Source organism: Yoonia sp. BS5-3 (genome assembly GCF_038069655.2).
Classification (GTDB): Bacteria; Pseudomonadota; Alphaproteobacteria; order Rhodobacterales; family Rhodobacteraceae; genus Yoonia; species Yoonia phaeophyticola.
Genome location: NZ_CP150951.2, coordinates 1 through 113,832 on the forward strand (window position 1 = coordinate 1; position 113,832 = coordinate 113,832).

Genomic DNA, 113,832 nt, shown 5'->3' on the forward strand with positions numbered 1-113,832 from the left:
CGTCGTCAGGGATTTTGGGACAGATGGCTGCCTAACCTAAGAGAGGGTCTGGCGCATCTGGCTGTCGTGATTATGCGGCGGATTTGCGGTGAAGCAAGCGTCGCGTTTCGATGGTCTTTCGCTTGATCCTTTCTCGTTGTTTCAAAATAGTCTCCCCGCGCCCGAAGTAGACATCGGCAGGCGTGAGGTTCTGCAGGCCTTCGTGATAACGCCGGTGGTTGTAGTGATCGACAAAGGCATCGATCTGTTGTCTGAGATCACCGGGCAGGTAGTAGTTTTCAAGCAGAATGCGGTTCTTTAGCGTTTGATGCCACCTTTCGATCTTGCCCTGGGTTTGCGGGTGATATGGCGCACCTCGAACATGATCCATCTTCTGATCTTCCAGCCAATCAGCCAGTTCGCCCGAGATGTAGCTCGACCCGTTGTCACTGAGCAGGCGCGGCTTGTGCAGCACCGTCGCCTGATCGCAGCCCGAAGCCTGCAGCGCGAGGTCGAGCGTATCGGTCACATCTTCGGCCTTCATCGTTGTGCAGAGCTTCCAGGCGATGATGTAGCGGCTGTAATCATCGAGGATAGTGCTGAGATAGAACCAGCCCCATCCGATGACCTTCAGATATGTGAAGTCGGTTTGCCATAGCTCGTTGGGACGCGTTGTCTTTTCTTTGAACTCGTCGGCGGCTGACAGAACCACATAGGCCGGGCTGGTGATCAGATCATAAGACTTGAGGATGCGATATACGGAAGCCTCTGACACAAAATACTTTTCTGTATCAGTAAACTGAACGGCCAACTCGCGCGGAGACAGGTCGCTTTCCTGCAAAGCCAGGTCCCTGATCTTCTCTCGAATGGGCTCGGGAATGCGGTTCCAGACCCGTGACGGTATCGGACTACGATCGTCAAGCGCCTCGGGGCCACCTGACATATACCGGTCGTACCAGCGGTAGAAGGTGGTCCTGGGAATCCCCAGCTTGTCCAGGGTTCGCTTGATCGGGAGATGCGAGCCTTCGACCAGGCGAATGATCTCCAGTTTCTCAGATGCGGGGTACCTCATTCGTCGTCCTCCCCATCCCCGAGCATGCTTTTTTTGAGCAGCCGTAGCTCCAGGGCTTGTTCAGCGACGACCTCTTTCAAATCACGGGATTCCCGACGAAGGTCTTTGACTTCGGTCGACGTCGCTGCACGGGCCGTGTCGCCAGCCAGACGCTTCTTGCCCGCTTCAAGGAACTCTTTGGACCAGCTATAATACAGGCTCTGAGCAATGCCCTCTCGACGGCAAAGCTCGGCAATGCTGTCCTCACCCTTAAGGCCGTCCAGCACGATCCTAATCTTCTCTTCGGCGGAATACTGTTTGCGCGTCGCACGGCGGATGTCTTTGACGACCTTATCACCGTGGCTCTTACGTGTTCCGGGTTTCTGTCTCATCTCCACTCCTTGGTGGTTACGATGTGCCAGAAACCCTCCCTTATCAAATCGGCCTAAACTGTCCCATAGGCGCTGACGTCAGACAGAGCAGTGATCATGCGGATAGCAACGTTTCACCTTCGACCTCTGCTTGGAAACTTCGCCAATTCTCACTTCCCCATCCTAGACTTGAAACTCTCTGCAACTGTAAATTTTGACGGTGTATCTCTTGCTGCACAAGTTGATGTTGATCGACCATTAGATCGTTTTGAGCCGTAACTTCTGTCTGAGCCACCAACTCGTAAATATACCCATCCAATATACTAAAGGCATTTTCTACTGGTCCAGCAATGCTACACTCATCTTTGCTAACAATCCAACGCGTCAAGTGCCAAATTGAAGAAAACGCATCTATGGCAAACCTTGAAGATGATTGATTAAAATCAACATCTAAAAAGTCAGTCATTTCCGGCTCAATGATTGCTTCATAGTTTTCATTGAAAACGCTCACATGCCAACATGTATTCAGTATTGAGCGAAGTTCCGATCTATTGTCCCACGGGTGCCCGCTGACATATTCACAATAAACACCCATTTGTCGCTGACAGACAGCACAAAGAAAAAGTGTAACTTGACGATGTGAAAGTTCCCTCAAAAGTGCAAAGATACTTTCCTGATGTAAAAAAATAGGTCTCATCTTATTCCGTATCTGGAGCCTGACTTGGATCAAGGGGCCTTCCTATTTGCCCCCCATTATCGGCCGCATTTCCAGTTATGTTTGTTATTCCTGAATTTGATTGTGCCGCTGCACATCCATCACACGAATAATGACTAGAGGCTTGAGTTGCTCCAGCAGCGTCATCGCCAAGGTATTGGATACCTCGTTGTTCCGCATGATGACCTGTGGATCCTACTGCATTTGTAGTCGTTCCACCAGAAACGAATTCGACATCATCTCCAAATATTCTTTGCGCTTCTGCACGTTGTGCTGGCGTGGGCAGGCCACCAGTTGTTGAAACAATGATACGGCCATCTTGGGCCTGAGTCACCGTGGTAACTCTCAAATTAGCCGCAGGCCCATTAAGTTGAGATTGAATACTATCTGCTGCTCCTTGCAACTGTGCATTCGAAAAACCTACATTATTTGGTGTACCTTGCGCAGTAACCAACTGCGAACTCTTACCCACCAATGAAAGCCCAATCGGTTTACCACCTGTCTCTATACAGTATTCGGCACATCCAGCGGCCTGCAGGAGCGCATAGGTCGCGACATCATATCGCGTGATTTGATCAAAATGCTCGAGGATATAGAGGTGAGAATCCCCTTCAATCCCCATCCCATCGCGCAAGGAATGGTTGATCAGCGCATTAAATATTGCACGCTGCCCGCCAACGGAGTTGCTCGTGTCCCAATTGGTGCCAATTATGTGCGCACGGACGATGTCACCTTCGGCTATCAGATCCACATGACGCTGGATGCAGATCTGATCTGTCCCGCAGGCTTCCAACAGTTGTAGATTTTGCTCTGATTGCACTTCAGCAACGGCCCAAGCATCGCGCCGACAATTAGTTGGGTTTTCGGCAGACTCGCAGGCAACAAAGGCGTTGTTCAACTGGATGAGTTGATCGTGCTTGAGGTAGTTGTTGAGAGTGCCGGATTTGGCGATGCTGGCTGCGTTCGAAACATTTACCGCGATGCCTGCTGAAGTCAGATAACCGACCCCGCCACCTAGCAATTCCGATTGGTTTGCAATCTGTGCACGCCAGAGACTGTAAGCCGTGGCGTAGGCCTCTTCGGAACCGTAGTCTCCGCGCAACGGTTCGCTGCCTTCCTGCATCCCGGCATAGATTGATTGCGCGATCCCAGCAGCTGCGCCTGATGCACAGTTTCCGTCGAGCGCCTCGGCCGCAAGGCACCCCACAGTGCCGTGCAGTGCGGCATGGGCCAACCCGCCTTCGTTCAGTCCCAGATCCCCGATCCCGACCTGCAGGTCAGCCATCGTCAGATTGACGGCTGCGCTGCTCATGCTGGCAGAGAAGCTTTCGAGGAAATCCGTCTCATGGATCTCTGCGCTCAGGCCTGCGGTAATCGTGGCGTCGATACCGCGCTCGACCAGCGCAGCGAAGGTCAGCTCGCTACCAAAGCCGAGCCCCGCGGTCTGGAAAAGCGATTCATTCGCCCAGCCCACGCCTTCAAACGAACCGCCAAATGTGTCCAGATTGACACCGGTGGTCAGTCCTGCCGATATCGCGGAAAAGCTCGCCTGCCCGACGACATCAGAGATATCGAAATCCCCAGACACGACGCCTGCGGTGGCCTCTACAACAAATGTGCTGCTGAACGATGCGACTGCGGCGTTGACACCTTGCCCAACGGCCGAAAGCGTTGTGACCGTCTGCCCCGCCGCATTGACTGTTTGTGCCGTCAATCCAAGATCCGCCGCTATTTGGAATGCCCCTATGCTTCCGATGCCTTGCGTGACTGCTATCGTCACAAGTGCTTTGAACGCGGGGTTCAGGGCGTATTGTCTGTCATAGAAGCTGTAGCTGACCAGTTCGATCGGCTCGTTGATGGTGTCATCGCGGCCGACCACCCCGTCCAGATAGGCGTATTCCGCCCCGTCAACGCCCTTAGGTAGCGCGACCTGACGGATGGCGAAGTCACCATCTTCGCTCCACTCTCCGCCCTCACGCCAATGAAGATCCTCTTCTTCATCTTCCTCTGAACTGTTCAACGATTTCCAGTCGTTACCGCTCGTTTCTTGGTCTTCGGCCGGGGAATCGATGTCTAGATAGGCGTTCGCGAGCATCGACCGCCCATTTTCGGCCTCGGTTGTCCATGCTGCCGGATGTGCGCTGTCAAAGAGCGGATCACGCACCCCTGCCAGCACAATTTGTGAGTTCGGGTCCAGATTGACGCCGCCAGCTGCTGTGATGCGGTTGAAGGTGACGCTTTCGCTGATGTCTTCAACCGTCGTGTCCGTCATGATCACGCCATTGTCGCGATGCGTGAAGCTGAACTGGTAATCCTGTTCGATTGCCGCCAGCAGGTAGGTTGTCCCGCTGACCTGGGTCACGAACTCTCCGCCGGCGTTGAAGTCGACCGCCGTCAGGGTCAGATCCCCGCCAGAGTTCAGTGCAATATCACCGGCTGTATCCGCAAAAACCCCGCGCGCCACATCATGCGCGCTTTTGGTCGTGGTCGAATTGCTGACTAGCCCCCACAGGGTTGAGTTGTTCCGGTAGCTTGTCTCAACGAAGATATCGAATGGCGCCGCAAAGACCGAGCTGCCATTGACCGACACCATTGCCAACTGGCCAGGTGCGACATCGTCATTTGCTACCCCGGGAATGGTGAAGCGGCTACCTTCGACATAGATATTATTGTCCGCCACACCGGTAATCGACGCGCCTTCAATCGTTGTCACCTGATGGGTGATACGGGTGGTCATCCGCTGCCGGACCTTGCTATTGAAGCCAAGGAAGCCCGAAGATTTGCGCCGATAGTCGCGGAAATAGAAATCGCTGACCGCTGCTAGGACAAGATCGCCATCCTGCGCGATGAGGCCGACATCACCGCCTGCAGTCAGTCCCGCCCCTTCCAGGACGATATCATTCTGACCCGCACTATTCCCTGACGACAGTAGCAGAATATCGCCGCCTGCAGTCAAGCTGGTCGTCAGGTGATCGACCCGTTCAACGTAATTGCGGTTTGATCCACGCCGATCCCCGGTCGCTGACGCCAACTGAAGGGCACCGATCGTGATATCTCCGCCGGCCAGCAAGGTGATATTGTCGCCTGCGCTGATCCGCGCGCCAGCGGTCGTGATTGTATCGCGCGCGCTAAGAACAATGTTACTGCCAGCCTCAAAGGTCGCTGTTTGCAAGGCCACGTCAACTTCGTCGGTCTGGCCGGACCGATTGAAGAGCGGCAGTTTGACAAGCCCCTGACCTGTCACGACAGTGCGTCCATCGGTGGAGACATTGATCGCATTTGCGATCACAGCAATATTTTCAGCCGAGATCGTGCCCCCGGTAGAACTGAACGTATCGCTGGCGACGATCGAAATTTCACCCGTCGCCCGAATGCCGCCCGCATTGTCAAAATTCTCAGTCCGGAAATTGACATTCTGGCCGGTGATCATCGCACCGCTCAGGCCTGCAAACCGGATTTCCGGGTTCGCCAGATAGACTTTTGGGGCAAGGACGATCTCGCCGTTGATCTCGGTCTCTTCAAGCCAGATAATGTCGCTGGTCAATGCACCGATCTGTTCAGGCGTAAGGGCAACGCCCGGGGTAAGATCAAGATTTTCCAGTTCATTGATGGCGTTGTTATACATCGCCTCGATCTGGGCGCGCTCATCAAGCCCCTCTATGACAATCAGCTGCCCCAGCAATTCCTGCAATTGCTTGCGGATCAAAAGTGCCTCGGCATAGGCATCGCCGAACCGTCTTAGCTCGGGGTTATATTCGATGGCTTCAAGAAAATAATCTGATGATATGAACTGGTCGAGATCGACAAATTCAGGGCGGGTTTCCACCACGAACTCGGAATCGGGGTCCTCATTTTCGACGAAAAGGTCAGGATTACCAATAGAATCCAGCGTGATATCGCTCAGATCAGTATCGGTAGGGCCGCTGACGATGGCCGTGTTTTCTGAGAAGGCGCCGTTATTGACATAGCCGGCAACATCGCCATTCACATCACCGCGGGCTTCAATCGTTCCAAAGACGGCACCCACAAATTCGGCAGTACCACCACTATCGCGGTAAACATTCACCCCGAGATTTTCGAGCGTGTTCACATCGATATTGATGTCACCACCTGCCGAAATCAGGCTGTATGCGTTTGAAACGGTGTCACCAGTGAGATTGATATCACCGGCCGAGATAATCTGCGCGGCTTCGCCATTCACCGTAATTTGGCCCGCAACAGTGACCGGATCAAAGCATGTATCATCGCTGCAGCCTTCGTCTGCGGCGTCTTCACCTGTCTCTTGGGTCAATCCGCCATCAATGGTCGGTGCCTCGCGCAGGTTACCGAATGTTACTGCTGCGATGCTGATGTCACCGGTGATTGTCTCAACAATACCGCCATACTGGTTGATAAACGCCGTCGCCAGAGCGCCAGAGTCTCCCCTGATCTCGACATCGCCATTGGCAATGATCGAACCGCCGTTGTTGTAGATCGATTCATCACTCCGCAGGACAACGGATGAATCACCGAACAACAGCCCCTCGTTCGTCAGGTCAAGGCTGGTCGTGATCAGCAAGCCACCATTGGTCGACGCCAAAACGCCCATGTTGAATACGGTGGTTGCGTCAATCGCGAAAGTCTCTGCCGCGACAACATCGGCATTCGTTCCAATCCGAAGCGATCCGGCGATGTCCAGATCAAATCGTGTGGCAGCCAGCTCTGCGCCGTTCTGCACGTCCAGATCACCGCCGATATCCAGTATTGCGGCACTGTCCGCGACCAGCTTGGCGTTTGCAGCCAGGATCAGATCTTCGGCACTTGTGATATCTGCGTCGCCGCCTGCGACCACATTGCCAGTAATCTCAACAGTGTCCGTGCTTTGCACTGTCACATTTTGACTGGCCGTCGCGTTGCCCATGACCAGACGGCCATCTGCCGTAATCGTCATACCGCCCGCATTGGCCGCCATGTTTTGCGGGGCACGCACACCCACCCCATCTTCGGTCGAGGTGATTGTGATAGCGTTTGCATACATGCCACCCAACACGGTTGAATCGATGGCAAGGGTTGGCTTGGTCGAGCCGTCATCGGCCTTTTCGATGATCTCGCCGGTCGCATAGATCACATCGTTGCGGCCCGCGATCACGCGAATCCGTTGCCCTTGTACGGCACCAGCCACAGTGATCTGCCGCGAGATCAGATCGAATTGCGTTGAATCGGACGCATCCAGCCCGCGCGTACCAATGTTAACGCCTGCGCTGCCGTCAACAGACAGGCCCGTGAAGTCACCTCCATCATAGGTTGGTGTCCCGGTCGTGATGGTCAAACGATCGGTATTGATAAAACCACAGCCATCACAGCTGATCCCATAAGGGTTGGCGACGATCACATCGGCCCGGTCCCCACCGACCTCTAGATATCCGTTGAGCGTCGTCGGGTTGCTGGTTGTCACCTCGTTGATGATGATCGCGGCGGTCCCGCCAGTCAGGTTCCCATTACCCTGAATAATGCCGCCAAGCTGGGTTTCGGCAGTATTCTCGCCCACATTGTTCAGGATCGCCCCGTCAGAGCCGACACCGAATTCGACAAAAGTGTTATGCGACACGCCATTTGCATCAGGCGTGTTGATCATGACCATTGTGGTGCCATTGGCCGTATCGATCACGATCGGACCATCGGCATCCGACACAATGGATTGGGCCATCACCGGATGAATTGTCAGAAGCGCAATGCAAAGGGCGGAAACCGCGTTATCAAGATATTTTTTCATCTTAATCATCATAGCATAATCCTTCATCAAAAGCGCATCGAGAGTGAGGCAACAAACAGCCCGTCTGGAAGTTCAAACACACCGGCTAACGGGGACGCGGGATCGTCAAAATTTTCAGGTCCGCTCAAAAGCTGCTGCCAGCTGAAATCGGCCGTATACGTGCCGCCAGTCAAACGCATCCCAACAGCAGAGCCAACCAATGTGGGCGAAAAATCAGAATCCGCAACATCCACGATACCCGCATCCAAACCCGCATAAATTTGTAAAGCACCAAGGTCCGCTGGCAAACTTAATTCAGGGACCCATATCAAATCGTTGCGCCAATAGGCACCGCTACTGCCGCGAAAGATACCAATGTCTCTGCGGGCCGCCGCATCAGGATTTTCCGGGTCGGGCGGCAAATCTACAGTACCGCGATTAACACCTCTGACCGAAGAGAAGCCCCCGACACCAAACTGGTAATTCCCATAAAGAACATCTTCGGAATACTGGCCGCGCAAGGTACCCGAATAACTGATTTGGCCAATGCCAGTTTGCCACGGGCGGAAGTAGTTGATGGTGAAATCGCCCAGTTCGAACTGGGCATTTGGACCAACTAACGGGTCAGGCGCCACTTCTGCGCCAAGCGCATCCAAGCCTTGCTCATACCCCAAAGCGGCGGTCAGACTGCCGCCAAGAAACGCGCGCTCATGTTCAAGATCAAGGCGGGCGCTCGCCAAAGTCCGACTTGAAGCATTGATCTGAATTTCTGCGATCCGATTGACGTTCTCACGCCATTCAACACTGGTAGACAGGATGGTTTTGCTGATCTGATTACGATGCATAACCCGTGACAGGCCAATGGTCGCGGTATGCGTCCAACCATCGGTTCCGATTGCCGTAATCGGCCCCAATGTGTCCGTCTCATATCCAGAATACTGATAATTCGTCTCAAACGCCCATCGACCATAGGGAAAACGCACCGAAAGACCCGCGCTTTCAGATGCTGCACCGCCGGTATCATAGGAAAACGGATACTCTTCAGTGCCGCGCGACAGATTAAGAGCCCAGCTCTCATTCAGCCCCAAAAGATGATCATAGGTCAGATTGACCGTACCCTGATATTGTCCGCTGCCGGGTGTGCCCTGATTGTCGATACCAACCCGGGCCGTCCAGGGCTTATCTGCAATCGCCGTCACCTCCAGAATTGACTGCCCCTCGGCCGCGCCTGCACTAATTTCCATTGTCGCATTATAGGCTGGCATGCCGCGAATGATCTCTAGCCCCTGCTCAATCTCGCGCAGATTTGCAGCCTTTCCTGCGAGACTTGGAAAAACGATTGCCTCCCAGATGGGCCGTTCTTCACCGTTAAAACGCACAGCGCTCAACTCGCCTTCGACCACGGTGATATCAAGCGAACGATCCGCGATATTCTGCTCGGGCAGATATGCCCGGGCGGTCACATAGCCCCTGTCCACATAGAGAAAAGTCACCGCCTCAAGCGCAGCATTAATCCCCTCTAAGTCCAAACAAGCGCCTTCAAATGGCGCAAGGGCGCCATTAATCTCGGCGGTGGTCAGCAGCGTCGTGCCGGCGACATCAATCGTATCAATCGGGATACAGGCAAGCTGTGCCTGCGCAGCAGACGCCGTCAGTATCGCAGCACAGCCAACAAAAATGGCGGGGAAAAAACGCATCATCGCCCCGCTCTAGTTATCTCCTGCAGCGTCTTCGGCCAAAATACGGCTTTCGGTCCAGTCGCGGGCAAGCGCCTGACCTTCGACAATTTCTTCGGCGCTCAGCTGTGCTTCAATTTCGTCCCGCAAAACACCTGCATCCGCCAGACCGCGCACAACAGCAAGATTTGCATAAGAATATGCCGTCACGGGATCTGGCGTGTCCACGACCATCAATAACTTTGCATATTCATACATACCGCCTGCATTGCCCAGATCGGCAGATTGCTTGAGATGCTCGGCGGCCTGCTCAAGATTACCGGCGCTTAGCGCGGTCTGACCCAGCACATTCATCGCCAAAATATTGCCCTGCGCCGCAGCCTGCTGCCAGTAGGTCAAAGCAATCGCATCATCCACATCGACCCCGCGGCCCGCACGATAGGCCAGCCCGCAATTCAGCTGCCCGTCCGGATCACCGGCATCAGCGGCCGCACAAAGAAGACGGGTGCCTTCAACGTAGTCCCGCAGCAAAACGCGGCCTTCATGATACATCAGACCTAACCGCACCTGCGCCTTAGCAGAGCCACCCTCGGCAGCCGCAGAATAAAGATTGGCCGCCCGCATCTCGTCCCGCTCTGTGCCAAGGCCCAGCTCAAACAAGCGGCCCAGGTAAAACGCGCCATCGGCATCCCCGCTTTCATACGCGGTCGCAAATTCTGTCGCAGCACCCGACACGTCGCCGTCATTGAGCATTTCAACACCTGTCGGCACATCCGCAAAAGCAGAAATTGTCCATGAAGTCGCGACAAAAAGGATGGTAGTGGCAGAAAGATAATGCATATCAAACCAATCAATGGGGATTAAGGAACAGGTGTTTAAACAACCAAAAGAGGAATCGTCAACTCACAATTAACGACTTGTTAACCATTGATTTGGCCAAGCGTTGTCTGGTGATTTGACATAATGCACGGTGCCCGACGGTGCGCCACGCGGTCAGCAATTATTGGGCCATCTCAGCCTCGCTCTTGGGATCAGAACCCATTCATCTTGCTTCGCCCGCAGCGATTTCGCGAAATATCAGTGCTGAGTAGTGAAAAGTCCCTCTGAGCTGCGGCACATCTACCTGAAATAGAAATACTATTCTTGCGCCGCCCCTCCTTGTCAGCAAAAAATCGGCAAACTGGCGGTGCAAGATGAATGGGTCCTGACCCTAAACGACAAAAATTTTCGCACCCCTTCCACTTATCCCCAAGAAATTGCTTTACAGGTCGCCCCCTGTCGGCCACGATATGTTGTAGGGGGAAACGGTGAACAACACCGCCTCTAGAGCAGGCACCTAGCGCTTGGGCACTGCCATGACCCATGCGCCAACGCAGTGAGGCCGAGCATATGGCATTGTCCGAACATTATCTTGAGGCTGATGATATCCATCCGATTGATCTGGTGGAGCACATCGCAGAACACCATGAATGGGAATTCGACCGCATCCATGATGACCAAATCGCCATGGCGGTTGAAGGGCAGTGGCGGACATACTCGATCACCCTGGCGTGGTCGCGCTATGACGAGACGCTCCGCCTGATTTGCACCTATGAGATGGAGCCCCCCCAGGACCGGATGCCCGCGATATACGAGGCTTTGAACACGATCAATGATCGGTGCTGGGCAGGCTCATTTACCTGGTGGGACGAACAAAAGCTGATGGTGTATCGCTATGGGTTGATGCTGGCGGGCGATCAGATGGCCGGGCCGGACCAAATCGATACCATGATCGGTGCGGCAGTTGCAGCATGTGAGCAATACTATCCGGCAATCCAGCTGGTCACATGGGCTGAACGGACCCCGCAAGAGGCTGTGCAGGTCGCGATTGGCGGCGCTTACGGGCGGGCCTGACCAGACCAAGACGCGTAAAATGAAATAGCCGATTGCGGTGGCACCTTGTTTGTTGGTGCTTATCCATGAGCATTGAATGAGGTAAAGATGATGCAGCCCTCTGGGCAACCCGTCCAAGCGGTATTGCTTTATGATAATGCGGCGGCCTTCGACGCCGCGTTCGGTGATCTATTTGTGCTTGATGCAAGGCTCAAGTCCGCTTTGAAGGATTATGGGCCTTGGCAGTCGCTCAAGGGGTACAACACACCCAATAATCTGGGCCTGTCGTCTGAAACCCGGCACATCACCGTGCAACGCTTTGACACGCAGATGCCACTGGACGGGTTTGCGGATGTGCTGGGAAATCCAGTGGTGGCGAATTTACAAGCCGATCTGGTAAGCGCGATAACAGGTCACCAGCGCGCACTTTTGCTCGAGGTCGGACCGGGCAGTGTGCCGGGGTTCACAAGTGCGTTGCAAAGCTCCGGCATTGCCGCAAACTTGGATGGGCTGGACGATCCAGCGATGGGATTAGCCGAGGGGCAAAGTGACTATGAAGACCGCCTGGCGATCGCGCAGTACAGTGTTATCAGCACCCTACCGGAGGCCTCAATCAGCGCCATTCATTGGGTGCAATCGCAACAGGTCTTTGAACCAGGCAGCTTCAGTAAGATAGCATCACAAGGCTTTTCGACCCCACTTTATTGCGGCCCGTTTTTGTTTGGCGGGGAACAAACGGCTGATGGGGCGGTCAAAGCCGGGGTACGCGGGCTTGGGTCACAGAACCTGTTGGGAAAGATGGTGATCTTCAAGCCTCACACCCAGAACTGGACCGATAGCTATCAACAGATGCTGACCTTTATTACCTATTGCCGCAGTATTGGCCGGGTTCTGGGCGATGATGAGACGTTTTCTACCGATACGCGGGATGCACCGGTGATCCATGTGCGCCACAAAAATGATATCCCTCAATTGCCCGAAGGCTATATCGAGCTGAGCCGGGATGACCACATGACCGCCGGCGAACGTAGCGGGCTGGTCAGCAAGCTATTTGGGAAATTCCGACGTTAGGCCTTTGCGGCGTCGCGCGATTTATGCTGCAGGATGGGTTTCAACCCATATTACGGGTTGCTACACTCGCTAGGTCGGAATGAGGTATTTTTCATGGATATGAACAGTCTTGCAGAGCGGGGGCTTGTCCTGCTGGGGTGCGGCCGCATGGGATCTGCAATGTTGAAAGGCTGGTTACGCAATGGCTTACCGCCTGCTGCCGTGTGGGTGATTGATCCTAATCCGTCCGATTGGTTGAAGGCGCAGGGCGTGAACATGGGCGGTGACCTTCCCGAAAACCCGGCCATCGCTATTGTCGCGGTCAAACCACAAATGATGACCGCTGCCTTGCCAGACGTCAAAATTCTGGGCAATGGAAGCACCTTGGTGATCTCTATCGTCGCGGGTACGCTGATCGCTACGTTTGAAGCAATCTTGGGCGCGCAAACCCCGGTCATCCGGGCCATGCCGAATACACCAGCGGCCATTGGGCGCGGGATCACAGCGCTTATCGGCAATGCCCATGCGACTGATGCCCATCTGGCACTGGGCGATACGCTTCTTGCTGCCATCGGGCAGACGGTGCGTCTGGATCACGAAGACCAGATGGATGCGGTAACGGCTGTGTCTGGTTCGGGCCCGGCTTATGTCTTTCATTTGATTGAAACATTGGCCAATGCAGGCGCCGCACAAGGGCTTGGGCCGGAACTGGCGCTGCAGCTGGCGCGCGCTACGGTTGCGGGGGCCGGCGCCCTGGCCGAAGAGGCCGATGAGACACCGTCAGAGCTGCGCGTTAATGTCACCTCGCCCGGCGGGACAACGCAAGCGGCCTTGGACGTGTTGATGGATGAAACGACCGGCTTTCCAGCCCTCATGCCCCGGGCGGTCAAGGCTGCGGCAGATCGTTCTAAGGCCTTGGCAAATGAGTGAGATTTCATTTGACGACTTTCTGAAAGTCGATATCCGCGTCGGCACTGTCCTGCGCGCAGAGCCTTATCCCGAGGCCCGCAAACCGGCGATCAAACTGTGGATCGATTTTGGGGCTGAAATCGGTGAGAAAAAGACCTCGGCCCAGATCACAGCCCATTACACCCCAGAGGGGTTAGTGGGCAAACAGGTGCTGGCCGTGGTGAATTTCCCACCCCGCCAGATCGGTAAATTCATGTCTGAGGTTTTGGTTCTGGGCACCACCGAACAAGACGGCGGTATCGTGCTGGTCCGCCCTGATCAAAATGTCCCGAACGGGGGGCGGCTACATTGAAAAAACTGTTGATTACCAGACGCTTGCCAGATGCTAGTCTGGCTGCGGCGCGGGCACGCTATGATCTGACGCTGCGCGATGCTGCGCAGGGGCTGACAGTGGATGAAGCCGCCGATGCGCTGCGAAATTATGACGCGATCTTGCCCACGCTTGGTGACCAATTCACAGCAGACGCCTTTACCGGTCCAATCCGCTGCGGTGTCCTGGCCAATTTCGGGGTGGGCTATAACCATATCGATGTCGCTGCCGCCCGTGCTGCGGGCGTTTCGGTGTCAAACACACCTGATGTTGTGACCGATGCGACAGCCGATATCGGGATGACGCTGATCCTGTCCACCTGCCGCCGCGCCGGCGAGGGTGAGCGGCTTGTGCGTGCAAATGACTGGTCCGGCTGGGCGCCGACGCAGATGCTGGGCACGCATGTAACGGGCAAGACCGTCGGGATCGTTGGCATGGGCCGCATCGGGCAGGCAGTGGCCCGGCGTTGCCATTATGGCTTTGAAATGCCTGTTCTTTTTTACAATCGATCGCGCAAAAACGTAGACCTGCCCGCGCGCCAGGTTGAGACGCTTGCGGCGCTGATGGCGCAGGCCGATATCATCGTCGTCACGGTTCCCGGCGGCGGTGCAAATACCGGTATGATCAGCGCTGAGATGCTGGGCGCGATGAAGCCGGGCGGCATTTTCATCAATATCGCCCGCGGGGATGTCGTGGACGAACCCGCCTTGATCGCAGCCTTGCAAAATGGGCGGATCGGAGGCGCGGGGCTGGATGTTTTTGCCAAAGAACCCGCCGTTCCCAATGCCTTGCGCGCACTTGAAAATGTCGTTCTGCTCCCGCATCTGGGCACCGCCGCCTTAGAGATACGCGAGGCGATGGGGCAGATGGCATTGGACAACATCATCGCTTGGGATGAGGGGCGAACGTTGCCGCAGGCGGTCTGAAACGGCCGATATGTTTGGCGTACAGAATCTGTACATAGGCCGTACATACAAACCCATGACTGACATGGTTGCAGAACATCGCGAAGGTTTGCCTTGATCCACCGAGACTTCCGAATGGAATGAATGATCCGCGTCATATAGTACTTACCCGCACCTCCCATCCGATGCGGCGGTCGTCATGGAAAAACTGCGGACAAAGCGACGTTGACGCCATGTAAGATCAATGACTGATTTTGGTGTTTCTCAGTTTTCGCACGAAGTACTCAGCCACAATTAGGTTGGGTATCCAACAAAGCCAGGACACAACCTGATATGCCACGTCAAATGGAACACCTGAGATGAGCTGAGCAGGAAGCCAAACACGCAACATTACACCTGCAAAAGTTAACGCGATTGAGCGGATCATCCATTCACGGTGCAAGCTAATTTCGCGTCGTCTTGCGAATTGGACTGCCTTAAACGTCACCACAAGCCAGATTATGGCCAGTAAAATAAACCCCGATTGCGCAATTGGGCCATGCATAGCGTCGAAACCGATCAGGATACCGCTCAAGCCAGCCACCAAAACTGCGCCAACATATATCCGGCCCAACAACCGATGCCGACTGAGCGATTTGGCCCGAAACTTCTTGGACAGTTGGAACGGGGCGATGGCAAGCGCGATAGGGGCGAAGACAACGTGCAAGTAAAACGAGTAGTTGGACGACACCAATTGGTGGGCCATGTTCGGAAACCCTGTCTTCATCCCAAGTACGACAAACCGGTAAGACACGAGGGCAACGGCAATGCACAAAAACCAAAATATGCATCGTTGAATCTTCATTTTAAGCAACATCGTTGCGCCCCACCTTGACACTGTCAATGTCACCACTTACGTCAGCTTACTTGACACTGTCAAGTCGCAAATGTATTGGGCCAATATGAATTTGAATGAAAAGACGAAGCGTGCCGGAGATTTGCGCCAAACGCTCATCAGCGCGGGAATAGACTTGTTACAAAGCGGCGGTGCAAATGCGCTGACACTCCGTAAATGTGCTGCACGTGCCGGGGTCTCTCACGCGGCACCGGCTCATCACTTTGACGGTATAGAAGGACTGCTCACTGCAATTGCGGCACGCGGCCATGAAACGTTTACTGCGACAATGCTTGCTCACTTGAGCCGTGCACCGAACCTGAACCGAGATCGCCTTTATTCCATATGTGAAGGGTATTTGGGATTTGCTGCGGCAAATCAGGCCCTCTATGGATTGATGTTTAATTCCAGCCAGATAGATTTCTGCGATCCAGACCTTGGCGCAAAATCTCGCGCCTCATTCGAAATTTTGGAACAGTGCTGCGCGCCCTTTCAAGACACGAATACTGGCCCTTTGACGCTCGAAATCACGATTTGGTCGTTGCTGCACGGATATTGCAGCTTTACCAAGAAAGTCCGCGAAGGAAGTCCAATGCATCCGGCAAATCGAATACCATTTCGGCAGCTTTTTGACTATGTCGTTCCGTCAAATTAGCCTGAACTCTGGAACACCTTGGACCATAGGCTGACACTCACGCGTAGCGCAGCATCCGTCGAAGAGAGCTCATTGCCGCCAATCGCCGCATCCAAGACAAGCGGCAGCTTTCGCTGTCTGGATCAATATTCTGACGTAACCGCACGCATCTGTGGACGTTGCACGCTAGCCCTCTGGCAGCCGGTCGGCTTTTTTGCGGACCAGCACGCTCCGCAGATCATGCATCGCCAGCAGCAACCGATCGGTGACGTCCTCTAGTTCGGCATCACTGGCCTTTGACTGCGCCCATTGGGTCGTCAGGTTCAGATGATCGACCGTCCGGTGGATATCATCAAGTGCCCGGGCCGACAGAAGGGCCATCCTTTGCTCAAGCCAGGCCGTGATCGCCGCCTTGTCAGTCTCGGAAAGACTGTAATCCCCATGCGGTTTGAAATCGCCCTGATTGGTGTTGACCACAGCAATCTGATCCATCTCAATCCGGCGCTGGCGATTTTCGCTGGCGATACGAAATACAGCCGCCCCGTTTTCACGGATGCGGAAATAGTATTCGGGTAGCGCGTTGGTCATTGCGGGCGGTCCTTTACAATCATAACGCGATGTTAGCACCCGGCCTAAGAGGTGGCCACCTTACTGTGGCGAGTGACGTCATCGTGGTGCCATCACCCAATCTGCGCCTTCGCCACCGGCACCACGGCCTGTTCAATCAACCGCATCAGATCGCCGAAATATCCACCGCTGCGCGCAGGCTGCGTCGGGTCAGAGGTCAGCGCCATCGTCATCTGCAACTCCGGCACGATCACAATGATCTGCCCCCCATAGCCCCGCGCCAAGGCAAAGCGCACCCCGCTTGTCTGCCCCAGAAACCAGCCATAGCCATAGCTCAGCCCGGAAAACGGCGAACGTGTTCTGATCTCAAAGGATTGGCGCACCCAATCGGCGCTGAGCACCTGCGCGCCTTCAAACTGGCCATCCAGACGGTACATCTCGCCAAAGCGCACCATTGCATCCAGCGTCAGCGCCATCTCGTTGCCGCCCAGATAACGGCCCTGCGGATCGCGGGTCCAGGCGGGAATGTCGATGCCAAGCGGGCCGCCCAAACGGCTGCGCGCCAAGCTGAGCAGCGACTGGCCCGACACCTCGGCCAGGACTGCGCCCAGAATATGGAATGAGCCTGTCGAATACAGCATCCGGCTGCCCGGCGTGGCCACAAATGGGCGCGCCAAGGCGTTGGACACCCAATTTGCGCTGCTGACCCAGCCCCCGTAATTGGCCCCTGACGTCCGCTCAAGCCCGGTCTGCATTGTCACCAGATGCGCCATTGTAATTTGCCGAACGCGCGGATCGGCCCCTACCGGGATCAGCGCCGGGGCCACATCGCCCAGCGTGGCGTCCAGCGACGCGATCTCGCCGCGATCAAGCGCTGCACCTGTCAGGGCGGCCACGATGGATTTCGAGACAGATTTGATGGGCACCGCCCGGTTCAAACCCGGCCCGCGAAACACCTCTGAGACCACAAGCCCCCCCGCCTGCCGGATCATCAAGGCATGACATTGTGACAAAGCACGCGCTTGCCCGGCAACGGCGGCCCAAGGGTCTGCCTGCGCCAATGCCGGGGCAGCCAGCAAAGCCCCTGCCCCCGCCAACATCGTTCTGCGATCCATCTGCGGCATGATTTTCCTCTTATCTCGCGCTTGCAGAAATTATAGCGCGGAGGTCGGAACGGGCCAGCCACATTTGCGTGGGGTCAAGGACGATAACAGCCGCTATCGTAGAAATCTTTGAGTGTCTGGCCTTTTGCGGGGCGGAACCGGTCCAGTTCTTGCAAATCCGCCACCCGGTCGAGCCGGAACATCCGGAACCCCTCGCGCAGTTCGCACCAGCAGACGGCGGTCCAGACTTTACCCCAGAACCAGACGCCAAGCGGGCGGACAACCCGCGCGGTTTCCTGACCCGCCTCGTCGCGGTAACTCATTTGCAAACGGATATGATCCTGCGCCGCACTTTCAAAGCAGTCCAAATAGTCACGCCAATGACCCTGATGCCATGGGGTTTCCAAAGCATGGACGCTGACCTGCCCCACAAGAGGGCGCGCCGCATCGGGCAACACGGCATCGATCTTCACCAGCGCCTCTTCTGCGGCGGCGGCCATCTTGGTGCCGCCCCAGCTTTGCAATAGGCGGGCACCGGATACTAACGCCACGATCTCTTCTTGGGTGAACATCAGGGGCGGCAGATCATAGCCCTCGCGCATCAGATAACCGACACCCGCTTCGCCATCGATCGGCACGCCCGATCCAATCAGATGGGCCACGTCGCGGTAAATGGTCCGCGGCGTGACCTCTAGCCTTTCGGCCAATTGTGCAGCCGTGATCAGCCGGCCGCCTCGCAGATATTGCAATATCTGGAACAGACGGTCGGCCCGGCGCATCTAGGCGGCCTCAAACAGGCCAAGCGAATTGCCATCCGGGTCGGTGGCATAGGCGAAGCGGCCAGGGGGGATGGTGATGGCGGGGCTGACAATGGCACCGCCTGCCTTGGTGCAGCGGTCAATGGCGGCTTCCAAATTGTCGGGCACCGCCAGATGCAGGGTCGGGCCATTGCCCGATGCCGGCTCGCCCGGATAAAGATGGCCGCCGATCCCGCTCATCTGGGCATCGAAATTGACCATATCGTTGGGGCCGCTGGTATCGCGGGCCATGTTGAAGCCAAAGACGGTTTCATAAAAGGCCTGCGCCTTATCAAGATCGCGCACGGGGATTTCGGCCCAAACGACGGTTGGTTTCTGTGTCATGTTACATCTCCTTTGTTGCGGGTGATGCAGGACTTTAATCATACCCCTGCTGACAGCGTTGTGTCAGCATGTTTCAGCAGGCAACCCATGGCATGGAAAAGGCGCTATTCGCATGGCATAATCATGGATAAAATTTAACCACGAATCAAGGATAGCTTTAAAATGAAACTTGGCGACGGTGTAGAACAGGCAATTCATGCGGTATCGGTTCTGGGTGCGGTGCCCGATGGCGGCGTGTTATCCGCAGCCGCATTGGCCGATTTTCATGGGGTGTCCACCAGTTATCTGCTGAAACATCTGCAATCGCTCTCGCGGGCGGGCATCCTGCACACAGTCCCGGGGCCACGGGGCGGCTATTGCCTGGCGCGGCCTGCAGACCAGATCAGCTTGCTTGATATCATTCTTGCGGTGGAGGGGCCCGAACCGGCATTTCGGTGCAAGGAAATCCGGCGCAATGGCCCCAACCCCTTGCCGCCCGAACGGCTAACGGCCCCCTGCCAGATCAATGCGGCGATGCTCAGGGCCGAACAGGCCTATCGCAACGCATTACGCGCTGTCAGCATCGCAGAGATCAACGCCAAGGTCATAGCCGAGGATGATGGCAGCATCGCGGCCCGTGGCTGCGCGTTTCTGGAACAAAACCTCAGACAGACCCACCCGAAATCATAACAGAAGGAGAGTATGATGACCCCAAGATTTGACTATATGAGCGCGGCCCCTGATGCGTTCAGGGCCGTTTATGGGCTTGAGCAGTATATATCGGAAAAATCCGGCCTTGATCCGCATCTGATCCACCTGATCAAGCTGCGCGCCTCACAGATCAATGGCTGCGCCTATTGCGTCGACATGCATAGCCAAGAAATGCGCAAGGACGGGATCAGCGAACAGATTATCGCCTTGGTCTGCGTATGGCGTGAAACTCCGTTCTTTGATGCGCGTGAACGCGCCGTGCTTGGCTGGGTCGAAGCAGTCACCAAGATCAGCGACACCGGCGCAGACGATGCCGATTACGCGCCGCTGAAAGCGCATTTCGATGAGACGGACATTGCCAATCTGACGCTGGCGATCAGCACAATCAATGTCTGGAACCGGCTTGCGATCAGCGCCCGGACACCGCCTGCGGTTCAGGTCGCCGCTTAGGGTCAGGACAACCAGTCCAACCCTGCCCCGGTATCACTTGCCGGGGTATATTCGCCGCTGACCCAGCCCTGATACCCATCCGCATCGAGCTGCGCAAAAAAGGCCGGATAATCGATCTCACCGGGCCCCGGCTCTGACCTATGCGGGGTCTGGGCGACTTGGACATGGGTGACAAGATCCCGGTATTTTTTCCAGGCCGCCAGGGCATCGCCCGTGATCGATTGGGCGTGATAGGCATCAAACTGCAATCTGACATTCGGCGCACCCACGGCTACGATCACATCGCGGGCCAGATCAAAATCATTGAGGAAGTAGCCAGGCATGGCCGCAGGGCCAATCGGCTCGATCGTCAGGCTCTGCCCCGGCGCCTCAGCCGCGGCCCAGCGCAGATTATCGATCAAAACGGTACGGGCTTCGGGGCCCTCTGCCTCGCCGGACATCAGATGCAGGTGTGTTGCGTCCAGCGTCTTAGCATATCGCAAAGCCCGTTTGAAATCGCGGCGAAACCGCTCTTGCAAACCGGGCACGGCCGCAAAACCGGGCTCACCGCCTGTGTAATTGGGCGGCGGGCAATTGATCAGCGCCATGCGTAATTCATAGCGGGACAGCTGATTGACAATGTCCTGGGCATTCACGTCATAGGGGGACAGCACTTCGACCGCGTCAAAACCTGCATCCTTGGCGGCGGCAAAACGTTCCAGAAAGGGCAACTCGGTAAAAAGCCAGGTCAGGTTGGCACAGTAATTGGGCATTGGCAGGTCCTTGAACAGTCCGGATGATCTTGCCCCGTGATGACCCGGCGATGCAATCACTTTGCGATTAGCGACAGCCGCACCCGAACAGGCTAGTGCTAAGCTGTGCTGACGTTCAGCATCACGCGCTGGGCCGCCGCCCATACCCGAGGGTCATGCAAAAACCGACATTTGACAAAACAAGGCCGCGCCGAGGCCACATGAGGATCACAATTTTATCTGAGTTAGCGCCCCTCTAAGGAGCATTGGCCAATTCGCCACGATGGCAGGCCAGTCAAAAACAAGGACTTAATGAGTGAACAAGATGTTACTGAAATGCGGAACCCTCGCCTTAACACTGGCCGCAGCGACACATGTCGCAGCGCAGGATTTGCAAGGGACAGTTGGTCTGCAAATCGGGGCGAACCGGGTGGCTGAATACGACCAGCCTACTCCAGAACTAAGCACGGTTGGCGCGGCCACCCTAAACGGGCGATTTGCATATCAACCCAATGACACAATGATCTATGCAGGTGATTTTTTCCTGCGTTACGATGATTTTGCCAATGGAACACAGGGTGATTTCACCGATAATGAAGATCCCGAGTTGCGCGGCCAAATTGGTCTGCAGGCGCTCTACGCCTTAACGGACGCAACGCGCGCCGGTGGATTTTTCAGCTACGCCGATCAAAGATCGCAATCGCAAGACATCGCGGATGAGTATGACACTTGGCTTCTCGGTTTGACGGCTCAAACCGACCTGTCGGATGCTTTTCTTGGCTATGCGCAATTGGCACATGGCAGCAACACAAAAGGCGACGACGCAGGTGAGGGGTTTAACGCCGGGAGCGTCGTTCGCGGGGGCCTGGTCTATTTTGCAAGTGACGCATTGATCATTGCAGCCGACTTGCAGCTTGCAGGCACGCCAAACTATATCGACGACGACGATCTGGGCTATTTCAACAGCTTCGAGCTGATGGCGGAAATGCAATTGGGTCAAAGCCTGCCCCTGACAACCGAGTTTGGATTGCGCCGGTCTGTCATCACCAGTTCCGATGAGGATGACCACCTTAGCGAGATCGAAGCTTTCGTCGGGGTGAACTACAACTTCGGTGGTGCCTCCTTAACGGACAAGTGGCGCAACGGCGTTGCATACGGAACGCCCGACCTACCAGCCCGGGCATCTGCCTGGACAGAATGGGCCGACTGAAGCGAGCCGTCCCCCACCACCGAAAGACTAGCGCCGATGCGCCATTTCAAAAAATCAAAGGCCCACGCATTGCGTGGGCCTTCTGCTATATTGTCCAAAAACTTGAAGTCTGGAGTTAGAAACCCAAGCCAAAACCAGCCAGCTGATCATCAATTGCGTCTTGTGAAAACCGGCTATCAAGACGTTGGCGCGAGCCCGTCTCAAATGTAAGGGATGCCTGCAAATGCACCACTTCATCAGCAATGGTTTCATCGTTGATCACACCGTAGCTTGCGTCAAACCAAAGACCATCGACCAACTGGTATCCGCCGCCAATGGTGAACACATCGGCTTCGACAAAGTCATCGCCATATGTCGTTTGGTAAACAGCGGCCGCACGGATTTGTGGCGTGATATCGTAGGTCCCGCGAACGCCGAATACACCACCGTCAAACTCGCTATTGCTGTCAATCGTAGACCGTGCCTGGATTGGGCCCTCGTTATATTCAGCAATCAGCTTATAGGCGGTACCGTCGAACTCAGATTCGGTTGATAGGATAGTGCCGACAGATACAGCGGGCGCAATTGCCGCTTCACCGTAAAAAGTTGTGGTGATGTTATCTTCATCAAAATCCGCCTGCGAGATGTTCACGGCAACACCGAATTGCGCGGTTTCATACTGTCCGAAGGCTTCAAAACCGTTCGTTGTGTCCCCGATTTCCGGGTCAAAAGCAAAAAGGCCAAGCCCGGCCAAAACGCCTGGCGCAAATTTGTAAGCCGCAGACGCGCCGTATCCAGTGCCAACATTATCGCCATTCACAGCAGAGTTAGCAATTTGCCCCGTCAGCAGGAACTGCGAAATTTCGTATTCGACATCGCCCTGAAGAAGACGGACATCAAACTCGCCAGAGGCATCGGCGTCATAATCTGAGAAATCATAGCTGAGACGGCCATAGGTTACGCCGTCAGCAAATGCTGGGGCAGCCATCAAAGCGGCGACAGCGGTCATTGTGATTGATCGGAACATTGTCTTCTCCTTTAAGAATATGTGCGCCGCATATGAATGTCACATCTGAGGTTACAACGACCGGATCGCTGCAATCGCATCGACTGATGCATCCGCGCCACAGGGCCCAAAGCAGCCGTGTACAAGCACCGCAAGAAGAGCCTTAAAAGTAAGGGCCGCGCTCGCCCAGCCGTCACCACTCTTCAAAAAAATGTGAAATGCTCTTGCAGCCCGAACTCGCCGAACCCGGCGCCAGTTACCCCAGCTCGGCCGCTGGAATAATCGGGAAAAATACGCCCTGCGAACGGACACCGAACCAGGGCGCGCCGTCATGCGTGTCCTCTTCACCGATCTCAACCAGACGGTAGAAGGATTTGCGGTCGATCAACGCCTCAAGTTTAGCGCGCACCAGCACATAGGGCGACGGCTCGCCGGTTTCCGCATCGCGCTCAACCCGGATCGGATGATCTGGCCCGGCAATCATGCGGTCACCTAAATTGGTCTCAAATTCCAACGCCCCATCGCGCTGATTGAAATCGACCGCCACAAAAGGGGCATCGTCAACAGTGATTCCCACCCGTTCAACCGGGGTGACCAGGACATATTCATCCCCGTCTTTCCGCAGAATCGTTGAAAACAGACGGACCAATTCGGGCCGGCCAATCGGCGTTCCCATATAAAACCAGGTGCCGTCACGGGCGATCCGCATGTCGATATGCCCGCAATGGGGCGGATTCCATAGATGAACCGGCGGCAATCCGCCTTTTTGAACAGCACGCGCGCTTGTCGCGAGGCTTTCTGCGGAGGGAGTCACAATCTTTTGTGTGGTCATGAATTTTGCCATTGGGGTTCATGGGATTATCTGTACGATTAGGAATATAGCTCAACCGGAGGAATGTCATGGCCAACGATGCCGATCTTGTCGCCCAAATCGAAACACTGGGCGCAAAGCTGGGCGAAGCGCGCAGCAGCATCGCGGCCCGTTTCATCGGACAACAGCAGGTCGTGGACCTGACCCTGACCGCCTTGATCTGCGGCGGGCACGCGGTGCTGATCGGGCTGCCCGGTCTGGGCAAGACCCGGCTGGTGGATACGCTTTCCACCGTCATGGGGCTGAACGGGAACCGGATCCAGTTCACGCCTGATCTGATGCCTGCGGATATTCTGGGCTCTGAGGTGCTGGAAACAACAAATGACGGATCGCGGAATTTCCGGTTCATTGAAGGGCCGATCTTTTGTCAGCTTCTGATGGCAGACGAAATCAACCGGGCCTCGCCGCGGACGCAATCGGCACTGCTGCAGGCGATGCAGGAAAAAGAAGTGACCATCGCGGGGCAGCACCGGGCGCTGGGCATCCCGTTTCACGTGTTGGCCACGCAAAACCCGATTGAACAAGAAGGCACCTATCCGCTGCCCGAAGCCCAGCTTGACCGCTTCTTGGTGCAGATCGATGTGCCCTACCCTGATCGCGCCACAGAAAAAGACATCCTGCTGGCCACCACCGGCGTGGAAGAGGCCGAGGCCACAGCCGCCTTCACCGCGCAAGAATTGCTCGAGGCGCAAACCGTGCTGCGGCGCATGCCAGTGGGTGACAACATCGTTGAGATGATCCTTGATCTGGTCCGCGCCTGCCGGCCGGATGACAGCTCGGCCCCTGATCTGATCACGCAAAATGTCAGCTGGGGGCCTGGCCCCCGTGCGGCGCAGGCGCTGATGCTGACGGTACGGGCGGCAGCCCTGCTGGAGGGGCGGCTTGCGCCCTCGGCTGAGGATGTGCGCCAGATGGCTATTCCTGTTCTGGAACACCGCATGGCGCTGTCCTTTGCCGCAAGGGCGCGGGGCGAGAACATTCAGGATATCATCCGCCAGGTGGCTGATCAGCGCACGCAGGTCTCTGCCGCCGCATGACGTCATCGCTCGCTCTTCGATCGCAAGCTGAAACCCTTGCCACACCCCTGCCCGCGCTTTTGGCCGAGGCAGAGCATCTGGCCGCGACCGTCCTGTTGGGCGATCACGGCCGCAGGCGGGCGGGCACGGGCGACACATTCTGGCAATACCGGCCCGCCCAACCACATGATGAGGCGCGCAGCATCGATTGGCGGCGCTCGGCCCGGTCGGACAGCAATTTTGTGCAGGATAAGGAATGGCAGATCGCCCAATCCATTATCCTCTGGGCCGATCAATCAGCCTCAATGTCATTTCACTCCGACGACAACCCGACCAAGGCCGCCCGGGCGCGCACCCTCGCGCTGGCCATGGCAATCCTGCTGATCCGGGGCGGCGAACGTGTGGGGCTGACGGGGCTGCGGTTGCCGCCACGCCGGGGCGAGGCGCAGCTGATGCGCATGGCAGAACTACTCAGCCTAGATGAAGGCACCGATTACGGCGCGCCCGAGGCGCAAGGCATGCTGCCGCATTCCCGCGCGCTTTTCATCAGTGATTTCCTTGGCGATATCGCACCGGTCGAAGATGCGCTTTTGCGCGCGGCTGACCGGGGCGTGCGCGGCGCGCTGTTGCAGGTGCTTGATCCGCAAGAAGAGGCGTTTCCCTTTGACGGGCGCACAATTTTTGAATCGATGACCGGTGCATTGGAGCATGAAACGCTGAAAGCGGGCGATCTGAAAAAGCGCTATCTTGAACGGCTGGCGATGCGCAAAGACCGGTTGGCCCATCTGGCGCGCACAACCGGCTGGCAATTCAGCACCCATCACACCGGGCAAAGCGCCACGAACGCGCTGTTGTGGCTTTATGGCGCGATGGAGCGGCACGCGTAATGTGGTCAATTGGTCCCATAGGTTTCGCAGCACCCTGGCTGCTTTTGGGTCTGATCGCACTGCCCATCTTGTGGCTTTTGCTGCGGGCTGTGCCGCCTGCCCCGATCCGGCGGCGCTTTCCGGGTGTGGCGCTGCTGCTGGGCCTTGCCGATGATGAAACACAATCAGACAGAACGCCTTGGTGGCTGCTCCTGTTGCGCCTTTTGGCCGTTGCGGCAGTGATCATCGGCTTTGCGGGGCCCGTGCTAAACCCACAGGCTGCACGCGATGGCGACGGCGATCTGGTCATCGTGCTGGATGGCACATGGGCCGGTGCCGCGACCTGGGACGCCAAGATGGATCAGGTGTCGGCCCTTTTGACCGAGGCAGCTATCGCAGACCGGCGGGCCGCTGTCGTCACGCTGACCGATCTGCCAAATGAGCCCCTGCCCTTTGCCGCCCCAACCGATTGGCAAAACCGGCTGCCCAATCTGACCCCGCGCCCATGGCAACCGGGCGACCCGGCTGCGTATTTCTCTGAACAAACAGGGGCATTTGAGACCTATTGGGTTTCTGACGGGCTTGACTTTCCGGGGCATGCTGCGCTGCTGGATGTTCTTGAGGGGTTCGGCACCGTGACCGCCTTCCAATCCCCCCGCCCGACAATCGGCCTGCGCCCGGCGCGCTTTGAAAATGGCGAGGTTATCGTCTCGGCAACACGCACACCAATCGGCAATCCGCTTGAGACAGTGATCAACGCCATCGGGCTTGATCCGGCCGGGGTTGAGCGGCAATTGGCCACTGTGCCTTTGGTCTTTGAAGCGGGTGAAGCCGTGGCTGAAAATGCACTGATCCTGCCGCCCGAGCTGCGCAATCGGATCACCCGGTTTGAAATCGCCGCCGCGCGCTCGGCCGGGGCAGTCAGCTTGACCGATGACGCGTTGCGCCGCCGCGAGGTCGCGATGATCGCCGGGCGGGATGAGCGCGAAGAGCTTGAGCTGTTGTCCCCGCTTTACTATCTGCGTGAGGCGCTTGAACCGACAGCCGACATTATCGATGGCGCGCTTGAGGATGTGCTGCTGGCCAATCCGGATGTGATCATTCTGGCCGATGTGGCGATCCTGACGGATATTGAGGCGCAAGCCGTTGAAGACTGGGTCGAAAATGGCGGGATGCTGCTGCGATTTGCGGGGCCGCGTCTGGCCGCATCTGATCTGGGCCGGGCACAGGAAGATCCGCTTTTGCCGGTGCGCCTGCGCTCGGGCGGGCGCAGTGTCGGCGGCGCCATGAGCTGGGGAGAGCCCAAAGCCCTGGCGCCGTTCAGCGAGACATCTCCGTTTTTCGGACTGCCGGTACCGGATGATGTGACTGTTACCAGCCAGGTCGTGGCCCAGCCCGACCCCACGCTTGCGGCCCGTGTGATCGCGCAGCTGGCCGATGGCACCCCGCTAGTGACCCGCAAGTCGCTTGGTGAAGGTCAGGTGGTGCTGGTGCATGTGACCGCCAATGCGGAATGGTCGACCCTGCCGCTATCAGGTCTGTTTGTGCAGATGCTGGAACGGCTTGCGGTCTCAACCCGGCCGGTCACGCCCGATGCGGCCGAGCTGGAAGGCACCACATGGCAGCCCAATCGGCTGTTGGATGCTTACGGGCGTCTCGAAGATGGCAGCGACAGGCCCGGTGTGGACGGCGCCCTATTGGCCGAGGCGCAAGGGGCGCCCGGCCCTGATCTGCCGCCTGGGCTTTATGCCGGCGAAGACCGCCAGCTGGCGATTAACGTGATCGGAAAGGATACCATGCTTAACGTCGTCGAATGGCCATCACGGATCACCATCGAAGGGCTCGCCGTGCTGCGCGAAACGGCGCTGAAAGGCTGGCTGCTGAGTGCCGCGATCCTGATGATGCTGATCGATGTGATTGCCTCGCTCGCTGTGGGCGGGCGGCTGCGCGGGCCGCGGGCTGATGTGGCGGCCGCTTTAGCGATTGCGCTGCTGTCCTTTGGGCAAAACGCCGAGGCACAAGCTCTGCAAGGCGATGATTTTGCGCTGCGGGCCACGTCAGAAGTCGTGCTGGGACATATCCTGACAGGGGATGCCGAAACCGACCGGGTGGCGGCGGCAGGGCTGACCGGAATTTCGCAAACGCTGTTCCGGCGGACATCGATTGAGCCAGCAACGCCAATGGCTGTGAACCTTGAAACGGATGAGCTGGCGTTTTTTCCATTTCTCTATTGGCCCATCACCGCTGACCAACAGCTGCCCAGCCGCGAAGCGTATGGCAAACTGAACCGCTATCTGCGGTCAGGCGGGATGATCATGTTCGACACGCGCGATGCTGATACTGCGCGCTTTGGCTCCGGCTCGCCCGAGGGGCGGATGCTACAATCAATTGCGCGCTCGCTTGATATCCCGCCGCTTGAACCGATCCCGGCAGACCATGTACTGACCCGAACCTTCTATCTGCTGCAGGATTTCCCGGGGCGCTATGCCAGCCGCGACGTCTGGGTCGAAGCCTCGGCACCGGATGCCGAACAGATCGAAGGAATGCCATTTCGGAACCTCAATGATGGGGTGACGCCGGTGATTATCGGCGGCAATGACTGGGCGCGGGCCTGGGCTGTCAATGACAATGGGACACGGATGTTTCCGGTCGGGCGCGGGACGGCCGGTGAAAGACAACGCGAATTTGCGCTGCGCTTTGGGGTGAATGTCATCATGCATGTGCTGACAGGAAATTATAAATCCGATCAGGTTCATGTCCCTGATCTTCTTGACAGGCTTGGCCAATGAGCATGACGGTCCAACATCAAAATTCTAGAATTTTGATCACGCAACCGCTGCGCCCTGCGGTGAGGGCAAAACAATGACAGGCACGCTTATCCTAGATCCGCTCATTCCGCTGGCCTTGCTCTATATCCTGGCCGGGCTTGCCGCGCTGTTCGTTGGCTTTGCCCTTTGGCGGCGGCTTGCTGGCTGGTGGCTGCGCGGGCTGGCCGGGCTGGCCTTGCTGGCCGCCATTGCCAACCCAGCCTTGCAACAAGAACAGCGCGAACCGCTCAGTGATATCGTGATGTTGGTTATTGACGAAAGCGCCAGCCAACGGATCAGCGCCCGGCCCGATCAAAACGCCGCTGCCATCGCCAATATCGAAGCCGAAATCGCACGCCAGCCCAATGCCGAATTGCGCATCGTCACGCTGGGCGATGGCGAAGGCGACAGTGGCACCGCCTTGATGACCGCCCTTTCCACCGCGCTGGCAGAAGAACCGCAGGGGCGGATTGCCGGGATCATCCTACTCAGTGACGGGCGGCTGCATGATCTGGAACGCGCCCCCAATCTGCCCGCCCCGCTGCATACCTTGCTAACAGGTGAGCCGGACGATTGGGACCGGCGATTGATCGTTTCAAATGCGCCCGCCTTTGCGATCCTGGGCGAGCAGGTGCTGCTCACCCTCCGGGTTGAGGATCAAGGTGCCGCGCCAGCCACGGATAACGTGCCGCTATCGATCTCAATCGATGGTGAACCGCCCATCACTGTCCCCGTCCCCATCGGGCAGGATATCGAATTGCCGATCGAGTTGCCCCGGGGCGGTATGAACGTGCTGCAATTCACGATCCCCGAGGCCGATGGCGAATTAACCGCCCGCAACAATGCCGCTGTCGTGCAAATCAACGGTGTGCGCGAACGGCTGCGGGTGCTGCTGGTTTCAGGCGAGCCGCACCCGGGCGAACGGACATGGCGGAACCTGTTGAAATCTGACAGCGCCGTAGACCTGGTGCATTTCACGATCCTGCGTCCGCCAGATAAGCAAGACGGCGTTCCAACTAGCGAATTGTCCCTGATCGCCTTCCCAACCCGCGAGTTGTTTCAAGACAAGATCACCGATTTCGATCTGATCATCTTTGACCGCTACCGGCGGCGCGGCATCCTGCCCAGCGATTATCTCGCCAATATTCGCGATTACGTGGAACAAGGCGGGGCTGTGCTTGTCTCGTCCGGGCCGGAATATGGATCGGCGGAAAGCATCTATCGCTCGCCTCTTGGCGATATCCTGCCCGGCGCGCCTACGGCCCGCGTATTCGAAGAACCATACACCCCGCAGATCACTGATCTGGGGCAACGCCACCCGGTGACCGAAGGGCTCGACCTGCTCTCGCCCGGCAATACGGATGAAGAAGGGCCCGGATGGGGCCGCTGGTTCCGTTTGGTTGACGTGCTGGTGCCTGAAGCGGCCACAACCGTTATGTCCGGTCTGGATAACAAGCCTCTTTTGATCCTGAACCGGATCGGTGAGGGGCGCGTTTCCCTGATTGCATCGGACCATTCCTGGCTGTGGGACCGGGGCTATGAAGGCGGCGGGCCGCAGCTGGAATTGCTGCGCCGGCTGGCCCATTGGATGATGAAAGAGCCCGAGCTGGAAGAAGAGGCCCTATGGGTCGAACCAACCGGCCAGACCATGCGGATCATCCGGCGCACCCTTGATCTGGAAACAGGCGATGTGACAATAACCCACCCCGACGGGCGCGAGACAATACTGAGCCTAGAAGAGGTTTCGCCCGGCCGGTTTGAGACCATCTGGGAAGCCCCGGAAATCGGGCTTTATCGGCTGGATGACGGTGAAGAAAACACCGTGATCGCCCTTGGCCCGGCAGCACCGCGCGAGTTTGAGCAAACCATTGCATCAGGCGCTTTGCTGGAACCTATCGTCAGCGGAACTGGCGGCGGGATCAAATTGGTCTCGGACGGGGATGTCAGCATTCGCAGCGTCCGCGAAGGACGCCCCGCCAATGGGCGTGGCTGGATCGGGATCACCCCGCGCGGCGCGTTTCAAACCGCCGAGGTGCGCGTGAACCCAATCCTTCCCGCCTGGGCCTTCCTCCTGCTTGCCGCGCTGCTTTTGGTGGGCGCCTGGATGCGCGAAGGACGGCGATAGCCCCGGATGATTTGGACTTTTTTGAAAGCATTTGCAGTTGTCCTGGTGATCCTGCTGACAATGATCGGTTGCCAGACGATCCGCAATTCGGGCAATGCAGCACTGCCCCCTGCTGCCAGGGATACGCTGCGGGTCGCCACCTATAACGTGCATTACATCATCCTGCGCCAGCAGACCGGCCCATGGTCCGTCGGTGATTGGGAGCGGCGCAAAGGGCCGCTTGATTTGGCCTTCAAGGCCATCGACGCGGATGTGATCGGCTTTCAGGAAATGGAAAGCTTTGCCCGGGGAAATAATCAGACAAACCTGACATTGGATTGGCTGCTGGCCAACAATCCCGGCTATGAAGCCGCTGCTGTTGGTGATCCTGCCGTTTTCCCCTCGACCCAGCCGATCCTTTACCGGGCAGATCGGCTGCGGCTTCTGGATCAGGGCTGGTTTTTCTTCTCCGACACGCCCGATGTGATCTATTCGCGGACCTTTAACGGCTCTTTCCCGGCATTCACATCATGGGCGCAATTTGAAGATCAGGGCAGCGGCCAGATTTTTCGGGTGGTGAACCTGCATACCGATTATGCGAGCCGGGCAAACCGGATCCAATCTGCACAGCTGGTGGCCGCGCGGACTGCCCCCTGGATGGACGCAGGCGAGACGCTTTTTGTGATTGGCGATCTGAACGCCAGGCGCGGCGACCGGGTGCATGATATCCTGGCCGAGACAAGACTGGATTTCGCCCCGGTACAGGGGGCGACTTATCACTTTAATCGCGGCATCAACCTGTTTGGTGCCATCGATCATATCGGTGTCAGCGGCGATGCCACGCTTGTCGGTGATCCGGTCGTGCTGCGTGACAAATTCGATGGCGAATGGCCGACCGATCATTACCCTGTCATCGCCGATTACCGGCTTGGCAGCTAGCCCCCGAAACCCCTGACATCGCCGGGATCGTATGTACAGCTTATGTACGGGTTCTGTACGGCGATCATATGCTGTGCTGGTGCCTGGTTTTGGTTCACCAAGCTGACCAAAGCGTCACTCAGAAAGCTTGACTTCAAACAGCTCATCCGACCAGCCACCCACATTATCGCGGGCGCGGATATAAACGACGGTCGCATCCTCGGGGATGTCCACACCCGACAAGGACCGTGTAAAAGGTTGCTCATTCACATGCGGATGCAGCAACTCGCGATACCCAAGCCGGTTGCCATCCGCATCCAGAACTTCCCACCCGTCGGCGTAGTCATCCCAGCCGGTATCAGGATGGGACAGGGTCACGCTGACACTATTGCCATTGATCGTGACATTCTCAACGACGGGGGAATCCGCCAAAGCCGGACCCGCCAAACATGCAAGGATAAATGCGTATTTCATGACTTTTCCTTTAACAGAATGCTGCGTGGAATCGATGCAAATTCCCGTGACCAGACCAACCATAACACCAAAAACGTGGCGATCATCAGCGCAAATGCGCCTATGAGCCAGGCCAAAGCGCCCAGCGCAAAATACATGCTGCGCAGCCCGCGGTTAAAGTTCATCGCGGCCCGGATATTCAGCTCGGCCGCTTGGGCTGCCCGTGGATAAGCTGCTGGATCTTCGGGATCATTTGGGACCGCAGACATCATCACCGCGCAATAGCCAAAGACCCGGTTCGCCCACACAAATTTCAAAAAGGCATTGGTCAAAAACAAGGCCACCAGGCCCAGTTTCAACTGCCAGATCAAGACGGGCACCGGAATGGTCGAAACCTCTGCGGCCACACCCCGCAAGGGCTCTGTGTTGCCGACAAGCGCAAGCACACCCCCGATGGCCAGCAAACTGGTTGAGGCAAAAAACGCTGTCCCCTGCCTGAGGCTGGTCAGGATTTGGCTGTCATAAATACGCGGATCCCGGGTCACAAAGACTTTCATCCATTCGCGTCGCTGCTCGGACATCAAAATGGTAACGGATGGGCGTTTGGCGCCGGGATGTTCGATCATCCAGCCAATCACAAAACAAGACAGGATAATCAGGCCGGCGGCACCCCAATCGACGGGGGACAGCAAGGCGATCTGGTCAAGAAACTTCATGCCCATGTAACTACCTGCTTCGGATCGGACTTGCCAGATTTTAAAATTGGTAATATGTTTTTACCAATTATTCCAAAAGGAGTCGCTCTGATGGAGATGCCAGCCCCCGATGCCAGCGTTCTGTCCCGCAAGGATTACATCGTGTCGCGCCTGCGTGCCGTTCTGCCCAATGACGCGGTGATGGCCGATATTGCCGAGACACGCGCCTATGAATGCGACGCCCTGACCGCTTATAAATGTCCGCCCCTTTGCGCGGTTTTGCCAGCTAACACCGAAGAGGTTTCAGCAGTCTTAAGTCTGTGTCACGAACTGGGCGTGCCCGTTGTGCCGCGCGGGTCCGGTACATCGCTTGCCGGTGGCGCCTTGCCGACGGCAGATAGTGTGATCCTGGGCGTGGCCAAGATGAACCAGGTCATCGAAACAAATTACGATGATCGCTATATCACGGTGCAAACGGGGCGGACGAACCTGTCTGTCACAGGGGCGGTTGAAGCCGATGGGTTCTTTTATGCGCCTGACCCCTCTAGCCAACTGGCTTGCGCGATTGCAGGCAATATCGCGATGAATTCGGGTGGGGCCCATTGCCTGAAATATGGGGTGACGACCAATAATCTGATGGGCGTGAAGATGGTCATGATGGATGGCACCGTGGTCGATATTGGCGGGGCGCATCTGGATGCCGGGGGGCTTGATCTGCTGGGGCTGATCTGCGGATCAGAAGGCCAACTGGGCGTCGTGACCGAAGCCACGTTGCGCATTCTGCATAAGCCCGAAGGCGCGCGCCCGGTGCTGATGGGCTATGACAGCTCCGAAGTGGCAGGCCAGGTCGTGACCGATATTATCAAAGCAGGGGTCTTGCCCGTCGCCATCGAATTCATGGACCGCCCCTGTATCGAAGCGACCGAAAACTTCGCCAAGGCGGGCTATCCGATGTGCGAAGCGCTGCTGATCGTTGAGGTCGAAGGATCGGAGGCAGAGATCGACCACCAGCTTGATCTGATTATGAAAATCGCGGCCAAGCATAATCCGGTTGAGCTGCGCCAGGCCCAGGATAGCGACGAGGCCGGGCGTATTTGGCTCGGGCGCAAATCGGCCTTTGGCGCCATGGGCCAGATCAATGACTACATGTGTCTTGACGGAACGATTCCGGTTTCGTCTCTGCCCTTTGTGCTTAAGCGCATTGGCGAGATGTCCGCAGAGTTTGGCCTGAAAGTTGGCAATGTCTTTCACGCAGGCGATGGGAACATGCACCCGCTTATTCTGTTTGACGCCAACAAACCGGGCGATCTGGAACGTTGCGAGGCATTCGGCGCCGAGATCCTGAAACTATGTGTTGAGGTCGGCGGCTGCCTGACCGGCGAACATGGTGTGGGCATTGAAAAGCGCGATCTGATGCATGTTCAATATGATCCGGCCGATCTTGAGGCGCAGATGGCGATCAAAGATGTGTTTGACCCCAAATGGCTGCTCAATGCGGCCAAGGTCTTTCCGCTGGACACATCACAGCCCCGCCGCGTGGCCTAAACCCATGAATGACATCATGATGCCAGAAACAGAAGACGCGCTTGCGCAAATCATCAGCGCAGCCGATGGGCCTTTGCAGATATCCGGTGGTGGCACCCGCCCCATTGGGCAGGTGGCGGGGGCACCGCTCAGCACTGCGAAGATGCGCGGGATCACTCTTTATGAACCCGGCGCGCTGACATTGGTCGCGAAGGCCGGCACCCCGGTTGCCGAGATTGAGGCGGCCCTGGCCAAGGAGAACCAACGCCTTGCCTTTGAGCCGATGGATCACCGGGCGCTTTTGGGCACAACCGGCACGCCAACGATCGGCGGGGTCGTTGCGGCCAATGTGTCGGGCCCACGTCGGATTGCTGTGGGCGCATGCCGTGATTTCACGCTCGGCGTTCGTTTTGTGGATGGTGCAGGCAATATCGTCAAAAATGGCGGGCGCGTGATGAAGAATGTCACTGGCTATGATCTGGTCAAGCTCCTGTCTGGGTCTTACGGCACCTTGGGTGTGCTCACCGAAGTGTCGCTGAAAGTGTTGCCAAATGTGGAAACCACGGCCTGCATTTTGCTGCATGGGCTGGATGACGCAACCGCGATCAAGGCCCTGTCTACCGCGCTTGGCTCGCCCTTTGAGGTCACCGGCGCCACGCATCTGCCCAGGGGCATGGATGGCGATCCGGTGACGATGATCCGGATTGAGGGGTTTGAAGCGTCAGTTGCCTATCGCTGCGAAAAGCTTTGCGCTCTGCTGGCGCCTTTTGGTACGGCGAGCGTGCAGACAGGCGATGACCCAGACGGGTATGGCACCGAAAAAGGTTGGGCCTGGGTCCGCGATGTTAAGACCTTCGCCGATCAACCCGGTGATGTGTGGCGGATTTCAGTCAAACCATCTGACGCGGCGGCGGTTGCGGCCCAAATCGGCGCGAAAGCGGTGCAATATGATTGGGGCGGCGGGTTGATCTGGGCGCTGACAGATGGAACGGAGCCGCGCGCAAAATTAGCTAATTTTGCGGGCCACGCCACATTGATCCGTGGCCGCGCCGACGTACCGGTTTTCCAGCCCGAACCGACCCCGCTGGCCGCCATTACCGCAGGTCTGCGCGCCAAATTCGATCCGCGCGGCATTCTTAACCCAGGGATGATGGGCTGATGCAAACCACATTTACACCAAAGCAGCTGACCGACCCCGCCATTCAGCGATCCAACGAAATCCTGCGCGCCTGTGTGCATTGCGGCTTTTGCACAGCAACTTGCCCCACCTATCAAGTCCTGGGGGATGAGCTCGACAGCCCGCGCGGGCGTATCTATTTGATCAAGGATATGCTCGAAAATGAGCGCGTGCCCGATGAAAAGACCGTCAAACATATCGACCGCTGCCTGTCTTGTCTGGCCTGTATGACCACCTGCCCGTCAGGTGTCCATTATATGCACCTGGTCGACCATGCTCGCGCTTATATCGAAAAGAACTACGACCGACCTTGGTCTGACCGGGCCCTGCGCTGGCTTTTGGCACGCATCCTGCCCTATCCAACCCGGTTCCGCTTGGCGCTTTTGGGTGCAAAGATCGGACGGCCCTTTGCCCGTTTCATGCCTGATCCGCGCCTGAAAGCCATGCTGGCCATGGCCCCCAAAACCATCCCCCCCGTCAGCCGCAATGATGACCCGCAAACCTTTCCAGCCAAGGACAAAAAAATGCGCGTTGCGCTGATGACCGGTTGTGCGCAAAAGGCGCTGAACACCGATATCAATGACGCCACGATCCGGCTGTTGACCCGGCTGGGTGCTGAAATCGTTGTGGCCAAGGGGGCGGGTTGTTGCGGCGCATTGACCCATCACATGGGCAAAGAAGATGAAAGCCATGCCGCCGCAGCCAAGAATATCACAGCCTGGACCCATGAAATGGACACTGGGGGGCTGGATGCCATTGTGATCAACACCTCTGGCTGCGGAACCACAGTCAAGGATTACGGGCATATGTTCCGCAACGATCCGCTGGCGGCGGATGCGGCCCGGATCTCGGCGATTGCGATGGATGTCTCAGAGCTTTTGCTGAAACTGGACCTGCCCGAGGGCGCCCAGAAAGACACCAAAGTCGCCTATCACGCGGCCTGTTCGCTACAACATGGGCAGCAAATCAAGACGGCACCCAAAGAGCTGCTTAAAAGGGCAGGATACACCGTATTGGAACCCGCTGACAGTCATCTGTGCTGCGGTTCGGCAGGGACATACAACCTGATGCAGCCGGAAATCTCGGGGCAATTGAAGACGCGCAAAGTGCAAACGCTCGAGGACTTGAGCCCCGACATTATCGCCGCTGGTAATATCGGCTGCATGATGCAGATTGGCAGCGGAACCGCGGTTCCGATCGTGCATACGGTCGAATTGCTGGACTGGGCCACAGGGGGGCCGCAGCCGCCTGCATTGACCGCTCCGGGCAAGCGCGCGCCTGCTGTTCCGATCTTACGATAATGCCATAATCCTGCCTTAACTCTCGCTCATCTTCAAAGCGAATGGTAGGGATTTGCATGCGTTCTTTCATTGTCTCGACGGTACTATTTCTAGCAACCACATTCACTGCGTTGGGGCAGGAATCTGCGCTGGTGACACTTGAAACAAGGCAAGACAGCGAGGGCTGGGAGGCCGTCGGCCGTCTGGATATTCGCGGCAAAGGGTTTTGCACAGCTGCGCTTATCCGCGACCGGTTGATTCTTACCGCAGCGCATTGCCTTTATGATGACGAGGGCATCCTGATCGATCCCGACCGGTTTGAGTTCCGGGCCGGCCTGCGTGATGGACGCGCTTCGGCGACGCGGACGATCTCGCGCGCCATCGCGCACCCCAATTATACGCCCAATGGCGACAGTACCCGCCCGTCCGAGGTAGCTATGGACATCGCTGTGCTAGAGCTTGACCAACCGATCCGTGCGACCCGGATGCGTCCCTATTTGATTGCCCCACGTCCCTTGACCGGTGACGAGGTCGGCGTTGTCTCTTACGGGCGCGGCCGGGAAGATGCGCCGAGCCTGCAAGAGCTGTGCAGCGTTCTGGGCCGCCAGACCGGAGTGATTGTGATGACCTGCGATGTAGAATTTGGATCCAGTGGCGCCCCTGTTTTCATGGTTCATGAAGGCGAGACGCGTATCGCCTCGGTCGTGTCAGCGATGGCGCATGTGGATGGGCGCAAAGTTTCGCTTGGCACATCGCTTGAAGGGCCATTATCGGCCTTGCTTGCGCATTTTGCCGCGATGGGCCCCGCCCGCCCGGGTGGATCGCAACGTTTGATCACAACGGGCGAGCGCAACGATACAGGCGCCAAATTTGTAAGTGTTGATTAGGGCCTGAGGTTTCGATGTAAATCGAAACTCTCCGGGGTCTTGAAACCCGCATTTTCCATCCCCAGATAAATTCTACCGGAACGCCAAGGATGGGTTCCGATCAACCCTGCCTGTCCCATCTGGGAAGGCTAAACAACTGTTATCGCTTGATAAAGGATGACTCAAATGCGTAATTTCGACCTAACACCACTTTACCGTGCCACCGTAGGCTTTGACCAAATCGCCGACCTGATGGACCGGGCCCTTGCCAATGAAGTGGGACAGAACACCTACCCCCCATACAACATAGAAAAGACCGCTGATGACGCCTGGCAAATTTCCGTGGCCGTCGCCGGATTTTCCGAAGATGAGCTTGCGATTGAGCTGAAGGATCGGGCATTGCTGGTCACTGGCCGCAAAGCCGATGAAACAGCAGAGCGCAACTTCCTACATCGCGGCATCGCTACCCGCGCATTTGAGCGTCGTTTCCAATTGGCCGACCATGTCAAAGTGACGGGGGCCACCCATGAAAACGGCATGCTGAATATTGATTTGGTCCGCGAAGTCCCCGAAGCGCTGAAACCGCGCCGAATTGAAATCGCATCATCCGCCAAAACGGACGCCAATCTGGTTGATGCGAAGTCAGTAAACTAAGGCCTAAAGCAAAGTCACATTCGCATCAAAGGCCCTTGCACAGCAGGGGCCTTTCTTATGTGGACGACTGTCAAGCCGAACCAGCACTGCTGCGATTGCAAAGCCAATCTGTCAATGTCGGCAGAGAGCCAAGAGTTACAAATTATGTGACTTACACAAATGTCCGCTACGGCGAGCTCTAGAAAGGACTGGGTGACTAAGTTGTCATCGCCGCGTCGATCCGGTCCAGCACGGCGTCAGGGTCGGCCCACCAGTCCTTGAGCGGCAAGGTAATGACCTGCCAGCCGAACACCTCGAGCAGGGTTGAGCGGGTGGTGAAGGCTTCCTTCACGCTGCCATCGGCGGCGCGGTCGATCAAGATTGCGAGTTGGTAATCCTCGGCGCCCGGTTTGCGGATCGCAAGGTCGACGACAAAGTCAGACAGGCCAAGGTTCTGCCGCACCTCCCAGCCGCGCGCTTTGATCCGGTCGGCCATTGCTTCGGTCACCACGTTCGCCTCTTTGTGCTTGCCGCCGCCGATCCGGTTCGAGACCGAAGACAGCGCGCGCACCGCAGCGGTGTCATTGCCGGTCGAGACAGCTTCCGCGTAGTGCAGGAAGGTTTTCAGCGCATTTGCACCGGCGTTGTAGTCGTTGCTGATCCGGTCACCTTTGATCGAGGAGACGACGACCATGTTTTCTTTGGCACGTGAGAAAATGACGTTGAGGCGCTTTTCGCCGCCAAGCTTGTTGATCGGGCCGAAGTTCATCCGCATCTTGCCTGCCCGGTCAGGGCCGTAGCAGATCGACAGGATGATGATGTCGCGCTCGTCGCCCTGGACATTTTCCAGATTCTTGACGAACAGGCCGTTGAAGGTTCCGTCGTCTTCGCGGTCACGTTCGGTATCCAACAAGTCGGCGAATTCCTCGTCCTCATCGGCGAGGCGGTTCAGAGCGCTGTCGATTTCGCCTTGCTGCGCTTCCGAGAAAGCAACGATGCCGACGCTTTTGCCGGTTTTCTGAGCCAGCAGATCGCGTAGGAAATGGGCGATGTAGGTTGCCTCGCCCGCGTTGCGGCGTTCGGAATAGGTGCCGTCTTGCAGGTAATGGAAGCTAACGGGACGGCGGAGCACGTTTGCCGCCGGTTCAGGCAAAGTCGCGGGGTCGGTGACGTTGAGCGGTTCACCCTCGGGCAGACAGCGGTGTGACGGGATGGTCAGCAGGCGACCCGAGTAGAAGGCCTCGTTCGAGAACCCGATCAGCTCTTCTGAGCGCGAGCGGTAGTGCCAACCCAGCATGGTGGCGCTTAGTTTCTCGGCCGACAAAGCCAGAAAGCTGTCCTGGCTCAGTTCGAAGTCGAGGTCGTCGTCGTCCTCACCGTCAAAGTCATCGTCTGCTTTGCCCGAGCCAAAGAAGTTGGTCGGGGGCAGCTGTTTGTCGTCCCCCACGACGATGACTTGCGGCGCGCGGACCAGCGTAGGCACGGCGTCCTCCACCGGGATTTGGCTGGCCTCGTCAAAGATGACTACATCGAACAGATCGGTGCCAAGGGGTAGGACGTCGGCGACGGAGAGCGGGCTCATCAGCCAGATGGGCTTGAGATCGGGCAGCAGCGCGCCCGCCGGTCCGGCCAGCATCTCGCGCGGGGAGCGATAGGCGCGGGTCTTGCCGAACTCATGTTCCAGTGCGCGGCGGGCCTTGTTCAGGTTAGACTTGCGGTCGCGGTCGGCGAAGTCCAGGTCACGGTCCATTGTGTTGGTCAGCGCGACGTGTTCGCGGAACCGGGTGATAGCGCGAGTTTCCAGCAGTTGCGCGTTCAGGGTTTGCAGTGCGACGCGGCTTTCGGCGATGGTTTTGCGGGTAGCGGCCAGCATATCAGGGTCGACATTGGCTAGGCCGGGGACCTGAAGCAGGCTGCGCCGTACCGCTTCGTGCAGCGTGGCAGCGTCGATCCGGTCGGGCGCCAGGTCGAGCACGGTCAGCGATGACCAGAGCGAGGTTGGCGCGCTGGCAAGCGGTTGCATTAGCGGTTGCAGGTCGCGCAAAGCAGGTGCATTGGTGGCGAGGTCGGTCAGGGCCGCGTCGGCGCTGTTGACCGGAACGGTTTCGAGGCCCACAAGCTTGCCGTCTATCTCGGACAACAGTGCCTCGGCCAGGCTGGATAGCCGCGCCAATGTGGTGATGTTCGCCTCGGCCTGCGGATCGGCGGCGCGGATGGCCGCGCGAAGCGGATCGGCGGCAAGGCCTTCTCGTGTGCCGCCGCTTTCGAATTCGACCAGAAGGTCGGTCAGCTCGGCGTGGTCGTCGAACCCGAACTTAAGAGCGATCTCTCTCGCCCGGGTGTCGACGGCTTTGGCCGCCTCGTGTTCGGCTTTCAGGTCGCGGAGCAGTGAGGTAATCGAGGGCTCTATCGCGAGGCCCGTCACATCGGTGCGAGACGACACCAGCGCTTTCAGCCTGCGCCAATCGCCCGAGAGGAAGGACAGGAAGCTGCCTTCCTTTTGTTCGGCCAGTGACAGGGCAGTTTCGGTCTCGGACGGGCTTAGCCGGTCAGTCCATGCGGAGGTCTTTTCGCGGGCTTCGTCAAACTGTCGTTCGACCTCGCCAAGCGCGCGCACCTCCCCCCGGTAAGATTTGCGCTGCGGAGTGTCATCGCCGAAGACGCCAAGCTGGCCTACTTCGGCGGCAGGGGAGACGCGGGCCGCAAGCTGGATCTGGGCGATCAGACTGCCGAGGGTCAGAGGCGCGTCTGTGGTGAACGCAGCATCGGCGGCAGCTGTGAGTTGGCCGGTGCGAGGTGCGATGCGTTGCAGCAGGTCGGGCAGCGTCGTCGTGAGGTCGTCGGTTTTCCAAAGTGCGGGGCCAACAAGACGTTCGGGGCGGCGGGCCAAAACCTCGTCCCCGCTGATCCGTTTGAGGCCGGCGGCGGCGCGGCGCACCGTGTCAGCGTATTTGGTCCAAGTGGCTAAGTCAGGCAGATGCAGGCGTTGCGCATCAGTCAGCGCAGGCGCCTCGACCGACAACGCCCGCCGCAGAACGTCGGCCAACGCGGTATCAGACCCGATAGCCGGCCCGCGCATCGTGTCGACCAAAAGCGCGACATCGGCCAACGCGGTTTCGATGCGCGTCATCTCGGTCCGGCGGAGCGTTTCGATGTCGTCCTCAGATTTTTCGGGCGGCGTTTCGGACCAGTGATTGTAGATCCGTTCGAGTTCTTTGATGAAGTCGCGCTTGTTTTCTTGACTGTCATGGACAAGGGCGCACATAGTGCTCAGCCCGATACCGCGCAGTCGGTTGTACACCACATCCAACGCAGCGCGTTTTTCACAAACGAATAGAACGCGTTTGCCCTGACCGATGAAGTCAGCGATTAGGTTTGAAATTGTTTGGGACTTGCCGGTGCCTGGGGGGCCTTGAATGACATAGCTTTGGCCTGTGCGGGCGCGCAGGACAGAGGATTCCTGAGTCGGATCCATTTCGATCACCGGATAACGCTTTTCCGGTTTGGGCAGGCTGGGCACACTGTCGGCAGGACGGGGATCGTTACTGAACAGCAGATCAAACGCCTCGTTCGGCACCATCTCGCCCGAGATCAGCGCGTCATAGTCCCGGACCAGCGTCATCTTGCGATAGTTGAAATTGGCCAGCGTGACGTTGCACAGATCGAAGCTCCAGTCATAGCGACCTGTCGTGTCGTCGACCTTTTGAAGGACGTTGCCTTCCAACTCGGCAGTGTTGGCGACCATATTGTGCTGGTTGAATCGTCGAGGCAGCGGGCGACCGGTCAATTCCCGCCGGGGGGCTTCAGCGAGCGAGACGAACTCGCGGAAGAGTTGGATGCCAAGCGGCTCGAAGCCGGGGCGGTCGTAGGAGTACTTCATGCCTTTCAGCGTGCGGCGGCCACGGGAAACAGTCTGGCGACGGCGGTTGAACTGATCCAACCTACGCCGCACCTTTTGGTGCAGCAGGCGCATCTTCGGCCGGTCAGCGTATTCCAGTTTAACGCCCGGCTCAGTGGCCATGATCTGCTTCTCGAGATTGGCGTGCAGATTTTGCAGGGCGTTGTCTTCGGCTAGATCCACTTCGGGGGGCAGGCGGATGCCGTAGAGCTTTTCCAGCACGAAGGACAGTGCCGGGTTGATCGTGGCAATCGTGTTTTCAAGCCGCAGGGTGAATCCGTCGCGGACACCTTTGCGGCGTTTCAATTCCACACGCATAAGCAGTAGCGGCGATGAGATCGGCGCCTCTGGCGCGTTCTTGAGATCATACCAGCGGAGGAACACCGGCACCAGCCGCAGAGGTGAGCCGCCGAATTCGCGTTGGTCGCGGGCCGCGTCTGAGCGAATTTTGGCGAGAACCGATGGCGCGAAGAGCATTTCCTCGAAGCGCAAGTAACTGCCGAGTGTTACTTCTTTGCCCGCGATCAGCTTTCGCATCACGTCGGCCTTGGCGGTGAATAAGTCTTTCTCTTTGATCGCATCGATATTGATGACCAGCGGCACCGAAGTCTCGGTCAGGTTCAACTCGCCCGCGGTGGGCTTGTGATAGACCAGCCGGTTACGACGCGTCAGGTCGTACAGCCGCGCGCGGAGGCGTTTCATCAGCTCCTTTTGCGGGTCCTTCTCTTCGGCCACGTTCAGCGACAGGTCGGCCTCGAAATCGGACCCGATCGAGCGGTGGTTTTCCAGCGCCTTGATCAGCGCGCCAAGATCCTGCGCCCGGTCATAGCGATGCAGCGACGTCATCCGTTCAATCGCGCGGGCCATGACAGGGTGCAAACGCGTGTTCAGTCGGGTCAGGTCGGTGCGGTGACGGGTGAAGATTTCCAGCGGCTCGCGCTCGCGAAAGTCCAGCCCGGTGGCGAGCGAGGCCATGATCATTCCAAGCCCATAGATGTCGGTCAGTGGGTCATGGTGGCCGGCTTCAACTTCCCACGACCGATAACCAGTTAGGTAGCGCGGGGTGGGTGTGTCTTCTGCTTCGTCTGATACCGATTTATCGCTGACCTTGGTCCCGTCATCGTCGGAAACGACACTGAGGTGTTCGACCACCTTGACCGAACGTTTCTGGTCGCGGTTTTTGAGCCGAGTAACGGCCTGTGTCGTAGCTGGGTTTTCCAGATCGGCATTCTGGAACCAGAGATGTCCGTGATCAGCGTGCAACTTGTTAGGCGAGAACACGGGCGCGACCTTGCCCTCATTATGCGCGCCATAAACTTGCAGCATCAGCGGCAGCATGGCCGCCAAAATGTCTTCCGACCCGATCGAACTGGCGTCGTTCCACTGGTCCAGCAGATCGAAGAAGCCGAGCTGTTGTTCCTCGATATTTGTGGTGGCGTCGGTCATGTCGCGGCCTCCGCCCGTTCGGCACGGATCTTGGCGACGCCCTTGGCCTTCAGCTTGAGATCCTTGGCAGCGATTTTGTCGAAGGCCTCTTCCAGGCCCCATTCGGTCGAGATGTCGAAAGCGGCCATCAACGACGTGTCATCCAGTTCCGGATCAACGGTGGCAAAGTCGGCCAGCACAAAGGCGAGGTAGTCGCGCAAGCTGTCGTCCATCTTGGCGATATCGTCTTTCGGTGCCTCCTCGGCCTCGGACTGCCTCTCGAAATCGGGGAAGAAGGTGCGGGCATGGGCGCCCAACATCTCGCTTTCCTCGGCCCAGTCGGCGGCAAGGATATGGGTGATCAACGCACGCGTCGTTGCGGAAAGGGTTTCCTGTCGCAGCAGATCCAATCGTTCCAGCTTGGCCTTGCCCTCAACCAGCTGGATCAGTTTCTCGTCGGCGGTGGCTGGGTCTTCGGCCCAGTTCGACAAGGCGATGGCGCGGATGTAGGTCTCAGGATGGGTGAAACCTTCGGAACCGTGGCCATCAGCCATTTCCAATGCCTCGCGGGCCTGGGTCAAGTAAGCCTCGACAGAGACCTTCGACAGGCCACTGCCGACCTTGACTAACGACGAGATTGACGCCTTGACGTTGCCCGACACGAAAAGCCCCAGGCGGTCCGCATAGATTTCCTGATACAGCCTCGAAAGCCAGAGCGAGGTGGCATGCGCCTGATGCGCGCCATGTTCGCCGCAGATCCAGTCAAGCATCCGATCTACAATGAAATAACGACCATCCTCGCGCGTGTGGTGCATGTAATGTGCCATCTCGTGGGCCAGAACGGCGGTCAGCTCCTCGGGTTCGAGGAATTCAATCAGATCGCCGTGAAAGATGATGTTGACCGTGTCTGGCATAAAGATAAGCGCCGCATTTCGTGCATCCCCCTGACCCTGGTAGATTGTCAGCGGTGCCTCGATCTGGAGCATGTCGGCAACGGCTTGGGCTTGTTTGAACAGCTCACCATATGTGGCCCGATCCAGCCGGACCGAGTTTTTCAGCAGAAACAACCGGTGATCGTCAAACGTCTGCGCCGCCATATTGTCGGACGCGAACCATTTCCAGAACCCTTCTTCCTCGCGCTCGAGAAGATCGGCGAGATTCTTGTGATAAGGTAGGAAATCAGGGATTATGCCGGGTTTTGGTTCGGTTAGATCGCTCATTCTACCCGTCTACCGTACTAAAAGGTACAATTCTATGTCCCGAAAACGGCTTTCACTGGGTCAATTTCCCTCGTTCAACATCTCGCTGATTTGGAAAAGAAGACATTCACGGCATAACGACCAAATTCTGCTTTGTCCCGCATCTGAAACATTGAGTATTGGCCGCAGCAAAGCTCACGGTGTCTGTCAAAGGCACCGAGTTAAGAGGCCGAACCAACGCTGTTCACCTAGCGACGTAAGCCTTTTTTGGTTCGTGCCTGACATGATGATGTAAGGTCACCAAGTACCTCTTTCGGTACGCGCCGTTTTATAGGGATGCTGCCCTATTTTACTGTCGGTTATGCCGACCGGACCCTGCGCGCAGCATCCCACATCGGCGTAGGCGGTGTATCTAGCGCCAAACGCCAAAGCTTGATTGCGAGCAATGGCGACAATCGCCTTCAGCCCAATCTCATGCTTCGCAAAATGTAAGGCCGGGCGGTGCCGACGGTTTTGAGGGAACATCAAAGAATAGGGCGGTGCCTGATGGGGAAACTACAACCAACGCTCTGTTGAATCACGATGGCGTAGGCACCGCAATAGCCGGCTCGGCCTTAGAAAGCGCCCGTTGCAGTTTGCCTAAGAACCGGCCACGCGGTGATTGTGGGTCGCAGCGCATAGGCCAAAACAATGATTTTGACCGGCCTTCGTCGGCCGGTTTCTATCGCTCGCTACCCCGCGCGATCCGACACGGCAAACAGGCTTGTTTTGGCATCCAAGGCCGATCAGTTGCGCCGGACCAAAATTGGGACACCCTTATCTTTTAGATGCGGCAGCGGTTGCCCGGGACGATATCGATGGCCTGATCGGGAAAGCCAAGGCGCAGCCCCGGAAACTCGACCAGGAAACCCATATTGGTCCGGCTCCAGCTGCCATCCCCAAATTCGGTGCTGAACGCATCACATGAGCGGCCAAGATAGAGCACGTCGCCCACGTCCAGCTGTGCAGCGGTCTGCCGCCCGATTGACGTCAGCACCCCCCCGTGTTGGTTCTGCGCAAAGCTGAACACCGTCCCATCATGCGACCGAAACGGTCCGTCTTGGGCAGCAACACTGCCCGCAAAAATCATTGCAAATAAACTCATCAAAACACGCGTCATTGCTTCCCCTCTGAACGCTAATGGGCCTCGGCCCAGTTGGCTCCTTGTCCTGCATCGACTGCTAGCTTCACATCCAAACGTACCGCCGGATCGCTGGCATTTTCCATGACTTCGCGGGCTGTGCCAATCAAATCTTCGACAGCGCCCGTTTCCACCTCAAACAATAGTTCATCATGCACCTGCAGCAACATTTTTGCAGGCATATCCGCAATCGCATCCGGCATCCGCACCATGGCGCGCCGGATCACATCAGCCGCCGTGCCCTGAATTGGCGCGTTGATCGCCGCCCGTTTGGCAAAGCCCGCATGTGGGCCTTTGGCGTTGATTTCAGGGGTGTTGATCTTGCGCCCAAAGAGCGTCTGCACATAACCATGTTCCTTGGCGAAACTCACAGTGTCGTCCATGTATTTTCGAATACCGGGGAAGCGTTCGAAATAACGATCAATGAATCCCTGCGCCTCACCGCGCGGGATGCGCAGGTTGCGCGCCAGACCAAAGCCGGAAATCCCGTAGATCACCCCGAAATTGATCGCCTTGGCCTGACGCCGCACCTCGGGCGTCATTTCATCGAGCGGCACATCGAACATTTCCGACGCCGTCATCGCATGAATATCGATCCCATCCAGAAACGCCTGTTTCAACGCATCAATCCCGGCGATATGCGCCAGAATGCGCAGCTCAATCTGGCTATAATCGAGCGCCACGATCACCTTGCCCGGCTCGGCAACGAATGCCTCGCGGATGCGGCGGCCTTCTTCTGTGCGGATCGGGATATTCTGCAAGTTCGGATCGGTCGAGGCGAGCCGCCCGGTGTTCGCCCCGGCTATGGAATAAGACGTGTGCACGCGGCCGGTGTCGGGATTGACATGTTCTTGCAAAGCATCCGTATAGGTCGATTTCAGCTTGGCCAGTTGCCGGTAATCCAGAATGCGCCCGGCGAAATCATGTTCGGTCGCCAGATCCTCAAGCACATCGGCAGGCGTGGACCATTGGCCGGTCTTGGTTTTCTTACCGCCTTCTAATCCCATTTCCTCAAACAGGATTTTGCCCACTTGCGCGGGGGCCTGCACGTTAAATTCATGGCCCGCGAGTTGATATAGCTCGGCCTCCAGCCCCGCCATTTTCTGGGCAAAGGCATTGGACATACGGGACAGCGTGTCGCGATCCACCTTGATCCCGTTACGCTCCATCTGCGCCAATACCGGCACCAAGGGGCGTTCCAGCGTTTCATAAACGGTCGTGACCTGTTTGACATGCAACTGCGGTTTGAACTGTTGCCACAGCCGCAGGGTGATATCGGCGTCCTCAGCCGCGTAAGGCACGGCCTGGTCAATCGGCACACGGTCAAAGGTGATTGCCGATTTCCCCGTGCCCAAGAGCGGTTTAATGGGGATCGGTGTATGCCCCAGATACCGGTCGGACAGCGTGTCCATTCCATGATTATGCAGGCCTGCGTTCATGGCATAAGACATCAGCATCGTGTCATCTATAGGCGCGACCGCAACGCCATAACGGGCGAAAATCTTGGCATCATATTTCATATTTTGCCCGATCTTCATGACCGCATCGCTTTCCAGCACGGGGCGCAGCAGATCAAGGCAGGTATCCATATCCATCTGCCCGTCGGCCATATCGTCCGAGCCGAACAGATCATCGGCCGGGGCCGCCTTATGGGCCAGCGGGACATAACAGGCCTGCCCGGCCTCAACACAAAGCGAGATACCAACCAGATCGACGACCATTTCGTTCAGACCGGTTGTTTCGGTATCCACTGCGACATAGCCCCGTTCCCAAATCCGGTCGATCCAGACTTGCAGCGCGGCAGCGTCCCGGACGCATTCGTACTTGTCCGCGTCAAATGGCACGGCCTCGGGGGCGGCGACTTCTTCTGCAGAGGTTGCGACCTCAACCACTGGAGCTTCGACCCCCAGCTTATCCGCGATGCGTTTGGTGACAGTACGGAATTCCATCTCGGTAAGAAACGCCATCAGGTCATCGACGACCGGGTCTTTCACCTCAAGATCGTCCAGGGTGAAGGGCAATTCCATGTCGCAGTCCAGCTGCACAAGCTGCTTCGACAGTTCAATCTGCGCACGGTGGTCGATCAGGGTCTGGCGACGCTTCGGCTGTTTGATTTCCTGGGCGCGGTCGAGCAGGCTTTCCAGATCGCCATATTCATTGATCAGCAAGGCGGCGGTCTTGATCCCAATGCCAGGCGCGCCGGGCACGTTATCCACACTGTCACCAGCCAGCGCTTGCACATCGACAACACGTTCAGGCGCGACACCGAATTTTTCCAATACACCATCGCGGTCGATACGCTTGTTCTTCATCGGATCCAGCATTTCGACGCCATCGCCCACAAGCTGCATCAAGTCCTTGTCGGACGACAAGATCGTCACCCGCCCACCCGCATCGCGGGCCTGATGGGCCAACGTCGCCATGATGTCATCGGCCTCAAACCCTTCGATTTCCTCGCAGGCGATGTTAAACGCGCGGGTGGCATCGCGGGTCAGCGGGATTTGCGGGCGCAAATCCTCTGGCATCGCCTCGCGATTGGCCTTGTACTGATCATAAAGATCATTGCGGAATGTGTGACTGCCCTTGTCAAAGATCACAGCCACATGGGTGGGTGCATCGGGGCCAGAGTTTCCTTCGACATAGCGCTGAAGCATGTTCACAAAGCCGCTGACCGCGCCCACGGGCATTCCGTCGGATTTGCGCGTCAAAGGCGGCAGCGCATGATAGGCGCGAAAGATAAACGCCGAGCCATCGATCAAATGAAGATGGCAGCCTTTTCCGAATTGCGTTGTCATATCGCCCTACCCTGTTGTCCTGATAGGCGTTTTGCCATGTTCCAGTAGATCGTTCCAGTGACGTTCTGCCCACAGCACAGCGGCTAGGCCGGTTTCGCAACAGATTTGCGGACCAAATCCCAATAAATTGCCTCAATCTCGATCATATCCAAGCGGCCGCCATCGCGATACCAATGGCTTAGCCCGGTGAGCATTCCGATAATCGCCATCGTAGCGACGCGGGTATCGGCAACGGCAAAGACACCCTCTGCCTGGCCTACGCGCAATATATCCTCAAGCGCATCTTCATAGCGATGGCGCATCTTTTCGATTTCGGCAAAATTCGCGGCAGACAGGTTGCGCAGCTCCATGTAGGACACAAAAACCTGATCAGCACGGGGCAGATGGAAGCGGATATGAAACCGGGTAAACGCCTCTAACCGGGTCAAAGCATCGCCTTGAAATGCAGCGGCCTCAAGCGCGCCAAGCAAATCATCCATATGGCCCTGCATCAAATCAAAGAGCAGGCTTTGCTTATCCGGCGTGTAATTATAGAGCGCCCCGGCCTGCACGCCGACCTCGGCTGCGATCTGGCGCATGGATACGGCCGCAAATCCATGATCGGCGATCAGCCGCAAAGCAGCCTGCTGAACCTTGGGGCCTGTGATATCCGCGTGAGAGCCTTGTTTGCGTGCCATGACCCCGTGTAACTGAACGGGCGTTCATTTGAAAACCCCTTCGGAACTGGGCTTGCACGCAGATACGCAGGCGGCGTAACTTGCGCGCTATGCGGTTTTGCCTTTCCTTTGCACTTTTGTTATCTGCCTGTGCAGAATTTCCAGCCCTTGAGGGCACGATCAGCGATGCCGCCCGCGATGCGCCTTACCCGACATTGCAGCCCCTACCCGAGAACTATGTGGGGCTGCCCGTTGCGGACGATCCGCTGAGTGCGCGGATCGCGGCGTTGCAGGCCCGGGCCGCCCGATTGCGCCGGATTGACATCAGCGCGTTGCAGTAACCTGCCCTATTGGGTAGTAGGCAGGCGCAACGCGGAAAATGACAGGACCAGCCCATGACCACACCTTTGCGCCTCGGAATTGCAGGATTGGGCACTGTTGGGGTCGGGATTGTGCGGATCGTGCAGAAACACGGCGATTTGCTGGCGGCACGCGCAGGGCGGCCTATTGAAATCGTAGCCGTATCAGCCCGATCTAAATCAAAGAATCGCGATGTAGATTTGTCTGGTTACGCGTGGGAAGACGATCCGGTTTCCCTTGCCGCCCGCGCCGATATTGACGTCTTTGTCGAAGTCATGGGCGGCCATGAAGGCCCTGCCAAAGACGCAACCGAGGCGGCAATCGCTGCAGGCAAGGATGTGGTCAGCGCCAATAAAGCGCTGCTTGCTGTGCATGGTCAGGCGCTTGCCGAAGCGGCCGAAGATGCGGGCCGCGTGATCCGATTTGAAGCGGCCGTTGCGGGCGGCATCCCCGTGGTCAAAGCGTTGACCGAGGGCCTTGCAGGCAATGACATCACCCGCGTGATGGGCGTGATGAATGGCAGCTGCAACTATATCCTGACCCGGATGCAGGATGCAGGCTTGAGCTATGAAGCGGTTTTTGATGAGGCCAATCAACTGGGCTATCTTGAGGCTGACCCCGAACTTGACGTTGGCGGGATCGATGCGGGGCATAAACTGGCGCTGCTATCGTCGATTGCCTTTGGCACGCAGGTTGATTTCGACGGGGTCGAGCTGGAAGGGATCGGATCGGTCACGATTGAGGACATCAACCAAGCCGCCGATATGGGCTATAAAATCAAACTCTTGGGCGTCGCACAGCTGACCGGGAGAGGGCTGGAACAACGCATGTCGCCCTGCCTTGTGCCGGATACCTCCCCGCTGGGGCAGCTGGAAGGCGGGACTAACATGGTTGTGCTGGAAGGGGATGCCGTGAACCAAATCGTCCTGCGCGGGCCGGGTGCGGGCGAAGGCCCGACCGCCAGCGCCGTGATGGGCGATGTGATGGATATCGCCCGCGGCTTTCGCATTTCCACATTCGGGCAGCCGGCAGGAACCCTGCGCAAAGCGCGGCCCGCAAGGGCCGCGGTGCCCGCGCCCTACTATTTGCGGATGCAGCTTTTGGACAAGCCAGGCGCGCTTGCAAAAATTGCACATGCTTTGGGTGAGGCTGGCATCTCGATCGACCGGATGCGCCAATACGGCCACGATGACACATCGGCGCCGGTTTTGATCGTCACGCATAAGACAACGCGTAGCGCATTGGATGAGGCAATAGCCGCCTTTGGTAGCACCGGCGTTGTCGCAGGGGATCCCGTTGCGATCCGTATCGAAGCGGTCTGAACCACCCCAAAATTCGCGAATTTTGGGCAGTCGCAAAAACCAGCGTCTCCTTTAGCGCAAACAGTCTTGTCCCCGCCGGGCGGGCAGGATTTAGGGTAGGCAAACGCAACAAAGGACTGCCCGGATGCCAAACCCTGCCGATTTCAACGACCGCAACCTGTCTCTCGGACTTGCCCGGGTCTCTGAGGCCGCCGCCATCGCCTGCACCCCATTGATCGGACGGGGCGATGAAAAAGCCGCTGATCAGGCTGCTGTCGATGCCATGCGCACCCAGCTGAACAAGCTGGATATTGCAGGGGTTGTCGTTATCGGCGAAGGCGAGCGGGACGAGGCCCCTATGCTATATATCGGCGAAGAGGTGGGCACAGGTACCGGCCCGGGCGTCGATATTGCGCTGGACCCGCTTGAGGGAACCACCCTGACGGCCAAGGATATGCCCAATGCACTGGCGGTGATCGCCATGGGGCCGCGCGGATCGATGCTGCACGCACCCGACGTTTACATGGACAAGCTGGCCATCGGCCCGGGTTTTCGGACCGGTGTCGTCACGCTGGATATGTCGCCTGCCGAACGGGTGTCCGCACTGGCCGCCGCCAAAGGCTGTTCGACCAATGATATCACCGTTTGCGTTCTGGAGCGGCCCCGTCACGAAGACATGATCGACGAGCTGCGCGGCACCGGCGCCGCCATCCGGCTGATCACGGATGGCGACGTCGCCGGCGTGATGCATTGCGCCGAACCTGATCTTACAGGGATCGATATGTATATGGGCTCTGGCGGCGCACCCGAGGGGGTGCTGGCGGCGGCGGCTCTGAAATGCATGGGCGGGCAGATTTACGGGCGGCTTTTGTTCCGCAATGATGACGAACGTGGCCGGGCCAGTAACGCGGGGATCACCAATTTCGACCGGGTCTATACGCGCGATGATCTTGTGACGGGCGATGTGATCTTTGCGGCCACCGGTGTGACCGACGGCTCGCTTGTGCCAGGGATCAAACGCGAGGTCGGTTTTGTGACAGCTGAGACGATCCTGATGCGCTCGAAAACCGGATCGGTGCGGCGCATGATTTATCGCAACCCCATCAGCTAACCGATTCCGGCGTGGTATCCCCGGCCCCCTTTCTATAATGTGGCCGGCGATGACACAGACACAAGATCATGCGTTCCTCGGGGTCGCACAATCCGCAACAGGACGGCGCTGGATCGGCCCGTCTGTCGAGGAAGACAGGCTATCAGAGGCGATGGCGCAGACAAGCGACATGCCTGCCCCGCTTTGCCGCACATTGGTACGGCGCGGGGTCAACGCGGAGGAGGCGGCGGGGTTTCTCGCCCCGACATTGCGCGACTTGCTGCCCGACCCACATGCGCTGCGCGATATGGAAAAAGCGGCGGCGCGGTTTTTACAAGCCGTCAGAGATCGCGAAAAAATCGCGATCTTTGCCGATTATGATGTGGACGGCGGGGCCTCGGCGGCGCTGTTGATGACATGGCTGCGCGCGATGGATCTGCCCGCGACGCTGTATATCCCCGACAGGATTGACGAAGGCTATGGACCAAACGAGGCAGCGATGAAGCAGCTCGCAGACGATCATCAGCTGATCATCTGCGTTGATTGCGGCACGCTTTCACACGGGCCCATTGCAGCGGCGACAGGCGCCGATGTGATCGTTCTGGATCACCATTTGGGCGGCGAAACGCTGCCGCCCGCCTGGGCCGTGGTGAACCCAAACAGACAAGATGAAGACGGGGCGCTTGGGCATCTTTGCGCCGCTGGCGTTGTGTTTTTGATGCTGGTCGAGGCGAACAGACAGATGCGCGCGCAGGATCACAAGGGCCCCGATTTGATGGGGATGCTCGATCTTGTGGCGCTGGCGACTGTGGCCGATGTGGCGCCGCTGACGGGGGTAAACCGGGCCTTCGTGCGCCAGGGACTGGCCGTGATGGCGCGCAGGCAACGGGTGGGGTTGACGGCCCTCGCGGATATCGCAGGGCTGGATCAGGCGCCCAATAGCTACCATCTTGGCTTTTTGCTGGGTCCGCGGGTGAATGCGGGCGGGCGGATCGGCAAGGCTGATCTTGGGGCACGGCTGCTCGCAACCGATGACCCTGCCGAAGCACAAGCGTTGGCCGAAAGGCTGGACCAGCTGAACACCGAACGCCGCGAGGTCGAGGCAAACGTGCGCGAACAGGCCATGGAACAGGCAACGACGCGCGGCATCGACGGGCCGCTGGTCTGGGCGGCAGGCGAAGGCTGGCACCCGGGCGTTGTGGGGATCGTGGCCGCACGGCTGAAAGAGGCGACGAACCGGCCCGCCATTGTTATTGGGCTGGACGGGGATGAGGGCAAAGGCTCGGGCCGCTCGGTCTCGGGCATCGATCTGGGGGCGGCGATCCAGCGCACGGCCCATGAAGGACTGCTCATCAAGGGCGGCGGGCATAAAATGGCCGCGGGCCTGACCGTCGCGCGGGACCAGCTGGATGCGGCAATGGCGCGGCTAGGCGATCTTTTGGCCAAACAGGGGGCCGCTGATATCGGCCCTGCGGATTTGCGGATCGATTCGCTACTGATGCCTGGGGCAGCCAGCATTGAGCTCGTCAATCAGATGGAAAACGCGGGCCCCTTCGGCGCGGGTGCCCCTGCCCCACGCTTTGCTTTTCCCGATGTACAGATTCTGTTTGCCAAACAGGTGGGTGCGAACCATCTGAAAATCAGCTTTGGGGATGGCATGGGCGCACGCATCGACGCGATCAGCTTTGGTGCCATGGACGGACCAATCGGGCCGATGCTCCTGCAGCATAACGGCGCCCGCTTCCATCTGGCCGGACGACTTGAAATCAACACTTGGCAAGGGCGTCAGTCTGTCCAATTGCGGCTTGAGGACGCGGTAGCGGCGCATTGAAAAAACCGCACAAAAAGCGCAAAAACCCTCTTGCGTCTGTCCCGCGCATTCCCTAAAAGCGGCGCACCAACAGCGGTCCCTTCGTCTATCGGTTAGGACGCCAGGTTTTCAACCTGGAAAGAGGGGTTCGATTCCCCTAGGGACTGCCATTGGTGCTTCTCTGGAAATGTTAGAATTATGACGCAGCCCTATCTGGTCCAGTCGCGTTGAGCACCCTTATCCGGGACCTGTACTGTGTGGCAGCGGCACACTGGGAACAGCCCGATCCGTTGTATGCAAATCCCAACGCAAGATTGGACATTTACTGTCGCGGCGGAAAGGCTACCTTCACAGAAAATGCATCGAAGGGAGCCACCATATGCCACTCAAATATTTGCACACGATGGTCCGGGTCAAAGATCTGGAAAAATCCATGGCGTTCTATGCCCTGCTTGGACTTCAAGAAACACGTCGGATCGATAGTGAAGCCGGGCGGTTCAGCCTGATTTTCATGGCGCCCCCCGGGCAAGAGGATTGCCCGGTTGAGTTGACATATAATTGGGATGGCGATGATGCGTTACCAACCGACGGGCGGCATTTTGGGCATTTGGCCTACGAGGTCGATAATATCTATGAGATGTGCCAACACTTGATGGATAACGGCGTAACCATCAACCGCCCGCCCCGTGAAGGCCGCATGGCTTTTGTCCGATCACCCGACAATATTTCGGTCGAATTGCTGCAAGCTGGCGACAATCTTCCCATCGCCGAGCCTTGGGCCAGCATGGAAAATACCGGCCATTGGTAAAAGGGTAAGGGATCGCCACCCAAACTCGCCTCAGCCTCCCCCGCCACGGGGGAACCGCGAAGAGCCCGATGGCAAGTTGAATCCTTGCCATCACCTGCCGATCACTGCGGGACGGGTGTTTGGTAGTCCCGACACCTTACGCGGCCATCAACGGCGGTGATACGCCTGAACTACAAAACGCGTCACGGGCGCTGCATCCCTAACCACGCCGAACAATCGCTTCAGTAAATATACCGAATCTGTTCGGTCCAATACCGTTCTACCCGGCGCAGTGAGGTCGTGATTTCCTCAATCCCATTCTGATCCAGCACATTGCGGTCAACGAGGCCGTCAGCGTGGGTTGCAAACAGCTGTTCGACGACATTGCGCACCTCGCGCCCCTTTTCGGTCAGACGAACGCGCACCGAACGGCGATCAATTTCGCTGCGTTGGTGGTGCATATAGCCCATATCAACCAGCTTTTTCAGGTTATAGGATACGTTCGACCCCTGATAGTAACCACGGGTCTTCAATTCACCGGCCGTCACTTCGTTTTCGCCGACATTGAACAACAACAAGGCCTGAACTGCGTTGATTTCCAGCACACCAACCCGTTCGAATTCATCCTTGATCACGTCCAGCAATAGGCGATGCAACCGTTCCACCAGGGTCAACGCGTCCAAATAGGATGCCATGAAAGCTGCGCTGCGCGCCGCAGTCATCCCATCGGTCGCGGCTACGTCCAAGTCTGCATGAATGCTCATATCATCTACTCCGCTTCTTCTCAAAACAACGGATAAGACGAAACAAAGAAAATTCAGTTAAAGCGAAAAATTGAAGATTTATTTGGATATGCGCGCGGTACCGTCATGCAGGGCGCGTCACACCCTCTGCCCCCGTAGCAATCAAGTCAATCAAGGCTTTATAATGCGCCGGTACAGCAAACTGCCCGCCGATCCATCCGTAAATATCGTGATCATTTTCGGTCAGTAGACGATCATAAAGCGCCAATGCGTCGCCATCCATGCCCGCCAAATGCACATCGGCAAAGGCCGATAGAATCAGATCCATTTCCTTGATGCCCCGGCGCATTGACCGCATGCGCATCCGTTTGATCATGTTTTCGCGTGTCTCGGTCATACCCGTTCCTTTAATGCTGCGCGCATCCGCTTTTCCAAACGACCCAAACGATCGCCAGATTGGGCAATCTGGCTGCGCAGGGCCCGCATCTCGGCTAGCAGATCCAGCAGATCATCCGACATCACCACTTCTTCTTCAGGTGCTTCTGGGCCGTCCCCTTCGCCCGTCAAAAGCCAGCTTAGTGACACGCCTAAGATACCCGAAATCATCTGCAAACGGTTTGCGCGCGGCTCTTTGAGGTCATTTTCCCAGCCGATCACGGTTGTGACCTTCACACCCAGCTTTTCGGCCAGCCCTTTTTGGCGCAGACCCGCAGCTTCGCGCGCACCGGCAAGACGGTCCCCAAAGGTTGCCGCATCTTCGCTATACCATCCCTGATCTTCGGCCATGCGCGCCCCTCTTGTTGCTTGCGACATCTTCGCCCGCGTCATATGTCACAGACAGGCCTTCGTTACCACCGGATGACAGAAATGACTTTCCTATCTGCGACGCTTGACCGCGTGAAACCTTCACCCACAATCGCCGTGACAACCAAAGCGGCCGAGCTAAAAGCCGCCGGGCGCGACGTGATCGGCCTTGGGGCGGGCGAGCCTGACTTCGACACACCCGAGAACATCAAGGACGCCGCGCGCGCAGCCATCGCGGATGGAAAGACGAAATACACCGCCGTTGATGGCATTCCAGAACTGAAAGAGGCGATCTGCGCCAAATTCACCCGCGACAACGACCTGTCCTACACCCCGGCGCAAGTGACCGTAGGCACCGGCGGCAAACAAGTGCTCTACAACGCCTTCATGGCCACCCTGAATCCCGGCGATGAGGTGATCATCCCCGCCCCCTACTGGGTCAGCTACCCCGACATGGTGCTGCTGGCCGGGGGCGAACCCGTCGCGGTCGAGGCCACGCTTGAGGCCAATTTCAAAATCACCGCATCCCAGCTTGAGGCCGCGATCACGCCCAAAACCAAATGGTTCCTGTTCAATTCGCCCTCAAACCCCACTGGGGCCGGATACAGCTGGTCAGAGCTCAAAGAACTGACAGACGTGCTGCTGCGCCACCCGCATGTCTGGATCATGACAGACGACATGTACGAACATCTGGCCTACGGAAACTTCAAGTTTTGCACGCCCGCACAGGTCGAACCACAGCTCTACGACCGGACACTGACGGTCAACGGGGTCTCCAAAGCCTACGCGATGACCGGCTGGCGGATCGGCTATGCGGCGGGGCCAGAAATGCTAATCAAAGCGATGCGCAAAGTGCAATCGCAATCCACCTCAAACCCCTGTTCGGTCAGCCAACACGCGGCGGTCGAAGCGCTGAACGGCACGCAAGACTTCCTACGCCCCAATAACGCATTGTTCGAACGACGGCGGGACCTTGTAGTCGATATACTGAACCGGGCAGAGGGGATCATCTGCCCCAAGCCCGAGGGCGCGTTCTACGTCTACCCCTCCATCGCGGGATGCATCGGAAAAACCAGCGCGGCCGGGACCCTGATCGAAAACGACGAAGTCTTTGCAACCGCGCTGCTGGAAGAAACCGGCGTGGCCGTGGTGTTCGGAGCAGCCTTCGGGCTCAGCCCCAACTTCCGGGTCAGCTATGCAACGTCAGATGAGGCGCTCAAAGAGGCGTGCCAGCGGATCATCGATTTCTGCGCGGGGCTCAGCTAGGGTCAGGCCTCAAAAGCAGAACGGTAACGCCATTCAAAACGCTGCGCTCTGCACGACGATTATGCCGCCGGAAAGCAAGAGCAGCCCAAGAACCACGTTGTTGAAGGTGGCGGCACTGACACCGATGAACGCGCGCACCCCGATGGCCGCCCCAACCATGCTGCATGGCACCGCAACGGCCCCATAGATCATGAGCGTCCGGTCGAGCTTGCCAAAGAACACAAGCATGATGGCTGCGAAGCCAAGGATAATGAGGTTAAATGGCTGGTAACGCTCGCGCTGCGCAATGGGCGACAGTTTGTTCAATTGCAGCCAGACCAAGGGGACAGGCCCCGATAGCCCGGCGAAACCACCCAGGATGCCCCCGAAAAAACCCACAAACCGGTCCGCGCGCCCATCTTTGTGATCGTTCCGGATCAGATCGGGCAGCCCTCTGAATTGCAGTGCTGCATAGATCACCAGAAAAATGCCAATCGCGGCCTTTACGGCCTGAGGGTTCAGATATCCCAATAACGCGGCCCCAAGCGGCACGCCAACAAGCCCGCCGGACACCAAATGCGCCGACCGGCCCCATTTCATTTGTCCTGACAAGCGGATCAGCCCAACCACCTGCCCCGCCAAAGCAGAGATGATGATCAAAGGCGGCACGACATCGGCAGGCAACACGAGAAACCAAAATCCCGATGCGACCAATGCCGTACCAAAGCCTGCGAACCCGTTCACGAAACCTGCGATGACGGCCCCAAGGGCCAACACCACGAAAACAGAGATGTCGATGATGCGGACCCTTCGCCTTTACCCGTCGAATGCGGCCAGATAGGCCACCAGGATATCCAGCGCGGCTTGCAGATCACCCTTATCAATCATCTCGGTCACCGTATGGATGTAGCGTGTGCCGACAGTGATCCCCACTGCGCGTGCACCCGCCGCGGCCTGTTGCGCCGCCGCCCCGTCCTGTCCGCCTGCAGCGAGCATGGTACGTTGATAGGGGATCTCTTTGTCGCGGGCGAGCGTTTCGATCTCGGATACCAGCGCTTTGTCTGCGATGAACGACGAATCTCGGACATGCAGACCGAACCCTTCACCTTGTTGCGTGGTCGCGTCTTTATCTGGGATACCCGGCGTGTCGCATGCAAGGGTGACATCAATACCCAAACCAATATCAGGTTTGATTGCAAAAGATGCTGTTCGTGCGCCACGCAGCCCGACCTCTTCCTGACAGGTGAAAGCCACGTGAATCTCGGCGCCTTTGCCCTGATCGCCAAGTTGGCGCATCGCCTCGATCCCAAGCCAGCAAGCGATCCGGTTATCCAGCGCCTTGGAGACGAATTTATCGCCCATCTCAAGGAATGGTTCATCCATCACAACAAAATCGCCGATTTTGACAAGATCGCGGGCTGCTTCACCCAGGCCCAAATCAACAAAAAACTCACCCACATCAGGTACTTTCTTGCGATCTTCCGGGGCAGAGATATGGATCGGCTTGCCGCCCGGGTTCATCACGCCTTTATAATCGCCCTCATCGGTGCAAACCAAAACCCGGCGTGAAAACAGGTTGCGGGGGTCAAAGCCGCCAACGGGCTGCAAATACAGAAACCCCTTTTTGTCGATATGGCTGACCAGAAATCCGATCTCATCCATATGGCAAAGCAGCATGATTCTGGGCGCGTCATCTTTCACTGCGTCCCTGCGGCACAGAAGCGAGCCCATCGGATCGGTCTCAACTGTGTCAAAAATGCCATCAATTTCGGATGTGATCAGATCGCGCACCCGGTGCTCATGTCCGGGAACACCGGGGGTTTCACACAGCCGCTTGAGAAGGTCGATATTCATGAGAACGCTCCTGTTTTTCAGGGGCCAGACTGGGGCTACCCGGCCAGGAACGCAACTGCGATTGTGACTTAACAGGTGCAATTTTCCGGGCCTTTGTCCAGGAACAACCCCACCGATGCAAAACTGCATAAGCACTATGCGGGTCATAAACTTCCGGTGTTTTCATCCCTTGGCTAGAACCTCAAGCACGGCAGTCGACGGTCTTTGCAAACCAAATTTCCCGGCTGCCATCGATGTTAGAAAGCCAAAGGATTTGAAATGAAACATCAATATTTACTGACTGTTGCAGGCTGCCTGTTCGCAAACACCGCAATCGCTGGCGGATTGGCAGACCCGATTATTCCGGCGCCCCTGCCCGTTCCCCCGGCCCCGATTGCGCAGCCACTTGATTGGTATGCAGGTTTGCAAGCCGGGCCAGGCGAAGGTGAGGTTGTCAGCAATGGCGACGCCGGTGAACAACAACAGGTTGATCTGTCCGGTCCATTCTTTGGCCTGCACGCAGGTGTACAACGCCAATTCGGCAGCCTGACTGCCGGGATTGAGATTGATTACAACACCTCCAATGTCGATCTTGAAGACAGCGGCACCGATACCGTCATTGAGATGGACACGTTGGCCCATCTGAAGCTGCGCGCCGGTACCGAGGTTGGCCCAGCCTTTATCTATGGCACCGCCGGGTTGGCTTACGCATCGCTTTCGGCTGAACCGGTTGTTGGTGACCCTTTTGATGAAAGCGACACCGCCCCGTTCTACGGTCTTGGGGCCGATGTGATGGTCAGCCAGAACATCTCGGTCGGGGGCGAAGTGCTGGTCCATAATTTCGAGGATTTCAGCGGTGAAGAAGGTTTGGAGGTTGATTTGACAACGGCCATGCTGCGGGTGTCCTACCACTTTTAGGGCAACATCCAATCATTTCGAACCAAACTCTGGCCGGGCGCTTGCATGTCGCGCCCGGTCAATTTCCCCCTTCGCGTTAACAATTGCCCGTTTTTACCCGTCTTCTTTCAACCCAAAATACAAGAGGCTTCCATGAAAAATTATAGACTTCATAGTATCATTCTTACCGCGATTGCATCGGCAAGCACGGCCAGCGCCGGCGGCTTGAGCGAGCCGATCATCCCCGTCTTGCAAGCCGTTCCGCCCGCCATTGTCCCGCCTAATGATTGGTATGTCGGCGCCCAGGTCGGCGCCATTTCCGCCGACCTTCCGTTCATCATCGTTGAGGGCCCATTGGGTACCGAAGAGGCCAGCGGCACGCTTTACGGGCTTCACGCAGGTGTCCAGCGTGCTTTTGGCGCGATGAAGGCCGGGGTTGAGCTGGATTACAACACCACCTCTGACGTGCTTGAGGCGGATGAAAGCGGCGCGACCCTTGATCTGGAAACCCTGATGCATCTGAAACTACGCGCCGGTGCAGATGTGGGCCCCGCGTTTTTGTATGGAACCGCGGGCCTTGCCTATGCATCGGGTGAGGCAGAGACGGCAGGTTTCACTTATGAGTTGTCGGACACGGCCCCATTTTTTGGGATTGGTGCGGACGTAATGGTGTCGCAGAATATCTCGGTCGGGGGTGAAGTGTTGATGCATCAATTCGATGATGTGGATGACACCGGTCTTGATATTGAATTCACAACCGCAATGCTGCGTGTTTCCTACCACTTTTAGAACCGCGAATGCACAAAAGGCGCGGCAATAGATAGATTGCCGCGCCTTTTGTCATGTTTTAAGGGGCCTCAAACCCGGTTCAGGCTTTGCCGGTGAACTTTGCGATCAAGTCGTCAAGGTCCAGGCCGAGACTATCAAGCATGGAAAGATCAAATCCTTTTTCCTCGATAAAGGTTTTCGCGGCCTCAATATCGAGGTTTTCAAGCATGGATGCATCGACACCCAGCTCTTCAAGCTTTGCTGCAAAGTCGAAATCGCCGCCGCCTACTGCGCCCGCCAATTTGCCTACAATATTGCCTAGGTCCATCGGTCTCTCCTGTCTGGAATATTCATCTGCCCCCATCATGCGTAGGATTGCTGCGCAAACCTAGGGGGAAAGTTCCGAAATTTCGCGCAAACCGGCGCTTATTTCTTTTCCGCTTCCAAGGCCGCCAAACGTGCAGCAAGCGCATCATTCTCTTCGCGGGCCTTTTGCGCCATTGCCCGAACGGCATCAAATTCCTCGCGCGTGACGAAATCACGATCAGCAAGCCAACGATCCATCATCGATGACATTGCGGTCTGCGCTTCGTCCTTAGCACCCTGCGCCACCCCCATGGCATTTGTCATCAGCTGGCTAAGATCGTCGAAAAACTTGTTCTTGCTCTGCATGGCTCTCTCCAAATCCGATTACCTCTTATATGGGGTTAAGCAAAGGTCGGCACAACCCAACAAGGCTGGTTGACTTCGTGGCAGCCCCGGACAAGGAATGGCCCTATGTTCGCAGCAATTCCCTTTCCCGATATCTCGCCTGAGATTTTCTCAGTCACGCTGTTTGGTATCGCGATCACCTTGCGGTGGTACGCCATGGCCTATGTGGTCGGGATCTATCTGGGATGGCAGATCATAAAAGCCGCATTGCGCCGACCGCAGCTTTGGCGGAATGGCGCGCCGATGCAGATCAGCCAACTTGAAGATTTGCTCACCTACATCGTCATGGGTGTTATTGGCGGCGGCCGCTTGGGCTATGTGCTGTTTTACAGACCAGGTGAGTATCTCAGCAATCCGCTGGATATTCTGAAAATCTGGGAGGGCGGGCTGTCTTTTCATGGCGGCTTTCTGGGCGTCGTGGTGGGCGTTTACCTGTTCAGCCGCAGGCACAAAGTGCCCCTACCCGATCTGGCCGATATCATCGCGGTCTCGGCCACACCTGCCGTGCTCTTGGTCCGCTGCGCCAATTTCATCAATGCCGAGCTTTGGGGCCGCCCGACGGACCTGCCCTGGGGCGTCATCTTTCCTGGCGCTGCAGCGCAATCTTGTGCCACGGTTGGCACGCCCTGCGTGCGGCACCCCTCGCAGCTTTATGAGGCGGGGCTTGAAGGTTTGCTGCTTGGCACGATCCTGATGCTGCTAGCCTTCCGCTTTGGTGGGTTGAAAAAACCATGGCTTCTGACGGGTGTCTTTTTTGCAGGTTACGGCTTTGCCCGTTTTCTGGTTGAGTTCGTCCGCCAGCCCGATGCGCAATTTGTCAGCATTGGCAACGAATTAGGGCTCGCCCTACATTATAACGGCTACGGGCTGACCATGGGACAGCTACTCACGCTTCCGATGATTGTTGTCGGCCTAATGCTGATTTTCTTTGCCCGGCGCAGATGACAGCGCTGGGTGATCTTCTGGTTGCCCGCATCGCGCAGGCCGGCCCGATCAGCCTGGCTGACTATATGGCTGAATGCCTGATGCATCCCGAACATGGCTATTACGCCACCCGCGATCCGCTGGGCGTGGCAGGGGACTTCATTACCGCGCCAGAGATCAGCCAGATGTTTGGCGAATTGATCGGTCTGGTGCTGGCGCAAACCTGGATCGAGCAAGGCAAACCCGGCAATTGCATCTTGGCCGAGCTTGGCCCCGGGCGCGGCACATTGATGGCCGATATCTTGCGCGCCACGCGGCGGGTGCCCGGCTTTCACGACGCCGTTGCTGTGCATTTTGTAGAAACGTCCAAGCCATTGCGGCGCAAACAAGCGCAGCTAGTGCCGGATGCCACATGGCATGATCAGATTGACACACTTCCCCAGGTGCCCCTTTTCCTGATCGCCAATGAATTTTTCGACGCATTGCCCATCCGGCAATTTATCCGCGAAGGCGGCGGATGGCGGGAACGGATGATCGGGGCGCCTGATGGCACGCTTACCTTCGGTCTGTCTGATCCTGCCCCGCTGGGCGCATTGGCGCATCGGCTAGAAGACACGCAAGATGGGGATCTGGTCGAATATTGCCCCGCCTTGCCAGCGATCACCGCCGAAATCGATGACCGTATCGCAACCCATGGCGGGGCCGCGCTGATCATTGATTACGGCGATTGGCAATCGCAAGGGGACACGTTGCAAGCCCTCGCAGGTCACGCGCGGGCCGATGTCTTAGCCGCCCCGGGTGCGGCGGACCTGACTGCACATGTCGATTTTGCCGCAATCGCGCAGGGTACACAGAAGGCCACCCATAGCCGGTTGACGACCCAAGGGGTGTTTCTAGAACGGCTCGGCATCACCGAACGGGCGCAGGCTTTGGCGCGGAATTTGACAGGTGATGCGCTTGATACGCATATCAAGGCACATCGGCGCTTGACCCACCCGGCTGAAATGGGTGAGCTATTCAAAGTCATCGGGATCACGCCCCGCGACGCAAATCCGCCACCAGGATTAGAGCCATGACACTAGAAGCGATCACCCATCCGGCCTTGCAAGGCACCCAGCACGGGTTCTTTACCCGCAAAGGCGGCGCGTCATCGGGCGTGTTTGCGGGACTGAATTGCGGTTTTGGCAGCTCTGACCAACATGACGTGGTTGAAATCAACCGCGAGCGCGTAGCGGCGCAGTTGCAGGTCGCGCCAGACCGTTTGGTTGGGGTGCATCAAATCCATTCTGCAGTGGTCGTGCCCGTCATGGACGCGATGCACCATCACCCCAAGGCCGATGGGCTTGTCACTGCAACGCCGGGTGTCGCCCTATCCATTTTGACTGCGGATTGCCAGCCGGTGCTGTTTTCGGATCAAAAAGCCGGGGTCATTGGCGCGGCCCATGCCGGCTGGAAAGGCGCGTTGCACGGGGTACTTGAGGAAACGGTACGGCAGATGGAAACGCTTGGCGCTGCCCGGGCCAATATCACAGCGGTGATTGGCCCGTCGATCAGTCAACGCAATTACGAAGTCGGCCCGGAGTTTCGGACACAGTTTCTGGACGTTGACGACAGCCATAGCAGGTTTTTTGCAGCCGGCAAAGATGGACGTTTCCAATTTGATCTACCCGCTTTTGGCATACACCGCCTGCGCAGCTTTGGCGTCGGCAAGACCAGCTGGACCCGGCACTGCACCTATGCTGATCCAGACCGGTTCTATAGCTACCGCCGCTCTGTTCATCAGCGCGAGGCTGATTATGGGCGACTGATCTCAGCCATCCGCCTTTGATCAGCCTTGCGGCACATCGACAATGGTCCCTGCCTGAGACGAGCGTTCAATCGCCTCAATCAGACGATGCGATGCCAGCGCCTCACGTCCTGTAACCATTGGCGCCTGCCCTGCCCGTATCGCGGCGATAAAATCTTCGATGACGGCTTGATGCCACTCAAACCGCCCCGTGAGCGAGGCAACAGCAGCTTCTGTTCTTGACTGACCCTCGATCTGATGTCGGCCATCGCGCCAATGAACATCCAGCGCGTCCTTATCCATCCGCAATGACCCGTTTTCAAAATGCAAGGTGATCGTTTCGGTGCGGTGCGGGAACATAGCCGTGCTGGCCGTGAAAGTACCCACCGCCCCGTTCGCAAATGTCAGACCCGCAGTGGCAAAGTCTTCGGCCTCCATCTGATGCAGCGGCGTTGTGGCGGTCATCGCTTGTACCTGTATGACCGGGCCAGTCAGGCTAAGCGCCAGATCAATAGAATGGATTGCATTGGTGATCATCACCCCGCCGCCATCGCGCGCATAGGTTCCGCGACCAAGCTCATCATAATAGGATTGCGCCCGCCAGAGCGGAACAGCGATCTCAACCAATCCAAGCTTACCAAGCGCACCGCTCGCGACATGCCGGGCCGCAGCCATTGCAGGCGCCCGCATCCGGTGCTGGAACAACATACCCAATGTGACACCATGCGCCGCGCATATCTCAACAACGTCCTGCGCCTCGCGGCTGTTGCGCGCCACCGGCTTTTCAAGAAGGATATGCTTGCCAGCGCTTGCGAATGTGCCGATGATTTCATGACGCACGCTTGGCGGTGTCGCGATGATCACGATCTCAATCGATGGATCAGCGGCGACTGCAGCAATATCTGATGTGAAGACTGGCGCAGGCCCTTCATAAAAATCTTTCAGATAATACGCCTTGTCGGGGTTGCGCGAGACAATCGCGGATAGCCGTGCAATATCACGCGCCGCCGACAGCGCGGCCACATGGGTTTTGGCAATCATACCCGCACCGATCAAAGCAACGCCGATGGGGATGTCCCGTGATGTGACCATATCTTTGTCCTCTATCCGTTTGATGGGTTTATCTGGCAAGCCGAAGGTCGACACCAGCCGTTTTCGGTGCTGCGTGAAAGCCATCTGGCCAGCGACATTCAAATAAGGCCGATCAAGCGTGCCCCCTCGCAACATCAGGGCGGTAATATGGCAAGACGGCGATCACGGCACATTCCGTTAAACTCCGGTTCATCATACTTGACGCCGAAAGCAGGTAAAATATACATTATTTCAGATACATAGAGTCATTTTACCAGTATTTCTTGTTTGATCTGCGCTTGTCGTCTCAGCGTCAAACTGTCGCCAGTTTGGTCCGACAAGTTAGGCTTAACGGCGGAAATAGAAGCCCCGCTGATGAAGAAAAGAGGTATCAGATGAAAAGCCGCTGGCAAAAATCGCTCGAAGCCGCCGTCGCTGCATATGACACACCCATGCCATGGGAGCGCGGCGAGACGCGCAAAGCCATGATCGCACGTCGGCAAGCCAAGACGAAGCTGGTCCGCCTGCCACGCAATGCCGAAGCGCGCCGCGCTTAGTTCCGCGTGCGACCGCCAAACATATCAAGAATGATATATCGGCGATCGAACGGTCCATTCCATGGATAAAATACCTTCGTCAAATGGGGCCCGCTCTGGCCCACGGGGGAAAACATCACCCCGCTCCCCGTCCTCGCCCAGCGGGACAGCGCGCACGCAATTTCCGCTGCGCAAATACAGCATTACCTATCTAACACCCGACAACCAAATCAACGAATTAACCCGCGAGGCACCAGCCATCGCGTCGTTTGAAGATGCCTTTGGGGCCTTGGGCCATGGCGCGATCGTTCAGACCAAAGCCGGGCCGATGGCTGTCGAAGATCTTTTGCCGGGGGATGAAATCCGCCTGGCAAATATGCAATATGACAAGTTGCTTTGGCGCGGCTCGATGACAGTTGACCCAGCCAGACCCTGTGCCGATGCCGCACAGCACAGTCTGACCCGGATCACCGCCGAGGCGTTGGGCCCAAACCGCCCCTCACCCGATCTTATTCTCGGCCCCACAGCGCGGCTTTTGCACCGCTCGCCGGGTATTCGCACCCTGACGGGGCGTGGCTCTGCCTTTTTGCCGATGCGGGACTTTCTGGATGGGATCAACATCATCGAACTGCGCCCTGCTGCGCCAGTGCGTGTCTACCAACTTGGGTTCGAACGGCACCAAAGCCTGTCGGTCAATGGTGTCGAAATCGAAAGCCTGCATCCTGGCACGGCCTTTGCGCTTGGGCTGCGCGGTGATATGCTGGCGCAATATCTCGCGCTGTTCCCACATAAGATTGATTTGGAAGACTTCGGCGACATGAAAAGCCCACGCCTGCGTCTGCGTGACCTTGAGCTGCTGGATGGTATCTAAGCTGTCGCCCGATATACCGCATACCCCCAAAAACGCCAGGACAACGTAACCGCCGCAAGCGCAAGTCCCACAACCAGCCCGGCCCATAGGCCTGCCGGACCAAAGCCCAGCGGGAAGGCCAGCACATAGCTACATGGTAAACCGATACCCCAATAGCTGAATGATGCCATGATCATCGGCACTGCCGTATCCTGCACCCCGCGCAGCAGCCCAAGTGCCATAACCTGCAGCCCATCAACCAGCTGGAACACAGCCGAAAGGATGATGAGACTGACACCAACCTCAAGCAGGGCCGCGCGCTGCGGCTCATCGGGGTCAATGAAAAGTCCGACAAGCTGCTCGGCGAACACCACAAAGACGACGGACGTGGCCAATGCATAGCAGGCCGACATCGCAATAGCGGTCTTTCCTCCGCGGCGCAGCGCCAGCTCATCTTTGCGGCCCAGCGCCCGACCGGCACGCACCGTCGCCGCCTGCGAAAAGCCGATATGAACCATAAAGGTCAGCCCCGACAGCTGGATTGCAATACCATGGGCAGCCAGCGGGATCGGGCCGATCCACCCCATCATCACGGCAGCCGCACTGAAAAGGCCACCTTCGGCCAAAGATGTCAGCCCAATTGGCCAGCCGACGCGGAACACGCGGGCCATCACATCACGGTCACTGCGCCAGATATTCCGGAACAGCTGATATTGCGGCAGACGGCGCAGCGTATAGATAAGCAGGATCAAAACGCTGATGGCTGTCACACTAAGCGACGCGATTGCGGCGCCGCGAATGCCCAGTTCAGGCGCGCCCCAATTTCCGAAAATCAGCGCGTAATTTACAAATATATTCAGGACCGCCGCCCCACCCGTTGCCCAAAGGATGATGGCCGTATGTTCCAATGCGGCCAGAAAAGACTTCAAGACCATCACGATCAAAGCTGGCACCATCTGCCAAATCGCAATCCACAAGTAAATCTGCGCCAGTTCAGCCACGGCAGGATCTTGGCCAATGGCGATCAGGATCTTTTCTGTCCAAAAGAAAGGGATTGTTATCGCGACCCCATAGAACACAGACAGCCACAGCCCCATCCGCGTGACACGGCGAACCTGCACATCGTCATTCTCTTCTGCGGCCGCCGCAACCAGGGGCGTGACAGCCTGCGCAAAACCGGCGCCCACAATAAATGTGATAAAGAACATCGTCCCCGCAATGGTGGATGCGGCCAATGCCGTTACATCGTACCAGCCGAGCATGATTGTATCTGTGATATGGATCGCGAACTGGGCCAAATTGCTCAGAATCAGCGGCATTCCCAGCACATATATCGCGCGCGCATGTTGTCGATATGTCTGTGCTGACCCAGTCATCAGCAAGGCTTAAGCCAGAACCAGGGCACGCGTCCATAGACAATCGATTGCAATGCATGGCAGGTTTTTGCCAGCGGAGGACAGCCAGATGTCAAAGAACGACACATTGATTAGCGATGCAGTGCAATTCTATGAAGCACTGGCCGCGAATAACACCAAGACCTGGTGGCAGGACAACAAACCGACTTATGACACCAAGCTGAAGGCACCTGCCCTTCAATTGCTCGAAGACATTGCAGCCCCCCTCGCGAAGCTGACCGATCTCCCCATCCATACCAAGCTTTTTCGGCCGCATCGGGATGTGCGGTTCTCAAAGGACAAAACCCCGTATAACACCCATCTTCATATGATGTGGCGGGTGGAAAGCGGGGCGCCGCAAGACCCTGTTTTCTTTTTCGGTGTCGGCCGGGATTACGTCACAACGGGCGCAGGCATCATGGGGTTTGATAAGCCCGTACTCTCTAACTGGCGGCAGATGGTGGATTTGGATACAGACCGGATCACGGCAATCACCACTGATCTGACCGGGCAGGGTTTTACGTTTCGGGAACCCGCCCTGAAACGCGTGCCAGCCCCCTTTGACAAAGACCATCCTGCTGCTTCGTTACTGCGCATGAAAGGTGTCGTCGCCAGCCGTGAATTGGAAAGTAGCGGCACGCTGGAAGAGCAGATCATGTCTGCATTCAACGCGCTGTGGCCACTAAACAGCCTCCTCATTTCGATCGCTGATGCTTAGAGATGGCGAGTCTGAACTCATCTTGTCTTGTGTCGCTGTAGCCGCCCGTTCCAGCCAGCCTTGATAATGGACAATCAGACCGCACGTGATCGGCGCCTTCAACGCTACATCAAAATGAAACCGTCCATCTTGTTCATATTCACAGGCAACGCTTTGCGGCAGACAAAATCGCGGTATTGGCAGCGGGCCCAACCGCCCGGCCTCAACCGGGAAATGCAGCTGTCCCCCCGACACATGCAGGCCCAGCCGAAAAGTAAACGGCCCGAACCGCTCGGTCATCTTTCCATCCTTTTCGCGCAGAAAAGACCGAAATAATCTGCCGCCGAACTGCCGTTCCCATAGCTCACCATCCCTTTGGGGGATCATTGCGACTGTCACGGGCACATTTTCATCCGCCGGAGGAAAGCCAAAGAGCCGCGCCAACATCCGCGCCCAAAGCGATGCCCCGCGGCTCACCCGCGCCTTACCCGACCAACGGCGGGGCCCATAAACCGCATGCGCCTGCTGAACAGATGGCGGAAGCTGTGCGAACTGATCCTTAAGCTGGCGTGGGAACAAAGGGGTCATCGGATGATCGACCATTCTTGTCGTCACCTGCAGATCAGCCATCGCGGCCTCAATCCTGGCCAAGGGCAATGTCGCAAGCGCCGGGCGCGCGCCAGTGTTAATCGCCTCTGGCTGTCGCAAAATCGCGCGCGCTGCTACGGCTGGGATGAACGGGCCGTCACCCGCTTCTGCGACCAGGCACCATTCTTTGCGTTCCCATCCCGTTGCGCCGCGCCCCGTCACGGATACATACATGCCGCCGCGATCCGATCCAAAGGGCCACAGAAGCTGGGCCATCCGCACCATCAGCCCAACAAACCAGGGCGCGATCCCAAAACCCGAATAGCGGCGCAGCGAGGATAAGACGCCTAACCCGTAATTCATCACGCCCAGCTCAAGCCCGGCCCGGAAGAACACGCTGCGCGCTTTGAAATATGGGGCAAATAGCCGGTGGTCGGGAACCTCAATCATCCAACCTTGGCGGATCAGGCCGCCGCCCAAATCAAAACGCTCTGGTTCAGACCAGCTACGGTGCGGGCAGGCGACCCCGTCGATTTGCACGTCAAATGGCCGGCCGCATTGATGCAATATACTTGCCACAACCGACCGTCCGCGCGGGGCGCGATTGCCTGGCAAGATGGCCGTGCTGATCGTATCAATCTCACGCATATCTTGCGCCAAGGCCGCCACTGCCGCCGATGAGATCGCGGGCACGCTGGACACGCCCGACAGAACAAAGACACCGGCATCTTTGGCGCTTTTATCAAGCTCCGCAATGCCAGCACAAAAGGCCGGGTCATCCGCCAAATCCAGATAGTGAAGACCGTGCGCGATGCATTGCTTTGGCAAGCCATAGGGATCATCGCCATAGGCATGAAAGGCGCCGGCTGCATCGATCAGCACATCTGGTTTTTCGGCCCAAAGCGCATCCAGCGGACCGGTCCGATCAACAACCAGCGCCGATGCGCCCAATTCCTGGGCCAAAGCCTCGGCCTTATTGGCTGTCCGTCCAGCGACAATGACCTCATGCCCATCACGCAGCAACAGCCGTGCAAGCCGCTCTCCAAAAACGCCATATCCGCCCAGGATCACCGCTTTCATGGCAAAAGCCTTGCTTGAAAAGCGGCATCAGGCACCGTGCAGAAATCGGCCCGCCCAAAGAGCCGATAACGGTTGCGCGCCACACGCGCACAAAGCCAATTGCGCAACGCGCGCGGGATGCAACGGAGCAGCAGACAGACCCGGCCCAAACCGCCCGAGCGTGAACCAACTGCAATCACCGCATCAAAGTCACGCCAGACATGATCGTTTTCGATGAAAAGCCAGCTTTCAGGGCCCAGCGGATCAAGCCCATGCGCAAGCATCAGTGCAGCGCCGGTATCGGATTGGATGGCAGCAATACGTATGGCGCCGCCTTTGTCCATCCGGTGCAGCATACGGGCGCCCCAACAGCATAGGGCGCATGTCCCATCCATCACCGCAACAGGATAATCACTGCCAGGTTTCAAACGCCAGTCGCCTTGAATTTGCCCATCAAATAGGGACCCGAACGGACAGGCGGATAGGCGGTTGAGCCATCTAAGGGGGCGATATTGGCGTCCCAATCAGGCTGATGGAAATACGCCAGTGAAAAGCGCGCCTTTTGGCCCGGCTGCGCCACAACACGGTGCAGCGTGCTAACCCAGCGATCCGCCGTCCAGCGGGCCATCAGATCGCCGATATTGATCACAAAGGCATCCTGTGGTGCGGGCACGTCAACCCATGCACTGCCCTGCTGCACCTGAAGCCCGGGGCGGCCCGGTTGAGGCAGCAAGATCGTCAGCGATCCATAATCCGAATGTGCCCCAGCGCGCTGCTGGCCCACCTCGGGCGCGCCAAGCGTCGCTGGATAATGCAAAGCACGCAGGGCCGAAATTGGATGGCCAATCATCGGCGCAAAGAAATCATCGGGCAGCTGCAATGCGGCCGCAAAGGCGCGCATGATCCGCTCAGCCAAATCCTCCATCGCGGCGTAATAGGCCTCCCATGCGGGGCGAAACCCTGGCAAGTCGGGCCAAAGCGTGGGTTTGTAGCAAAAATCAAGCGCCTCGGCACTGGCCTGTGCAGGCACGCTCAGCGGGCCGCCATTGAAGCTCTCCTTCAGATCGGGCGGCGTATCTTCCCCGCGCGAGCGGGCCAAAGCCTCGGCATTGGGGCCCAGATAACCATAGGGGTAACCTTGATATGGCGGCGCCACTTGCCCTTTCGCATCCGGGTCTTGTGCAAAGAATTCCCCGACGGCCTGCCAGACATCGTCAATCACCTGCGGATCGACACCATGGCCGCGCAGAACCAAGAAGCCAATGCTGCGGCAAATCTCATCCAGACGCAGGGCCAGCCCCGCGCGCGCCTCGCCCGTTGCGGTCTCAAACGCGGTCAAATCAAAACTGGGGAAATTCGTCATGACAACACGTCGCGCCAGGAATGTTTCGGCGCAAAGCCAACCATTTTCTTGGCTTTGTCATTCGCAAAAAACGTCTCATCCGGGCGCATAGATCGGCGGACGGGGACATCTTGATAGAAACGGGCGATCACCTCATCCGACGTGATCGCAACAGACATATCGTCATTGGCGACATTAAAGATCTGATAGCCCAGACCATCGGTAGAAAGACAACAATCAACCATATGACCAAGATCACGGGCATCGATATAGCCAAAGATATTGCGGCGGCGTGTTGCGGGGTCTTTCATAAACGCAGGGAAGTTTTCCGCATATTCATGTGGTTCAATCACATTATTCAGACGCAGCCCGTATATGTCGCAGCCCGTGCGGGCCTGAAAGGATCTTGCCGTCGCCTCGTTGCAGATTTTGGACATCGCATAGCTGTCATGGGGCACTGTGAGGTGGTCTTCATCCACAGGTACATAGTCAGGCTTGACCTCACCATCGGCGAAACAGACGCCATATGTGGTCTCAGAACTGGCAAAGATCACCTTTGGAATCCCCAGCTTTATGGCCGCCTCAATGACATTATAAGTGCTTAAAGTGTTTTGGCGGAAACATTCACCATCGGTGCCAATCATCACGCGCGGAACAGCCGCGAAATGGACCACTGCATCATAGCGGGGCACGCCCGTGCCCGCATCCAATTCAGGAAAATCGGTGAATTGCGACATGGCACCAATCACTTGGCCTGCATCACATAAATCAATCAGTAATTCAGACACATCCAGACCAGAGGGGACGCGGTCCGCATTCACAACCGAATGACCCTTTTCTTGCAAATGCCGGATGGACCACTTGCCAGCCTTACCGCTACCTCCTGTAAAGAAAACACGCATCGTCCACTCCGTTTTGACCCAACCTACCCCGGCATGTGCACGGCGAGCAATGCGCATTCGTGGCTCGCGTCTGAATAGAACCGTCGTTAGGGTCCGCATACAAATTTGCAGCAAAGGTCGCATATGGAATTTTGGGCAGACATCGCAGATTGGGCCTGGGCCAGGCACCATAATGAGCTAAGCTGGTATACCCGCCCGTTGATTATGCTGGCCTTTTGCGCCGCAGCTTGGTTTCGCAGCCTGATTGGCACCATTGCTTTGGCGGTCTTTTTCCCAATCAGCGCCGTGATCTTTCCAGCCCCCGACATACCCAAACCTTACGTGATCGACTTTCTGCAAAAAGAACGTGAGATGCTCGAAGGGCTGACATTGCTTGGCTGGGTCGGATTTGTATCGGCGGTCGTCATCTTTTTGTGGCTTTTGGCCGCGGCGTTTTGGAAACGCAGTTTCTGGTACGGGCTGGCTGTTGCCAACCTTGGGGCGCTTGCCAAATTAGGGGTAAGTATTTTCCTGTGGAAGGATATCGGCAACACCGCGATCTTGCCGACGATTACAACTGCCGTGGTCTTTGACGGGGGTGTGATTGCGATATGGGCCTGGCTGCGCAACAGGCGCGGGCAGGAAGGGCGTTAAGCCCCCTCTTCCGCCTCAACGAAGCGCACCTTGCCGATATGCGGCAGGTTTCTGTTGCGCTGCGCAAAATCGATCCCATACCCTACCACAAATTCATCAGGGATTTCAAAACCGGTCCAATCGGCTTTGAAATCAACCTCGCGCCGGGCGGGTTTATCCAAAAGCGCGATGGAACGCAGCCGCGAGGGGTGTTTGGTTTTCAGATAATCGCTGACATGGGACAGGGTATGGCCGGTGTCTATAATATCCTCGACCACAAGCACGTCGCGCCCTTCAATCTGGCCGCGCAGGTCCTTGAAAATGCGCACTTCACGGCTGCTTTCCATCGCATCGCCATAGGAAGACGCCTCTAGAAAATCGACCTCAACAGGCAGGTCCAATTCGCGCACAAGGTCGGCGATAAAAACAAATGACCCACGCAGAAGCCCCACGACAACCAACTTACTTGTGCCCGAGAATTCAGTCTGAATTTCGCGGGCCAGGCCTTCGATGCGTGCGGCAATGGCTTTGGCGCTAATCATTTCATCAATCACGTAGGGGGAATGCGTCATAGCGACCTCAGACCAGTTCAAGGGTTGATTTTCGACGCGGAGTTTACGACATCCTATCGCGAAGTCACTCGCGAAAGACCCCAAGATGCCGACGCATTCCGAAACCAAGCAGCTGCCTTATTCTGCACGGCAAATGTATGATCTTGTGGCGGATGTGGCGAATTACCCGAAGTTTCTGCCTTGGACAGCAGCGGCCCGTATCCGTAGCACCACGGATGAGGGCGACAAAATCGTGATGCTGGCCGATCTAGTCATTTCTTTCAAAGTCTTTCGCGAACGCTTTGGCAGCCGCGTGACCATGTGGCCAGATGATCTGAAAATAGACACCTCTTACCTTGATGGGCCGGTGCGCCATCTGGAAAGCCAATGGCAATTCCGGGACATCGAAGGCGGGTGTGAAGTCGACTTTTCCGTCGATTTCGAATTCAAAAACAGATTGATGCAGGGCGCGGCCACGATGTTTTTCAATGACGCAATGCAGCGGGTTGTCCGGGCCTTCGAACGGCGCGCGTCCGAGCTTTATGACTAATCGCACTATTTGTTGAAAGTCACCTTGGCCTCGGCGTTCAAGGCCGTGGCTAGCGCAGCAAAACGCGCTTCTGCAACCTCACCAAAAAGCGGGCGGGTATGGGCATTCAGCTTCAGCGTCAACGCGCGCTGCTTGGCGTTCCATTTCAATGTGCCGGGGCCCTCATCGGCATTTAGACGCAGCATCGCGCCCAGGCGCATCGCCTTTCCTAGCACCTCGGCCTCTTTAATCTGATCGTCATTGAGCAATGCAAAGAGCGGCTCAAACCGCGAATTACGGCTCTTGTTGGTGTAACGGTTCATCAAGGCCAGCCCTAAAAGAATCCGTTCATAATGTTTCAGCCCGCCCAGATTGGCCCGCGTGGCATTATCAAACGTGACCTCGGCCCGGTAGTCGGGATGGGCGCGCCAACTCACATCATGCAAAAGACATGCCGCCTTGATGATACGTTTGCGCTGCCAATTGGCCCGGGGGAATAGTGGTTTGACAAAATCATAAAGAACCCGTCCAAAACCCGGCATACGGGCATCTTTGGCCTCGGCAAAGCGGCAGGCCTCAACCAGCGGATCACGTTCGCGCAGGGCACGGGGCATTTGTTCATAAAGCATCCCCTCGCGAATACCGTATGAAGACACGGCCACATCTTTGGGTTTGAATGTGCGCATCAGCTCTTTCAGAACAATCGTAGCCAAGGGCACTAGGGACATGCGGCTTTCCGATATATTGCAGCGATTGCGCAACTCGCCCAAATCCGATTTGCGAATAAATTCGGCCGTCTTGCTGATCTGGCGCGATGACATACGATATTCATGCAAGACCGTCAGCGGATAATCACGCCGCAGCATATCAACGCGGGCAATCGCGCGCCACGACCCGCCCACAAGGAAAAGCCGCATGCCTGTGACGCCGCCCATCTCAACATGCAGCTGTTCCATTGTCTCGCGCACATAGGCCTTCACGGCCTTCCGCCCGCCTTTGATCTCACGCAGCTTCAGCGGCCCCAAGGCCGAGGTAACGCGGCGTCCAACCCGGCCTTCGGCCAAATCGGCCAGCTCCATAGAGGACCCACCAATATCGCAGACCAGACCATAGCTGCCCGGCCAACCTAGCAGCACACCTTGCGCAGACAGCCGGGCCTCTTCCTTGCCATCAATGATCCACAGCTTAATGCCGGTTTCGCGCAGAACTTCGTCACGAAAATCCTTGCCATCACTGGCTTCGCGCACAGCGGCGGTCGCAACAGCGGTTAGCGGCAAAATACCCATCCCCGCAGCGAGGGCCGAAAAACGGCGGATCGCAGATAGGGCGCGCTGACGTCCTTCGGGGTTAAGATGCCCGGTTTGCGAAAGGCCAGCCCCCAAGGCGCACATGATCTTTTCGTTGTAAAAATACGCAGGCGATCTGGCAGCGCCGTCAAACACGACCAGCCGGACGGAATTTGAACCAACATCAATCACGCCAACCCGGCTGAGGTTTTTGGCAGCATCATCTTCGAATAACGGTCGCCCGAACGGCCCCCAATCGACTGTATCTGGGTTCGCCTGCTCAGCCATTGATCCCTCTTCCCCGGTCAGGCCCAAACATGCGATGCGTGCGCAGGTCAGTCAATTCGCAAAGCGGCGAATTGACTCTAAGTCACTGACAGCCAGAAAAAGTTTTTACGTGCGCCTACCCTGGCTTAGTCGTCCGTATGTGTCAGTTGCGGCACGTCAGATGCACCGGCCGACCCGCGCCCGGACAGCGATGGGTTTTCCATAAAGAAGCGGTGGCAATTAAAGGCAAATGCACCTTCATCAATAGTTGCACGGGTAAAACTGCCATCGGGGGCCATCACCCAGCTTTGTGCCACATCAGCCATATTGGCGGCCATGATCTGACCGACGATCTGCGCTTTGACGGTGGCATTCTTGATTTCCACCAGCGTTTCAACCCGCCGGTTCAAATTACGGCCCATCCAATCGGCCGAGCTCATATAGACCTTCGCCTTTTTCGAGGGCAGCGCGTTGCCATTGCCAAAGCAAACAATCCGCGAATGCTCTAGGAAGCGACCGATAATGGATTTCACGCGGATATTTTCGGACAGCCCCGCTACTCCGGGGCGCAAACCGCAAATGCCGCGCACCACAAGGCTGATTTTCACACCCGCCTGACTGGCCGCATAAAGCGCATCAATCACGTCGGATTCGATCAAAGAATTCATCTTGGCCCAGATCACCGCAGGCTTCCCGGCGCGGGCATTTTCAGCCTCAGCCGCGATATTATCCAGCAGGGTTTGTTTCAGGGTCAGCGGCGAGATGTTGAGATTTTGCAGTCCATCAGGCTGAGCATACCCGGACAGATAATTGAACACCTTTGTGGCGTCCCGGCCCAGGTTCGCATCGCATGTGAACAGGCTCAGATCGGTATAAATCCGTGCTGTGATTGGATGATAATTGCCCGTGCCGAAGTGGGTATAGGTGACCAGCTTATCGCCTTCGCGGCGCACGACGGTGCTGATCTTGGCATGGGTCTTATATTGCAAAAATCCGTAAACCACATGTGCGCCAGCCCGTTCAAGGCGGCGGGACTGCCGAATATTGGCTGCCTCATCAAACCGGGCTTTCAGCTCAACCAATGCTGTCACCGATTTACCGTCTTCGGCCGCTTCGCAAAGCGCCTCAACAATGGGTGAGCGCTTCGAGGTCCGATAAAGCGTTTGCTTGATCGCGACAACATTGGGATCACGGGCCGCTTGGTTCAGAAACCGGACGACCATGTCAAAGGTTTCGTACGGGTGATGCAGCAACATGTCCTTTTGGCGAATGGCCGCAAACATATCGCCATCATGGTCCTGCACGCGCTCTGGCACACGCGGGGCAAAGGGAGGCCATAACAGATCGGGGCGGCTATCAAGCACCAGCTCTTTCAGATCGGCGATTCCAATCAGACCGTCGACCTCAACCACTGTTTCTTCGGTGACATGCAACTCATCCATGATCAGCGATTTCAACGCGCCTGGCGCACCGGCCGAGATTTTCAGGCGCACAACCTCGCCCCGCCGACGCCGTTTCAGCGCGGTTTCAAATTCGCGCACCAGATCCTCGGCTTCGTCTTCGACTTCCAGATCGCTATCGCGCAGCACTTTGAACGCGCAGCTGCCTTTCAACTTATATCCAGGGAAAAGGCGGCTAATATGCAAAAGCAGCAACTCTTCGAGCGGCAAAAACCGGTGGCCGTTCTCAGATGGCAGCGGCACGAAGCGATCAATTTGTGCGGGCACGGGCAAAAGCGAACGCAGCTGGCGCTTGTCGGACGGGCGCTCTAGCTGCAAGGCCAGCGCAAAGCCTTCATTGGGCAAAAACGGGAACGGGTGCGCCGGATCGATCGCCAGAGGCGACAGGACGGGAAAGACCTTTTCCAAAAAGACGTCTTCAAGATGGGCGATATCTGCGTCGCTCAGCGTGTCGCGGGTGAGCAGATGAATATCCTGATCGGCCATCTCTGATTGCAGCGTACTGTAGACGGTCTGCTGGCGGGCCATCAGCGCACGCGCATCAATATCAATCAGGACCAGTTGCTCGGCAGGGCTGCGCCCATCAAGACCGGGCGTGGTGTTTCCTTCATTGGCAAGCTCGCGCAGACCAGCGACGCGCACCGTATAAAACTCATCCAGATTGGTGGCAGAAATCGACAAAAAGCGCAGCCGTTCCAGCAAGGGAACACGCGGGTTTTCGGCCTCTTCCAGCACACGCCAATTGAAGCCCAGCCAGCTAAGCTCGCGGTTCACGAAGCGGGCTGGCGACGCCAGATCGATATCGAGTGTGGTGGGCGACGGATAGTCGCCTTCAAGAAAATTCGCTTTGCTCATGAGGCCTTATGTCCCGCAACTGTTGCGGTTCTATGACAAGTATTGCGGTGTTAGCCCGCGTTGTCCAGCAGCGCCCGGGCCAGGGTGATATTGATCTTGCGGTTTTGTGCAAACGCGGTTGCATCCAGCCGCGCCACGATATCGGCAGCCGCTGCAAACGAACGCTCAATCCGCGGCACCAGATAAGTCACAAGATCGGGTTTAGGCATGATCTGGCGATCTGCAAACAGCTTCATGATCAAGGCCGACAGCAGGGCATCATCAGGGCTATCAATCCGGGTAATATGGGTGGCCTGCATGCGGCTGGCCAGATCAGGCAGGGCGATAGACCACCGGCTTGGCGGGATGCTGGCGGTCATCAACAACATGCCGCCCGTATTGCGAAGGTGATTATGCAGATGAAACATCGGCTCTTCGGCGCTTTGTGCAAGCTGCTCCATGTCTTCGACAATGACCGATGCGGCATCCGCCCGAAAACTTGCCTGCAAATCAGCAGCGGCAACAAGCTGGGCACCTTTTTGATCAGCAAAAATCCGGGTCAGATGGCTTTTGCCAGACCCCGCAGGGCCGACAACAACCAGCTTGCGATCCGGCCAGGACTGCGGCGCATTGATCATCGCATAGGCCTGTTCATTGGCCTCAGAGACAAAGAAATCCTCAGGGCCCAGCGCTACCCCGGTAGGCCAGTCGAAAGACAGCTGATTACGCATTTCATTCGTCTCTGGACAGCCCACGGAACAGCAGGCTGCCCTTATATTGCTCAAGCCCGTATCGGGCCAAAACGCCAATGACAGCGGCCACAGGAACGGCCACCAACATGCCCACAAAGCCAAAAAGCGAACCAAAGACAGACAGGGCGAAAAGCAGCCAGACCGGGTGCAATCCAACCGAACTCCCCACCAACTTTGGCGTCAGAATGTTCCCTTCAAGGAATTGCCCAAGACCAAAAATACCCGCCACAATCCCGATGCGCAGCCAATTCGTGGCATAGGTCACGGTCTCACCATCTGTCACCTCAACCGAGCCCCAAAACTGGAACAGGGCGAGGCCCACGGCCAGCGCACCGCCAACAAGGGCACCCACATATGGGATAAAAGTAATCAACCCGGCAATAAAGCCAACGATCAACCCAAAGTTCAGCCCCGCCAGCATCAATCCAGCCGCATAATAAGTGCCCAAGACCAGACAAACGGTGCCCTGCCCCCGGATAAAAGACGCAAGGGTGCGATCAATCTGCGAAAACAGATGCCGGATGGTATCAACATGATCACGGGGCAACATACTGTCGACCTTTGCGGTCATATTGTCCCAGTCCAGCAACATATAGAATGCGACGACAGGCACGATGATCAAAAGCACAAGGATGTTGATCAGGCCCAGCGCGGAATTGACAATGCCGTTTACCAGCTCTCCGCCCTTTGACTGAATGGCTTCGCCGATGGCCAATAACTGCTGGCGGATGGTGCTATCGGCATCCATCAGCGCCGGGAACCGCTCGGTCAACCAGCCTTGAAGACGCTCAAACAGCTCTGGCGCGGTGTCAATCAGCGCGGCGGTCTGCTGGATCAGTGTTGGAATGACCAACAGGATCAACAACACAAAAACCAGCGTCGCGATGGCCGAGATGATGACCACCGAAATGGTCCGGGTGAACCCCGCCCGCTCAAGCCGGTCAGCAACCGGATCCAGAAAATAGGCAATCGCCCCGCCCAGCACAAATGGCAGTATCACATCGTGCAAAAACCATAAAAGCAGCAGTAAGACCGCGGCGGTGATGCTCCAATATTTGACTTGCTGTTCAACGGGAAGTGCCATGCAGATGTCCATTTTTGCCTGCATGATAGATGCGGTATGGGCGGCGCCAGTGCAAGAGGCGGGAAAAATTTACCCCAGCGTTGTGACAAGGACCCGATTCAGATGCCAAATTATCCGGCACCGCGTTTTGTCGGTGCTTGCCAGTCTGGGCGCGGCACCCTAAACCGGGAAAACCAACGACATATAGGGACATTCACATGCGCCTGAGCCGCTATTTCCTGCCTGTTCTCAAAGAGACACCGCGCGAGGCCCAAATCGTCAGCCACCGCTACATGCTGCAGGCTGGCATGATCAAGCAATCCAGCGCAGGCATCTATTCCTGGCTGCCGCTGGGCTTTAAGGTGCTGCGCAAGCTGGAAAACATCGTGCATGAAGAACAGCAGCGCGCGGGCCATCTGCCGATGCTGATGCCCACGCTGCAACCGGCCGAGCTATGGCAGGAAAGCGGGCGCTACAATGACTATGGCCGCGAGATGTTGCGGATCGAGGATCGGCATGGGCGCGACATGCTTTATGGTCCGACCAACGAAGAGCTGATCACCGACATCTTCCGCAGCCATATCACCAGTTACAAAGAGCTCCCGCTGACGCTCTACCACATCCAGTGGAAGTTCCGGGATGAGGTCCGTCCTCGCTTTGGCGTCATGCGGGGCCGCGAGTTCTTTATGAAAGACGGCTATAACTTCGATCTGAGCAAAGAAGACGCGCTGCACGCCTATAACCGCCATCTTGTCAGCTACCTGCGCACCTATGAACGCATGGGGCTGAAAGCGATCCCCATGCAGGCTGATGGCGGCCCGATTGGCGGCGACTATACCCATGAATTCCTGGTGCTCGCCGAAACTGGCGAAAGCGAGGTTTTCTACGACAGTAAGGTCCTTGACCTGCACCTGGGCGATCGTGAGATTGATTTTGACGATGTCGCGCAGTGTCAGGGCATTTTCGACGAATGGACAGCCCATTACGCCCGCACGGATGAGACGCATGATGACGCGATCTACGCCGAAGTCCCCGAAGAGCGGCGGCAAAAGGCGCGCGGCATCGAAGTCGGCCAGATTTTCTATTTCGGCACCAAATATTCCCAGACGATGAATGCCACCGTCGATGATGGCAAAGGCAATAAAGTCAACGTGCATATGGGCAGCCATGGCATCGGGGTCTCGCGCCTGCTTGGCGCGATCATTGAGGCCAGCCATGACGACAAAGGCATCATCTGGCCCGAAGGCGTCACCCCCTTCCATTGCGGTATCCTGAATATGAAATCAGGCGACGCCGAGGCGGATGCGGCCTGCGAGGCGATCTATAACAGCCTGACCGCCTTGGGGCTTGAGCCGCTTTATGACGACCGGGACGAACGGGCCGGGGCCAAATTTGGGACCATGGATATGGTCGGCCTGCCATGGCGGATCACCGTTGGGCCGCGCGGTTTGAAAAACGGCGTGGTTGAGGTGACGTGCCGACGCACTGGCGACAGCGAAGAAATGCCGCCCGAACAAGCGGTTGAGAAGATCGCGAAAATCTACGCTGGCATCGCATGAGCCTGACCGAGGTCGATTGGACCCTGATCCCGGCCCCCGCCGATGATGGGGCCGCTTATCACCTCCACGGGATGGCCTTGCCGGATGTGACGCTACCCGCAACGAAGGGGCCAAATGTCAACCTGTCATCGCTGACGGGCACCGTGGTGATCTATGTCTACGCGATGACAGGCCGCCCTGAGCGGGACCTGCCGGACGGGTGGGACAACATCCCCGGCGCCCGCGGCTGCACCCCGCAATCCTGCGCCTTTCGTGATCACGCGGCAGAGCTGAGGGGCTACGGCGTCGATCACCTCTTTGGGCTCTCGGCCCAAGACAGCGCCTATCAATCTGAAGCTGCCGAACGGCTGCATCTGCCGTTCCCCCTGCTATCGGATTCCGAAGGGGCCTTTGGTCAGGCGTTGACCCTGCCCAGCTTTGAAGCGGATGGAAAAACCCTGCTGAAACGGCTGACATTGATCGCCCGAGAAGGAACCATCAAACAGGTCTTCTACCCGGTCTTTCCGCCCGATCAGGACGCCGAGAATGTCATTAGATGGTTGGGCAATGCCTAATGGCTCGGAGGGTGCCCGAATACAGTTTTCGGCAAGCACAATCCGCCTTTGATCTGATCTCATTGCTTCAGGCACACGATGATCAACGCCTTACCACCATTGGCGGGTCAAATTTGATCCGCGTCATCCGAGAAAACGGCTGCCGCTTTTTGTGTGATGACGATCAGGCAAGTTACGAAGAGCTGGCTACACTATGTCTCGATGCATCCGACGATGCCGAAATTGCAACGGCCGTATTGATCGCGAATACCCTGCAACATGGGCTCTGGCATGAAGATACAAAAGACTTCGCGGACGCAGCAACTGTGCGCATCCACGAAGCACCGGACGTCCTGCGCGCAGCCATCCTGCGTGGATTGGACACGATCGAAGATAGCGCGTTCCGTTACGAACCTGCGTCATATCTTTTGCCACAAACAAGCCGGTTAACCCAGCATGTCGGTGATGTCATGCCTGCGCTCTGCCGACTTGCCCAAAGAATGGATTCACATATCCAAAAGTCAGTGTCTCAAGCAGATTACGGGTATCTGGCGGATCAACATCTTGAGGCGCTAGGTGAAGCGCTGGCGAACGAAGACTGCCAGTTTCCAAAAAATGAGTCCTGGTTTCCACGTGAGGTTGTTGAATTGGTCGCCCATGTCCCCAGCACGCCGGGTTTCGTTGAATGTACGGCGCTTTTGCTGGCCAATGCATTGCCCACCAATGATCGCATGGGATGGTTTAATTTTCGCTGGGAACGGCTTTCCGCTGAATACAATGGGTTACCTGAAAGCTGCCGAAACACGATCTTTGCGGGGTTTCGGTACCTTTATGAGGCGGACAAAGAATTCCTGTGTTTTTCACAAAGAAAGAACTGGCATCCGATCCAAGCGTCGGAAGGCATGATCCCCATTAATCCGCCCGCATCCCAATAAACCGTTAACGCGCCTGCAAAACCCTGCTATTCTGCCTGCAAAACAAAATGTCACGAGGCAGCAGATGACATCCCAAACAACCCATGAGGCCTTGCAATGATCAAGGTCCTTTGTCTTGCAGGCGCGCTATGCGGCGCGGGCGCTTTGTCGCAATTTCCTGAGTTTTCCCAGCAATATCTGCAACGCCTTGGCGGGCAGGTGGATGAGCTGACGCGCTTTGTCAAAGACTTCGACGCCTCCGCCCTGGCCGAGGGGCTCGGCCGTGAAGAGGCGCTTGAACAGCTGGGCGGCGAAGGTTTTGCCGATCGCCATCAGGCCGATATGCGCAGCACATTCGCCCGCCACGCGCGGCTGTCCGAGCATTTGCAGGTGTTGCAAGAGGCCAGCGCCCTTGAACGCCTGACCCTCGTTCACCGCATGGCCGACAGCGAAACGCTGGCTGCAACTTGGGGCGATTACAGCCCGGCGGTGCCTGCCAGCCTGGCCGGTGTCGCCAGCGCAGGTACTGGTTTTCTAGGCGGCTGGGCGCTGATGGCGGCGCTGCTTGCCAGCTGCACCGCGCCCTTTCGCCGTCTCAAAGCGCGCCGGCCAGAGCCGGTTAAACGGAAAGAACCGGGGATGCGCAAAGACCCACCCGTGGCCCGGCCAACGCTGGTCACGGACACGCCCAGCCATATCCCGCGCCTTGCGGGGGCGCAGCGATGACCAAGGCGCTAATTGTCTGGGGTGGCTGGGACGGGCATGAGCCGCAAAAAGTGGCAGCGCTGTTCCAGAGCATGCTGGACGGTGATGTAACTGTCACCGACACGCTGGAGTGTTTCGACGACGCCGAAACCTTGAAAACCTATGACCTGATCATCCCGGTCTGGACCGACGGCACGATCAGCCGCGAGGCAGCCAGCAATGTGGCCGAAGCGGTGGCCCATGGCACAGGCCTTGCAGGCTGCCACGGGGGGATGTGCGATGCGTTCCGGTCCTCACCGCTTTGGCAATTCATGACCGGGGCCAATTGGGTGGCGCATCCGGGCGGGGATGGGGTGCAATACCGGGTGCAGATCACATCCGATGATCCGCTGGTCGCAGGCATCCCCGATTTTGATGTCACGTCCGAGCAATATTACCTGCATATTGACCCCGCCAACCGGGTGCTCGCCACAACGCGGACAGATGCGGTCACCTGGTATCACAGCCCTAATGGACCAGTGGACATGCCCGTGGTCTGGACGCGGCAATGGGGGCTGGGCCGGGTCTATTACAACGCACTGGGGCATAAGGCCGATGTCATCGACCATGGGCCCGCCTATGAGATGCTCAAACGCGGGGTGCTTTGGGCGGCGGCCGGCAAGGCGGCGGCCAAGGGGCGCGATCTTGCCCCCCTTCAAAGCCCGGGAAACCACTGGTAAGGGTTTGTCCAACCCCGTGAAAGGAACCCCCATGGCGACGGTCAAACACACCGCCCCCTTTTCGAAATTCGAATGGATGATCGCCTGGCGGTACATCCGGGCCAAACGGGCCGAAGGCGGGGTCAGCGTCATGACCTGGATCAGCCTGATCGGGGTGACGTTGGCAGTGTTTGCATTGATTGCCGTCATGGCCGTGCGATCGGGTTTCCGGGCTGAATTCATTGACACGATTGCCGGGGCAAACGCGCATGTTTCTGTGGTCATGCCGCGCGACGTGATCACCGATTACGACGCGATGGCAGAGCGCATCAAAGCGGTTGACGGGGTGCGGTCGGTCGCGCCTTTGGTCCGGGGGCAAGCGATGGCGTCAGGCTCGGGCGAAATCGGGCTTGCAGATATTTACGGGATCAAGCTGGAGGATTTGAAAGCCTCTGATGCGATTGTGCAAAGCGAACGGACCATCGGCAATATCGACGATCTGCCCAATGGTATCGCGCTTGGCTCTGCGCTTGCATCCAATCTAGGGCTTGGGATCGGTGACACGATCGAAATCACGGTGCGCTCTGGTGCGCAAAGCCCCTTTGGGCAATCACTGCGACGCAATGCATATGAAATCGTCTATATTTTCTCAACCGGGCGCTATCAGATTGATGAAGTGCGGGCCTATCTGCCATTCGACGTCGCGCAGCTGATTTTCAATCGCGATGGGGCAGCAGATGAGCTTGAAGTGCGGCTGAACGACATCAATATGTCCGAAACGCTCAAACAACCCATCGCCAATGCGGCTGGAGCCGGTATCTGGGCTTATAGCTGGCAGGACCGTGTCGGGCGCTTTCTGCGGGCGCTGACCATCGAAGACAACGTCATGTTCGTGATCATGGCGATCCTGGTGCTGGTCGCTTCAATGAACATTATCAGCGGCCTTGTGATGCTGGTGAAAAACAAGGGACGCGATGTGGGGATCCTGCGGACAATGGGGCTGACCGAAGGATCAATCTTGCGGATTTTCTTCATCTGCGGGGCAGGTATCGGGACGTTGGGGACAGCCTTTGGGGTGATCCTGGGCTGCCTTTTCGCGCTCTACATTGATCAGATTTTCAGCCTGGTGAATTTCGTGGCTGGTGGCGGGGTGTGGGATCCGTCCATTCGGGGCATCTATAATGTCCCGGCGCAGCTACATGCTGCGGACGTCATCAAAGCGGTATCGCTGTCACTAGGACTGTCTTGGATCATCACGATCTTTCCCGCCCGCCGTGCGGCGCGGATGAACCCGGTTGAGGCGCTGCGCTATGAATGATCTGACCTTACGCCTGACCGGCCTGACCAAATCCTATAACAGCGGCAAACCCAATGAGGTCAAAGTACTGCAAGGCGTGTCGCTGGACGTTAAACCGGGCGAGGTTGTGGCACTTGTCGCCCCCTCGGGCGCGGGTAAATCGACCCTTCTGCATATCGCCGGACTGCTGGATACGCCCGATGCGGGCTCTGTGGCCATTGAGGGCACGGATATGACCAACCTGCCCGATCGCAAACGCACGGCCATACGCCGGTCAACCGTTGGATTTATTTACCAGTTCCATCATCTTTTGCCGGAATTCAGCGCACTGGAAAATATCGTTCTGCCTCAGCTGGCGAACGGGGTTTCCGCAAAGGCGGCGGAAGAGCGCGCGATGGCCCTGCTTGACAAGGTCGGCATCGCTGCGCGGGCCGGACATCGGCCAGCGGCCCTATCCGGCGGCGAGCAGCAGCGCGTCGCATTCTGCCGCGCATTGGCCAATGAACCGGCGCTTTTGCTGGCGGATGAGCCGACCGGAAACCTTGATCCCGATACCTCTGACAAGGTGTTTGACGCGCTGATGAGCCTGGTGCGCGACACCGGTCTTGCCGCCGTGATCGCAACCCACAATCTGGAATTGGCGGGGCGTATGGACAGGCAAGTACGGCTCAACGGCGGGGTGCTTGAGGCCTAGGCCCCTGCCCTTTTTAGGTCTTTTGCGTCACAAAAACACCCGTCGCCATTAGCGCGATACCTGCCGCGCGCGTCCAGTTCAGCGGGGTGCTTTGCGCCGCGAACATGCCGTAATGATCAATGGCTGCAGCTGAAATCAGCTGGCCAAGCAATACGAAAAACACCGCATTGCCAACCCCCATGACCGGCGCGATCCAGGTGATGGACAGCACGTAGAACGCCACGAAAACGCCTGCGATAAACAGATGGCGCGGGGCAGTGGCAAGCTTGGCCACGGCTTGCGGGTTGGTTGCCAAGGCCACAACCAATGCAACGCTAAACGCCACGACGAACAACGTGCAAGCCGCCACGGCAGGTGATCCGATATGACGGCCAAGGGCCGCGTTCAGGGCCGCAAGAACCGGGATGCCGATACCGGCCGCAAGCATGATAAGCGCGTGATGAAGCATGATCTCTCCGTCCTGAATGATTGATGCGACCCTGACCTAGATCAAGGCGAGAGGCCAGCCACTGCGTTAACCATGTCTTAGGATAGGAGGTCCCCAATGCGCTATTTCGTCATTCTGATCAGTCTCGGATTAACCGCCTGTGTCGAAGAACCCGTCAATGGCAGGACCGCTTATCTGGAAAGCTGCGCCGGTTGCCATGGCGCGGATGCGACCGGCAGCGGGCCTGCGGCTGGCGGACTGGCCACAACGCCCCCCGATCTGACAAGTATTGCAGCGCGAAATGGCGGCGTGTTCCCACGCGATCAGGTGATGAGCACGATAGACGGGCTTGATCGGGGCGCCCATTTCAGCACCGCCATGCCAGAATTCGGTGCGGGTGATCTGGGCGAGGCGGTTATCGTCGAAAATGATGGCCTGGGTACGCCGGTGCCCCTGAAGTTACTGGCTCTGACGGATTATCTGGAAGGCCTGCAGCGGTAACGAAGTTGACAATGGTGTGACCTCACAGCTTCGCGAAGAGCATGTTTGGCATTTCAGTCGCATAACGGGCCCAATACGCAACAAAGGAAGTGCTCATGCGCCAGATACTCGCCACACTCACTGCAATTTCACTTGCCCTGCCCGCCGCTGCCGGTCCGATCAGCTTTGCCAATGGCTGGCAGGAACAACGGTTGTCGCTCTTCAGCTCGAATGATTACAGCTTTGGCAATACGCTCAGCATGGCCTCAGACGGGTCCGTCTCAATCGCATGGACCCGGGTCAGCCAAAGCGACTGGGGCAGCCGGGGGGCGTCCTGGGCCTGGACGGTAGAGCAGTCGGTGCCAGCGACAAATCTGGCGCAGAAAGGCGGGGATGATCGAAATATCTCGCTCTATTTTGTGTTTGTGCCCGAAAGCGTGGCGCCCAGCTTGCAAGGGGCCAATATCCGCAGCCTGCTTGGCAACGATGACGTACGGATCATCCAATACGCATGGGGCGGCAACCACGGGCGAGGTCAGGTGATCCCTTCACCTTATGGGCCAAGCGGCCAAGGTGTGACCATCGCGCTGCGACAGGCCGGCACCGGATCGCACAGCGAAAGCGTTGATCTCGCTGCAGATTATGCGCGGGCCTTTGGCGGGCAACCTGGCGCGCTGGTTGGGCTGGCCGTGTCGGGCGATAGCGACGACACAGACAGCATGATCCGGGCCGCGATTGGTAATCTGGTCTTGCGTTAATCCCCCAACAGCAATGTGGCGTAGCGGGTCTGCGGGGTTGTGCCTGCGATCTCAAGAATCAGCTTACGCTTCACGGCTTCGGTAAACTCAGGCCCGCTTTGCGCGGGAAGGACAAAAGCGTTTGGGCCGCCGATGATATTGTCCTCATAGGCTTGGGGCAGATCGAAGCCGAAATTGCGCCCGTCGCGCAGGATGGGCAGGGCGTTGATGGTGATGCCGTCGGCCACAACTTCATCGCGGGCGACGGTAATGGGGGGGCCGTAGGTGTTGCCCATGCTGTCGCCAGAGAAATCGATCACGCGGCGGAAGCCCCTGATATCATTGTTATTTATCCGGCTCATACCGTAGAGCAACGCCGATCCGATCGCGTTGCGCCCCGATGCCCCGCGCGGGGGGCCGATCAGGGCGTTGGCAAAGCTTTCGGCGCTTTGCATATCGGCGATGATCGTCCATTCAACCACGGTTGATTGGTTCGTCGCCCATTCGACGTAAGTCACTGCGATTGAACCATAAAGTGTGTTTTCAATGGCCGCCACGACCGCCGGATCGGTGATCGCGGCGGCGTAAGATTGGCGTTGAAAGGCCAGCTCATCGGCATCGATTGAGCCAGAGGCATCGGCCAAAAGGACCAGTTCAAGGTCGGTTTCTATTTCCTGGGCGGAGACGGGTGCAGCAAGGCAAAGGGCAAGGATGAGAAAGCGCATAATCGGGATGGTAGCGCGAAAATGCGTGTATGCAATGCGTACATATCCCGTACAGCTTGTGTACATATGATTTCGGCAATTTGCGCGTGGGTGCGCGTTTTGGGGGCGCGTGGGTTTCACCCACCCTACGGAACGTCAGCCGGGATGAGCGCCGGACCGAGGGGCGGCGATGCGCCATAGCCCGCAGCTTGATTTATGGTGGCCAGATACATCTTCCATTTCGGCGGTGTGCGAGGTTGACCAAATCGCCGACCCGCTGGGTCGGTGTCGCCATTGTCTCTCGGACCAATGGCGTTCCAATGGCGACCGATCAGACCGGCGCCATCGGCTTGTCGCGGTCAGGTTAGCAAGTGGGTTTCTCCCATCCTACAGGAAAAACCCCCCGGTGGAAATGTCCCGCCCGGCAACGGTAGTGGGTCACTTTGAAATATCTTTTTTCTTATAAGGCCCGCGTTTCTTTGGCGCAGCGTCTTCTGCCTTTTCTACCAGCTTGATAATGTCTTCAACTTCCCAAGGGCTTTCGACAAGGCCAGCGGCCATTGCTGGCGTCATGCGCAGCGTCTTGTGTGTGCGAACAAAGTTGTAGTGCATAAAGTGAAGGGCAACCGCATAGGCGTGGTTCTCCGCCTTCTTAGAGAAAGCGTTGGTAAGGCGAGTGAAGCGACGCATACCCATGCGCATTGTCAGGTTTTGGCGCTCAATGTGCGATGTGCCAACATCTTCCATGATTGGATTGCCAAATACCTTCTCTTTGATCGCGCCAGTGCACTCGGCGGGGGAATACTTGCGCTCATGGCCTTTTGTGCCCGTAGGGTCGCCGTACTGCTTTATCAGCATCGCGTAATCTACATCGCCGGAGAATGCGTCTGTAACGGCCTTGAGGTAAGCGCCGTGGCCGTCTGTGGTCAACTGGATGCGATTGGCAACGCGGGATGCCAAATCGAACATGAACTCACGGGCTGTTGCGCCGGAACGATCACCGATTGTGTAAGAGATCATCAACTTGCTGTCGCGATCCATTGCAGTCCACGTCCAAATGTCGCCAGCATCCGCAGGTGCGGCCTTCGCGCCCTCAACGTTTTTCGCTTTGGCGTAGCAGAATGACCAAATCTCGTCTGCCTGAACGTGCTTTGCCTCGACGCCCTTGACGTTTTCGTCATGGTAGGCGGCGCAAGCTTTGCCCGCATCCTCAAGCAGCTTGCTGACGGTGTTCTTGGACACGTCAGCAATCCGCGATGTGGCGCGGATGGAGTTGCCCTCCACCAGAAGGCGGATGATCAAGGCGCGGGTTTTGGTGTCCAATTTTCTCATACAGCCAACCTAATTTCAAACTGACCGATAGTCAAGCAAAAGATACCTTGAAAAGCCGAACTAACCTTAGTAATGCTATCACTAAGGTTAGTTTATAGGGAACTAGAAATAGTGGTGAAGATGACGGATGACGACTGGCGAGCTTTGAGGTTCCACGCAGCGGACCTATTTACTCCATCAAGTCCAGTGACGACAACTGAACTGTTTGCCGGTCGGGCATCGCAGATCGATAAGTTGGTTGAGGCTGTCGCGGAACGTGGTCGTCATGCGATCTTGTTTGGTGAGCCAGGCGTTGGGAAAACTTCAATTGCAAAGCTTCTCCAATATTTTGTCCCAAGGGGATTAAAGAGCGTCCAGTATGTCCGCAAGGCTGTGGTTAGCACGGATACGTTTACCTCGATCTGGGAGAATGTTTTCCGGAGCATCAAATTTCAAGCTCATAGGGATGGCATTTATCAGGAGTACAACGTCGCAGACTTGTACCCAGATAATATCAGTCCATCAGACGTTGTTCGCGAACTAAATTATTTCGGAGAATCGGTAATTCCCATCATCGTTATTGATGAATTCCAACAGCTTAAAGATGAAGAGGCCGCCCGCCTAATGTCTGAGACTGTTAAGGCCGTGTCGGACGAGGGCACACCTGCGACTATCGTAGTGGTTGGGGTGGGCGACAATGTGGATGATCTCGTCCGAGGTCACGGCTCAATTATCAGATGTTCCGAAGAGGTTTTGATGCCCCGCATGAAGACCGAGGAAATCCAGTTGCTTCTCAATCAACGGATTGAGCAGCTCGGAATGACACTTAGCGGTGACGCAAAATGGAAAATTACGGGTCTTTCTAAGGGTCTCCCTTCTTTCGCACACGCCTTAGGGAGAGCATCTGTTTATTCTGCAATTGATAGGCAAAGCCTAAACGTCGCCGAAGAAGACATTGATAATGGGATTTTGACCGCGATTGAAAGCTCCCAGCACACTCTCAAAAGTGCGTATGAGACTGCCACGAATAGTAATCAGGCAAGAGCTACATTTCGGCAGCTTTTAACGGCATGTGCGCTTACCAAAACCGATGCAAGTGGATGGTTCACTCCAAAGGATGTGGAGCAACCATTTAGTGGTATCATCGGAGAAAAAAGAACGGTTGAATATTTTAACGGTAATCTTACCGACTTCGCCTCTGATAAGAGAGGAGACATACTTCAGCAAAAGGGTACCGTTAGGAATTTTAGGTTTAGGTTCACGGAACCTGCCATGCAGCCATATGTATTGATGAAAGGCATTCAGGCGGGGATCATTCCCGAAGACGCTATGAGCGCTCTTTCGTCTCCTGAACAGGGTGAACTTTTTGCGATTTAGCCTCGCCCCCCTTGCGGGCAATTGCTTCGCGCTCTGCCTTGGTTAGGTTTCTGGCTCTCGCCTTTCCGCCTTTTAGACCGCCCTTGCGCTGCGCTGACGTGTCAGGCTCATGCACAGGTTCTTCACCTGTCGCCACGTCCACAATGAACTTGGCAAGCTGGTTGGCGTCACGGGGTCTTCTGGTTTTATCTGTCATGATCCCAAGATAAGCACTCCCTCGCGCGAGGGCAAACTATCTAATTTCAAAGTGACCCACTACCCCGGCAACGCCGGGCAGCGCCCGAGCCTCCCCCATGGGGAGGGCGCTTCGCACCCACCCCGAGGCTCAGGCGATGCCCTTTGTGTCGAGAAGCATCTTAGGGGTTGATTTTGCTTGAACTATAATTCCATTTAGAGTTGAATTTTGTGATTAAGAGTAACACTTTTCGGAGTTACAAGTATGTCCGGTATTTTGACCGACTTAACCAAAGGTGCGAGACGCCTTGCTGAGATAAAAAAAGATTTTTCTGATCTCGAATTTAAAGAGAGAATTTTGGAACTTCGAGAACTGCTTTTAGCGGCGAAAGAAGAAATCCTAAACCGAGACACGGAAATAGCCGAACTTAAAGCTACGCTTATGGCGCATGAGCGAAGGGCCGAACTACAGTCAAATCTACTGGAAGTCGAAGGCTTCAAGTATGAAGTTTCTGAAGGTAAACCAGTGGGACTACCTTTCTGCCCCACTTGTGAAGTTAAAGAAGACGGTAAGCTCTACCGGCTAGGTCGGATGAATGATCAATACAGTGAATGCCCAAACTGCAAATATAGCTTTAATGCAGGCTCAAACGGCTTAGTTCATGGAAAGAGAACAAGGCCCCCGATACATAGAAAGCGGGGCTTTGTTTAGGCCAACTCAAACATCCAATTCCTCCACGAACTTCGCGTTTTCCTGAATATACTGGAATCGCAGCTCCGGCTTCTTGCCCATCAGACGTTCGACCAGGTCGGCTGTCTCCCCCGGTTCTTCATCATGCACGGTGACGCGGATCAGTTTGCGGGTTGCCGGGTCCATGGTTGTCTCTTTGAGGTCTTTGGCGTCCATTTCGCCGAGGCCTTTAAACCGCTGCACGTCGATTTTGCCTTTGCCGCCGAGGCCTTTGGCCATCACGGCCTCTTTTTCCGCATCATCGGCCACATAGACCCGCCGCGCGCCTTGTGTCAGCCGGTAGAGCGGCGGGCAGGCGAGGTAGAGGTGCCCTTGGTCGATCAGAGGCCGCATTTGGGTGAAGAAGAAGGTCATCAAGAGGGACGCGATATGCGCGCCGTCGACATCCGCGTCGGTCATGATGATGATTTTGTCATAACGCAGATCGTCGACGTTGAATTTGGTGCCCATACCGACGCCAAGCGCCTCGCAGAGGTCGTTGATTTCGGCGTTTGAGGTCAACTTGTTTGAGGCCGCCCCGAGCACGTTGAGGATTTTCCCCTTCAGCGGCAAGAGCGCCTGTTTTTCACGGTTGCGCGCGCCTTTGCCGGAACCGCCAGCGCTGTCGCCCTCGACAATGAACAGCTCGGTGCCCGCCCGGTCTTTGGATGTGCAATCGGTCAGCTTGCCGGGCAGCCGCAGTTTCTTGGTGGCACTCTTGCGCGCCGTTTCCTTTTCCTGCTTGCGGCGCAGCCGCTCTTCGGCCCGCAGCACAAGGAAATCGAGGATCGCGCCTGCGGATTTCGTATCCGACGCCAGCCAAGTATCAAAGTGGTCGCGCACTGCCCCTTCAACCATTTTCTGCACGTTTTCATTGGACAGCCGGTCTTTGGTTTGCCCGACATATTGCGGATCGCGGATGAAGACCGAGACAAGCGCCGCCCCGCCCGTCAGCAGATCATCGCGGGTGATCTGTTTGGCTTTCTTGTTGCCGACCCGTTCGCCATAGGCGCGGATGCCTTTGAGGATCGCGGCCCATAGCCCGGCCTCATGCGTGCCGCCTTCTGGCGTGGGCACGGTGTTACAGTAGGATTGGATGAACCCGTCGCGCACGGGCGACCAGTTGATCGCCCAATCGACTTTGCCGGGTTCCTGAAACTTGTCCATGAACTCAACCGTGCCCGCAAAGGGTTTGTCGGCGTAGGTTGTCGCCCCTTCAAGCCGCTCGTTCAGGTAATCAGCCAGCCCGCCGGGGAAGTGGAACTTGGCCTGCATGGGCGTGTCCCCATCGGCAATCGCCGTCTTCCACCGGATTTCGACGCCTGAGAAAAGATAGGCCTTGGACCGCGCCATCGCGAAAAGTTTCGCGGGCTTGAGTTTGAGCGATCCAAAGATCTCCGGGTCGGGGTGGAAGGTGACTTTGGTGCCGCGCCGGTTGGGGGCCGCACCGACCTTTTCCAGTTTTGTCGTGGGCGCGCCGCGCTGGAATTCCATCGCGACCAGTTCCTTGTTCCGCGCGACTTCGACCCGCAGATGATCAGAGAGCGCGTTGACCACCGAGGAGCCTACCCCGTTCAGCCCGCCCGAGGTTTCATAGTTCTTGCCCGAGAATTTCCCCCCGGCGTTGAGCGTGCAAAAGATAATCTCGAGCGTGGATTTTTTCGGGTCGGACGGGTGCGGGTCGGTTGGGATGCCCCGCCCGTTGTCGGTGATCGACACGTTCCGGTTTTCGTCCAGTTCGACCTCAATCCAGGTGGCGTGTCCGGCGACGGCTTCGTCCATCGAGTTGTCGATGATCTCGGCCACCATATGGTGCATGGCCCGGTCATCCTTGCCCCCGATATACATCCCCGGACGCAACCGGACATGTTCCATGTCATCGAGCACTTCGATGCTGTCGGCGTTATAGTCGTCGGGGCTGCCCCCGGAGAGAAGGTCATTGGCCATGGGTTCTGCTCATATCTTTGCTTTGCGCAGCATTATGGCAGGCTGGCCCTTCCGGGGGAAGCGATTGTTGCGGTTGAGATGGCCCGTTTTGACCCTTGGCGATTGCCGGTCAGAGGTTGCGTTACTCCCGTGCCGTTCTTGTTTCAAACATCAGCCCAAAGGCGCTGCGCTGCCGGAAGCCGGTCCAGTAGGTATGCTCGGCCGCGTGATCGCCGTTATCGTCGACCGCCCAGACCCCGTCCCCGCCTGATAGGATCAGGTCAAAATAGGCCGCTTTGTCGCTGTCTTCTTTGAGGTGCAGATCAAGGTAGCCGGTGATGAAATGCTGGCTGATATTGTTCATTTTGGTCGTGTCCCAGACCGCATCAGCGTAATGGCCAAAGGGGAACCAGCCATCGGCGGCAGGCAACCCGTAACTTTCAACGGGCGCGGGCATGGGCGCCCCGGCATTGTGGTTTGCGTTCTCAAAGGTCAGCAGGTGCCGCGTTGTGTTTACAGTGCCCTCAAAAATCCCCCGGATCGCATCATATTGCGAGATATCATCTACGCTGCCTGCGATCAGCATCAGCGGTTTGTTCACCCCGGCCAAGCCATCGGCGTCCCAGAACCCCGCATTATTCCCCCAAGGCCCAAAAGCAACAAAGGCCTTCACCCGGTCGTCGGCCAGCGCGGCATGGCTGTCGGTGCCCATCATGTTCCGTTCCAGCAGCCCCTGCGGTGCCCCCCATTCATAGGTCGTGCTCACCGGCGTCACCCCTGCCCCGGCATAGATCAGCGCCCCATAGCCGCCCATCGAATAGCCGATGATCGCGACGTTATCGTCTTGGATAATACCGCCCAGATCGCCCTCAAGCGCGCCCATCTGATCAATCACAAACCGTTGGTCCCACGGCCGGTTGACAAGGGTCGACCCAAAGGCCGTTTGATCGTCATAGGTGCTGTCTGGATGGTCGATCGCGGCCACCACATAGCCCTTTGAGGCCAGGTTTTCAGCCAAAGGCGCCATCAGAAACCGATTGCCCGGATAGCCATGCGAGACAACTACAAGCGGGAATGTACCAGAGGTATCAGGCAGCGCATCGCGGGCCGCCTGCCCGGTCAGAACGGCTTCGGTCACGCCGTCGCGCAGCAGCGCGGTGAGCGTGCCGCCTGCCTGGGTCTCGGCCACAGCCGGATACCAGATTTCAACGGTCAGGCTACGGTCGTACCGTGCGATTTCGCCCTCAGCCCCGGTATTGACCACGTCAATCTGATCAGGATTGGTGAAGATCATGCTGGTCACGCCGATCTTGTGATCACCATATGCCGCCAATGCGGGCGCGTCAGGCCGGACGATATCGATCCGGTTTTCAGCAAAAGCTGCTGTTGCCCCGATCAAGGCCAGGGCTGTTGAAATCGCACGCATTTAAGTCTCCCCCATAAGTTGTTTTACGGGAAGGAACGTAGCGCAGGATGCCCCCCTGAACAGGGTCCGTATTATTTTTGGTCGTGGACCGGCGGATTTCGCCACCGGGTTGGCTGGAACGGCGCATGCAAGGCCCGGTCAAGCATTTCAAGCCTGTCCTGGCCATAGAACATTTCACCCGCAAGCACATAACTGGGCGAGCCAAACACATTTGCGCGCAGCGCCTCACTTGCGTTCTCAGCGTAGCGCGCCAGGACGTCGGCACATTGGGCCAGTGCGATCAGCGCATCCCCGTTATGCCCAAGATCACTGGCCAAAGCGGCCAGTGTCGGCACATCAGATAGGTCCGCGTCATCGCCCAATGGGCCTGCAGAATAGCGTGCGCCAGCGCATCCACAGCCGGCCCTTGATCGCCCAGCGCGACGATCATTTGGCTGGCCAGACTGTAATCAGCATCATGGTAGGTCGGGCGGTGGCTGATCACTGGCACCGAACGCGTATCCGCCCATCGTTCGATTTCGCGACCAAAGAAATAATCAACATGGGCCTGCGTGCGGTCCCGAAACGGAAGGCTGCCTTGCGCCTCGACCACTGGCGATAGCGGGATCGGTCTGTGGATCAACCTGGCATCATGTGCTGCGCAGATAGCACTCAGCCGCGCCGAGCCCAGATAGGCAAAAGCCGAATGGGCCGAATAGTAATAGATGATTTCTGTCATAAGCTTGCCTGTGTGCCGTCCCAAGCAGAGTGACTACCTTACGGATAAGACACAAGCGCGCGATACGTGCGTGGCCGTTCACAGGCCGCAACCGCATCGTTTCGAATATGGGTAATAAACTCCCAGGCAGACATTTTTGTTTCAGTTTTTTCGGGTGCACGATCGGCAAACGAATCTGTTTATGATCGGAATCTCCACCTTTCCACCCGGTTTCGAACCCCGCGATGCTGCAGAGAAAAGTAAAATTTACTCAAAAAAGCGCGAATAAATTAATCACTCGCATGATTGTGCGACATTAACGGCGACTATCGCACCACCAATGGGGTGTCGCCATAATGTTGACAAATTCTAAACCTTCCTTAGCGTCACTCATTTTGTGACTTCGACTTTTTTTGTCGCTCGTCAAAGTTTTTTATGTGTTTTGTGAGGGGTGATATGATGTTTGATTCAGGCAAAAGTGCTGGAACAACCTTATCTTTCGACGCAGCAAGCGTCTCTTATCAAGGGGCGAGATCTTATCAAGAAGACTCGGTCCTGTGCAGCTTTCCAATCGGCCATCCACTGGGCTTTTCCGTTATCGCAGACGGGATTGGCGGCCATGTCTCGGGCCATGTCGCAAGTGCCTTGGCCACAACCGAGGTCTATAGCCAACTGAAGATGAACGAAGCGGCGCTGACTGCGGGAAGTCAGAGCATTCCGGCAACGCTGCAGAATGCCGCCAATCAGGCCAATGAACGCATCGCAGCCCATACCGCCGCCGATGATGAAACGACCGGCATGGGCTCTACCCTGCTCGTGACGGTGGTCAAGGGCGATAAGCTGCATTGGTTGTCGATTGGCGATTCACCATTGCTGTTGTTCCGCGGCGGTGCTTTGCGTCTGTTGAACAAAGACCATTCAATGGCCCCGCAGATCGATATGATGGTCAAGATGGGATCAATGACGCCCGAGGTGGGCCGCGATCATCCAGACCGCAACACGCTGGTGTCGGTCGTCGATGGCAATGAAATCGCCATGGTCGACTGCCCCACCGCCCCGCTTAGCCTGCTGCCGGATGATATCATCATCGCCGCCAGCGACGGTTTGCAATATCTGCCTAATGCGACCCTGGCCAATGTGCTGATGCTGTCCAAAGATGGGCGCAGCGCGGATATTGCCAATGCCCTTTTGGGTGCGCTGCAACAGTTGGATCACCCCGAGCAGGACAACACGGCCTTCTGCGTGATCAAGTTCGGCGATATGCGCCAGGCACCCAATGAATTGCACGCCGAGGATATCCCGGTTTTGGCGGTCGCCGACAGTGTCGAGACACCCCAGGCCCCCGCCGCTGCTACCGCACCGGACCCTGCCGCCGCAGAGGCCGAACGCGAGAAGAAGGCCTATTGGTATCGCGGTCAGAAATATTACAAAGATTAAGCGCTTGTCGGGATAGGGCTGGTTACAGCTCTATCTCGCCCGTTTCGCCTTCGGGCATCCAAAGCGGGGCGGTGGGTTTGCGCCGCATGATAATATCCCCATTGGGCATGAACTCCGGCGGGGCATAGTGGCTGAAATCATCGACCTCGGCCAGTAATTCAGACAGGGCTGGCCCCATCGTGGTGATAAATGTGCCCAGCTCCGGGCCCATTTCTTCCAATGTGCTGCGCAGATCATCGATGGCCGGGGCGACCTCTGACATCAGACCGCGCATAAGCAATTTTGCGCCCTCTTCCATCAGGTCAAACCCTTCGCTGACATCGTCTTCCTCATCCTGGGCGAGGACCGGCGCCGCGCAAATGCCCGCCGCGAAACAAAGGATCATAAGCCGTTTCATGCCATCTGTTATAGGCGATGAGGCCCCAAATTTCAAATCACAAACGGATATCAAGCACGACAGGAAAGTGATCAGAAGCCTGTAACAGCGCCGCGCGTAACGCTTTATTTTCATAGCATTCAGGATGATCAAACGGGTGCCAAATCTGCCAGGAGGGTGATTTTTTCATAAGTCCCGGTGAGATCATCACATAGTCCAAAAGCGCCTGCAGATAGGGTTGCCCCTTGCGCCGGAACCGGGCCGTGGCGGGTGTCGCCCCTACCCGGCGCCCCAGCACCATGCGCGCATGCGGATCAAAAAGCCGCGGCCCATCGCCTTCGCCCAAAACGATCTCGATCCCTGAGAGCCCGAAAAGCTTTTCATATTCATCCAAGCCCGGCCCATCATTGAAATCGCCAAGTACGATCAGGTCGTCCCCCCGCCCCAGGTGATGTTCGACCCTTTTACGCAGCCAGATACATTGCGCCAGTTGCTTGCGCCGGTTTTCGATCGAGATTCGGATGGCCTCTGCATCGCTGCGCGCGCCATGTGGGGCCTTGGATTTGGCGTGAACACCAATCAGCCGCAGCTTTGTCCCCCCAACGGTCAGCGCCACTTCGAGCGGCGGTTTGGACCAGCGCACCGGGTCAGGCGCCGCGTCCACATCAAGGTCCATGGCAAAATCGCGATCAAAGCGCGGGCTTTGCGGGTCATCGACGGGATCATGGACGGCTTGCACAACCGATGGATCATAAAGCAGGGCGATTTCCTGCTGGGTGTCATTGGTAAAGCCTGTCAGGGCCTTGGTGGTCCGCAATCCAAAATGCGCCGCAAAGAATTCGAGCGCGCGCACAGTGCTGCGGTTCGGGCTTGTATCTGGCGCCTCGATAATCATCACCGCATCTGCATCAAGTGCAGCAAACACGGCGCCCAGCGCGGCGGCCTGTTGCGCCTTGGTGACGTTCCAGCGCGATGACCAGCTATCGTCGCCTATCAACGCCCCGTCATTGTCAAAAAGCGTGTTGAACCATTCGATATTATAGGTTGCGATCCTCACGCAGCGGCCTGCTGGATTTCTTCCCAGGCGCGGTTGATCGCGACCATCCGGCGTTCGGCCAGCTTAATTGCCTCTTCAGGGACGCCCCGGGCGATCATTTGGTCAGGATGGGTTTCACGGACAAGCTTGCGCCAGGCAGCCCGGACCTCTTCCATCGGTGCAGAAGGGTCAACGCCCAGCACGTCATAGGGGTCGCGCTCCGCCTCGGCCACAAATTGCGCCCGGATCCCGCGAAAGCGGCGGTCGTCAAAGCCAAAGATCCCCGCGACCTGATACAGAAAATCATCTTCCTTATCGTGATAACGGCCATCAGCCACAGCGATATGAAAGAGCCCCTCCATCAAGTCACAAAGCGGCGCATCGTCATCGGCATACATTGCCTTGATCCGCCGGGCGTATATCTCAAATCCGGCAACATCCTGGCGGGCCAGGTTGAACACGCGGGCGGCGTTCGCCTCATCTTCGGGGGCGATGACAAAAACCTCGCGGAAGGCTACGACCTCATCCCGGGTGACGATCCCGTCCGCTTTGGCCATTTTGGCCCCTAGCGCGATGACTGCGATGGTAAAGGCAACCGTTCTGTCTGGCGCAGCGCGCAATTTGTCGAAAACAACAGAAAGCCCCTCACCCTTGGCCAGGGCGGCGATTGCGTCTGCCACACGCGACCAGATCGACATAGCGCGGTCCTTTCAAAGGCGTTTCTGCATCAGGACCAGATCGATCCAACGCCCAAACTTGAACCCGACTTCGGGCATGGTTGCAACCGTTTCAAAGCCGCAGGCCGCATGAAACCCAATGGCCGCCGGACATTCCGCGCTACATCCGGCAATCATCATGCGGATATCCTTGCTGCGCGCCATATCGCAAAGCGCCACCAACAATGCCTTGCCCCCGCCGCGCCCGCGCGCATCCGCGTGCAACATGATCGTATGCTCTGCGGTATGCCGATACCCAGGTCCGCCGCGAAAGGGAAAGAACCGCGCAAAGCCCATAACCTGCCCCGCCGCCTCCCAGACAAGCGTGTCTTGGGTGATAAGACTGCCCACCTCATCGTCACTTTTTTCGACCGTGTTGAAGGTGATCACCGTATCGCGGATCACCGTATTCCAGATGGCTGCGATCTGCGGCGCATCAGTTTTCGTTGCGGGGCGGATCGTCATAAGTGCCTGACGCCGGAAGGCGTGTCAAAACTGGCCGAGAACCCCTTTGGACCTTTCCGAAATTGCACCCGGGGGTCAGTCAAATCGCACATGGCTGCAATTCTGCCCGCCTCTGGATGGCTGACAACAAAGCTGCGCAGGCGGCAGCCACTGTCACGCAGCGTGCTGGCCGGATGGGCGCTGCCCGCACCCCATTTGATCAAGGTTGGATATGCGCCGTCATAGGGCAGGCTGCCATCCTCGGGCACGGTCAGCTGCCAGCGCAGATCGCCGCGCGACAGGTCCCTGGGCGGTCCTGCAATTGGGTCAAACTGCGTCGTTTGGCAAATCCAATTGGCCAGGCGCGGCGGGCCGGAAAAGCGATCAAGCGCAAACCAGCGCGGCCCGTCAAAGGCAGCCGCATTCGGATCAGGGGCAATCACCTCAAGATAAAGATCGCCAAGTCCCAACAAGGTGTTGTGTGTACCATAACGGCGATGTTTGCCGCCGAGTTGCAGCGTGACACCAAGTTGTGTTTCAACCCAGCCCGTCCCTGCTGCCAGATCGGAACAACCAACGGCGATATGATCAAAGGTCAAACGCATCACAAACGCGCAACGGCGCAGATCAAATTTCTAGAAATTTGATGCATCTCAACCCCGCGCCTCACCGATCAGGCCCAGAATATTCTGGGCCGCCTCGGGAATGTTCGTACCCGGGCCAAAGATCGCCTTGACCCCCGCATCATAGAGAAACTGATAATCTTGCTGCGGGATCACACCGCCGCAGATGACAATGATATCGTCAGCATCCGCGTCCTTCAGCGCTTGCACCAGCTTGGGCGCAAGCGTCTTATGTCCCGCCGCTTGGCTGCTGATGCCAATCACATGCACATCATTATCGATGGCATCCTGTGCAGCCTCGTCCGGAGTTTGAAATAGCGGGCCTACGTCCACATCAAAGCCAATGTCCGCAAAGGCGGTTGCAATCACCTTGGCCCCACGGTCGTGCCCATCCTGCCCCATTTTCACGACCAGCATACGTGGGCGTCGGCCTTCGTCTTCGGCAAAACACTCAACACTTTTTTGGATCGCGGCGAAGCCTTCATCGCCCTCATAGGCGGCGCCATAGACACCGGCGAGGGTTTTGACCTCGGCCCGGTGGCGCCCGAATGCTTTTTCCATGGCCATGCTGATTTCTCCGACTGTGGCGCGTTGGCGCGCGGCTTCGACTGCGGCTTCCAAAAGGTTCCCACCATCTTGCGCCCTGCGGGTCAGTTCTGCGAGGGCGGCGTTGCAGGCCGGTTCGTCACGCTGTTCTTTCGTGGCGATGATACGGGCGACCTGTGCGTCGCGGACGGCGGCGTTATCAATATCGAGGATATCAATCGGCTCTTCCGCGTCCTTGCGATATTTATTGACGCCGACAATCACCTCGGTCCCCCGATCAATCCCTGCCTGCCGTTTGGCGGCGGTTTCTTCGATCCGCAGTTTCGGCATGCCAGAGGCCACGGCTTTGGTCATGCCGCCCATTTCCTCGACCTCTTCGATCAGGGCCCAGGCTTTTTCCGCCAGTTCATTGGTCAGGCTTTCGACATAGTAAGAACCGGCCAGCGGGTCGACCACATTGGTCACACCGGTTTCCTCTTGCAGGATCAATTGCGTATTCCGCGCGATGCGTGCACTGAATTCCGTGGGCAAAGCAATCGCCTCATCCAGCGCATTCGTGTGCAAGGATTGCGTACCGCCCAGAACTGCGCTCATCGCTTCATATGCCGTGCGGATCACGTTGTTATACGGGTCCTGTTCTTGCAAAGACACGCCCGATGTCTGGCAATGGGTCCGCAGCATCGATGATTTGGGGTTCTTCGGCTCAAACTCGGCCATGATCCGCGCCCAAAGAAGGCGGGCGGCGCGCAGTTTCGCGGCCTCCATAAAGAAATTCATGCCGATGGCGAAAAAGAAACTCAAGCGGCCTGCAAACTGATCCACATCCATGCCGCGTGCGATGGCCGTACGCACATATTCGCGCCCATCGGCCAGCGTATAGGCCAGTTCCTGCACCAGATTCGCCCCGGCCTCTTGCATGTGATATCCGCTAATGCTGATCGAATTGAATTTCGGCATCTCCTGGGTCGTATATTCGATGATATCCGCGATGATCCGCATCGAGGGTTCGGGCGGATAGACATAGGTGTTGCGGACCATGAATTCCTTCAGGATATCGTTCTGGATCGTGCCGGATAAGACCGAACGATCATGCCCCTGCTCTTCGCCTGCCACGATGAAATTGGCGAGGATCGGGATGACCGCGCCATTCATCGTCATAGAGACGCTGACCTTGTCCAGCGGGATGCCGTCGAACAGGATTTTCATATCCTCGACACTGTCGATGGCAACGCCTGCCTTGCCCACATCGCCTTCGACACGGGGGTGATCGCTATCATAGCCACGATGGGTGGCCAGATCGAAAGCGACAGAGACCCCCTGCTGCCCCGCATCCAGCGCCTTGCGGTAAAAGGCATTCGACTCCTCGGCCGTGGAAAACCCCGCATATTGCCGGATCGTCCAGGGGCGGCCTGCATACATCGTGGCCTTGACCCCGCGCGTGAAAGGGGCCCGACCGGGGATACCACCCAAATGCGGCAGCTCAGCGATGTCTTCGGCTGTGTAAAGCGGTTTGACCGTGATGCCTTCCAGCGTTTGCCAATCCAGCGTCTCAAGCGGTTTGCCGCGCAATTCTTTGGTCGCGATTTCGGCCCATCTTGTCTTGTCTGTCATGTCATTCTCCGCAACGTCATGGACGCAAACGCAAAATTGTTTGCGGCAATTGCACCCAAAGGCTTAGCTTTTCTGCACGCGGCCTCTATATCTGTTCTTATGAAGTTACCCACATATATCGCCGCCATCATCGCGCTGGCTTGTGCACCCGCTGCCTTTGCCCAGGACCTGACGATCCCCGAGCGCTGGGAAGAGGACCATACACAGGTTTTCGATGCGGCCGAGATCAGCCTGACCGATCTGCAATGGATCGCGCGGCCTTTGGTTGTTTTTGCGGATACGCCAAACGATCCGCGCTTTCGCCAACAGATGGATCTACTGCTGGCAGATATCGATGATCTGGCTGAGCGGGATGTGATTGTCATCACCGACACCGATCCCGAGGGCGGGTCAGATCTACGTACCACACTGCGCCCGCGTGGGTATATGATGGCCCTTGTCGGCAAGGATGGGCGCGTGGCACTGCGCAAACCATCCCCTTGGAGCGTGCGCGAGCTGTCGCGCAGCATCGACAAGATGCCCCTGCGCCAGCAAGAGATCGCGGATCGGCGGTTGATCGGGCAATAAGCCACCTATTCGAACTCCATGATCACATCGTCAACGGCCAGGCTGTCACCGGCACCGGCATTGACCTTTTTGATCCGGCCCTTCTTTTCGGCGCGCAGGATGTTTTCCATTTTCATGGCCTCCACAGTGCAAAGCGCTTGACCCTCTTGCACCTCATCCCCTGCGGCCACATCGACCTTCACAATCAGGCCCGGCATGGGGCACAGCAGTTGTTTTGAGGTATCAGGCGGCAATTTTTCAGGCATCAACGCTGCCAATTCAGCCTGACGTGGCGTTCTTACATAGACCTTTAGATCGGCCCCACGATACCGCACGAAGAAACCGCTGGTAAAGCGTGTAACCTTCGCAACCAGATCATATGGTTCACCCACAACTCTTTGATCAACAGGATCAAATCGGGCGCGCACCAGTGTGTCACCCGGGCCCCAGCAAAATTCCATCGCGACCGAGCGCAGCTTTAAGTCGCCGATCTGATCCATGTCGAAATCATCTGGAATGCTTGCCAGCCGGGTGGCAGGCCACGCCCCCCTGTCGCGCGCTGCGTGGGGTTGCCTGGGGTTAAAGGCTAAATGCACAAGAAACTTTGCGGACCCGATTTGAACCACGAGAAGGCGTGGCGCTTTATATTCTTCGGTCCGCAGCGCCCCGCTGATTTGAGCATCGCGTGCACGATGAATCGCTTCCATTGTCGCACATAAGCGGGCAAGCTGCTCCATCACGTCCGAGGTCGGCTCTACACCGGCAAAACCTTCGGGGTATTCCTCTTCAATGAACGCCGTTGTCATATCGCCGCTTGTGAATTTCGGATGGTCGTAGACCGCCGATAGGAATGGTAAGTTGTGACCGATCCCTTCAACCTCGAACGCGTCCAGCGCTTTGCGCATCTCTTCAATCGCCGTGTCCCGGTCTGGGCCCCAGGTGCAGAGTTTGGCAATCATCGGGTCGTAATACATGCTGATCTCGCCACCCTCAAAAACGCCGGTGTCATTGCGGACGGCGTGGGTGTCTGTCGCGACCTCTTCCGGCGGGCGATAGCGGGTCAGACGCCCAATGGAGGGTAGGAAGTTGCGGTAAGGGTCTTCGGCGTAAAGGCGGCTTTCCATCGCCCAGCCGTTGATCTTCAAATCCGACTGCTCGAAGGGCAGCTTTTCTCCGGCAGCAACACGGATCATCTGTTCAACCAGGTCAATACCGGTGATCAATTCGGTCACCGGATGTTCCACCTGCAACCGGGTGTTCATTTCAAGAAAGTAGAAATTGCGATCACCGTCCACGATGAATTCAACCGTGCCAGCGCTGGTATAGCCCACGGCCTGCGCCAGGGCAGTAGATTGTTCACCCATGGCTTTGCGGGTCGCCTCATCCAAGAAAGGGCTCGGTGCCTCTTCGATGACCTTTTGGTTCCGGCGTTGAATGCTGCATTCACGTTCATGCAGGTAGACGGCGTTGCCGTGGCTGTCGCAGAGCACCTGAATTTCGATATGCCGCGGTTGGGTGACGAATTTTTCGATAAAAATTCGATCGTCGCCAAAGCTGTTGGCCGCCTCATTCTTCGAGCTTTGGAAGCCCTCGCGCGCCTCATCATCATTCCAGGCGATCCGCATGCCTTTGCCGCCGCCACCGGCGCTGGCCTTGATCATCACCGGATAGCCGATCTCATTGCTGATTTTCACCGCTTCATCGGCGTCCTCGATCAGGCCCATATAACCCGGCACGGTCGAAACATTCGCATCCTGCGCGATTTTCTTTGAGGTGATCTTGTCCCCCATCGCCTCAATCGCGCCTTTGGGTGGGCCGATGAAGGCAACGCCTGCGGCCTCAAGCGCTTCAGCAAATTTGGGGTTTTCGGACAGAAATCCATAACCCGGATGCACAGCCTCGGCCCCGGTTTGTTTGATGGCATCCATCACCTTATCGATGACGATATAGGATTGGTTGGCGGGGGGCGGGCCGATATGCACCGCCTCATCAGCCATCTTCACATGCAGCGCGTTGCGGTCTGCGTCTGAATAGATGGCCACCGTTTGGATGCCCATCTTGCGGGCGGTCTTGATCACCCGGCACGCGATCTCACCACGATTGGCGATCAGTATTTTCTTGAACATGCGCACATTCCTTCAGTCAAAATCCGGTGAGCTTTCGCCCGCAACACAGCGAGTTGTCTTGGCGTGATCCAGCCATCGCATACAATTGCATACAGCGTGACAGCTTGTGACAACCTGTCGCAGCCACGCCGTGTAATGGTCTGTCCATCGCCGGATGACCCCGGCTCATTTGAGAAGGAAGACCACCATGTCCACAATGAAACACATTTCGCGCAGCTTGCTTTACGCTGGCGTTACTGCCGCTGTTGCGCCGATTGCGGCCCAGGCCGAAACGACCATCGATGTTTACGGCTACACCAAACTTGATCTTATCTACGACCTTGACGCCAATCTGGGCGACACCACTGGCGGGCTCGGCAGCCTTGAGCCTGGGTTCGACAGCGACACCAGTAGTCGGGCGCATGCCCGCCAGACGCGGCTTGGGGTTCGGGTCGACAGCGATACCGCATGGGGCGACCTGAAAGCTGTAATCGAAGGCGATTTCTTTGGGGGCGCCGCCAACCCATTCCGCCTGCGCCAGGGGTATGGAGAGATCAACGGCATTCTTGCGGGGCAGACCTGGACCAATTTTATGCCCATCGAAAGCTATCCGGGCACCGTCGACTTCCAAGGACCTGCGGGCATTCCCTTCGCCCGGGTCGCGCAGCTGCGCTACACCTATGACACTGGTAGCGGCTTCAAACTCTCCGGATCCATTGAGGACGATGTATCGGCCAGCAGCGAAACCGGCGTCGTGGGCGAGTCTGACCACTTGGCGGTGACGGCGGCTGCCAGCTATGCGTTTAACGGCGGTTTTGTAAAACTGGCCGGTATCGGCAGACAGCTGAACGGCGACACTGGCGACGTCGACGGGTTCGGGATCAATCTGTCCGGCAACGTTCAGCCCTGGCAAGGTGGCAGCATTCAGGCCAGCTACACCACGGGTGAGGGCATTGGATCGCTGCTGGTGTTTGGCGGCACAGACGTTGACGGAGATGACGCAATTGAGACCGATGGTTTCACAATTGGCATCACCCAAGCTGTGAGCGAACAATTCAAGATCGGCGCGGCCTATGGTTTGCGCGAAATCGACAGCGGCGCCGCAACCGACACCGAGTCGCTTGAAACTATCCACGCCTCTGCGTTCTACTCGCCCGTCAGTGATGTCACCTTCGGTCTGGAGTATTTCACCGGAGAACGCACATTGTTCGATAACAGCACGGCCGAAGCAGACCGGATTCAGGCCTCGGTCCAGTTCACCTTCTGATGCGGAACTGACCCAGTCCTGTTGCCCCACCGCCCGAACCCAAGACGGGCGGTGGGGCGCTTTTCCTTTCGTCCGCGCCGTCGGGCGGGTACTGCGTTTACCGGCAGCCGTTGATGCCTGCGTCGTCGCACAGAACGCCGATCGCAGCGCCTGCGATAGCCGTACCTGTTGGATCTGTGTCCAGAACTTCAGCAGCCACAAGACCGCCTGCTGCACCTGCAACGCCGCGCTCGACATCGCCTTCAAGACAGCCGGCAAGGCCAAATACGGCAACTGCGGCGAGGATGATTGATTTTTTCTGCATAGTCTTCTGCCTAACTTTGTTGTTCCTGTGGCGTCGGGAATAACGCCCACTGCAGCTAACTCAATAGGGGAATGGCGATGATATCCAATATCAAGCGCAAATTTCCTGGCATATCGGCGAAAAAATGTCGCCGGCCCGCCTGTCAAACAGGCGAACCGGTCAAGGGAAGGGTAACGTAGTAGACAATTATCAATCAGAGGCTTGCTGGAACGCCCGATTGACAAAGACAGATTGCCGCATGCGCCCGGCATTGCAAAGCGACGTAATCTGTCCCCCCATAAATGGGCGGATTCTCGCCCCAGTTGCATGTCAAGAGATGTATTCCCGCGCGCCACAAACATTAACGCAAACCTTGGATTTCAGGGAAACTGACACCAGCGACCGCCACATCGATTTGCAGCAGCGCATCATAGCTGGTGGGATCAAACGGGTCCTCGGCCGGGATCACTTCACGGCCGAAAAGCCAGCTAAGACGTCCCGCATCCAGATTGCCGCGCACAAAGGGCTGATCGCCAAATTGCTCCCACAATGCTTGCATGAACCCCGCATCCGCGCGTTTGTCTGCCGGGCGACGGTCTGGATAGCGTATACGCTCGGTCAGGGCGGTGGCGATCCCGTCCTTGTTTGCGCGCCGAATGGTGAATTGGAAATCCGTGCCAGGAAGGCGTCCGGGGAAACCGCGATGCTTTTCCATATCACACCTCCTTGCGGCAAAGAGGTGCGTGGCGGACGGGGGCCTGTCCCCGCCCGCGACACAAATGCTTAGTTGACAATCCGCTCAGTTGAGACGGCCTGTAACAGGGCCATATCCGATGTAACTTGTAACGGGGAACGGTCCTGACTGCCCGATACAGCCACGAGCGCCAAAAGCGCCGCGAATGCAAAAGCCAGAAGTCCTTGTACCATTTTTGTTGCCTGCCTCTGGGTTTGCAGGGCCTTGGAGAACCAAGGCCCCACGAGGGTGCGAAATCCACTTCGCATGACATCATCATAGCCAAAAACCTTTTCTTTCCAATCGGCTGCGAGGCGAACTCACAGTAGTGTGACACGGCGGCATCATCGGCCATCATCCTTCCATTGGCGGGTCACTATATTTTGTGGGGCGATCACCGAAGGCTCCAGATTTAGTTGGGCCAAGGGGCGCGCCTCTGTCTGCCCATTTGGCAATTTCCCGCCCAAGCCGCTCATAGCGGAATGTTGTCGTGCTTTTTCCATGGGTTTTTCAGCTGCTTGCCCCGCAGCGACGCAAAGGCCCGGCACACCCGTTTGCGGGTCGATTGCGGCATGATGACCTCGTCGATAAACCCCTTTTCGGCGGCCACAAACGGATTGGCGAAACGGTCTTCGTAATCCTTTGTGTGTTGCGCGAGCTTATCCCCATCACCCAAATCGGCGCGATGGATGATCTCGGTCGCGCCCTTGGCACCCATCACCGCAATCTCGGCCGAGGGCCAGGCATAGTTGAAATCGCCGCGCAGATGTTTTGAGGCCATCACATCATAGGCCCCGCCATAGGCCTTGCGGGTGATCACCGTGACCTTTGGTACTGTCGCCTCGCCATAGGCAAAGAGCAGCTTGGCCCCGTGTTTGATCACCCCCCCATATTCCTGGCTGGTTCCGGGCAGGAAACCGGGCACATCAACCAGAGTCAGGATCGGAATTTCAAACGCGTCACAAAAGCGCACAAAGCGGGCCGCCTTGCGACTGCTGTCAATATCCAGACAGCCGGCAAGCACCATCGGCTGGTTTGCAACCACGCCCACTGTGGTGCCTTCCAGCCGGATAAATCCGGTCAGGATGTTCTTCGCGAAATCCTCTTGGATCTGGTAAAAATCGCCCTCATCCGCCAGTTTGACGATCAGCTCAGACATATCGTAGGGCGCGTTCGGGTTGTCCGGCACCAATGTGTTCAGGCTTTCGTCAAGCCGATCCGCATCATCAAAAAACGGGCGTGTCGGGGCCTTTTCGCGGTTGTTCAGCGGCAGGAAATCAAACAGGCGCCGGGTCTCGGCCAAGGCTACAACATCGTTTTCAAAAGCGGCATCCGCGACCGAGGATTTCTTGGTATGGGTTGACGCACCGCCCAGTTCTTCGGCCGAGACGACTTCGTTTGTCACCGTCTTGACCACATCGGGCCCGGTGACAAACATGTAACTGCTGTCTTTGACCATGAAGATGAAATCCGTCATGGCCGGGCTGTAAACCGCCCCGCCAGCGCAGGGGCCCATGACCAGACTGATTTGCGGCACCACCCCCGAGGCCATGATATTGCGCTGAAACACTTCGGCATAACCAGCAAGACTGGCCACACCTTCCTGAATCCGTGCACCACCTGAATCGTTGATCCCAATCACTGGCGCGCCATTCTGCATGGCCATATCCATGATCTTACAGATCTTTTGGGCATGAGTTTCGGATAACGAGCCGCCAAAAACCGTAAAGTCCTGACTGAACACATAGACCATGCGCCCATTGATCGTCCCCCACCCCGTGACAACGCCGTCCCCTGCTGGCTTGTCCTGCGCCATCCCGAAATCGGTGCAGCGATGGGTGACAAACATGTCGAACTCTTCGAACGAGCCTTCATCAAGCAACAGCTCAATCCGTTCGCGGGCCGTCAGTTTGCCTTTGGCATGTTGGGCCGCGATCCGCCGTTCGCCACCGCCCATCCGGGCAGCTTCGCGGCGTTTCTCAAGCTCTTGCAAAACATCCATGCGCGTTGTCCTTTTATGTTCTGGGGCGACCATAACGGGAAGGTCAGGCAGGCAGAAGCCAGAAACGGCATATTTGCAAAACCTATGCTTCGCTACATACTTCATTTGCAAATCTGCAAATTTCGCAATTTCTCGTGCGCCCGCAAGGGTTGTCATGGACAAGTGCCCTGCACCACCCTAACTCTTTCACTATGAATGATTTACCGGCGATCCGATTTCTGGACCGCACCACACCACCACATATTTTCACGCTGATCCTGATCACAGGCATGTCAGCGCTGAACATGTCGATCTTCCTGCCGTCGCTGGCGGGGATGACCAGCTATTTCAACACCGAATATGCGATCATGCAGATCGCACTGTCGGGCTATCTGGCCGCCACAGCAGTACTGCAAATCTTCATCGGCCCGATCTCGGACCGCTATGGGCGGCGGATCTTGGTGCTTAGCGCGCTTGCGGTTTTTGTGGCCGCGACTTTGGGCACGTTGATCGCCACAAATGTCGAAACCTTTCTGTTCTTTCGGATCATGCAGGCAGCGGTCGCCACCTCGATGGCGCTCAGCCGGGCCATCGTCCGCGATATCGTCCCGCAGGAAGAGGCCGCATCGCGGATCGGCTATGTCACGATGGGCATGGCGCTGGTGCCTATGGTCGGGCCGATGATCGGCGGGGCGCTGGACCAGATGTTTGGCTGGCACGCGACTTTTGTCTTTCTGGCCATCGCTGGGGCCGGCACATTTGCGCTATGCTATTTTGACCTTGGCGAAACGGTGGCAGAGGGCGGGCTGAGCTTTCGCGAACAGGCCAAGGGCTATCCTGAATTGTTCCGCTCACCCCGGTTCTGGGGTTATGTGGCCTGCGCCGCTTTCAGCTCTGGCGCGTTTTTTGCGCTGCTGGGCGGGGCGTCTTTTGTTGGCGATACGCTGTTCGGACTATCCCCGATGTGGAACGGGGTGGCCTTAGGCGCACCAGCGATTGGTTATGCGCTGGGGAACTACCTGTCGGGGCGGTTTTCGGTGCGACTAGGGATCAATGCGATGGCCCTGATCGGGACCGGCGTGACGATCCTGGGGCTTGGCACATCGGCCCTTCTGACCATCAGCGGGCTGGATCATCCGCTGAATTTCTTTGGCTTTTGCACGATGCTGGGCCTTGGAAACGGGATGACTTTGCCCAATGTGATGGCCGGGTCGATTTCGGTCAGGCCGCATCTGGCGGGCACGGCCAGCGGGCTTGGCGGGGCCATCATGATCGCAGGCGGCGCCGCGCTGTCGCAATTTGCCGGCGGTATGCTGACCCAAGAAACCGGCACCCTGCCCTTGCAGCTTTTGATGCTTGGCGTGTCCGTTCTGGCGATGCTGTCGGTGATTTTTGTGATCTGGCGGGAAAAGCGGCTGGCTTGACGCAGAGTTTGCAGTTGCTAAACCTGTCTAGCAAAACTGCAAAGAGACCCCATGGCCACACAGAAACTTTATGCCGGTGCGAAACTGCGTGAATTGCGCGGACGTCTGTCGCTGACGCAAAAGGACTTCGCCACCAAGCTGGGCGTCTCGCTACCCTATCTGAACCAGATGGAAAACAACAACCGGCCGGTTTCCACTGCTGTCGTTCTGGGGCTTGCGCAGGAATTCGGTTTTGACGTGACCGAGCTGCAATCAGGGGACGAGGCCCGCCTTGTCAGCGACATGCGCGAGGCCCTTGCCGACCCGGTTTTTGCAAACGCCGCCCCGCCTTTGGCCGATTTGCGGCTAGCCGCTGCAAACGCACCCAGCTTGGCGCGCGCCTTTTTGGATCTGCATACGGCCTACCGGCAAACCCATGAACGGCTCGCCTCATTGGATGAGGCATTGGGCCGCGAAGATGCGCGTCTACAGCCCAGCCCCTGGGAAGAAGTGCGCGATTTCTTTCATTATTGCGACAATTATATCGATGCCGTTGACCGCAGCGCCGAGCGTTTTGCCAGCCAGCGTCGCCCGGGCGAAACCATGGCAGAAGCTGCCATCCGCACCTTGGGCCAGCGGCAAATCACCGTCAATTTCGCCGATTGCAGCGCGATCCGGCATTATGATCCGGCCAGTAAGACCCTGACCCTGTCACAGCGCAGCACGCCTGCCACGCAGAGCTTTCAACTGCTTCTCCAGGTGGCATTGATCGATCAACACGCGCTGCTTGAGGCAACACTTGATCTTGCGCGTTTTCAATCGGACGAGGCGCGCGGCATCGCAAAGGTTGGATTGGCAAACTATTTCGCGGGTGCCGCCCTGATGCCCTATCAGACCTTCCTTGATGCCGCCCAAAGCACCCGGCATGATCTTGAAATCCTTGCGGCCCGCTTTGGCACATCGCTTGAGCAAGTGGCGCACAGGCTTTCCACGATGCAAAGACCCGGTGCAAAGGGTGTGCCCTTTTTCTTTGTGCGCGTGGATCAGGCAGGCACGATCACCAAACGCCACTCCGCCACAACACTGCAATTTGCCCGCTATGGCGGGGCCTGCCCGCTGTGGAATGTGCATCAGGCCTTTGAACTGCCCGGGCAATTCCTGCGCCAGCTAGCGGAAACTCCTGATGGGGTGCGTTATTTCTGCCTTGCACGGGATGTCAGCAAATCAGGGGGCGGATATAATACGCCCACACGGCGCTATGCGATTGGGCTGGGCTGCGAGGTGAAACATGCAGGCAGTCTGGTCTATGCCGACCACATGCATGTCAATGACACGGACGCCTTCGCGCCAATCGGGATTTCCTGCCGGATTTGCGAAAGACGGGGCTGCCATCAACGCGCTGTCCCCCCGCTTGAGCGGCAATTGCGCGTCGATCCGAACCGGCGCGGCACGCTGCCCTATCAACTGGATTAAGCCCGCTATCCGCCGCGGGCCGCACGCCAACCGGCGGCTTCGGCCTCATGCGCGGTACAAAACCACCGCTCGCCCCGGCCCGTATTGATCGCGGTACGCTGATACACCGCACTGCCCGGCAGGTGATAGATATGACCATTGTCCGAAATATTGCCCTTGATGGTGCAATTGGGATCGGGGGCAGTGGGACCTGCCGCTTGGGCCTGCCGATAGGCGGCCGCTCTTTCAACCTCGAGCGACCATAATCCGCGCGCATGCACAGCGGCGGCTTTTTCATCCAATGCGTAGCGATCCGAATAACGCAGATAGGCCCAGGCCCATCCGGCATTGACGATCTCGGCGCCCATATCGACGCCGCCCACATGACAGATCGCCACAACCCGGTCATAGCGGTCGACGTCTTGCTGTGTACACACCGCCCAGGCATTTTCAAACTGATCGCGGACCTGATCGCGCGCCCAGCGCCCGCAATCCCAGACCGCCCCATCAGCATCGCATGGCTGGCCAATCTCTGGCGCATCGATCCCAAAAAGACGGACGCGCGTGCCGCCAATGTCAAATGTATCAGCGTCGATGACACGCACAGCGCCCTCCGGCGCAGCCGGTGCGACGGTGGCAAAACAGATCAGAAAA

General features: G+C 57.3%; 108 protein-coding genes and 1 tRNA gene (1 of these 109 only partly in view). 52 read left to right on the forward strand and 57 right to left on the reverse strand.

From position 1 onward, the window contains the following. Positions 1-70 precede the first annotated feature (70 nt). From AABB29_RS00005 to AABB29_RS00025, 5 genes are all read right to left on the reverse strand, one after another. Positions 71-1,422 (reverse strand): IS3 family transposase gene (locus AABB29_RS00005; protein WP_341365916.1). Its coding sequence is split into 2 segments (ribosomal slippage): positions 71-1,086 and positions 1,086-1,422, totalling 1,353 coding nucleotides; the frame shifts between segments, so codons are not numbered across the junction. Between the two features lie 94 nt (positions 1,423-1,516). After that, positions 1,517-2,098 carry a DUF416 family protein gene (locus tag AABB29_RS00010; RefSeq protein WP_341368897.1) on the reverse strand — a complete coding sequence of 194 codons (582 nt, stop codon included), beginning with the start codon at positions 2,096-2,098 and terminating at the stop codon, positions 1,517-1,519. 1 nt (position 2,099) lies between these two features. Continuing rightward, complete coding sequence (locus AABB29_RS00015) at positions 2,100-7,880, reverse strand: filamentous hemagglutinin N-terminal domain-containing protein (protein ID WP_341368896.1); 5,781 nt, start codon at positions 7,878-7,880, stop codon at positions 2,100-2,102. Positions 7,881-7,894: 14 nt separating this feature from the next. After that, positions 7,895-9,547: a ShlB/FhaC/HecB family hemolysin secretion/activation protein gene (locus AABB29_RS00020; RefSeq protein ID WP_341368895.1), complete on the reverse strand. Its 1,653-nt coding sequence runs from the start codon at positions 9,545-9,547 to the stop codon at positions 7,895-7,897. A 9-nt stretch (positions 9,548-9,556) separates the two neighbouring features. After that, on the reverse strand, positions 9,557-10,363 hold the full coding sequence (locus tag AABB29_RS00025; protein ID WP_341368894.1) for a tetratricopeptide repeat protein: 807 nt from the start codon (positions 10,361-10,363) through the stop codon (positions 9,557-9,559). A 549-nt stretch (positions 10,364-10,912) separates the two neighbouring features. Between AABB29_RS00025 and AABB29_RS00030 the strand changes: the two genes are divergently transcribed. From AABB29_RS00030 to AABB29_RS00050, 5 genes are all read left to right on the forward strand, one after another. Next, complete coding sequence (locus AABB29_RS00030; RefSeq protein ID WP_373636926.1) at positions 10,913-11,416, forward strand: YbjN domain-containing protein; 504 nt, start codon at positions 10,913-10,915, stop codon at positions 11,414-11,416. 87 nt (positions 11,417-11,503) lie between these two features. Then, a complete protein-coding gene (locus tag AABB29_RS00035; protein WP_341368893.1) occupies positions 11,504-12,466 on the forward strand; it encodes a hypothetical protein in 963 nt (320 codons plus the stop codon). Positions 12,467-12,559: 93 nt separating this feature from the next. After that, the gene (proC, locus tag AABB29_RS00040; RefSeq protein ID WP_341368892.1) at positions 12,560-13,375 is read left to right on the forward strand and encodes a pyrroline-5-carboxylate reductase; all 816 of its coding nucleotides are present in this window, start codon (positions 12,560-12,562) and stop codon (positions 13,373-13,375) included. Then, positions 13,368-13,706: a tRNA-binding protein gene (locus tag AABB29_RS00045; RefSeq protein WP_373636698.1), complete on the forward strand. Its 339-nt coding sequence runs from the start codon at positions 13,368-13,370 to the stop codon at positions 13,704-13,706. The genes proC and AABB29_RS00045 overlap by 8 nt, the downstream gene beginning before the upstream one ends. Then, positions 13,703-14,650 (forward strand): 2-hydroxyacid dehydrogenase, encoded by a 948-nt coding sequence (locus tag AABB29_RS00050; RefSeq protein ID WP_373636699.1) that lies wholly within the window; start codon positions 13,703-13,705, stop codon positions 14,648-14,650. Before AABB29_RS00045 ends, AABB29_RS00050 begins: the two co-directional genes overlap by 4 nt. A gap of 220 nt (positions 14,651-14,870) precedes the next feature. Here AABB29_RS00050 and AABB29_RS00055 read toward each other — a convergent pair whose 3' ends face one another. Then, positions 14,871-15,374, reverse strand: a complete 504-nt coding sequence (locus AABB29_RS00055) for a DUF2306 domain-containing protein (RefSeq protein WP_341368889.1) — start codon at positions 15,372-15,374, stop codon at positions 14,871-14,873. Between the two features lie 196 nt (positions 15,375-15,570). Here AABB29_RS00055 and AABB29_RS00060 point away from each other — a divergent pair, with 196 nt between their 5' ends. Continuing rightward, complete coding sequence (locus tag AABB29_RS00060) at positions 15,571-16,158, forward strand: TetR/AcrR family transcriptional regulator (RefSeq protein ID WP_341368888.1); 588 nt, start codon at positions 15,571-15,573, stop codon at positions 16,156-16,158. A gap of 165 nt (positions 16,159-16,323) precedes the next feature. On the opposite strand, the gene AABB29_RS00065 is transcribed toward AABB29_RS00060, so the two are convergent. The 4 genes from AABB29_RS00065 to AABB29_RS00080 form a co-directional block, all read right to left on the reverse strand. Continuing rightward, positions 16,324-16,725 (reverse strand): hypothetical protein, encoded by a 402-nt coding sequence (locus AABB29_RS00065; protein WP_341368887.1) that lies wholly within the window; start codon positions 16,723-16,725, stop codon positions 16,324-16,326. 92 nt (positions 16,726-16,817) lie between these two features. Further along, on the reverse strand, positions 16,818-17,828 hold the full coding sequence (locus AABB29_RS00070; protein ID WP_341368886.1) for a serine hydrolase: 1,011 nt from the start codon (positions 17,826-17,828) through the stop codon (positions 16,818-16,820). A gap of 74 nt (positions 17,829-17,902) precedes the next feature. Then, positions 17,903-18,586 carry a YafY family protein gene (locus tag AABB29_RS00075; protein WP_341368885.1) on the reverse strand — a complete coding sequence of 228 codons (684 nt, stop codon included), beginning with the start codon at positions 18,584-18,586 and terminating at the stop codon, positions 17,903-17,905. Then, the gene (locus tag AABB29_RS00080) at positions 18,587-18,949 is read right to left on the reverse strand and encodes a VOC family protein (protein WP_341368884.1); all 363 of its coding nucleotides are present in this window, start codon (positions 18,947-18,949) and stop codon (positions 18,587-18,589) included. Between the two features lie 162 nt (positions 18,950-19,111). Between AABB29_RS00080 and AABB29_RS00085 the strand changes: the two genes are divergently transcribed. After that, complete coding sequence (locus AABB29_RS00085; protein WP_341368883.1) at positions 19,112-19,618, forward strand: Rrf2 family transcriptional regulator; 507 nt, start codon at positions 19,112-19,114, stop codon at positions 19,616-19,618. A gap of 12 nt (positions 19,619-19,630) precedes the next feature. Next, on the forward strand, positions 19,631-20,089 hold the full coding sequence (locus tag AABB29_RS00090) for a carboxymuconolactone decarboxylase family protein (protein ID WP_373636700.1): 459 nt from the start codon (positions 19,631-19,633) through the stop codon (positions 20,087-20,089). Between the two features lie 2 nt (positions 20,090-20,091). Here AABB29_RS00090 and AABB29_RS00095 read toward each other — a convergent pair whose 3' ends face one another. Continuing rightward, positions 20,092-20,841, reverse strand: coding sequence for a TIM barrel protein (locus tag AABB29_RS00095; RefSeq protein WP_341368881.1), 750 nt, complete (start codon positions 20,839-20,841; stop codon positions 20,092-20,094). Between the two features lie 295 nt (positions 20,842-21,136). Between AABB29_RS00095 and AABB29_RS00100 the strand changes: the two genes are divergently transcribed. Next, positions 21,137-22,030, forward strand: a complete 894-nt coding sequence (locus AABB29_RS00100; protein WP_341368880.1) for a hypothetical protein — start codon at positions 21,137-21,139, stop codon at positions 22,028-22,030. A gap of 115 nt (positions 22,031-22,145) precedes the next feature. Here the strand turns inward: AABB29_RS00100 and AABB29_RS00105 are convergent, their stop codons facing one another. Together AABB29_RS00105 and AABB29_RS00110 are read right to left on the reverse strand one after the other, a co-directional pair. Further along, positions 22,146-23,036, reverse strand: a complete 891-nt coding sequence (locus AABB29_RS00105) for a hypothetical protein (protein ID WP_341368879.1) — start codon at positions 23,034-23,036, stop codon at positions 22,146-22,148. Positions 23,037-23,271: 235 nt separating this feature from the next. Next, a complete protein-coding gene (locus tag AABB29_RS00110; RefSeq protein WP_341368878.1) occupies positions 23,272-23,847 on the reverse strand; it encodes a DUF1285 domain-containing protein in 576 nt (191 codons plus the stop codon). A 68-nt stretch (positions 23,848-23,915) separates the two neighbouring features. Between AABB29_RS00110 and AABB29_RS00115 the strand changes: the two genes are divergently transcribed. The 5 genes from AABB29_RS00115 (at position 23,916) to AABB29_RS00135 (ending at position 31,618) form a co-directional block, all read left to right on the forward strand. Continuing rightward, complete coding sequence (locus AABB29_RS00115; protein WP_341368877.1) at positions 23,916-24,923, forward strand: MoxR family ATPase; 1,008 nt, start codon at positions 23,916-23,918, stop codon at positions 24,921-24,923. Continuing rightward, entirely contained in the window at positions 24,920-25,789 is an 870-nt protein-coding gene (locus AABB29_RS00120) for a DUF58 domain-containing protein (RefSeq protein ID WP_341368876.1), read from the forward strand. The genes AABB29_RS00115 and AABB29_RS00120 overlap by 4 nt, the downstream gene beginning before the upstream one ends. After that, positions 25,789-28,557, forward strand: coding sequence for a DUF4159 domain-containing protein (locus AABB29_RS00125; RefSeq protein WP_341368875.1), 2,769 nt, complete (start codon positions 25,789-25,791; stop codon positions 28,555-28,557). The genes AABB29_RS00120 and AABB29_RS00125 overlap by 1 nt, the downstream gene beginning before the upstream one ends. Before the next feature lie 73 nt (positions 28,558-28,630). Then, on the forward strand, positions 28,631-30,700 hold the full coding sequence (locus tag AABB29_RS00130; RefSeq protein ID WP_341368874.1) for a hypothetical protein: 2,070 nt from the start codon (positions 28,631-28,633) through the stop codon (positions 30,698-30,700). Positions 30,701-30,721: 21 nt separating this feature from the next. Next, on the forward strand, positions 30,722-31,618 hold the full coding sequence (locus tag AABB29_RS00135; protein WP_341368873.1) for an endonuclease/exonuclease/phosphatase family protein: 897 nt from the start codon (positions 30,722-30,724) through the stop codon (positions 31,616-31,618). 114 nt (positions 31,619-31,732) lie between these two features. Here the strand turns inward: AABB29_RS00135 and AABB29_RS00140 are convergent, their stop codons facing one another. Continuing rightward, positions 31,733-32,071, reverse strand: a complete 339-nt coding sequence (locus AABB29_RS00140) for a hypothetical protein (RefSeq protein WP_373636701.1) — start codon at positions 32,069-32,071, stop codon at positions 31,733-31,735. After that, on the reverse strand, positions 32,068-32,766 hold the full coding sequence (locus AABB29_RS00145; protein WP_341369038.1) for a DUF599 domain-containing protein: 699 nt from the start codon (positions 32,764-32,766) through the stop codon (positions 32,068-32,070). The genes AABB29_RS00140 and AABB29_RS00145 overlap by 4 nt, the downstream gene beginning before the upstream one ends. 90 nt (positions 32,767-32,856) lie before the next feature. Between AABB29_RS00145 and AABB29_RS00150 the strand changes: the two genes are divergently transcribed. The 5 genes from AABB29_RS00150 to AABB29_RS00170 all read left to right on the forward strand — a co-directional run bounded on the left by AABB29_RS00150 (position 32,857) and on the right by AABB29_RS00170 (position 38,246). Then, positions 32,857-34,290, forward strand: coding sequence for an FAD-linked oxidase C-terminal domain-containing protein (locus tag AABB29_RS00150; RefSeq protein ID WP_341368871.1), 1,434 nt, complete (start codon positions 32,857-32,859; stop codon positions 34,288-34,290). Between the two features lie 16 nt (positions 34,291-34,306). Further along, complete coding sequence (locus AABB29_RS00155) at positions 34,307-35,428, forward strand: FAD-binding protein (RefSeq protein WP_341368870.1); 1,122 nt, start codon at positions 34,307-34,309, stop codon at positions 35,426-35,428. Next, positions 35,428-36,747, forward strand: a complete 1,320-nt coding sequence (gene glcF / locus AABB29_RS00160; RefSeq protein WP_373636702.1) for a glycolate oxidase subunit GlcF — start codon at positions 35,428-35,430, stop codon at positions 36,745-36,747. Before AABB29_RS00155 ends, glcF begins: the two co-directional genes overlap by 1 nt. A gap of 56 nt (positions 36,748-36,803) precedes the next feature. After that, positions 36,804-37,613: a trypsin-like serine protease gene (locus tag AABB29_RS00165; RefSeq protein WP_341368869.1), complete on the forward strand. Its 810-nt coding sequence runs from the start codon at positions 36,804-36,806 to the stop codon at positions 37,611-37,613. Positions 37,614-37,778: 165 nt separating this feature from the next. After that, complete coding sequence (locus AABB29_RS00170; protein ID WP_341368868.1) at positions 37,779-38,246, forward strand: Hsp20 family protein; 468 nt, start codon at positions 37,779-37,781, stop codon at positions 38,244-38,246. Between the two features lie 196 nt (positions 38,247-38,442). Here AABB29_RS00170 and AABB29_RS00175 read toward each other — a convergent pair whose 3' ends face one another. From AABB29_RS00175 to AABB29_RS00195, 5 genes are all read right to left on the reverse strand, one after another. Further along, positions 38,443-43,569 (reverse strand): AAA domain-containing protein, encoded by a 5,127-nt coding sequence (locus AABB29_RS00175; RefSeq protein ID WP_373636703.1) that lies wholly within the window; start codon positions 43,567-43,569, stop codon positions 38,443-38,445. Further along, positions 43,566-44,768 carry a M48 family metalloprotease gene (locus tag AABB29_RS00180; protein WP_341368864.1) on the reverse strand — a complete coding sequence of 401 codons (1,203 nt, stop codon included), beginning with the start codon at positions 44,766-44,768 and terminating at the stop codon, positions 43,566-43,568. Before AABB29_RS00180 ends, AABB29_RS00175 begins: the two co-directional genes overlap by 4 nt. A gap of 802 nt (positions 44,769-45,570) precedes the next feature. Next, the gene (locus tag AABB29_RS00185; protein WP_341368863.1) at positions 45,571-45,891 is read right to left on the reverse strand and encodes a hypothetical protein; all 321 of its coding nucleotides are present in this window, start codon (positions 45,889-45,891) and stop codon (positions 45,571-45,573) included. 32 nt (positions 45,892-45,923) lie between these two features. Beyond that, a complete protein-coding gene (gene polA / locus AABB29_RS00190) occupies positions 45,924-48,722 on the reverse strand; it encodes a DNA polymerase I (RefSeq protein ID WP_341368862.1) in 2,799 nt (932 codons plus the stop codon). An 83-nt stretch (positions 48,723-48,805) separates the two neighbouring features. Then, positions 48,806-49,399, reverse strand: a complete 594-nt coding sequence (locus AABB29_RS00195; RefSeq protein WP_341368861.1) for a TetR/AcrR family transcriptional regulator — start codon at positions 49,397-49,399, stop codon at positions 48,806-48,808. 80 nt (positions 49,400-49,479) lie between these two features. On the opposite strand from AABB29_RS00195, the gene AABB29_RS00200 reads away from it, so the two are divergent. From AABB29_RS00200 to AABB29_RS00225, 6 genes are all read left to right on the forward strand, one after another. Beyond that, positions 49,480-49,719: a hypothetical protein gene (locus AABB29_RS00200; protein ID WP_373636704.1), complete on the forward strand. Its 240-nt coding sequence runs from the start codon at positions 49,480-49,482 to the stop codon at positions 49,717-49,719. Positions 49,720-49,773: 54 nt separating this feature from the next. Continuing rightward, positions 49,774-51,060, forward strand: a complete 1,287-nt coding sequence (locus AABB29_RS00205; RefSeq protein WP_341368860.1) for a homoserine dehydrogenase — start codon at positions 49,774-49,776, stop codon at positions 51,058-51,060. A 124-nt stretch (positions 51,061-51,184) separates the two neighbouring features. Then, positions 51,185-52,150: a class II fructose-bisphosphatase gene (gene glpX, locus AABB29_RS00210; protein WP_341368859.1), complete on the forward strand. Its 966-nt coding sequence runs from the start codon at positions 51,185-51,187 to the stop codon at positions 52,148-52,150. 49 nt (positions 52,151-52,199) lie between these two features. Next, complete coding sequence (gene recJ, locus AABB29_RS00215) at positions 52,200-53,960, forward strand: single-stranded-DNA-specific exonuclease RecJ (RefSeq protein ID WP_341368858.1); 1,761 nt, start codon at positions 52,200-52,202, stop codon at positions 53,958-53,960. Positions 53,961-54,034: 74 nt separating this feature from the next. Further along, positions 54,035-54,109 (forward strand) — tRNA-Glu (locus AABB29_RS00220). A gap of 209 nt (positions 54,110-54,318) precedes the next feature. Then, positions 54,319-54,747: a VOC family protein gene (locus AABB29_RS00225; RefSeq protein ID WP_341368857.1), complete on the forward strand. Its 429-nt coding sequence runs from the start codon at positions 54,319-54,321 to the stop codon at positions 54,745-54,747. Between the two features lie 221 nt (positions 54,748-54,968). Here the strand turns inward: AABB29_RS00225 and AABB29_RS00230 are convergent, their stop codons facing one another. From AABB29_RS00230 to AABB29_RS00240, 3 genes are all read right to left on the reverse strand, one after another. Continuing rightward, on the reverse strand, positions 54,969-55,490 hold the full coding sequence (locus tag AABB29_RS00230; protein WP_373636705.1) for a MarR family winged helix-turn-helix transcriptional regulator: 522 nt from the start codon (positions 55,488-55,490) through the stop codon (positions 54,969-54,971). A gap of 103 nt (positions 55,491-55,593) precedes the next feature. Beyond that, a complete protein-coding gene (locus AABB29_RS00235; protein WP_341368855.1) occupies positions 55,594-55,866 on the reverse strand; it encodes a succinate dehydrogenase assembly factor 2 in 273 nt (90 codons plus the stop codon). Then, positions 55,863-56,255: a helix-turn-helix domain-containing protein gene (locus tag AABB29_RS00240; RefSeq protein ID WP_341368854.1), complete on the reverse strand. Its 393-nt coding sequence runs from the start codon at positions 56,253-56,255 to the stop codon at positions 55,863-55,865. The genes AABB29_RS00235 and AABB29_RS00240 overlap by 4 nt, the downstream gene beginning before the upstream one ends. Before the next feature lie 81 nt (positions 56,256-56,336). Between AABB29_RS00240 and AABB29_RS00245 the strand changes: the two genes are divergently transcribed. Then, the gene (locus AABB29_RS00245) at positions 56,337-57,539 is read left to right on the forward strand and encodes a pyridoxal phosphate-dependent aminotransferase (protein ID WP_341368853.1); all 1,203 of its coding nucleotides are present in this window, start codon (positions 56,337-56,339) and stop codon (positions 57,537-57,539) included. A gap of 33 nt (positions 57,540-57,572) precedes the next feature. Here the strand turns inward: AABB29_RS00245 and AABB29_RS00250 are convergent, their stop codons facing one another. Further along, a complete protein-coding gene (locus AABB29_RS00250; RefSeq protein WP_373636706.1) occupies positions 57,573-58,298 on the reverse strand; it encodes a sulfite exporter TauE/SafE family protein in 726 nt (241 codons plus the stop codon). 36 nt (positions 58,299-58,334) lie between these two features. Beyond that, positions 58,335-59,372, reverse strand: a complete 1,038-nt coding sequence (locus AABB29_RS00255) for a M42 family metallopeptidase (protein ID WP_373636707.1) — start codon at positions 59,370-59,372, stop codon at positions 58,335-58,337. Positions 59,373-59,630: 258 nt separating this feature from the next. Here AABB29_RS00255 and AABB29_RS00260 point away from each other — a divergent pair, with 258 nt between their 5' ends. Continuing rightward, entirely contained in the window at positions 59,631-60,269 is a 639-nt protein-coding gene (locus AABB29_RS00260; RefSeq protein ID WP_341368851.1) for an outer membrane beta-barrel protein, read from the forward strand. 132 nt (positions 60,270-60,401) lie between these two features. After that, positions 60,402-61,037: a porin family protein gene (locus AABB29_RS00265; RefSeq protein ID WP_341368850.1), complete on the forward strand. Its 636-nt coding sequence runs from the start codon at positions 60,402-60,404 to the stop codon at positions 61,035-61,037. Between the two features lie 79 nt (positions 61,038-61,116). Here the strand turns inward: AABB29_RS00265 and AABB29_RS00270 are convergent, their stop codons facing one another. Then, complete coding sequence (locus tag AABB29_RS00270; protein ID WP_341368849.1) at positions 61,117-61,344, reverse strand: hypothetical protein; 228 nt, start codon at positions 61,342-61,344, stop codon at positions 61,117-61,119. A gap of 98 nt (positions 61,345-61,442) precedes the next feature. Further along, positions 61,443-61,688, reverse strand: a complete 246-nt coding sequence (locus tag AABB29_RS00275) for an accessory factor UbiK family protein (RefSeq protein ID WP_341368848.1) — start codon at positions 61,686-61,688, stop codon at positions 61,443-61,445. Between the two features lie 105 nt (positions 61,689-61,793). Here AABB29_RS00275 and lgt point away from each other — a divergent pair, with 105 nt between their 5' ends. Genes lgt through pgeF form a run of 3 tightly spaced genes read left to right on the forward strand, consistent with a single transcriptional unit; the run spans position 61,794 to position 64,479 of the window. Then, positions 61,794-62,672, forward strand: coding sequence for a prolipoprotein diacylglyceryl transferase (gene lgt, locus AABB29_RS00280; RefSeq protein WP_341368847.1), 879 nt, complete (start codon positions 61,794-61,796; stop codon positions 62,670-62,672). Then, complete coding sequence (locus AABB29_RS00285) at positions 62,669-63,727, forward strand: SAM-dependent methyltransferase (protein ID WP_341368846.1); 1,059 nt, start codon at positions 62,669-62,671, stop codon at positions 63,725-63,727. The genes lgt and AABB29_RS00285 overlap by 4 nt, the downstream gene beginning before the upstream one ends. After that, positions 63,724-64,479, forward strand: coding sequence for a peptidoglycan editing factor PgeF (gene pgeF, locus AABB29_RS00290; RefSeq protein WP_341368845.1), 756 nt, complete (start codon positions 63,724-63,726; stop codon positions 64,477-64,479). The genes AABB29_RS00285 and pgeF overlap by 4 nt, the downstream gene beginning before the upstream one ends. On the opposite strand, the gene AABB29_RS00295 is transcribed toward pgeF, so the two are convergent. After that, complete coding sequence (locus AABB29_RS00295) at positions 64,480-65,529, reverse strand: Gfo/Idh/MocA family oxidoreductase (RefSeq protein WP_341368844.1); 1,050 nt, start codon at positions 65,527-65,529, stop codon at positions 64,480-64,482. A gap of 374 nt (positions 65,530-65,903) precedes the next feature. Here AABB29_RS00295 and AABB29_RS00300 point away from each other — a divergent pair, with 374 nt between their 5' ends. Continuing rightward, positions 65,904-66,065 carry a hypothetical protein gene (locus tag AABB29_RS00300; protein WP_341368843.1) on the forward strand — a complete coding sequence of 54 codons (162 nt, stop codon included), beginning with the start codon at positions 65,904-65,906 and terminating at the stop codon, positions 66,063-66,065. Positions 66,066-66,126: 61 nt separating this feature from the next. After that, positions 66,127-66,915 carry a Hint domain-containing protein gene (locus AABB29_RS00305; RefSeq protein ID WP_341368842.1) on the forward strand — a complete coding sequence of 263 codons (789 nt, stop codon included), beginning with the start codon at positions 66,127-66,129 and terminating at the stop codon, positions 66,913-66,915. On the opposite strand, the gene AABB29_RS00310 is transcribed toward AABB29_RS00305, so the two are convergent. Beyond that, entirely contained in the window at positions 66,912-68,213 is a 1,302-nt protein-coding gene (locus AABB29_RS00310) for an MATE family efflux transporter (RefSeq protein WP_341368841.1), read from the reverse strand. The two genes, AABB29_RS00305 and AABB29_RS00310, sit on opposite strands and share 4 nt — an antisense overlap. Positions 68,214-68,358: 145 nt before the next feature. On the opposite strand from AABB29_RS00310, the gene AABB29_RS00315 reads away from it, so the two are divergent. Beyond that, positions 68,359-69,006 carry a TIGR02453 family protein gene (locus AABB29_RS00315; RefSeq protein WP_341368840.1) on the forward strand — a complete coding sequence of 216 codons (648 nt, stop codon included), beginning with the start codon at positions 68,359-68,361 and terminating at the stop codon, positions 69,004-69,006. Here the strand turns inward: AABB29_RS00315 and AABB29_RS00320 are convergent. Genes AABB29_RS00320 through AABB29_RS00335 form a run of 4 tightly spaced genes read right to left on the reverse strand, consistent with a single transcriptional unit; the run spans position 68,971 to position 72,876 of the window. Next, positions 68,971-70,653 (reverse strand): DUF4166 domain-containing protein, encoded by a 1,683-nt coding sequence (locus tag AABB29_RS00320; RefSeq protein ID WP_341368839.1) that lies wholly within the window; start codon positions 70,651-70,653, stop codon positions 68,971-68,973. The two genes, AABB29_RS00315 and AABB29_RS00320, sit on opposite strands and share 36 nt — an antisense overlap. Continuing rightward, positions 70,650-71,060, reverse strand: a complete 411-nt coding sequence (locus tag AABB29_RS00325) for a DCC1-like thiol-disulfide oxidoreductase family protein (RefSeq protein WP_341368838.1) — start codon at positions 71,058-71,060, stop codon at positions 70,650-70,652. The genes AABB29_RS00320 and AABB29_RS00325 overlap by 4 nt, the downstream gene beginning before the upstream one ends. Then, positions 71,057-71,995: an isopenicillin N synthase family dioxygenase gene (locus tag AABB29_RS00330; protein ID WP_373636708.1), complete on the reverse strand. Its 939-nt coding sequence runs from the start codon at positions 71,993-71,995 to the stop codon at positions 71,057-71,059. The genes AABB29_RS00325 and AABB29_RS00330 overlap by 4 nt, the downstream gene beginning before the upstream one ends. Next, a complete protein-coding gene (locus AABB29_RS00335; protein ID WP_341368835.1) occupies positions 71,992-72,876 on the reverse strand; it encodes an NAD(P)-dependent oxidoreductase in 885 nt (294 codons plus the stop codon). The genes AABB29_RS00330 and AABB29_RS00335 overlap by 4 nt, the downstream gene beginning before the upstream one ends. A 123-nt stretch (positions 72,877-72,999) precedes the next feature. Between AABB29_RS00335 and AABB29_RS00340 the strand changes: the two genes are divergently transcribed. Beyond that, positions 73,000-73,509, forward strand: a complete 510-nt coding sequence (locus AABB29_RS00340; protein WP_341368834.1) for a hypothetical protein — start codon at positions 73,000-73,002, stop codon at positions 73,507-73,509. Here the strand turns inward: AABB29_RS00340 and hpt are convergent. Continuing rightward, positions 73,506-74,060 carry a hypoxanthine phosphoribosyltransferase gene (gene hpt / locus AABB29_RS00345; RefSeq protein ID WP_341368833.1) on the reverse strand — a complete coding sequence of 185 codons (555 nt, stop codon included), beginning with the start codon at positions 74,058-74,060 and terminating at the stop codon, positions 73,506-73,508. The two genes, AABB29_RS00340 and hpt, sit on opposite strands and share 4 nt — an antisense overlap. 85 nt (positions 74,061-74,145) lie before the next feature. Between hpt and AABB29_RS00350 the strand changes: the two genes are divergently transcribed. Further along, on the forward strand, positions 74,146-74,589 hold the full coding sequence (locus AABB29_RS00350; protein WP_341368832.1) for a type II toxin-antitoxin system RatA family toxin: 444 nt from the start codon (positions 74,146-74,148) through the stop codon (positions 74,587-74,589). Positions 74,590-74,594: 5 nt separating this feature from the next. Here AABB29_RS00350 and AABB29_RS00355 read toward each other — a convergent pair whose 3' ends face one another. The 4 genes from AABB29_RS00355 to AABB29_RS00370 form a co-directional block, all read right to left on the reverse strand. Then, complete coding sequence (locus tag AABB29_RS00355) at positions 74,595-76,142, reverse strand: Ppx/GppA family phosphatase (RefSeq protein WP_341368831.1); 1,548 nt, start codon at positions 76,140-76,142, stop codon at positions 74,595-74,597. Between the two features lie 125 nt (positions 76,143-76,267). Then, positions 76,268-78,436 (reverse strand): RNA degradosome polyphosphate kinase, encoded by a 2,169-nt coding sequence (locus tag AABB29_RS00360; RefSeq protein WP_341368830.1) that lies wholly within the window; start codon positions 78,434-78,436, stop codon positions 76,268-76,270. Positions 78,437-78,486: 50 nt separating this feature from the next. Then, the gene (locus AABB29_RS00365) at positions 78,487-79,146 is read right to left on the reverse strand and encodes a DnaA ATPase domain-containing protein (protein WP_341368829.1); all 660 of its coding nucleotides are present in this window, start codon (positions 79,144-79,146) and stop codon (positions 78,487-78,489) included. A gap of 1 nt (position 79,147) precedes the next feature. Beyond that, a complete protein-coding gene (locus AABB29_RS00370) occupies positions 79,148-80,251 on the reverse strand; it encodes an AI-2E family transporter (RefSeq protein WP_341368828.1) in 1,104 nt (367 codons plus the stop codon). 197 nt (positions 80,252-80,448) lie between these two features. Here AABB29_RS00370 and proS point away from each other — a divergent pair, with 197 nt between their 5' ends. From proS to AABB29_RS00405, 7 genes are all read left to right on the forward strand, one after another. Next, positions 80,449-81,789, forward strand: coding sequence for a proline--tRNA ligase (proS, locus tag AABB29_RS00375; protein WP_341368827.1), 1,341 nt, complete (start codon positions 80,449-80,451; stop codon positions 81,787-81,789). Further along, a complete protein-coding gene (locus tag AABB29_RS00380; protein WP_341368826.1) occupies positions 81,786-82,343 on the forward strand; it encodes a peroxiredoxin in 558 nt (185 codons plus the stop codon). The genes proS and AABB29_RS00380 overlap by 4 nt, the downstream gene beginning before the upstream one ends. A gap of 11 nt (positions 82,344-82,354) precedes the next feature. Continuing rightward, positions 82,355-83,257 carry a hypothetical protein gene (locus tag AABB29_RS00385; RefSeq protein ID WP_341368825.1) on the forward strand — a complete coding sequence of 301 codons (903 nt, stop codon included), beginning with the start codon at positions 82,355-82,357 and terminating at the stop codon, positions 83,255-83,257. Between the two features lie 96 nt (positions 83,258-83,353). Beyond that, on the forward strand, positions 83,354-83,962 hold the full coding sequence (locus AABB29_RS00390) for a DUF2937 family protein (RefSeq protein ID WP_341368824.1): 609 nt from the start codon (positions 83,354-83,356) through the stop codon (positions 83,960-83,962). Continuing rightward, positions 83,959-84,660, forward strand: a complete 702-nt coding sequence (locus AABB29_RS00395; protein ID WP_373636709.1) for a ThuA domain-containing protein — start codon at positions 83,959-83,961, stop codon at positions 84,658-84,660. The genes AABB29_RS00390 and AABB29_RS00395 overlap by 4 nt, the downstream gene beginning before the upstream one ends. Positions 84,661-84,691: 31 nt before the next feature. Continuing rightward, entirely contained in the window at positions 84,692-85,957 is a 1,266-nt protein-coding gene (locus tag AABB29_RS00400; protein ID WP_341369035.1) for an ABC transporter permease, read from the forward strand. After that, a complete protein-coding gene (locus tag AABB29_RS00405; RefSeq protein ID WP_341368823.1) occupies positions 85,950-86,630 on the forward strand; it encodes an ABC transporter ATP-binding protein in 681 nt (226 codons plus the stop codon). The genes AABB29_RS00400 and AABB29_RS00405 overlap by 8 nt, the downstream gene beginning before the upstream one ends. 13 nt (positions 86,631-86,643) lie before the next feature. Here AABB29_RS00405 and AABB29_RS00410 read toward each other — a convergent pair whose 3' ends face one another. Next, the gene (locus tag AABB29_RS00410) at positions 86,644-87,078 is read right to left on the reverse strand and encodes a DMT family transporter (RefSeq protein ID WP_341368822.1); all 435 of its coding nucleotides are present in this window, start codon (positions 87,076-87,078) and stop codon (positions 86,644-86,646) included. Positions 87,079-87,174: 96 nt separating this feature from the next. Here AABB29_RS00410 and AABB29_RS00415 point away from each other — a divergent pair, with 96 nt between their 5' ends. Both AABB29_RS00415 and AABB29_RS00420 read left to right on the forward strand, forming a co-directional pair. Then, positions 87,175-87,558 carry a c-type cytochrome gene (locus AABB29_RS00415; protein ID WP_341368821.1) on the forward strand — a complete coding sequence of 128 codons (384 nt, stop codon included), beginning with the start codon at positions 87,175-87,177 and terminating at the stop codon, positions 87,556-87,558. A 95-nt stretch (positions 87,559-87,653) separates the two neighbouring features. Continuing rightward, on the forward strand, positions 87,654-88,295 hold the full coding sequence (locus tag AABB29_RS00420) for a DUF3047 domain-containing protein (protein ID WP_373636710.1): 642 nt from the start codon (positions 87,654-87,656) through the stop codon (positions 88,293-88,295). On the opposite strand, the gene AABB29_RS00425 is transcribed toward AABB29_RS00420, so the two are convergent. After that, positions 88,292-88,999, reverse strand: a complete 708-nt coding sequence (locus AABB29_RS00425; RefSeq protein WP_341368819.1) for a DUF1194 domain-containing protein — start codon at positions 88,997-88,999, stop codon at positions 88,292-88,294. The two genes, AABB29_RS00420 and AABB29_RS00425, sit on opposite strands and share 4 nt — an antisense overlap. Positions 89,000-89,416: 417 nt before the next feature. Then, positions 89,417-90,310: an IS1 family transposase gene (locus AABB29_RS00430; protein WP_341368818.1), complete on the reverse strand. Its 894-nt coding sequence runs from the start codon at positions 90,308-90,310 to the stop codon at positions 89,417-89,419. A gap of 120 nt (positions 90,311-90,430) precedes the next feature. On the opposite strand from AABB29_RS00430, the gene AABB29_RS00435 reads away from it, so the two are divergent. Beyond that, positions 90,431-91,666 (forward strand): AAA family ATPase, encoded by a 1,236-nt coding sequence (locus AABB29_RS00435; protein ID WP_341368817.1) that lies wholly within the window; start codon positions 90,431-90,433, stop codon positions 91,664-91,666. A 439-nt stretch (positions 91,667-92,105) separates the two neighbouring features. After that, entirely contained in the window at positions 92,106-92,552 is a 447-nt protein-coding gene (locus AABB29_RS00440) for a hypothetical protein (protein WP_341368816.1), read from the forward strand. 6 nt (positions 92,553-92,558) lie between these two features. Here the strand turns inward: AABB29_RS00440 and parE are convergent, their stop codons facing one another. The 4 genes from parE to AABB29_RS00460 form a co-directional block, all read right to left on the reverse strand. Then, positions 92,559-94,517 carry a DNA topoisomerase IV subunit B gene (gene parE, locus AABB29_RS00445; protein WP_341368815.1) on the reverse strand — a complete coding sequence of 653 codons (1,959 nt, stop codon included), beginning with the start codon at positions 94,515-94,517 and terminating at the stop codon, positions 92,559-92,561. 121 nt (positions 94,518-94,638) lie between these two features. Then, positions 94,639-95,922 carry an alpha/beta fold hydrolase gene (locus tag AABB29_RS00450; RefSeq protein WP_341368814.1) on the reverse strand — a complete coding sequence of 428 codons (1,284 nt, stop codon included), beginning with the start codon at positions 95,920-95,922 and terminating at the stop codon, positions 94,639-94,641. A 71-nt stretch (positions 95,923-95,993) separates the two neighbouring features. Further along, positions 95,994-96,257 carry a DsbA family protein gene (locus tag AABB29_RS00455; RefSeq protein WP_341368813.1) on the reverse strand — a complete coding sequence of 88 codons (264 nt, stop codon included), beginning with the start codon at positions 96,255-96,257 and terminating at the stop codon, positions 95,994-95,996. Beyond that, complete coding sequence (locus AABB29_RS00460) at positions 96,203-96,640, reverse strand: DsbA family protein (protein ID WP_341368812.1); 438 nt, start codon at positions 96,638-96,640, stop codon at positions 96,203-96,205. The genes AABB29_RS00455 and AABB29_RS00460 overlap by 55 nt, the downstream gene beginning before the upstream one ends. A gap of 435 nt (positions 96,641-97,075) precedes the next feature. Between AABB29_RS00460 and AABB29_RS00465 the strand changes: the two genes are divergently transcribed. Continuing rightward, positions 97,076-98,056, forward strand: coding sequence for a protein phosphatase 2C domain-containing protein (locus tag AABB29_RS00465; protein WP_341368811.1), 981 nt, complete (start codon positions 97,076-97,078; stop codon positions 98,054-98,056). Positions 98,057-98,078: 22 nt separating this feature from the next. On the opposite strand, the gene AABB29_RS00470 is transcribed toward AABB29_RS00465, so the two are convergent. From AABB29_RS00470 to scpA, 6 genes are read right to left on the reverse strand one after another with little or no spacing between them, the layout of a single operon-like run. Further along, positions 98,079-98,453, reverse strand: coding sequence for an AAA+ family ATPase (locus tag AABB29_RS00470; RefSeq protein ID WP_341368810.1), 375 nt, complete (start codon positions 98,451-98,453; stop codon positions 98,079-98,081). 37 nt (positions 98,454-98,490) lie between these two features. Next, the gene (locus tag AABB29_RS00475) at positions 98,491-99,489 is read right to left on the reverse strand and encodes an endonuclease/exonuclease/phosphatase family protein (protein WP_341368809.1); all 999 of its coding nucleotides are present in this window, start codon (positions 99,487-99,489) and stop codon (positions 98,491-98,493) included. Beyond that, a complete protein-coding gene (locus tag AABB29_RS00480) occupies positions 99,486-100,166 on the reverse strand; it encodes a molecular chaperone DjiA (RefSeq protein ID WP_341368808.1) in 681 nt (226 codons plus the stop codon). The genes AABB29_RS00475 and AABB29_RS00480 overlap by 4 nt, the downstream gene beginning before the upstream one ends. A 12-nt stretch (positions 100,167-100,178) precedes the next feature. Next, positions 100,179-100,649: an N-acetyltransferase family protein gene (locus AABB29_RS00485; protein ID WP_341368807.1), complete on the reverse strand. Its 471-nt coding sequence runs from the start codon at positions 100,647-100,649 to the stop codon at positions 100,179-100,181. Continuing rightward, the gene (locus AABB29_RS00490) at positions 100,646-101,233 is read right to left on the reverse strand and encodes a VOC family protein (RefSeq protein WP_341368806.1); all 588 of its coding nucleotides are present in this window, start codon (positions 101,231-101,233) and stop codon (positions 100,646-100,648) included. The genes AABB29_RS00485 and AABB29_RS00490 overlap by 4 nt, the downstream gene beginning before the upstream one ends. A 48-nt stretch (positions 101,234-101,281) precedes the next feature. Next, entirely contained in the window at positions 101,282-103,408 is a 2,127-nt protein-coding gene (scpA, locus tag AABB29_RS00495) for a methylmalonyl-CoA mutase (RefSeq protein WP_373636711.1), read from the reverse strand. A 99-nt stretch (positions 103,409-103,507) separates the two neighbouring features. Between scpA and AABB29_RS00500 the strand changes: the two genes are divergently transcribed. Then, positions 103,508-103,975: a DUF4174 domain-containing protein gene (locus AABB29_RS00500; RefSeq protein ID WP_341368805.1), complete on the forward strand. Its 468-nt coding sequence runs from the start codon at positions 103,508-103,510 to the stop codon at positions 103,973-103,975. A gap of 5 nt (positions 103,976-103,980) precedes the next feature. Here the strand turns inward: AABB29_RS00500 and AABB29_RS00505 are convergent, their stop codons facing one another. Next, positions 103,981-106,080: an acetyl/propionyl/methylcrotonyl-CoA carboxylase subunit alpha gene (locus AABB29_RS00505; protein WP_341368804.1), complete on the reverse strand. Its 2,100-nt coding sequence runs from the start codon at positions 106,078-106,080 to the stop codon at positions 103,981-103,983. Between the two features lie 187 nt (positions 106,081-106,267). Here AABB29_RS00505 and AABB29_RS00510 point away from each other — a divergent pair, with 187 nt between their 5' ends. Next, positions 106,268-107,326: a DcaP family trimeric outer membrane transporter gene (locus AABB29_RS00510; RefSeq protein WP_341368803.1), complete on the forward strand. Its 1,059-nt coding sequence runs from the start codon at positions 106,268-106,270 to the stop codon at positions 107,324-107,326. 97 nt (positions 107,327-107,423) lie between these two features. On the opposite strand, the gene AABB29_RS00515 is transcribed toward AABB29_RS00510, so the two are convergent. From AABB29_RS00515 to AABB29_RS00530, 4 genes are all read right to left on the reverse strand, one after another. Then, positions 107,424-107,630 carry a hypothetical protein gene (locus tag AABB29_RS00515; protein WP_341368802.1) on the reverse strand — a complete coding sequence of 69 codons (207 nt, stop codon included), beginning with the start codon at positions 107,628-107,630 and terminating at the stop codon, positions 107,424-107,426. Between the two features lie 340 nt (positions 107,631-107,970). Beyond that, positions 107,971-108,324, reverse strand: a complete 354-nt coding sequence (locus AABB29_RS00520) for a hypothetical protein (protein WP_341368801.1) — start codon at positions 108,322-108,324, stop codon at positions 107,971-107,973. 68 nt (positions 108,325-108,392) lie between these two features. Continuing rightward, entirely contained in the window at positions 108,393-108,536 is a 144-nt protein-coding gene (locus AABB29_RS00525) for a hypothetical protein (RefSeq protein WP_341368800.1), read from the reverse strand. 278 nt (positions 108,537-108,814) lie between these two features. Continuing rightward, positions 108,815-110,344: an acyl-CoA carboxylase subunit beta gene (locus tag AABB29_RS00530; protein WP_341368799.1), complete on the reverse strand. Its 1,530-nt coding sequence runs from the start codon at positions 110,342-110,344 to the stop codon at positions 108,815-108,817. 191 nt (positions 110,345-110,535) lie between these two features. On the opposite strand from AABB29_RS00530, the gene AABB29_RS00535 reads away from it, so the two are divergent. Beyond that, complete coding sequence (locus AABB29_RS00535) at positions 110,536-111,747, forward strand: multidrug effflux MFS transporter (protein WP_341368798.1); 1,212 nt, start codon at positions 110,536-110,538, stop codon at positions 111,745-111,747. Positions 111,748-111,798: 51 nt separating this feature from the next. After that, positions 111,799-113,199, forward strand: coding sequence for a short-chain fatty acyl-CoA regulator family protein (locus tag AABB29_RS00540; RefSeq protein WP_341368797.1), 1,401 nt, complete (start codon positions 111,799-111,801; stop codon positions 113,197-113,199). Between the two features lie 5 nt (positions 113,200-113,204). On the opposite strand, the gene AABB29_RS00545 is transcribed toward AABB29_RS00540, so the two are convergent. Then, a protein-coding gene (locus tag AABB29_RS00545; protein ID WP_341368796.1) for a thermonuclease family protein crosses the window boundary here: on the reverse strand, positions 113,205-113,832 show its 3' portion. 23 nt of this gene lie beyond the right edge of the window; 628 of the gene's 651 nt are visible here — the last part of the coding sequence; its start codon lies off the right edge, out of view — the gene reads right to left on this strand; its stop codon occupies positions 113,205-113,207.

What these genes read in the sequence shown, in the direction of transcription:
- AABB29_RS00010 (WP_341368897.1), bottom strand. Translation starts at nt 2,098, where the DNA reads ATGAGACCTATTTTTTTACATCAGGAAAGTATCTTTGCACTTTTGAGG.
- AABB29_RS00015 (WP_341368896.1), bottom strand. Translation starts at nt 7,880, where the DNA reads ATGATGATTAAGATGAAAAAATATCTTGATAACGCGGTTTCCGCCCTT.
- AABB29_RS00020 (WP_341368895.1), bottom strand. Translation starts at nt 9,547, where the DNA reads ATGATGCGTTTTTTCCCCGCCATTTTTGTTGGCTGTGCTGCGATACTG.
- AABB29_RS00025 (WP_341368894.1), bottom strand. Translation starts at nt 10,363, where the DNA reads ATGCATTATCTTTCTGCCACTACCATCCTTTTTGTCGCGACTTCATGG.
- AABB29_RS00030 (WP_373636926.1), top strand. Translation starts at nt 10,913, where the DNA reads ATGGCATTGTCCGAACATTATCTTGAGGCTGATGATATCCATCCGATT.
- AABB29_RS00035 (WP_341368893.1), top strand. Translation starts at nt 11,504, where the DNA reads ATGATGCAGCCCTCTGGGCAACCCGTCCAAGCGGTATTGCTTTATGAT.
- proC (WP_341368892.1), top strand. Translation starts at nt 12,560, where the DNA reads ATGGATATGAACAGTCTTGCAGAGCGGGGGCTTGTCCTGCTGGGGTGC.
- AABB29_RS00045 (WP_373636698.1), top strand. Translation starts at nt 13,368, where the DNA reads ATGAGTGAGATTTCATTTGACGACTTTCTGAAAGTCGATATCCGCGTC.
- AABB29_RS00055 (WP_341368889.1), bottom strand. Translation starts at nt 15,374, where the DNA reads ATGGCCCACCAATTGGTGTCGTCCAACTACTCGTTTTACTTGCACGTT.
- AABB29_RS00060 (WP_341368888.1), top strand. Translation starts at nt 15,571, where the DNA reads ATGAATTTGAATGAAAAGACGAAGCGTGCCGGAGATTTGCGCCAAACG.
- AABB29_RS00065 (WP_341368887.1), bottom strand. Translation starts at nt 16,725, where the DNA reads ATGACCAACGCGCTACCCGAATACTATTTCCGCATCCGTGAAAACGGG.
- AABB29_RS00070 (WP_341368886.1), bottom strand. Translation starts at nt 17,828, where the DNA reads ATGCCGCAGATGGATCGCAGAACGATGTTGGCGGGGGCAGGGGCTTTG.
- AABB29_RS00075 (WP_341368885.1), bottom strand. Translation starts at nt 18,586, where the DNA reads ATGCGCCGGGCCGACCGTCTGTTCCAGATATTGCAATATCTGCGAGGC.
- AABB29_RS00080 (WP_341368884.1), bottom strand. Translation starts at nt 18,949, where the DNA reads ATGACACAGAAACCAACCGTCGTTTGGGCCGAAATCCCCGTGCGCGAT.
- AABB29_RS00085 (WP_341368883.1), top strand. Translation starts at nt 19,112, where the DNA reads ATGAAACTTGGCGACGGTGTAGAACAGGCAATTCATGCGGTATCGGTT.
- AABB29_RS00090 (WP_373636700.1), top strand. Translation starts at nt 19,631, where the DNA reads ATGATGACCCCAAGATTTGACTATATGAGCGCGGCCCCTGATGCGTTC.
- AABB29_RS00095 (WP_341368881.1), bottom strand. Translation starts at nt 20,841, where the DNA reads ATGCCCAATTACTGTGCCAACCTGACCTGGCTTTTTACCGAGTTGCCC.
- AABB29_RS00105 (WP_341368879.1), bottom strand. Translation starts at nt 23,036, where the DNA reads ATGTTCCGATCAATCACAATGACCGCTGTCGCCGCTTTGATGGCTGCC.
- AABB29_RS00110 (WP_341368878.1), bottom strand. Translation starts at nt 23,847, where the DNA reads ATGACCACACAAAAGATTGTGACTCCCTCCGCAGAAAGCCTCGCGACA.
- AABB29_RS00115 (WP_341368877.1), top strand. Translation starts at nt 23,916, where the DNA reads ATGGCCAACGATGCCGATCTTGTCGCCCAAATCGAAACACTGGGCGCA.
- AABB29_RS00120 (WP_341368876.1), top strand. Translation starts at nt 24,920, where the DNA reads ATGACGTCATCGCTCGCTCTTCGATCGCAAGCTGAAACCCTTGCCACA.
- AABB29_RS00125 (WP_341368875.1), top strand. Translation starts at nt 25,789, where the DNA reads ATGTGGTCAATTGGTCCCATAGGTTTCGCAGCACCCTGGCTGCTTTTG.
- AABB29_RS00130 (WP_341368874.1), top strand. Translation starts at nt 28,631, where the DNA reads ATGACAGGCACGCTTATCCTAGATCCGCTCATTCCGCTGGCCTTGCTC.
- AABB29_RS00140 (WP_373636701.1), bottom strand. Translation starts at nt 32,071, where the DNA reads ATGAAATACGCATTTATCCTTGCATGTTTGGCGGGTCCGGCTTTGGCG.
- AABB29_RS00145 (WP_341369038.1), bottom strand. Translation starts at nt 32,766, where the DNA reads ATGAAGTTTCTTGACCAGATCGCCTTGCTGTCCCCCGTCGATTGGGGT.
- AABB29_RS00150 (WP_341368871.1), top strand. Translation starts at nt 32,857, where the DNA reads ATGGAGATGCCAGCCCCCGATGCCAGCGTTCTGTCCCGCAAGGATTAC.
- AABB29_RS00155 (WP_341368870.1), top strand. Translation starts at nt 34,307, where the DNA reads ATGATGCCAGAAACAGAAGACGCGCTTGCGCAAATCATCAGCGCAGCC.
- glcF (WP_373636702.1), top strand. Translation starts at nt 35,428, where the DNA reads ATGCAAACCACATTTACACCAAAGCAGCTGACCGACCCCGCCATTCAG.
- AABB29_RS00165 (WP_341368869.1), top strand. Translation starts at nt 36,804, where the DNA reads ATGCGTTCTTTCATTGTCTCGACGGTACTATTTCTAGCAACCACATTC.
- AABB29_RS00170 (WP_341368868.1), top strand. Translation starts at nt 37,779, where the DNA reads ATGCGTAATTTCGACCTAACACCACTTTACCGTGCCACCGTAGGCTTT.
- AABB29_RS00175 (WP_373636703.1), bottom strand. Translation starts at nt 43,569, where the DNA reads ATGACCGACGCCACCACAAATATCGAGGAACAACAGCTCGGCTTCTTC.
- AABB29_RS00180 (WP_341368864.1), bottom strand. Translation starts at nt 44,768, where the DNA reads ATGAGCGATCTAACCGAACCAAAACCCGGCATAATCCCTGATTTCCTA.
- AABB29_RS00185 (WP_341368863.1), bottom strand. Translation starts at nt 45,891, where the DNA reads ATGAGTTTATTTGCAATGATTTTTGCGGGCAGTGTTGCTGCCCAAGAC.
- polA (WP_341368862.1), bottom strand. Translation starts at nt 48,722, where the DNA reads ATGACAACGCAATTCGGAAAAGGCTGCCATCTTCATTTGATCGATGGC.
- AABB29_RS00195 (WP_341368861.1), bottom strand. Translation starts at nt 49,399, where the DNA reads ATGGCACGCAAACAAGGCTCTCACGCGGATATCACAGGCCCCAAGGTT.
- AABB29_RS00205 (WP_341368860.1), top strand. Translation starts at nt 49,774, where the DNA reads ATGACCACACCTTTGCGCCTCGGAATTGCAGGATTGGGCACTGTTGGG.
- glpX (WP_341368859.1), top strand. Translation starts at nt 51,185, where the DNA reads ATGCCAAACCCTGCCGATTTCAACGACCGCAACCTGTCTCTCGGACTT.
- recJ (WP_341368858.1), top strand. Translation starts at nt 52,200, where the DNA reads ATGACACAGACACAAGATCATGCGTTCCTCGGGGTCGCACAATCCGCA.
- AABB29_RS00225 (WP_341368857.1), top strand. Translation starts at nt 54,319, where the DNA reads ATGCCACTCAAATATTTGCACACGATGGTCCGGGTCAAAGATCTGGAA.
- AABB29_RS00230 (WP_373636705.1), bottom strand. Translation starts at nt 55,490, where the DNA reads ATGAGCATTCATGCAGACTTGGACGTAGCCGCGACCGATGGGATGACT.
- AABB29_RS00235 (WP_341368855.1), bottom strand. Translation starts at nt 55,866, where the DNA reads ATGACCGAGACACGCGAAAACATGATCAAACGGATGCGCATGCGGTCA.
- AABB29_RS00240 (WP_341368854.1), bottom strand. Translation starts at nt 56,255, where the DNA reads ATGGCCGAAGATCAGGGATGGTATAGCGAAGATGCGGCAACCTTTGGG.
- AABB29_RS00245 (WP_341368853.1), top strand. Translation starts at nt 56,337, where the DNA reads ATGACTTTCCTATCTGCGACGCTTGACCGCGTGAAACCTTCACCCACA.
- AABB29_RS00255 (WP_373636707.1), bottom strand. Translation starts at nt 59,372, where the DNA reads ATGAATATCGACCTTCTCAAGCGGCTGTGTGAAACCCCCGGTGTTCCC.
- AABB29_RS00260 (WP_341368851.1), top strand. Translation starts at nt 59,631, where the DNA reads ATGAAACATCAATATTTACTGACTGTTGCAGGCTGCCTGTTCGCAAAC.
- AABB29_RS00265 (WP_341368850.1), top strand. Translation starts at nt 60,402, where the DNA reads ATGAAAAATTATAGACTTCATAGTATCATTCTTACCGCGATTGCATCG.
- AABB29_RS00270 (WP_341368849.1), bottom strand. Translation starts at nt 61,344, where the DNA reads ATGGACCTAGGCAATATTGTAGGCAAATTGGCGGGCGCAGTAGGCGGC.
- AABB29_RS00275 (WP_341368848.1), bottom strand. Translation starts at nt 61,688, where the DNA reads ATGCAGAGCAAGAACAAGTTTTTCGACGATCTTAGCCAGCTGATGACA.
- lgt (WP_341368847.1), top strand. Translation starts at nt 61,794, where the DNA reads ATGTTCGCAGCAATTCCCTTTCCCGATATCTCGCCTGAGATTTTCTCA.
- AABB29_RS00285 (WP_341368846.1), top strand. Translation starts at nt 62,669, where the DNA reads ATGACAGCGCTGGGTGATCTTCTGGTTGCCCGCATCGCGCAGGCCGGC.
- pgeF (WP_341368845.1), top strand. Translation starts at nt 63,724, where the DNA reads ATGACACTAGAAGCGATCACCCATCCGGCCTTGCAAGGCACCCAGCAC.
- AABB29_RS00295 (WP_341368844.1), bottom strand. Translation starts at nt 65,529, where the DNA reads ATGGTCACATCACGGGACATCCCCATCGGCGTTGCTTTGATCGGTGCG.
- AABB29_RS00300 (WP_341368843.1), top strand. Translation starts at nt 65,904, where the DNA reads ATGAAAAGCCGCTGGCAAAAATCGCTCGAAGCCGCCGTCGCTGCATAT.
- AABB29_RS00305 (WP_341368842.1), top strand. Translation starts at nt 66,127, where the DNA reads ATGGATAAAATACCTTCGTCAAATGGGGCCCGCTCTGGCCCACGGGGG.
- AABB29_RS00310 (WP_341368841.1), bottom strand. Translation starts at nt 68,213, where the DNA reads ATGCCGCTGATTCTGAGCAATTTGGCCCAGTTCGCGATCCATATCACA.
- AABB29_RS00315 (WP_341368840.1), top strand. Translation starts at nt 68,359, where the DNA reads ATGTCAAAGAACGACACATTGATTAGCGATGCAGTGCAATTCTATGAA.
- AABB29_RS00320 (WP_341368839.1), bottom strand. Translation starts at nt 70,653, where the DNA reads ATGAAAGCGGTGATCCTGGGCGGATATGGCGTTTTTGGAGAGCGGCTT.
- AABB29_RS00330 (WP_373636708.1), bottom strand. Translation starts at nt 71,995, where the DNA reads ATGACGAATTTCCCCAGTTTTGATTTGACCGCGTTTGAGACCGCAACG.
- AABB29_RS00335 (WP_341368835.1), bottom strand. Translation starts at nt 72,876, where the DNA reads ATGCGTGTTTTCTTTACAGGAGGTAGCGGTAAGGCTGGCAAGTGGTCC.
- AABB29_RS00340 (WP_341368834.1), top strand. Translation starts at nt 73,000, where the DNA reads ATGGAATTTTGGGCAGACATCGCAGATTGGGCCTGGGCCAGGCACCAT.
- hpt (WP_341368833.1), bottom strand. Translation starts at nt 74,060, where the DNA reads ATGACGCATTCCCCCTACGTGATTGATGAAATGATTAGCGCCAAAGCC.
- AABB29_RS00350 (WP_341368832.1), top strand. Translation starts at nt 74,146, where the DNA reads ATGCCGACGCATTCCGAAACCAAGCAGCTGCCTTATTCTGCACGGCAA.
- AABB29_RS00355 (WP_341368831.1), bottom strand. Translation starts at nt 76,142, where the DNA reads ATGGCTGAGCAGGCGAACCCAGATACAGTCGATTGGGGGCCGTTCGGG.
- AABB29_RS00360 (WP_341368830.1), bottom strand. Translation starts at nt 78,436, where the DNA reads ATGAGCAAAGCGAATTTTCTTGAAGGCGACTATCCGTCGCCCACCACA.
- AABB29_RS00365 (WP_341368829.1), bottom strand. Translation starts at nt 79,146, where the DNA reads ATGCGTAATCAGCTGTCTTTCGACTGGCCTACCGGGGTAGCGCTGGGC.
- AABB29_RS00370 (WP_341368828.1), bottom strand. Translation starts at nt 80,251, where the DNA reads ATGGCACTTCCCGTTGAACAGCAAGTCAAATATTGGAGCATCACCGCC.
- proS (WP_341368827.1), top strand. Translation starts at nt 80,449, where the DNA reads ATGCGCCTGAGCCGCTATTTCCTGCCTGTTCTCAAAGAGACACCGCGC.
- AABB29_RS00380 (WP_341368826.1), top strand. Translation starts at nt 81,786, where the DNA reads ATGAGCCTGACCGAGGTCGATTGGACCCTGATCCCGGCCCCCGCCGAT.
- AABB29_RS00390 (WP_341368824.1), top strand. Translation starts at nt 83,354, where the DNA reads ATGATCAAGGTCCTTTGTCTTGCAGGCGCGCTATGCGGCGCGGGCGCT.
- AABB29_RS00395 (WP_373636709.1), top strand. Translation starts at nt 83,959, where the DNA reads ATGACCAAGGCGCTAATTGTCTGGGGTGGCTGGGACGGGCATGAGCCG.
- AABB29_RS00400 (WP_341369035.1), top strand. Translation starts at nt 84,692, where the DNA reads ATGGCGACGGTCAAACACACCGCCCCCTTTTCGAAATTCGAATGGATG.
- AABB29_RS00405 (WP_341368823.1), top strand. Translation starts at nt 85,950, where the DNA reads ATGAATGATCTGACCTTACGCCTGACCGGCCTGACCAAATCCTATAAC.
- AABB29_RS00410 (WP_341368822.1), bottom strand. Translation starts at nt 87,078, where the DNA reads ATGCTTCATCACGCGCTTATCATGCTTGCGGCCGGTATCGGCATCCCG.
- AABB29_RS00415 (WP_341368821.1), top strand. Translation starts at nt 87,175, where the DNA reads ATGCGCTATTTCGTCATTCTGATCAGTCTCGGATTAACCGCCTGTGTC.
- AABB29_RS00420 (WP_373636710.1), top strand. Translation starts at nt 87,654, where the DNA reads ATGCGCCAGATACTCGCCACACTCACTGCAATTTCACTTGCCCTGCCC.
- AABB29_RS00425 (WP_341368819.1), bottom strand. Translation starts at nt 88,999, where the DNA reads ATGCGCTTTCTCATCCTTGCCCTTTGCCTTGCTGCACCCGTCTCCGCC.
- AABB29_RS00430 (WP_341368818.1), bottom strand. Translation starts at nt 90,310, where the DNA reads ATGAGAAAATTGGACACCAAAACCCGCGCCTTGATCATCCGCCTTCTG.
- AABB29_RS00435 (WP_341368817.1), top strand. Translation starts at nt 90,431, where the DNA reads ATGACGGATGACGACTGGCGAGCTTTGAGGTTCCACGCAGCGGACCTA.
- AABB29_RS00440 (WP_341368816.1), top strand. Translation starts at nt 92,106, where the DNA reads ATGTCCGGTATTTTGACCGACTTAACCAAAGGTGCGAGACGCCTTGCT.
- parE (WP_341368815.1), bottom strand. Translation starts at nt 94,517, where the DNA reads ATGGCCAATGACCTTCTCTCCGGGGGCAGCCCCGACGACTATAACGCC.
- AABB29_RS00450 (WP_341368814.1), bottom strand. Translation starts at nt 95,922, where the DNA reads ATGCGTGCGATTTCAACAGCCCTGGCCTTGATCGGGGCAACAGCAGCT.
- AABB29_RS00460 (WP_341368812.1), bottom strand. Translation starts at nt 96,640, where the DNA reads ATGACAGAAATCATCTATTACTATTCGGCCCATTCGGCTTTTGCCTAT.
- AABB29_RS00465 (WP_341368811.1), top strand. Translation starts at nt 97,076, where the DNA reads ATGATGTTTGATTCAGGCAAAAGTGCTGGAACAACCTTATCTTTCGAC.
- AABB29_RS00470 (WP_341368810.1), bottom strand. Translation starts at nt 98,453, where the DNA reads ATGAAACGGCTTATGATCCTTTGTTTCGCGGCGGGCATTTGCGCGGCG.
- AABB29_RS00480 (WP_341368808.1), bottom strand. Translation starts at nt 100,166, where the DNA reads ATGTCGATCTGGTCGCGTGTGGCAGACGCAATCGCCGCCCTGGCCAAG.
- AABB29_RS00485 (WP_341368807.1), bottom strand. Translation starts at nt 100,649, where the DNA reads ATGACGATCCGCCCCGCAACGAAAACTGATGCGCCGCAGATCGCAGCC.
- AABB29_RS00490 (WP_341368806.1), bottom strand. Translation starts at nt 101,233, where the DNA reads ATGCGTTTGACCTTTGATCATATCGCCGTTGGTTGTTCCGATCTGGCA.
- scpA (WP_373636711.1), bottom strand. Translation starts at nt 103,408, where the DNA reads ATGACAGACAAGACAAGATGGGCCGAAATCGCGACCAAAGAATTGCGC.
- AABB29_RS00500 (WP_341368805.1), top strand. Translation starts at nt 103,508, where the DNA reads ATGAAGTTACCCACATATATCGCCGCCATCATCGCGCTGGCTTGTGCA.
- AABB29_RS00505 (WP_341368804.1), bottom strand. Translation starts at nt 106,080, where the DNA reads ATGTTCAAGAAAATACTGATCGCCAATCGTGGTGAGATCGCGTGCCGG.
- AABB29_RS00510 (WP_341368803.1), top strand. Translation starts at nt 106,268, where the DNA reads ATGTCCACAATGAAACACATTTCGCGCAGCTTGCTTTACGCTGGCGTT.
- AABB29_RS00515 (WP_341368802.1), bottom strand. Translation starts at nt 107,630, where the DNA reads ATGCAGAAAAAATCAATCATCCTCGCCGCAGTTGCCGTATTTGGCCTT.
- AABB29_RS00520 (WP_341368801.1), bottom strand. Translation starts at nt 108,324, where the DNA reads ATGGAAAAGCATCGCGGTTTCCCCGGACGCCTTCCTGGCACGGATTTC.
- AABB29_RS00525 (WP_341368800.1), bottom strand. Translation starts at nt 108,536, where the DNA reads ATGGTACAAGGACTTCTGGCTTTTGCATTCGCGGCGCTTTTGGCGCTC.
- AABB29_RS00530 (WP_341368799.1), bottom strand. Translation starts at nt 110,344, where the DNA reads ATGGATGTTTTGCAAGAGCTTGAGAAACGCCGCGAAGCTGCCCGGATG.
- AABB29_RS00535 (WP_341368798.1), top strand. Translation starts at nt 110,536, where the DNA reads ATGAATGATTTACCGGCGATCCGATTTCTGGACCGCACCACACCACCA.
- AABB29_RS00540 (WP_341368797.1), top strand. Translation starts at nt 111,799, where the DNA reads ATGGCCACACAGAAACTTTATGCCGGTGCGAAACTGCGTGAATTGCGC.